Here is a 110777-nt window from a genome sequence, read left to right as displayed (position 1 = left end):
AGGCGCGACCACAGCGACCGGTACCGGGTCTCCCAGGTCAGCTCACGCCCCCGGCGCAGCGCCCTACGCCCCAGCTCGGCCCGCAGAGCGGGCTCGTGAAGGAGGCGTCCGAGCTGCCGGGCGAGGTCGCCGGGCCGCCGGTAGTCGAAGTACCGCACCGCGTTCCTCCCGACCTCGGGCACTCCCCCGCGCGCGCTGGCCAGGCACGCCAGGCCGCTGGCCATCCCCTCGGTGAGGACGAGCGGGCTGGCGTCCTCGCACAGCGACGGCACGCAGAGCACGTCGGCCTCCCGGTACACGCCCCCGATGGCGGCGCGGTCGACGAACGGCGAGAACTCCACCCGGTCCCCCAGCAGCGACGCCCGGCGCTTCACCTGCCGCTCGAACCGGTCCGGCGCCGACGACGCGCACAGCCCGGCGTTGCCCACCACCCGCAGCCGGAAGCGGGCACCGGCCCGCGCCAGCTCCAAGCACGCGTTGATCAGCGCCATCGGCCCCTTCTCGGGGGCGAGCCGGCCGGCGAAGAGCACCACCGGCACGTCACCGGAGCGCCGGGCGGCGGGATGGAACCTGGCCGGGTCGTGCCCGTTGTGCACCACCGCGACCGCCGAGAGCGGCAGGCCGGTGCCGTCGAGGAACCGCTCGGCCACGAACCGGCTGACGCACACCACCAGGTCCGCCTCGGCCACCACGCGCGCCCGCTCGGCCGGCGGGAACGACCGGAACATGTCGGCGTGCAGGTAGAGGCACACCCGCGCCCGAGGCCGCAGCCGCCGCAGCTCGGGGACGGCGGCGACCGCGTTGTGCAGCACGACCGGGCCGCCGAACTCAGGCGGCAGCGCCTCCACCGCGGGCCGGACGAACCTGGCGTAGTGCTCGCGGCGCCCGCCGCGGGCGGCGGCCTCGTCGTCCTCGCGCCGCTCCCGCTCGCCCAGCGTCTCGCCGGGACTGTCGTACGGCAGCAGCCGCACCCCCGACGGCAGATGCTCACCGGCGCGGTCGGCGACGATGACGGTGGCGCGGCCGTGGCGGGCGTGCTCGCGGGTCAGCTCGGCGGCGACCGTGCCGAGGGAGCCGCCGCTGGCCGGGGAGTAGACCTCACCCGGCGGGAGCAGGTGAGCCCAGGCTCCGGTCATCACCGGTCCCGGGCCACGAGGGCGAGCCGGGAGCCGATGGTCACCAGGCGCTCGTTGCCGATCATCAGGGGGGCCGACAGCAGGTCGCGCACGAGCCGGGCCACGGAGTGGGGGCCGTCCTCGGAGTAGCCGGCCATGCCGCACACCCGCAGGGCGGTCAGCGCGACGTCCACCGCGATCTCCGACATGGCGAGCTTGAGCGAGTTGACCCGCTGCGCGAAGGCGGCGGTCGGCTCCGCGTCCCCCGCCAGGACCTGCTGCGCGGCCCGCGCCGTCTCCGCGAGCTGCGCCTCCACGGCGGCCAGCCGCCACCGCATCTCGGCCAGCCCGCCGCTCGGCGGCTGCGCGGACTCGCCGCCGGCACGTTCCCTGGCGTGGCTCACGGCCCGCTCGGCGGCCTCGGCGGCCAGGCCATACCAGACACCCGACCACAGCACGTGGGACAGCGGCGTCATCACCCGCGCGACCAGGTCGCCGAACGGCACCGGCAGGATCCGCCAGTCCTCGAACCCGGCGCGGACCCGGAGGGCGGGGCTGCACGTGCCCCGCATGCCGAGGGGGTTCCAGCCGCCCAGGACCTCCAGGCGCGCTTCGGCGGCGTCGACGAGCACGGCGACCTGGTCGCCGGCCGGCGAGCCGGGCTCCCGACGGGCGCTGACGAGGAGGGCGTCGGCCTCGCCTCCGTAGGAGACGGTGGTGGCGTGCTTGTCCAGGCGGGCGGACGGGCCGTCGCGCTCGACCGCGCACACGCTGGTGCGCAGCGCCCCGCCGACGCCCGCCTCGCTGGTGGCCGAGGCGACGAGGAGCTGGTCGCGGACGACCCTGTCCACGGCCTCGCGCAGCTCGGGACCCTCGTCGCAGGCCAGCAGGCAGGCGAGCTGGACCTGGTGCATCGCCCAGATCATGGCGGTCGCGCCGCAGCCGCGCGCCAGCCTGGCGGCCATCCGGGCGAGCGCGGGCACGTCCGCGCCGAGGCCGCCGCGCTGCACCGGGGCCGCCGCGGAGAGCAGGCCGTGCGCGCGCAGGGCCCGCAGCGCCTCCTTGGGGAAGCGCGCGTCCCGGTCCACCTCGGCCGCGTGCTCGGCCAGCACCCCGCCGGCGAGCTCCCGGCAGATGCGGTCCCCTGTACGGTCCCCGCCCTCCGTCACGCGGGGTCCTCTGCCCGGGTGAGGCTCACGACCGCGTCCGTGACGGCCGCCAGCGACCGGAACGTGTCCCGGGTCAGCAGCTCGTCCGGGAACTCGACCCCGAACTCGTCCTCCACGGCCACCATGACGCCCACCATGGCCAGGGACTCCATCCCCAGCTCCCACAGGTCGGCGCCGGGCTCGACCGACTCGATCACGCCGGGCAGCACCGCCCTGCCGGCCAGCAGGTCGCGCACCCTGCGCTCCACCCGGGTTCGCTCGTCGCCGTGTACGGCTCTCGAAGGCACCGTGCTCATCCTCTCGGCGTCCATCCTCTCGGCGGTCAACCTCTCGGCGTTCGACCTCTCGGCGGTCAACCTCTCGGTCCTGTCCGCACAGCGGTCGCGAGGGACACCCCGGCCGGGCGGCCGGCGTCCAGCCCCACCGGCCCCATCTCCCCCGAGACGCGGGCCAGGACGGCGCCGGTCGAGCGCAGCACGTCCCATTCGGCGGGGTCGAGCAGCCCCCAGCGGAGCATCGCCCCCACGATCAGCGGGTCGTGCGGCACCCACAGGCCGTCGTTCTCGATCTCCGCCCAGTAGTGCAGGACGGAGAACGGCGGCGACAGGATGACGCCCTGGGCGAGCCGGATCGGCAGCCCGCGGCGGCGGCCCTCCCGCACCAGGAACAGCGAGCCGCCGGTGCAGTCGGCGATGCCGGTGCGCCCCACGAAGTCCGGGTCCATCCCGACCGTCATGGGCAGGCGGACGAACCTGACGCGGCCGAACTCCTCCAGCAGCTCGGCGGCCCGCGGCTCCGGCCGGGGCCACGAGGCGGGCAGCTCGAAGCGGGCGACGGCCGAGCCGCCGGGGCAGGGGGCCCACCCGGTGGGCAACAGGACCTGGAAGTCGCACACCGCGTCGTCCTCGTCGCCCGGCTCGTGCGCACACTCGGGGACGTACTCGATCTCGGCGCGCACGACGGTGCCGGCGGGGGCGCGCAGCCCCTTCGCCCAGGAGGCCGGGCCGAACGTCCACAGGGACCGCGCGCCCAGGTCCAGCGAGACGTTGAGCAGGTCGAAGTGGTCGAAGCCGGTGGGCCGGCCCAGCCCTTCGGCGAGCATCGCGGCCAGCACGCCGGGCGGCAGGCCGTAGTCGCGCCCGGCCGCCTCCCAGGGCACGTCGAAGCCGCGGGCGGCGTCCGGGACGAGCCGCAGCGCCCGCAGCGTGTCGTCCGGAACGGCGCCGGTCACCGCCACGTCCGCCGGCGCGCCGCTCATCGCGGGTCCCGCCCGGCGGCGGCGATCCCGGTCAGCTCGCCCACCCGGTCGGGGCGTACCTCGCCGAACGCCGCCTCGACCAGCAGGCGCTCGATGCCGAACAGCACGTCGCGCACGGCCTGGGGACCCAGGTAGCGGGAGTCGGCGTGCAGGGTCAGCCGCAGGGTCTCCGGCGTGTCCTCCGCGTACAGGGCGAACTTCTCCTGCTCGACCGCGGGCTCCGGCAGGAACACGCTGTCGCGCGTCGCGGCCCGTACGGACTCCTCGCCGGTGGAGCCGGCCCGGTGGGCGGCCAGGCGGCGGTCCGGCCGCATCTCCTCGCGCATGTCGTTGAACACGCAGGACAGGTCGAGCCGCGCACCGCTGCGCGCCTCGGCCTCCCGCATGATCCGGCGCAGCTCCCGCTTGTCGTACAGGCTGTGGCGGTAGGCGCGGACGGAGGCCGTCCAGGCCCGTGCGACGACGTCGCGGAAGCTCGTCCCGCCGAGGTCCAGCGAGACGAGCGCGCCCTGGATCATGCAGGCGACCGCGCGCCGCTCCTCCTCCCGGGTGCGGTTGGCGCAGATGAGCCGTACGGCGCACTCCGGCATCCCGGTGTACGCGCCGAGGACGAGCCCTGTGGCCGCGAGCAGGACCGCCGTGCCGCTGACGTCGTACCGGACGGCCTGGAGGTTCAGGGCGAGGTCCGCCGCCCGGGAGTGGAGCACGGCCGCGTGGTAGGCGGGCGGGCCCGGCTCCGGCTCGATGGGGAACATCGTGCGGGGCACCGTCTCCAGCCGGGAGCGCCAGTACGCCAGGGCGCGCGCGAGCCGCCGCGCCCCCTCGGGGGACGCCTCGTAGCGGGCCTGCTCCAGCGGCTGCCGGGCGGCGGGCGGCGGCGGCCGGTCCAGCCCCTTGGCGCGGGCCTCGACCATCGCGGTCAGGTCGGCGACGAGGTTGCGCACCCCGGTGCCGTCCGCGGCCGTGTGCGCCACGCTCAGCAGGACGGCCAGCGGCTCCCCCGAGCCGTGGAAGATCGTGGGACGTAACGGCAGCTCGGCGGAGAGGTCGAACGGCAGCCGCTCGACCACCCGCCGGCGCTCGGCCAGCGCCTTCCACAGCGCCGCCCGGCCCGCCTGTCCGTGCGCTTCCTCCGGGGCGTCGAGGTCGACGAGGCGGACGGTCAGCTCCCCGGAGCCGGTCACCGTCTGCGTCAGGCGGCCGTCGGCGTCCTCGGCCAGGAGGGTGCGCAGCGACTCGTGCCGGCACACCAGGGCGCCCAGCTCGGCCAGCAGGTCCTCGACGGACGGGCCGGGCGGCACCTCCACCTCGCCGGAGGGGTTGAAGAACGCCTCGCGCGGGTCCTTGTCGGTGATGTCCAGCCACATGGACGCCTGCCCGCAGGTGGCCGGCCCGGACCCGGTGCTCTGCCCGGCGAACCGCACCGGGCGGTGCGTCACCCCTTCCACGGCCGCTCCCCCGCCTGCGAGCGGAGCGGCGGCGTACGCTCCGACTGCTCGCGCAGCCGCTCCTGGACGTCCTGCGCGAAGTCGCTCCAGATCTCGGCGCACTGCAAGGCCATGTCCGCCACGATGGGAGCCAGATGCGTGGGGACCGCGTCCACCAGCTCCGACTGCATGTCCCTGGCGATCACGTGGCTGTGCATCCAGCGGAGCAGGTGCCGGCCGGCCTCCGACAGCCGCAGCGACGGGTCGCGCTGCAGCGACCTCAGCCGCAGCAGCGCGTCCGCCTGCTGCCCCGCCACCCGCCGGCGCGCGTCGGCGGCGGTGCCGGCGGGGTTCCGGGAGACGGCGCTCCGGACGGCGCCCTGGACGGCGTCGTCCGGGCCGGCGGTCCCCGGCACGCCGCCGAGACGCTCCGTGACGCGCGGCGCCATGGGGTCCTCGCCGCGCCGGATCCGCTGGCGCACGGCGTGGGCGGTGCCGACCGAGACGGCGGCGTCCGCGGCGATCTTGCGGAGGGAGGCGTCCGGGTTGGCGGCGATCACGCGGGCCGCGCGCAGCCGCCCCTCCTCGGCGTTCAGCGGCCGGCGACGGCCGTCCTTGCCGATGCGGGCGTTCAACTGTGGAGTCTCAGCGGTCGAACAGCGGCGCAGGCCGCTCACCGTCTTCGCCGACAGGCCCGCGACCTCGGCGACCGCCCGATCCGACATGCCCGGATGGGACTCGAGGATGCGCATCGCGGCCACGCGCCGGTCCTGCAGCGACAGCGGCATGCCATGGGCGGTGTTGGCCCGGACCGCCGCCAGGAAGGCCGCCTCGTCGCTGCCCTCGAAGAACCGCACGAGGATCGTCTGACGGCCGTTGAGTATCGCCGCCCCCAGGCGGTGCATCCCGTCGATCACCCGCATGGTCGCGCGGTGGACCAGGATGGGCGGGAGGTCGTCGTCGATCTCGGCCAGCCGGCGCACGTGCTCCTCGTCCACCCCCAGGACGCGCGGCGAGTCCCCCCTCTTCAGCAGCTTGATGTGCACCGCGTACACCTGACGCGGCTCATCACTTTCACGGTCTGACTGAACTCCCACATTTCCCCCGGTGTGTGAGACGGCCACCGGTGCGAGCCCGCGTCGGATGCGGACGACGCTTGCAGGGCACATATGACAGCACACAAGATCCGGATAGTCCATAACGCAGCTTTTGTTCCACTGGACCGATGCATCCTTCAATTACGTGCTATCTGTCACGCAATAGTGACTACTAGTAATAGTTCGCTGTTTGACGTGATCGCCGGGTTCGTTGCTAGCCTGTGGACATCGCGGAGAATGATGCATCCCAGGAGCTGCAGAACGCCGTGCGGAACGCCTCGGCCTTTTATCGGTCGACCGATGTGTGCGTCATCGGCAGCGGTCCGGGCGGCGCCGTCACGGCTCACCTGCTGGCCCGCAGCGGCCTGCGGGTGCTGCTGCTGGAGGAGGGCGACCGGATCGGCCCCGGCGCGACGCTCGACGCCCTCGAACCGGGCTGGGAGCCCGCCCTGGTGCGGACGGGACGGCGCCGGACGGTCCCCCTCGGGCGCCCGTGGTCGGCGCGGGGCCTGGGCGGCGGGATGGGGCTGTTCGCCGGCATCGGCTTCCGGCTCCGGCACGTCGACTTCGACGCTCGCAAGCATGTCGCCGACGACGCCCTCGACCCCCGCTGGCCCCTGGCCTACGCGGACCTGCGCGAGCACTACGACGAGGTGGAGGGCCTGCTGGGCGTGGCCCGGGCCCGGGGCGCCGACCCGCTCGAACCCGACGGGGCCGGCCCCCCGCTCCCCCCGCACCCCTACAGCCCGCACGGCCTGCTGCTCGCCACCGCGGGCCGCCGTCTCGGCCTGCGCCCCTTCCCGACGCCCCTGCTCATCAACTCCGCCCCGTACCGGGGACGCCCCGCCTGCGACCGCTGCGGGCCGTGCAACGAGCACGCCTGCCCCTCGGGGGCGAAGGCGGACCTGGTCTCCACGCTGCTCGACCCGGCCCGCGAGGAGGGCTCGCTGGTGGTCGCCACCGGAGGCAGGGCGCTGCGCGTGCACGCCTCAGCCCTCGACCGGGCCGGGGCGGTCGAATGGCTCGACCGGCGCGCCGGGGTCCGGCGCACGACCCGTACCCGGTGCGTGGTGCTGGCCGCGAACGCCGTGCAGTCCTCGGCGCTCCTGCTGCGCTCCCCCACCCGCTGGTCGCCGTCGGGCCTCGGCAACCGCCACGGCGTGGTCGGGCGCGGCCTGTGCTTCAAGGTCAGCGGCTACGCGGCCGGAACGGTCCCCGCGCCCGCCCGGACGGCCCACGCGCTCGGCGGCCCGTTCTCGACCGTCGCCTTCTCCGACCACTACCTCGACGACGCCTGCCCCAGCGGCCTGGGCGGCGTCCTGTACGAGGCGAGCCCGGCCGAGCGCGGCCCCCGCGAAGGGACGATGCCGCTGCGCGTGCACTATCTCGCCGCCGACCAGCCGATGTGGCGCAACCGGGTACGCCTGTCCAACCAGAGAAACGGACTCGGCACCAGAAAGATACTAATGGAGTATGAAACACATCCATTAGATAGAACACGGCTCGATTACCTGGCCGAACAGGCCACAGAACTTCTTATTTCCGCGGGGGCCACCCATATCCGGCTCGAAGCGTCCGGATACGAACGCGGGAGCCGCCATCTGCACGGCGGCTGCCGCGCGGGAGACGATCCGCGCACCTCCGTGGTCGACGCCGGCGGGCGGATTCACGACCAGGAAAACGTCTATGTCGTGGACGGCGGATTCTTTCCCTATCCCGGCGGTGTTAATCCGACGCTCACCATCCTCGCCAACGCCTCCCGAATCGCCCGGCGGATCGCCCGGGACCTCGCGACGGCCGCCATCTGACCCGAGGGAGAACCCCCATGGCCCGTACAGCCCACGTCCCCCACACCGCCGCCGCAGACGCCGAGGAGACGGCGGGCGAGCCCGCGCGCGCGGGCTCGCTGGCGCGGCCCCGCTCGGGGCCGGTGTTCGAGCGGGCCTCGGGCGCGCGGGTGTGGGACACCCAGGGCCGCTGCCACGTGGACCTGTCCTCGTGCAGCGGCGCCGCGCCGCTCGGCGCCGGGTACCCGCCCGTGGTGGACGCGGCGGTCGCGGAGCTGCGCCGCGGCGGCGGCATCCTGCCGGAGGCGACCTCGCCCCTGCGCGAGGAGGTGGCGGACCGGATCGTCGGGATCTTCCCGTGCGCGCAGGCCGTCGAGTTCTTCCGGACGGGGTCGTGCGCCACGACCGCCGCGGTCCGCCTGGCCCGGGTGCACACCGGCGCCCGCACGGTGCTCACCTCCGGCTACCACGGCTGGCACGACTGGCAGCTGCAGTACCGCCCCTCTCAGGGGCTGCCGGACCGCGACCCCGACACGGCCGACTTCGGCTACGACCTGGACCTGCTCGACCGGCTCGCGCGGCGGCGCGGCGACCTCGCCGCGGTGATCGTCACCCCCGAGGTGAACGTCTTCCCTCCCGCGTTCGTCCGCGAGGTGGAGCACATCACCCGCGCCCACGGCGGCCTGCTCGTCCTCGACGAGGTCATGACCGGCTTCCGCTACGCCTGGGGCGGCTACCACGCCGCCGCGGGAGTGAGCCCCGATCTCGTCACGCTGAGCAAGGGCCTGGCCAACGGCTTCGCCCTCTCCGCCGTCGCCGGGGACGCCGCGGTCATGGGGGCGGCGCGCCGGACCCACCTCGGCAACACCTACCAGCGCGAGGTCACCCCGTTCGCGGCGGCGCTGGCGACGCTGGACGCCGGCGCGGGCGGGGCCACGATCCAGGCGATGCGGGCGGCGGGCGAGCGGCTCATGCGCGGGCTGGACCGCCTGTTCGAGGAGGCGTCCGTGGCGGCGTGGGCGCGCGCCTGGCCCACCATGTTCGACGTCGTGTTCGCCGACGCGGAGCTCGGGCGGCGCTTCTTCGGGTCGTTGCGGGACAGCGGCTACCCGATGGAGTACGGCCAGCGCTTCATGCCGTCGGCGGCGCTGACGGACGAGGACGTCGAGGGGTTCCTGGACGCCGCCGCCCGCGCCCTGCCCCGCGCCCTGCCCCGCGGCGCTGCGGGAGCGCGTGGGGACGGCACGGCGGCCGCCGTCCCCTACGCCGCCGAGCACTTCGCGGCCACCCGGGAGACGGTCGAGCGCTGGTGGAGCTCCGCCGCCCCAACGGCATGATCGTGAAGACGTGCCCCGCCGCCGCCCGGCCCCGTTAGGGTTCTCGCTGTGGATCACGAGGAGCAGCAGAGCGAACCGGCCGACGTACGGACCCTGGCGGCGGCGAGCGGCCTGGACCCGAGGCGCGCCTTCGAGGTGCTGTCCGCGCTGGGCGACGGGTCGTGGTGGACGCTCGCCGACCTGGTGCGGCGGACCGCCACGTCGAGGCGGTCGGTCGAGGCCGTGCTGCGCGAGCTGCGCGCCGAGCGCTCCGGCGACCGCTTCCGCCTGCCCCCGGAGCGGGCGCGCGGCCTGCTGGACGGCGACCGGCCCGCCGGCCCCGCCGGGCCGGTCGATCACCTCCTGCCCGGCCACGCGGACGTGGTGGAACGGATGGCGAAGCTGATCGCGGGCGCTCCGCGCGCCAGGCAGGCGCTGGACCACGTCTCCGCCACGCCCGAGACGGTCGTGCGGCGGGCGCTGCTGCTCGGCGCGCGGTCCTGGCCGCCCGGCGCGCGCGTGCTGTGCGTCGGCGACCACGACCTGACCTCGCTCGCCATCGCGCTGATCCACCCCGGGGCCGAGGTCGCGGTGGCCGACATCGACGAGCGCATCCTCGCCTACATCGACGCGTGCGCCGACGAGCTGGGCCTGTCCGTGCGGACCAGGTGGGCGGACCTGCGGCTGGGTCTGCCGCCGTCGCTCCACGGCTACGCCGACGTCGCGGTGACGGACCCGCCGTACACCCCGGAGGGCATCGGGCTGTTCGTCGCCCGGTGCGTGGAGGGCCTCCAGGACCAGGAGCAGGGCCGGGTGCTGCTGGCGTACGGCGCCAGCGAGCGCACGCCGATGCTCGCCCTGAAGGTGCAGGGCTCCCTGTCCGAGCTCAACCTCGCCTACGAGGCCATGTATCCCGATTTCAACAGCTATTTCGGGGCGGAGGCCATCGGCTCGGCCGCCGACCTGTACGTCCTGCGGCCCACCACCAAGTCGAAGCCCGCCGTGGCCGCGCGGGTCGAGCGCTTCAGCGCCGCCATCTACACCCAGGGGCCGCAGTCGGTGGAGAGTCAGGCCGGCCCCGGCGACGGCCGCCTGACGGCCGAGGCCACCGACTTCGCCCCCGACCTGCTGGTGGGCGACTGGCCGGCCGGGTTCCTGTCGCGCACGCCCCGGGTGCGCCTGACCACCTGGCTGGCCAAGCCGTACGCCGCCTCCCCCGGCCGGGTGGCGATCGCCGTGCCCGCCGGCCTGGAGGCGGCCCTGCCGCGCCTGCTCCTGGCGGCCAGGGCCGGCCACGTCCGGGCCTTCCCCGCCGAGCCGCCGGGGGACGTGACGGCGCTCGCCGAGCTCCTGTCGCCGGTCTACGAGCTCTCCGTCCAGGGCGCCGCCGTCGACGCCGTACGCCGTGAGCCCACCGGCGACGCCGCCGGCCTCCTGCTGCGGCGGCTCCTCGACCGGGCGCACGGCAAGCTGGTCAACACCTGGCGGGAGGCGCTGACCGGCGCCGACTCCGGGCTGACCAAGCGGCAGGCCCGCGACGTCGTCCTGCGGACGGCCCCCTGGGCCGACGGCGTCACCGCCCTCGAACTGCCCGTCCACCGCCTCGCCGAGCTGGGCGAGGCCGTCCGCGCGACCCTGCGGGCCGCGGCGCCGGAGAGCTGACCGGCCCCACTCCCAGCGCCAGGGCTCACAGCGCCAGGGCGGCGCGCACCGGGGCGGGCCAGCGCTCCGGTGCGGGGCCGTGAGCGTGGTGCAGGGCCAGCAGCAGCCGTTCCAGGCCGACGCCCAGGCAGGCGGTGTGCGCGGGCGCCCCGTCGGGGGTCCGGATGCCGAACGCGGCGCCGAAGTGCTCCTTGTGGTAGTTGACCGACACCACGGCCTGCCGGAGTCCGTCCGCGACGCCCGCGGCCAGCTCCCACTTGAGCCCGTCGGCCCGCTGCGCGGCGGCCAGCAGCCGGCCCGGCCGCCCCCAGAAGGGGTCGTTCGCCGGCCGCGCCTCGGCGGGCACGCCCAGGGTCTCCAGCCAGCGGGCGAGCCGGTCGAGCCGGTCGTCGCGCCAGGTCACGCACTGCTCCGGCGCTCCGAGCCGTACCGTCTCGAACATGCGGAACGATCGCAGGCGGCCGGGCTCCACCGTGGCCTCCTGCCGGTAGCAGTCGGCCAGTACGCTCAGCTCGGCCGGCCCGGCGAGGACGCGCCCCTCGTACAGCGGGTACACGTGGTAACAGGCCGCTGGGGTGAGCACCAGGTCCGTTGCGGTCGCGCCCTGGCTGACCCCGGCGAGCAGGTGCGGGAACGACGCGGCGTAGCCGGCCCGTTCCGCCACCGCGGCCCCCAGGACGGGCGGCGCCCGCAGGTGCCGCTCCGCCTCTCCCGCGCACAGCCGCCGCAGGGCCAGGACCACGGCCGCGAGCACCTCCTCGGCCGTCTCGGCGGTGAGAAGCACACCCGGCGCCGCGGCCGGAGCGAGAAGGGGCGAGGCGGCGGCCTGAGCCGGGGACGGCGAGGCGGCGGCGTCGGCCGGGGGCGGCGAGGCGGCGGCGTCGGCCGGGGGCGGCGAGCCGGTCACGCTCCGCTCCGCGCCGTGCCGCAGACCACCACGGGGAACTCCGCGCCTCCGGCGTCGCCCGCGCCTCCTTCCGGCAGGCCGGCCTCCTCGGCCGCCAGGCCGTACAGGAAGGCGGTGGCATCGCGCAGGCCCCCGTAGCCGCGGCACCGCACCGACTCGGGCCCGAAGACGTCGGCCAGCAGGTCACGCAGGCCCGCCGGGGTGAACCGCCACCGGTCGGCCATCAGGGCGTCGTCCACGGGGTCGGTGCGGCTGATCCCGGGCACCGTCACCAGCACGGTGCCCGACGGGGCCAGGCTGCGCCGCACGTTGAGCAGCGCGGCGCGCGGGTCCCGTACGTACTGGAGGGTCTGCACGAGGAGGACACAGCGGTAGCGCCCGGCGGGCAGGGAGCCCGGCTCCGACAGGTCGGCGATCAGCGTCGCGTCGTCGTTGCCCGGGTCGATGTCCACGACGTCCACCCGTGGCTCGTCGCCGGCGAACCTCCGCGCGTAGACGTCCTCACCGATCTCCAGCAGCGGTGGCCGGATCAGGTGGGCGCAGGCGGTCAGGAAGGCGTCGATGTGGACGCGGTCGACGGGAGTCCCGCGGTCGTAGCCGAAGCAGTCGCTGGAGGGCTCGTCCCTGCCCAGCACTCCCCATGACGACGGCCGGAGGTCGCCCATCCGCACTCTCCTCTGCCATGATCCAGCGGGCACGCGAGGGGCCAGCATCGCACCCCCGCTCAAGATCGGGCAATGTTCGTACGGCGCGCGAGGGCTCAGCGTTCGGGCAGGGTGGGGTGCGGTGCGAGGTGGGCCAGGCCGGCCATGGAGGTGGTGATCGCCCAGCGCTCGTGGTCGCGCCAGGCGCCGTCGATGAACAGCAGCTCGGGCGAGCAGCCCTCGCTGCGGAAGCCGGCGCGCTTGACCAGGTTCAGGGAGGCGTGGTTGGCGGGCTGGATCTGGGCCTCCAGCCGGTGCAGGCGCAGCTCCTCGAAGGCGTGGCGCAGCACCAGGCCGAGTCCTTCGGACATGTACCCCTGGCCCGCGGTGGGCGCGAAGGCCGCGTAGGCGAGGGAGGCGGACTGGAAGCGGCCGCGGATGATGCTGTTGATGTTGACGACGCCGGCGATGGCACCGGTGCTGCGCAGGCAGACCAGCAGCGCCTCCTCGCCGGGCTGCTCGTACCGTGCGAGGTAGGCCCGGAACGCCTCCGGGGTGGAGGGCATCGACATGTACGGCGCGTGCAGGGCGGTGCTGACGTTCACCAGATCGAGGAACTCGTCCTGGTCGTCACCGGTGAGCGGGCGCAGGGTCACCCGGGGGGAGCCGTCCGCCTGCCGAGCCTCGTCGTGTTGTGCCATGGGGGGACAATAGCGGTCATCCTGGCTGGGCCAGCGTCCTGATATCATGTCCTTCATCACCTAAGCCTTCTCGGTTCGGATTCGCGGCCCCGAGGAGGCTTTTTTCATGACTTCACACATCAACACCGCAGTCGCCGCAGGCACCTGGAAGCTGGGTGACCTCACGGTCAATCGCGTCGGGTTCGGTGCCATGCGTCTCACGGGCAGCGCCGCGTTCGACCTGGGCACGCCGAGCGACCGCGAACGCTCGATCAAGGTGCTCCGGCGCGCGATCGAGCTGGGCGTCAACCACATCGACACCGCCTCGTACTACTTCTCCTCGCTGCGCTCCGCCAACGAGCTGATCAACCGGGCACTGGCGCCGTACCCGGACGACCTGGTCATCACCACCAAGGTCTGGCCGGGCCGGGACCCCTCGGGCGCATGGTGGTGGGCCACGCCGGAGCAGTTGCGCGGCCAGGTCGAGGAGAACCTGCGCCAGCTGGGCCGTGACCACCTGGACGTGGTGAACCTGCGCGTCCCCCCGAGCCGGAGGACCGGCTCGATCGCCGAGCACTTCGGGGCGCTGGCCGACCTGCGCGACGCCGGGCTCGTACGCCACCTCGGGATATCCAACGCCACGCCCGAGCAGCTGGCCGAGGCCCAGGCCGTCGCGCCGGTGGTCTGCGTGCAGAACCCCTACGGTGTCGGCGCGCCGGCCGCGGAGCAGGAGTTTCTGCGGGCCTGTGGTGAGCAGGCCGTCGCCTTCGTGCCGTTCTTCGCGATCGCCGGCGCCGGGCGGGAGGCGGGCGCGAGCGCGACCGACAGCGAGAGGGTGCTCGCCGTCGCCCGCGCGCACGGTGTGACACCCGCGCAGGTCCGGCTGGCGTGGACCCTCCACCAGGGGCCCCATGTGCTGGCCATCCCGGGCACCGGCGACCCGGATCACCTGGCCGACAACGTGGCCGCGGGCGCGCTGCGACTCTCGGAGGACGAGATGGCGCGCCTGTCGGCCCCTCACCAGGACAGCGAGTAGGGCAGGACGCCGGCCGGTGACCGTTCTACCGCTCCGGGGCTACCGCTCCGGGTCACCGGCCGGCCTGGCGGCCCAGCCGCCGTACTCATAGTCCGTGTACCGGCCGCCCTGATAGTGGTCGGTGTACGGTCCCAGCTCCTCCGCGAAGTCCTCCGCGTCGTCCATCGGCGCGTATCCGAGAGCGCTCGCCCCGGCGCTCTGCGTCCACCACGACCGCGCGTTGCGCGAAACGCCGTAGACGACCACGTGTCCCAGCCCGGCCGGCGCCGTCAGGCAGGCCCGGTAGAGCCGGGCCGCGTCGGCGTGGCTCAGCCAGGTGTGCAGATGACGCGGTTCGGTGGGACGCTCTTCGAAGGACCCGACGCGCACGGAGATCACGTCGAGGCCGAAGCGGTCGGCGTACAGACTGCCCAGCGCTTCCCCGAAGGCCTTGGCCGCGCCGTAGAGCCCGTCGGGCCGGGCCGCCTCCCGCCCGTCGAGCAGCGTCCCCGCCGGGTAGAAGCCGGTGATCCGGTTGGAGCTGGTGTTGACGACGCGCCGGACGCCCTCCCTGCGGCACGCCTCGAAGACGTTGTGGACGCCGTGCAGATTGGGCCCCTCGATGGTGTCGAAATCGGTCTCGTCGGCGACGCCTCCCAGGTGCACCACCGCGTCGACGCCGCGCACGGCGGCTCGCACCTGCTCCAGGTCGGTGAGGTCAGCCGGGACGAACTCCTCGTACGCGGCGAGCCCGGCGATGGCGCGGACGTCCGAGAGCCGCACCTGGGCGATCTCCGGCAGCAGGCCGCGCCTCAGCGCCCGCCCGATGTTCCCGGCCGCTCCGGTGACGAGGACGCGTGCGGGAAGCCCGGTCATTCCGGCTCACCGATCGTCGGCAGCCCCCTGAGGTAGTTGCTGCGCGTCGCCCTGGCCGCGCCGAGACCGTCGCGGGCGGCGACCGCTTCGATGATCTCGTCGTGCTCGCGGGCGGAGCGCCCGTCAGGTCCCCGGTTGCGGAAGTACAGCGAGACGGTCCGGCTGGTGTGCAGCTCCAGCGAGTCGATCGCGGAGGTGAGGAACCTGTTGTCCGCCCGGGAGACCAGCACCCGGTGGAAGGCGAGGTCGGCGAGGCGTGCCCGGCCGACGTCGCCCTCTCGCAGGGCGTCCAGCAGTTCGTCGTTGTGGGCACGCAGGGCGGCCACGTCGTCGCCGGTGGCGCGGGGCGCGGCGAGCTGGGCGGCCAGCGCGTGCAGGATGCCCAGCGGCGCGATGATCAGCTCAAGGTCGCCGGCGTGCGCCTCGGCCACCTTCGGCCGCCTGCGGGGCGGCATGGCCACCACGCCCTCGCGCTCCAGCTGGATCAGCGCCTCACGGACAGGGGTCCTGCTCACGGAGATCTCCTGGGCGATGGTGGCGTCGTCCAGAACCTCCCCCGGCGGCAGGTGACCCTCGACGAGGCGGCCCCGCAGATAGGCGTATGCCACATCCCGCGCCGAAGTGACCAGATGCTCCATGCCTGACAATATATTGTATTTCAGAGATGGGTGGCGGGGCCTGCGGATCCGTTCCTGACCGGTCGGGTGTGGATCTTGGCCATGCACGCGGGTAGGGCCCCGCCCTGGTCATGACTCCGGGCCCGGTAGGCGCTCGGGCTCTCGCCGACCAGCTCGGTGAAGCGTGAGCTGAACGACCCCAGCGACGTACAGCCGACCGCGAAGCAGACCTCGGTCACCGAGAGGTCGCCGCGCTCCAGCAGCGCCTTGGCCCGCTCGATGCGGCGGGTCATCAGGTAGCTGTAGGGCGTCTCGCCGAAAGCGGCGCGGAAGCTGCGGGAGAAATGACCCGGCGACATCAGCGCGTCACGCGCCAGCGCCGGGACGTCGAGCGGCTCGGCGTACTCGCGGTCCATCCGGTCGCGGGCCCGCCGCAGCCGCACGAGGTCGCCCAGATCCTGGCGTTTCACCTGACCAGGTTCCCACACCCCCGAGATCAGCGGCGTGACGGGACAGGTCGCGGACCGGTCAGGAATGGAGAAGCGCCGGTCGCCGAGCCGCATCTAGCGTAGGCGTCATGGCGGTCACGCCGGTGTGACCCACGACCTCAAGGAGTGACCATGACGGGCTCTTCCACCCAGGGCATCAAGACCGTGCTGCACCCTGTGTCCGACCTGGCGAGGGCCAAGGCGGTGTACGCGGCGCTGCTCGGCGTACAGCCGCAGACCGACGAGTCCTACTACGTCGGCTTCGAGGCCGAGGGCCAGCACATCGGGCTGGTGCCGAACGGCGGCCCCCAGGGCATGAGCTCGCCGGTGGCCTACTGGCACGTGCCCGACATCGAGGCGAAGCTGGCCGAGGTGACCGCGGCGGGCGCGGTCGTGAAGGAGGCCGCGCACGACGTCGGCGGCGGACGCCTGGTGGCCACCGTCACCGACCCCGACGGCAACGTCCTCGGGCTGCTTCAGGACCGATGAGCGCCGGCCCCGTTCCCACGCGCGGGAGAGGGGTGACGGTGGATATCAGACATACTTCTCAAAGCTAGCCAGACTCGGCCAGGCGGGCCCGTTCAACAGATGGACCGACAGATAGATGGAGACACGATGAGCATGGCCACGAGGACGGACACGCCGCCGACGGCGCCGCACGCCGCCGACAGCCACGGTCTGATCCGCGTGTACGGCGCGCGGGAGAACAACCTCAAGGACGTCACCGTCGAGCTCCCGAAGCGCCGGCTGACGGTGTTCACCGGTGTCTCCGGCTCGGGCAAGAGCTCGCTGGTGTTCGGCACGATCGCCGCTGAGTCGCAGCGGATGATCAACGAGACCTACAGCACCTTCGTGCAGGGCTTCATGCCGACGCTGGCGCGGCCCGAGGTCGACGTCCTCGACGGGCTGACGACCGCGATCATCGTCGACCAGCAGCGGCTGGGTGCCGATCCCCGCTCCACCGTCGGCACGGCCACCGACGCGAACGCGATGCTGCGCATCCTGTTCAGCCGGCTCGGCCGGCCGCACATCGGCTCTCCCAAGGCGTTCTCCTTCAACGTCGCCTCGATCAGCGGAGCGGGCGCGGTCACGCTGGAGCGCGCCGGCAAGGCCGTGAAGGAGCGACGCAGCTTCAGCATCACCGGCGGCATGTGCCCGCGTTGCGAGGGCACGGGCTCGGTCACGGACTTCGACCTGTCCGCGCTGTACGACGGCGGCCTGTCGCTCAACGAGGGCGCGCTGACGATCCCCGGCTACAGCATGGACGGCTGGTACGGCCGCATCTTCCGCGGCTGCGGCCTGTTCGACCCGGACAAGCCGATCCACGCGTACACCGAGGCCGAGCTCCACGACCTGCTCCACAAGGAGCCGACCAAGATCAAGGTCGACGGCGTCAACCTGACCTACGAGGGGCTGATCCCGAAGATCCAGAAGTCGTTCCTGTCCAAGGACCGGGCGTCGATGCAGCCGCACATCCGGGCGTTCGTGGACCGGGCGGTCACCTTCACCACCTGCCCCGACTGCGATGGCAGCAGGCTGAACGAGGGTGCCCGGTCCTCGCGCATCGGCGGGATCAACATCGCCGACGCGTGCGCGATGCAGATCAGCGACCTGGCCGAGTGGGTCCGCGGCCTCGACGAGCCGTCGGTGGCGCCGCTGCTGGCGACGCTGGGGCAGACGCTCGACTCGTTCGTTGAGATCGGGCTCGGCTACCTCAGCCTCGACCGGTCGTCGGGCACGCTGTCGGGCGGCGAGGCGCAGCGCGTCAAGATGATCCGCCACCTCGGCTCCTCGCTCACCGACGTCACCTACGTCTTCGACGAGCCCACCACGGGCCTGCACCCCCATGACATCCAGCGGATGAACGACCTGCTGCTGCGGCTGCGGGACAAGGGCAACACGGTGCTCGTCGTGGAGCACGAGCCGGAGACGATCGCGATCGCCGACCACGTCGTCGACCTCGGCCCCGGCGCCGGCACGGCGGGCGGCACCCTCTGCTACGAGGGCACCGTCGAGGGGCTGCGGGCCAGCGGCACCATCACCGGCCGCCACCTCGACGACCGGGCCCCCCTCAAGGAGACGGTGCGGACGCCCACCGGCACGCTGAAGATCCGCGGCGCGACGGCGCACAACCTGCGCGACGTCGACGTCGACATCCCGCTGGGGGTGCTCGTGGCCGTCACCGGCGTCGCCGGCTCCGGCAAGAGCTCCCTCGTGAACTCGTCCATCCCCGCCGGCGCCGATGTGGTGTCGGTCGACCAGACCCCGATCCGCGGCTCGCGACGGAGCAACCCGGCGACGTACACCGGGCTGCTCGACCCGATCCGCAAGGCGTTCGCGAAGGCCAACGGCGTCAAGCCGGCGCTGTTCAGCGCCAACTCCGAGGGCGCCTGCCCCGCCTGCAACGGCGCCGGTGTCATCTACACCGACCTGGCGATCATGGCGGGCGGCGCCCCCCCCTGCGAGGAGTGCGACGGGAAGCGGTTCCAGGCATCGGTGCTGGACCACCATCTCGGCGGCCGCGACATCAGCGAGGTGCTCGCGATGTCGGTGACCGAGGCCGAGGAGTTCTTCGCCGCCGGCGAGGCGCGCACGCCGGCCGCGCACGCCATCCTGGGCCGGCTCGCCGACGTGGGGCTCGGCTACCTCAGCCTGGGCCAGCCGCTCACCACGCTGTCCGGCGGCGAGCGCCAGCGGCTCAAGCTGGCCACCCACATGGCCGACAAGGGCGGCGTCTACGTCCTCGACGAGCCGACCACCGGCCTCCACCTCGCGGACGTCGAGCAGCTGCTCGCCCTGCTCGACCGGCTCGTCGACTCCGGCAAGTCGGTCATCGTCATCGAGCACCACCAGGCGGTCATGGCGCACGCCGACTGGATCATCGACCTCGGCCCCGGGGCCGGCCACGACGGCGGCCGGATCGTCTTCGAGGGCACACCCGCCGACCTCGTCGCCGCCCGCTCCACCCTCACCGGCGAGCACCTCGCGGCCTACGTCGGCGCCTGACGGCAAACCCTCGCCGGGGCCCTCACCAGGGACCGGAGAGTCGGGGAGGCGGCCGCGGGCGGCGAGACTCCGCCGCCCGCGGCGTGCACCCTCACCGCGACGTCACCGGGACGTCGAGGTCAGCATGCCGTGCGGGTCGAGCACGTACTTGCGCGCCGCGCCCTCGTCGAACTCGTGGTAGCCCCGCGGGGCGTCGTCCAGCGGGATCGGCGTGGCGTTGACCGCCTTGGCGATCTGCACCCGGTCGTGCAGGATCGCCATCATGAGCTGGCGGTTGTACCTCATGACGGGGCACTGGCCGGTGACGAAGCTGTGCGACTTCGCCCAGCCGAGGCCGATGCGGATCGACAGTGAGCCGTGCTGGGCGGCCTCGTCCGCCGCGCCCGGGTCGCCGGTCACGTACAGGCCCGGGATGCCGAGCGCGCCACCCGCACGGGTGACGTCCATCAGCGTGTTGAGCACGGTCGCGGGCCGCTCCACCTCCGACTCGTTGCCGTGGCCGCGGGCCTCGAAGCCGACCGCGTCCACGGCGCAGTCCACCTCGGGCTCGCCGAGGATCTGCTCGATCTGGTCCTTCGGCTCCCCCATGGCCACGTTGACGGTCTCGCAGCCGAAGCTGTGCGCCTGGTCGAGACGCTCCTTGTTCAGGTCGCCGACGATGACGACGGCGGCGCCGAGCAGGTACGCCGAGCACGCGGCGGCGAGCCCGACCGGGCCCGCGCCGGCGACGTAGACGGTCGAGCCCGGCTTCACCCCGGCGCTCACGCAGCCGTGGAACCCCGTCGGGAAGATGTCCGCGAGCATGGCCAGGTCGAGGATCTTCTCCATCGCCCGTTCCTTGTCCGGGAACTTCAGCAGGTTCCAGTCCGCGTAGGGCACCAGGACGTACTCGGCCTGGCCGCCCACCCAGCCGCCCATGTCGACGTAGCCGTAGGCGGATCCCGGACGGTCCGGGTTGACGTTCTCGCAGACGCCGGTCTTGCCCTCCTTGCAGTTGCGGCAGCGTCCGCAGGCGATGTTGAACGGTACGGACACGAGGTCGCCGGTGTGGATGTACTCGACGTCGGAACCGGTGTCGATCACCTCACCGGTGATCTCGTGGCCGAGGATGAGCCCGTGCGGGGCCGTGGTGCGTCCGCGGACCATGTGCTGGTCGCTTCCGCAGATGTTCGTGGCGACGGCCTTGAGTATCGCCGCGTGGGGCAGTTTGCGTCCCACGTTGCCCGGGTTCACCCCTGGGCCGTCCTTGAGCTCGTAATCGGGATAATCGGTCTCGCGTACCTCGACCTTGCCTGGACCTTCGTAGGAAACGCCCCTGTTACCAGGCATGACGAGCCCCCTCCCTCACGCGAAGTTGCGGATGGTCGTGCGATGTTCGCGGATGGGCATCACCTCTCGTGGCCGTGGCGCCAGCGGCGGCGGATGCCGTGCCCCACGCGCTCGTCGATGTGGTCGTGCTCCGGGCTGCGGGCCGCCGGGATGTCCCCGGCCGCGCCATGCGCCGCCCGCCCGGGCTCGGTGCCCTGCGGCTCGCGGGCGCCGACGACCTCTCCGGCCGTCCCCTGCTCGGCCTCCTCGGGCACCTCCCGCGCCGGGCGTGCCACCGCGTCGTACACCAGCACGGCGACCACGGCCCCGACGATCGGGCCGATGACGTACACGCCGAACTGCGCCCAGGGCGCGTGGCCGCCGAACAGGCTGGTCGTCAGGTACGGGCCGAAGGTGCGGGCCGGGTTGACCGAGCCGCCGGTCAGCGGGCCGATCACGAAGATCTCCCCGGCGACGGCCAGGCCGATCATCCATCCCGCCCACCCGGCCGGCGCGCGCCGGTCCACGGCCAGCGCCATGATCGTGAGCAGCAGCAGGAACGTCCCCAGCGCCTCCAGCAGGATGCCCTGCCCGTAGCCGACACCCGGCCCCAGGACTGTCTGCCCGGTGCCGAGGGCGGCCGCCCGGCGGCCGAAGCCACCCACGATGAGCAGGCCGCCGGCGAACGCGCCGACGAGCTGCGCCACGATGTAGAGCGGCACCTCCGACCACGGGAACCTGCGGCCGGCGGCGAGCGCGATGGTGACGGCCGGGTTGATGTGGGCGCCGGAGGTGGTGCCGAAGGCGTAGACGACGAGCGCGATGACCACGGCGAACGACAGCGAGATGAAGCCGAGAGCGGCGTAGGTGAGCGTGCCGTGCCCCATCACCAGCGCCGCCACCACCGCGCCGGGTCCGAAGAGCACCAGCAGCATCGTTCCGATGGCTTCCGCGACGAGACGCCGCGGTAGGTCTCCAACCATCGCAACCCCCGATGACGATGGTTCACATCCCCGAAAGGAGAGCCCCCCAATTTCCGAATATATACCTGAATCGGGCCCCTGAGCAGGTCAGACGAGACGCCGATGGGTGTCGTCCAGACGCTGGGTGAGACCGGCCCTGTCGAGGTGTTCGAGCAGGGGGACGGCCACCCGGCGGCTCGTGCCGAGGACGGCTCGGGCCTGGCTGACCGTGAACGGCTGCGGCAGGCGCCCCAGCAGCTCCGCCGCCCGCGCGTCGGCGCCCGGCAGCAGCACGATCCCGTCTCCCACGCGCAGCAGCGCCCCGGCCCGCTCGGCCGCGGCCAGCTCGCGCGCGCCCAGCCCCAGCTCGGCCAGCCGGCCCGCGTCCGGCGCCTGGAACGGCCGGTCCGCCAGCTCCCGCCTCAGCCGCTCGACCGCCCTGGCCACGGGTGCGGGCAGGCCCGCGGGTCCGGCGGCGATCCGGCCCGCGGCGACGGTGAGCGGCGGCCGTACCAGCGCCGCGACCAGCCGCCGGTCGGGCAGGCCGAGCGCGTGGCGAGCCGCCTCGACGGGCATGCCGGGCTCCAGGGGGTGGGCCGCCGCGTGCCGCCGCACCACGTCCTCCAGCCGCCGGCCCTCCTCGGCCCAGCGGCCGGGGTCGGCGTACCAGCCGTCGCACACGGGCTGCGGCGCTCCTTCCGCGACGGCGGCGGGATCGACTCCCATGGCGCGCAGGTCGGCGGCGCGGAGCAGCCCGTGAAGACGCAGGGCGAACGCCGTCCCGGGCACCGCACCGCCCGGCGGCCCCGTCCCGGGCCCTGCCGCGTCGAGCGCCGGCGTCCACGGCGCGGCTCTCCCGGGCGCGGCCGTCTGCTGGAGGGCCGTCTGCTGGAGGGCCGTCTCCTGGAGGGCCGTCTCCTGGAGGGCCGTGGCCAGCAGGGCGGCCCGTTGACGGGCCGCGCCTCGGCGGCGCAGGGGCGGAGGGCGTACGTCGAGGACGGTCGCGCCGGCGAGCACCCGCACCCCGGAGCGGTCCCGCCCGGGGTCGCGGCCGGGATCGCGCAGGAGCAGCACGTCGCCGAGGTGAAGCGGCAGCGGCCGGGCCAGCCGCAGCCGCGCGAACGGCCCGCCCAGGGGCCCGCCGAGGGGCCGCACCTCGCACGTCACCGCCGCCGACCCCACATGCACGGTCAACCGCCCCGGCAACGCCCACCCTGCCCGTCCGCCCGGCCGTCCGCCCGGCCCGCCGTCGAGGTCGTCGCCCGGCTCACCGCCCGCGCCGCCGTCCGCGCCGAGGCCGTCACCAGGCGGGTGATGGTCCGTGCGGCGGGGAGCGCCGACCGGCGAGACCCGCACGTCCACCTCCTCCGTGTACGTCCACCGGCCCGGCGTGACCAGTGTCTGCCCCCGTTCGGGGACGTCATGACCGCGCAGGTTGACCGCCACCCGGGCGACCGCGGACACCTCGACACGCGGCTCCTTCAGCGACTCCAGCGCCCTGACCCGCACCGGCTCCCCGGCGAGCAGCAGCTCGTCGCCCACCGTGATCGTTCCGGCGGGCAGCGTGCCGGTGACGACCGTGCCGCTGCCGGTCACGCTGAACGCCCGGTCCACCCACAGCCGGACCGGGGCCGCCGGATCGGGCGGCGGCAGCGCGGCCACGAGCCGGTCCAGCGCCGCCCGCAGCGGGTCCAGCCCCTCCCCGGTACGCCCGCTGACGACCACCGTCTCGACCCCGCCCGGACCGCCACCTCCGGAACCGGCCGCGTTCAGGCGGGCGCGGGCCTGCTCGGCCGCCGGCCCCGGGTCGGCCAGGTCCGCCCGGGTCACCACGAGCACGCAGTGCCGCACTCCCAGGGCCTCCAGCGCCACCAGGTGCTCCTCCGACTGCGGCATCCACCCCTCGTCGGCCGCCACCACGAACATGACAGCCGGCACCGGCCCCACCCCCGCCAGCATCGTGGCCAGGAACCGCTCGTGGCCCGGCACGTCCACGAACGCGAGGCGCTCCCCCGAGGGCAGGACCGTCCAGGCGTGGCCGAGCTCGATCGTGAGCCCGCGCCGCCGCTCCTCCTCCAGCCGGTCGGGCTCCATGCCGGTGAGCGCCCGTACGAGGGTGGACTTGCCGTGGTCGACGTGGCCGGCGGTGGCGACGACGTGCGTCATGCCGGCGCTCCCCCTCGGTCTCCGCCGGCTCCTCCTGACGGCCGTGCCGTCGCCGCGCACGCCAGCACGGCCCGTACGAGGTCGTCGTCGTGTTCGGGCGGGACGGCGCGCAGGTCGAGCAGCAGGCGGCCGTCCTCGATCCGGCCGACGACCGGCGGGTCGCCCGTCCGCAGCGGGGCGGCGAGCCGTTCGGGGAGGCTCACGGCGGCGCTCGGCAGGGTCACGCCGGGCGCGCCGCCCCCGCCCACCGCGGCGACAGTCGGCACCGCCCGCGCGTCGAGCCCCAGGGCGGCCGACGCGGCGGACAGCCGGCCGGCCAGGGCCGCGGCGCGCTCCGCCAGCGCGGCGGGATCGGCGCGCAGCGCCCGCCGGACCGGGGGGACGGGGCCGCGCAGCGTCGCCTCCAGCGCGGCGAGCGTCAGCTTGTCGACCCGCAGCGCGCGGGCGAGAGGATGCCGCCGGCAGCGTTCGACCAGGTCGTGGCGGCCGAGAAGGAGGCCCGCCTGCGGCCCGCCGAGCAGCTTGTCGCCGCTGGCCGTCACCAGGTCCGCGCCCGCCTGCAGCATGCCGGTGGCGTCGGGCTCGGCGGGCAGCAGCGGCTCGCGGGCGAGCAGCCCGGAGCCGATGTCCACGACGACGGGCACGCCCAGCCCGGCCAGCTCGGGAACCTGGGCGGAGCCGGTGAAGCCCTCGATCCGGAAGTTCGACGGGTGGACCTTGAGCACGAAACCCGTCTCCGGCCCGACGGCGTCCGCGTAGTCGCGGACGGAGGTGCGGTTGGTGGTGCCGACCTCGCGCAGCCGTGCCCCGGTGGAGACGAGCAGGTCGGGGATGCGGAACCCGTCGCCGATCTCCACCAGCTCGCCCCTGCTGATCACGATCTCGCGGCCGGCGGCCAGCGCGGTGGCCGCGAGGACGAGCGCGGCGGCGTTGTTGTTGACGACGTGGACGTCCCCGGCGGCGGGGACGGCGCGGGCCAGCGCGTCGAGCGTGCTCCGGCCGCGCCGCGCCCGGACTCCCGAGGCCAGGTCGAACTCCACGTCGGCGTGGCCCGCCGCGGCGGCCATCGCCTCGACGGCGGCGGCCGACAGCGGCGCCCGGCCGAGGTTGGTGTGGACGAGCACGCCCGTCGCGTTGAGGACGGGGCGCAGGCCCGTGGCCCGCGCCGGGAGGGCGGTCACCGCCGCGTCTGCCACCTCCTCGGGGCCGATCTCACCCCGCCGCGCCCGCTCCTGGGCCCGCGCCACGGCCTCCTTGACGACCGCCCGGCCCAGCCGCCCGGCGGCCTCGGCCAGCCGCGGGTCGGCGAGCACGGCGTCGGTCCGCGGCACACGCCTTCGCAGGTCCACGTTCCGAACATAAGCGGAGGCGGACGGGAATCGAACCCGCCAGGCCGAGGACCTCGGCCTCGTCGGTTTTGAAGACCGCGGGGGCCACCAGGCGCCCAGACGCCTCCAAGGGAGAACCTACCCGCGGGCGGGTACGGGTCGAGGCGGCACACACCGACGCGGACACACCTGTGCGAGGCCAGCGTGAGCGACATGGGCGACATGGGCGACCTGGACGACACGAGCGACATGAGCGACGTAAGCGACCTAAGCGACGCGGCATGAGCGACGTGAGCGGCATCAGCGACTCGAACGGCTTGAGTGTCGGCGCTGCGCCCACGGCCCGCCCGGGACCGGGCGCGGTCCGGCTGACCGGGTACGCGCACGGCGGCGGCTGCGCCTGCAAGATCCCGCCCGGCGAGCTGGAGACCATCGTCGCCGCCCTCGCCGGCACGCCCGCGCCCGTGTCACCGGCCGGTGAGCTGATCGTCGGGCTGGACGACGGCGACGACGCGGCCGTGGTGCGTCTGGACGGCTGCCGGGCGGTGGTGGTGACGGCCGACTTCTTCACGCCCGTGGTGGACGACCCGTACGACTGGGGCCGGGTGGCGGCGGCCAACGCCCTGTCGGATGTGTACGCGGTGGGCGGGGAGCCGCTGGTCGCGGTGAACCTGCTGGGCTGGCCCCGCGAGCGGCTGCCCCTGGAGCTGGCGGAGGAGGTGCTGCGCGGCGGCCTGGACGTGGCGCGCGCGGCGGGCTGCCACGTCTCGGGCGGCCACAGCGTGGACGACCCGGAGCCGAAGTACGGCATGGCGGTCACGGGCCTGGCCGACCCGGAGCGGCTGCTGCGCATCGGCGCCGGCCGGCCCGGCCTGCCGATCTCGCTGACCAAGCCGCTCGGCGTCGGGGTGCTGAACACGCGGCACAAGGCGACGGGCGAGGTGTTCGAGCAGGCGGTCGCCGCGATGACCACGCTGAACCGCGACGCGTCCCGGGCCGCCCTGGCCGCCGGGGTGGAGTGCGCCACGGACGTGACCGGGTTCGGCCTGCTCGGCCACCTCTACAAGCTCGCCAGGGCCGGCCGGGTGACGGCGGTGGTGGACGTGGCGGCGGTGCCGTACCTGGAAGGGGCCCGGGAGGCGCTGCGCGACGGGTACGTGAGCGGCGGCACGCGCCGCAACCTCGACTGGGTACGCCCCCGGCTGGATCCCGGCGGCTACGGCGAGGACGAGCTGCTGCTGCTCGCCGACGCCCAGACCTCCGGCGGGCTCCTGGTGGCCGGCGAGATCCCCGGCGCGCCGGTCATCGGCGAACTCGTCCCCTTCGAGGGGCCGCACCTGCGCCTGCGCTGACCGCACTCCGGGACGACGTCGCCGGCCGGTGACGGCCCCCGGGGTGGGAACCTTCCGGTGCCCTACCGGGACACGTACTGCCGGACGAGCTCCTCCGTGGTCCGCGCGACCTGGTCGAGGTCGCCTCCGAGCCCGACCAGCAGCCGGGCCGCCACGCTCTCACCGTCGCGGACGAGCGCGAGCAGGATGTGCTCGGTGCCGATGTAGTCGAGGCCGCGCTGCAAGGACTCCCGGTTCGCCCCCTGGAGAACCTGGGTGGCCGGCGGGGTGAAGGCCAGGTGCCCCGGCGTGGCGGACCGGCCTCGGCCCTGGCTCTCCTCGACCTGCCGGCGCACCTCTTCAAGGGTCAGGCCCATACCCTTGAGGACCGCGGCGCCCACGCCCTCGCCTTCCCGGATCAGACCGAGGAGGACATGCTCGGTGCCGATGTGGTCGTGGGCGAGCATCCTGGCCTCTTCCTGGGACAGGACCACCACACGCCGCGCCCGGTCGGTGAACTTCTCGAACATGCCGCCGCTCCTCGCCAAAAGTCACTCAAGCCCGGGCAAACCGGTTCCCCTCCTTTCCGCATGCTAGTGGGACACACCGCCGCGCCGGGCGCCCACGACAGTGGTGAGACGCCGGGGTATGCGGCGAAGACAGCCGGCCATTCTTCGCGTCGTCCGGCGTTCCTAGGGTCGACCGTGACAGATCGAACCATCTGAGGAGCGTCCCCCATGCGTGCTGTCATCCAGAGTTCTTTCGGCGGCCCCGAGGTCCTGCGCGTCGTCAAGGCCGACCGCCCGGAGCCGCTGTCGGGCGAGGTCCTGGTCCGGGTGCGGGCCAGCGGACTGAACCCGGTCGACGCCGCTGTGAGGTCCGGCGCTTACCCGCTTCTCGGTCAGCCGCCGTTCGGCGTCGGCTGGGACATCTCCGGTGTCGTGGCGGAGGCCGCTCCCGGCGCCCGGTACAAGGTGGGCGAGGAGGTGTACGGCATGCCGTTCTTCCCCCGCGCCGCGACCGGCTACGCCGAGTACGTGGCCACCCCCTCACGCCAGGTGGCCCGCAAGCCCGCGTCCCTGGACCATGTCCAGGCCGCGGCCCTTCCCCTGGCCGGGCTCACCGCATGGCAGGGGCTGGTGGACGCGGCGGGCGTCCAGGCGGGTGACCGGGTGCTGATCCACCGGGCCGCGGGCGGGGTCGGCCACCTGGCGGTGCAGATCGCCAAGGCCCGCGGCGCGTACGTGATCGCGCTGGCCAGCGCGGGCAAGCACGAGTTCGTCCGCTCTCTCGGCGCCGACGAGGTGATCGACTATCAGACGGCCGACTTCACCGAGGCGGTCCATGACGTGGACGTCGTCCTCGACTCCAACGCGCGGGGGGAGAGCTCGCTGGCCGTACTCAAGCCCGGCGGGATCCTCGTGAGCATCATGGAGCACGCGAACGCGGAGCTCGCCGCGCGAGTGGAGGCCGCGGGGCGGCGCTTCGCGGGTGTGTCGGTCGAGCCCGACTACGCGGCGCTGGAGGCCATCGCCGCGCTGGTCGACGCCGGCGCGATCCGCCCGCACGTCCAGGAGACCTTCCCGCTGGAGGAAGCCGGGAAGGCGCACGAAGTGCTGGAGGGTGGCCAGGTCCGCGGAAAGCTCGTCCTGACGGTATAAATCACGACATGGACATCCTCGCCGGCGCGCTGGAGTCGATGCGGACCGGGCATCCCACCTCCGTCCGCACCGACGGCCACGCGCCGTGGGGGCTGCGGTTGCCGCCCGCCGCGGGCGCCGGCTTCCACGTGGTGTTGCACGGCTCGTGCTGGCTCGTCCCCGAGGACGCCCCGCGCCTGGAGCCGATCCCGTTGGGCGTGGGCGACGTGGTGTTCCTGCGCAGCGGCTCCCGCCACGTCCTGGCCGACCACCCCAGCACTCCGGGCGAGGTGCCGGGACCGGAGCGCTACACCAGGGCTCCACCGATCGGGTCGGTCGTGCTCGGCGGCGCCGGAACCCGCACCACCCTGCTGTGCGGCAACTACCACCTCGACATGGCCCGGCCGCACCCGCTGGTCCGGCAGCTGCCCGAGGTGGTCCACCTGCGCACGCGGCACGGCCGGCATGTCGAGCTCGGCGCCGTGGTGCGGCTGCTCGGCGCGGAGCTGGAGAATCCGCGTATCGGCTCGGAAGGCATCGTGCCCGCGCTGATCGACTCGCTGCTGCTGTACATCCTGCGCGCCTGGCTGGAGGACCAGCCCGCCGAAGCGGAAGGCTGGTCCGCCGCGCTCCGCGACCCGGCGGTCGCCCCGGCGCTGGCGGCCGTCCACGACACCCCCTCGGCTCCGTGGACGGTGGAGTCCCTGGCCGTACGGTCCGGGCTCTCCCGCGCCGCCTTCGCCAGGAGGTTCACCACCCTGGTCGGCGAACCGCCCATGGCCTACCTGACCCGCTGGCGCCTGACGCTGGCCGCCAAGCTCCTGCGCAACTCCGACGTCCCGCTGCTCACCGTCGCCGCCCGGACGGGCTACAGCACGGAGTTCGCCCTGGCCAGGGCGTTCAAGCGGGAGTACGGCATCGCCCCCGGCGGCTACCGCCGCCAGGCCAGGGCCGCCTGACGGACTCACGCACTCCGCACGCGTCCCGAGCCGCCCGCCGAACCTGGAGGACAGCTCACGACTCCCTTCGGGAACGCGCGGGTGACCGCTTCCATGCGGTTGGAGACCTGCAGCCGCCGGTAGGCGTTCTCCAGGTGCTTGCGCACGGTTCCTTCGGACACGCCCAGCCGGCGGGCGATCTGGAGGTTGGTGTGTCCCACGGCGAGCAGGTGCAGCAGTTGCCACTGCCGGGGCGTGAGCCGGGGAGCGGGATGCCGGCGCCGTTCGGCGTCCAGGTATGCCTCGTGCAGGTGGGCCGCAGCCGCCGCGGGAAGCGCGGCCGCGCTCGACCTGGGCCTGCACATCGTCCGCTGCGACTATGGCGCGGAGGTCGCCAACTCCGTGAGCCGACGGCTCGTCTTCGCCGCACACCGCGACGGCGGGCAGCGGCAGTTCGTGGAGCGTCCCGTGCCCGACGTGCCGGATGAGTCCTTGGCGCCTGTCCTCGCCTGCGGAGGTCCGCTCCGACATCCGGGCCGCCGGCGGTGTGGTTCATGAGGCGTCGCTGGGGGGCTCGCCCAGGACGGTCTGGTAGGTGGCGCGGCCGACCTGGTCGATCCCTGCGGCCTTCGCATCGTCGATCAGGCGCAGCAGCTTGACGTAGCCGGGATCGAGCACCTGGGTTCCCCGCCGCCGCGCTCCCTCTCGCAAGGCGCGATCAGCAACGCCCCATGCGTGGGCGGCCTGAGTCAGCCAGGCCGACACGGTGCGGCGGACGCCGGAACCTACGCCTGGCAGGAGGTCAGCGGCGCTCCACTAGGATTTTGTCATGGTCGAGTGGGTGCGCCTTGAGCTGGACGTGGGCGGTTTCGACGACGCGGCGTTCGAGCCGTACCTGGAACAGGCCCGCGAGGCGGGCATCACCTTCACCACGATGGCCGTGCTCGGTGACAGCGCCCAGCACCATCGTGCGCTCTACGAGCTCAACAAAGCGTGCTCTGCCGACATCCCCGAGCGTGGCGAGTTCTACACCTACGACGCCTACATCGCCGAACGCATCGAGGTGCCGTCGTTCGACCCAGCAGGGGTCGTCCTGGCGACGCACGACGAGGCCTGGATCGGGATGTCCTCCTCGTCGTTGCACCCGGGCAAGGGGTATGCGGTCAGCGAGATGACCGGCGTCCTCGCCCCTTATCGCGGGCGAGGGCTGTCGCTGGCCTTGAAACTGTTGGCCATCCGTTTCGTGCGGGCGGCAGGCTACCGGCGGCTGGTCACGATTCACCATCCGCGCAACGCCTCCGCGATCGCCATGAACCGCCGCCTGGGCTTTGCCGACCGGACGGACTGAGCCTGCAATTACCTTGTTCCCGTCGGGCGACCCGGTGGCGGGAATCGGAGCCGAGGACGGCGGTGGCATTGAAAGCCTGGGCGTGCTGACCAGCCCGGACGATCATCCGAAGATGCGCGACTGCCAGCAGGCGCGCACCTTTCTCGAACGACAGCGTGACGACGCGGCTCAGCCGAGCAGGTTCTTCACGAAGATCCAGTCCAAGCCATCCTCGCCGGGAGTGTCGAGATGTTCAGCCCGTACCAGGCCAGCGCGCACCGCCACCCGTTGGGAGGCGGTGTTGGCCGGGCGCACACGGGCGATGACGGGCAGGTCGGGAACGTGTTCCGTCACCCACTCGACCACCGCGGTCACGGCCTCGCTGGCCACTCCTTGACCCCAAGATGAGACCTCGAAGCGGTAGAAGACGTTGAGCACGCTCATGTCGTTGAGCTCCATGACCTTGGTCCCGCAGAAGCCCAGCGTCCGGTCTGAGCCGCGGCGTCGCACCACCCAGTAGCCGTAGCCGAAGCGTCGCCAGTGATCATCCCAACGCTGGAAGAGCTCCACCGCCTCCTCCCGCTGAGACAGAGCGTCGGAGGGGTTGTGCAGGCAAGTGGCGGGATCGCTGTGGATGGCGAAGATCGCGTCGATGTCGTCCGGCATCGGGCGCCGCAGCGACAGTCGCGCAGTCAGAAGTTCTTCGCTGCGATGGTTAAGATCAAGCATACGTCGAGCGTAGAGGTGTGTCCCTCCTCGAACTCCTCCCACGTCCGCCCGTCTGGAGGCGACCGCTGGCCGGCGATGAGCTGCATCGGCCCCGCCGAATGGCGGTCCTTACGCGCCGGACCGCCGACCGCACGTCGCCCGTGTTCGTACATCCGTACGAGTCGGCGGTAGCGGGCCAGCAAGGCAAACGTTCGCTCTGCCACTCACCTGCGGGGCAACACGAAGCCGCGGACATCTCGGAGCGCTTGACGATCGGACGGCCACGCCAAGGAACTCGCCTGGCCCAGGTCACCGAGCGACCGGCGTAGCCGCCGTCCGCTCGTCCCGGGATCGTTCGTCCTCGGCTTCGCCTGCGGGCGCTGCATCTTGACCCGCTCCTCCCAGCGACGGCCCAGGCGTCAAAGATCACAAAGTGATGCTGGAGTACGAGGGGACGGCGTCGAGGCGCTCGCGCTGGGGCACGATCGTGTACGCGGGGTCGGCGGCCGAGGCGCGGCCCGCCTCCAGGACGCCGAAGCGGGTGCACAGGGAGCCCGCCGTGAGGGCGAGGCCGGACAGCGCGGTCAGCACGCGGCTGCGCCCGGCGACCGCCGCGAGCAGCCCTCCCCCAGCCGTCAGCATCCGGGCGGTCCCCATGAGGCGGCCCGCCCGACCCTCCCGGTACGGGCGGCCCACCATGCCGAGCCGCCGCTCCATGACCGTGCCCGCCGCCGTCTCGACGGCGGCGCCCAGCGCCGCCACCGCCCTCGCCGGACCGGCCTGGGCCCTCGGAGTGGCCAGCATGGCGACTCCCCCGGCGGCGGCCATCGCGCTGCCCGCGAACAGGAACGGCAGCTCCCGGTACGCCTCGTGCCAGGCGGGCACGGCGGTGTCGGCGACCAGGACGGCGGTGTAGGTGGCGGTCAGCGGGCCGGTCAGCGCGGTGGCCAGGAGCGCCGCGTCCCCGGCGGCGGGCAGGACGCCGGTCAGGTCGGAGGTGGCGGCGGCGGCCGACAGCGCGCCCTGGGCGGCCAGGATCCACGAGCCGACGCTCATCGGCGAGGTGGGCTTGAAGACGCGCAGCATGTTGAGGAACCGCTCGGGTCTGCCCAGCTCGGCGGCGAGGAGGGCGGCGCCGGTGGCCGCTCCCACGGCCGCGGCGACGCGAGCGGTCCGGGCGAGGCGCGGGTTGCCGGTGAGCCGGGCCATGACGGCCATCGACGATGACACGCCAGACATCCCGCCCAGATAGAGATATGTCGGCATGTGCGGTTCGTGCCAGACGGGCGCCTTGATCACCGGGCGGCCGTAGTACGAGCGGAACTCGGCCTCCGGCACGACGGCCTTCTCGCCCTTCACCGGGCACCGCGCCCGGGAAGGGCCCGTCGCGACCCCAGGAAGGCGAGGGCCACCGTGCCCGCCGTCGACAGTGCCGCCGCGCCCGCCCAGCGCCACATCGCCGGCAGGTCACGCGTGGTCACCACCGGGTCCGGCGGCAGGCCGTACACCTCGGGCTCGTCCAGGAGCAGGAAGAACGCCCCCGCTCCCCCCACCCCGTCGGACGGGCTCTCGCCGTACAGGCGGGCCTCCTCGTGGCCGTCAGCGCGCAGCCGCGTCACCCGCTCCTCGGCGCGCTCCCGCAGCTCGTCCAGGGGCCCGAACTGGATCGAGTCGGTGGGGCACGCCTTGGCGCAGGCCGGTTCGAGGCCGCCGCGCTGCCGGTCGTAGCACATCGTGCACTTCCAGGCGCGCCCGTCGTCCTCCCGCCGGTCGATGACCCCGTACGGGCAGGCGGGCACGCAGTAGCCGCAACCGTTGCAGATGTCGGCCTGCACGACCACCGTGTCGAACTCGGTCCGGAACAGGGCCCCCGTCGGGCAGACGTCCAGGCAGGCGGCGTGCGTGCAGTGCTTGCACACGTCGGAGGACATCAGCCACCGGTCCACGCCGTCGCCGTCGCCGTCGCCGGCCTGGTCGCCGTGGACGGCCACCGGGCGCGACTGCTCGATGAACGCCACGTGCCGCCACGTGCTCGCGCCCAGCATGCCGGTGTTGTCGTAGGAGGTGGCCTCGAAGACGAACCCGTCGTCGGGCAGCTGGTTCCACTCCTTGCAGGCCACCTCGCACGCCTTGCATCCGATGCAGACGCTGGTGTCGGTGAAGAACCCCATCCGCTCAGCCATGGCGGTACGTCTCCAGCAGGTCGAGCGCCGCCCGGCCCCTCGGCCGCCGGCCCGGCCGTACGTCGCAGGTCATCGCCTTGCCCTCCTGGATGTAGACGTTCGGGTCGAGCACCAGCGGCGTCAGGTCGTTGACGACGTCGCCGGTGACCAGGCCGCCGCCGCCCCACCCCCAGTGGTACGGCAGCCCGACCTGGTGGATCACCCTGCCCTCGACGCGCAGCGGCTTCATGCGCCCGGTGACCAGCACCCTGGCCTCCAGGACGGCCCGGCTGGTCACGATCGTGGCCCAGTCGCCGTCGGCCAGCCGCAGGCGGGCCGCGAGCCGCGGGTCGATCTCGCAGAACAGCTCGGGCTGCAGCTCGGCGAGGTAGGCCAGCGGCCGGCTCATGCCGCCCGCCGTGTGGTGCTCGGTCAGCCGGTACGTGGTCAGCACGTACGGGAAGGCCGGCCCCGGCGCGTTGTACGGGCTCTCGGGGCGGTCGTACGTGCGGCGGGCGGGGTTGGCCCGCTGGCCGTACAGCGGATTGGGGACCGGCGACTCGTGCGGCTCGTAGTGGGCGGGCAGCGGCCCATCGGCGAGCCCGGCCGGCACGTACAGCCAGCCCTTGCCGTCGGACTGCATGATGAACGGGTCGGTGCCGGCGAGCGCGGCCTGGGCCCGCGCGCCCTCCGGCGGCACGTAGCCGGGCGGCTTGCCGATCTCGCAGTCGGGCACGTCGTGGCCGGTCCACTCGCCCCGCTCGGCGTCCCACCACACGTACGCCTTGCGCTCGCTCCACGGGCGGCCGTCGGGGTCGGCGGAGGCCCGGTTGTAGAGGATGCGCCGGTTGGCCGGCCACGCCCAGCCCCATTCGGGCGCCACGACGCTCTGCTCGCGGCCGGGGCGGCGGCGGGCGGCCTGGTTGACCTCGTCGGCGTAGACGCCGCAGTAGATCCAGCACCCGCAGGCGGTGGACCCGTCGGGCCTGAGCGCCGTGGACGACGACAGGGCCCGCCCGTCGGGGCCCACCCCGTTGATCTCGCGGAGCACGGCCTCGGCCGAGGGGTCCCGGTGCTCGCCCTGCTCGGGGTAGTCCCAGGTCAGCTCACGTACCGGACGGTCCATCTCGTCGCCGGTCATCCGCTGCCTGACGAGCCTGCCGAGGTGGTAGTAGAACCACAGGTCGCTGCGGCAGTCGCCGGGCGGGTCGAGCGCCTTCTCGCGCCACTGGAGCAGCCGCTGCGTGTTGGTGAAGGTGCCCTCCTTCTCCACGTGGCTCGCGGCGGGCAGGAAGAACACCTCGGTGCCGATGTCCTCGGTGCGCAGCTCGCCGGTCTCCAGCTCCGGGCCGTCCCGCCAGAACGTGGCGGTCTCCACCAGGGTCAGGTCGCGTACCACGAGCCAGTCGAGGTTGGCCAGGCCGAGGCGCTGCGCCCGGCCGCCGGAGGAGCCGACGGCGGGGTTCTCCCCGATCACGAAGTAGCCCTTGACGGTGCCGTCGATCTGGCCCATCACGGTGGTGTAGTGGCCGTGGTCGCCGGTCAGGCGCGGCAGGTACTCGAAGCAGAAGTCGTCGTCCTCGGTCGCCGCCTCGCCCCACCACGCCTTGAGCAGGCTCACCAGGTACGAGCGCCGGTTGCCCCAGAAGCCGGTCTCGCCGCCCTCGCTCCGCAGGTAGTGGTTCAGGTCGTCGTGCCGGTGGGCGTCGGGCATGGCGAGGTAGCCGGGCAGGATGTTGAACAGCGTCGGGATGTCGGTGGAGCCCTGGATGCTGGCGTGGCCGCGCAGCGCCATGATGCCGCCGCCGGGCCGGCCCATGTTGCCGAGGAGGAGCTGCAGGATCGAGGCGGTGCGGATGTACTGCGCGCCGACGGTGTGCTGGGTCCAGCCGACGGAGTAGACCCAGGCGGTGGTGCGCTCCCGGCCGGAGTTGGCGGTGACGGCCTCGGCCAGCTCGGCGAAGCCGTCCCGGGAGATGCCGCACAGCCGCTCGACCAGCTCCGGGGTGTAGCGGGCGAAGTGCCGCCTGAGGATCTGGTAGACGCAGCGCGGGTCGGTCAGCGTCGGGTCGGTTCTGGGGCTGGGATGCGCGCCGGCGCCGCCCGCGCCGTAGGTCTCGGCCCCCGCCGCGGCGGCATGCCGCGGGCCGCCCTCGGCGTGCTCGTCCGCCGCCCGTTCGCCCGTGGACGCGTACGCCCAGCTGCTCGGGTCGTACGTGGCGCTCTCCGGGTCCCAGCCGGAGAACAGCCCGTCGAGGTCCTCGGTGTCGCGGAAGTCCTCCGACACGATCGTGGCGGCGTTGGTGTAGGCCAGCACGTAGTCGCGGAAGTCGAGCCCGTTCTCCAGCACGTGATTGATCAGCGCGCCGAGCAGGACGATGTCACTGCCCGCGCGGATCGGCAGGTGCCGGTCGGCCACCGCGCTGGTGCGGGTGAAGCGCGGGTCCACATGGAAGACCCTGGCGCCCCGCTGCTTGGCCTCCATCACCCACTGGAAGCCCACGGGGTGGCATTCGGCCATGTTGGAGCCCTGGATGACGATGCAGTCCGCCCTCGCCAGATCCTGCTGGAAGGTGGTCGCGCCGCCACGCCCGAAGCTGGTCCCCAGACCGGGGACGGTGGCGGAGTGTCAAATACGGGCCTGGTTCTCCACCTGGATGGCACCGAGGGCGGTGTAGAGCTTCTTCATCAGGTAGTTCTCTTCGTTGTCGAGCGTCGCCCCGCCCAGGCCGGCGATGCCCATCGTGCGGCGCACGACCCTGCCCTCGTGGGTCTCCTGCCACGTCTCCCGCCGCGTGCGCACCACCCGGTCGGCGATCATCTCCATCGCGGTCGCCAGGTCGAGCCGCTCCCATTCCGTGCCGTACGGCCTGCGGTGGAGCACCTGCGTCTGACGGCCAGGATGGGTCACGAGCTGCTTGCTGGCCGAGCCCTTCGGACACAGCCGCCCGCGCGAGATCGGCGAGTCGGGGTCGCCCTCGATCTGGGTGACCCGGCCGTCCTTGACGTAGACGAGCTGGCCGCAGCCGACCGCGCAGTACGGGCAGACGGAGCGGGCGACCTTGTCGGCCTCCTCGGTGCGGGGCCGGAGCGCGTCGGTGCGGGCGGAGCGCGCGGCGCCGCCTCGCCCGTCCTCGCCCCTGAGCTGCCGGATCACCGGCCAGCGGGCGAACCACCCACTACCTGGCACGAGCGGGGTCCTGCCCGGTTCAGCCCGATCTATTCCTGGCATCCGCCATGGATGGGGAATGCGGCCGGGCCGCCGGCCGTTGCCCTGGACGCGGGCCCGTTGCGGGACCCGCCCGGACGAGACGCGCCGTACCCGGCCTGACAAGACGACGCTCCCAGAGAGGAGCCGTCATGGCCTGGTTCATGATCGTCGCCGCCGGCCTGTTCGAGGTCGCCATGGCCTACTCGCTCAAGCTCAGCGACGGGTTCTCGTCGCTGCTGCCGAGCATCGGCTTCGGCGTCTTCGCGGTCGCCAGCTTCGCCCTGCTCGCGTTCGCCCTGAAGAGCCTGGAGGTCGGCACGGCCTACGCGGTGTGGACGGGCATCGGCGCGGTGGGCACCGCCGTCCTGGGCATGGTCGCCCTCGGCGAGGACGCGTCCCTTCTCAAGATCGTGTCGATCGCCCTCATCCTCGGCGGCGTCGTCGGCCTCAACCTGGCCGGCGCCGGCCACTGAACCCGCCGGCTCCAGCCCTGTCGGCCCCAGCCCCGCCGGCGTCGTCCGGTGCGGGGCGCGGGGCGCGGCGATCACCCTGGCACGCTCGCCCGCCGCGCCGCCCGAGCCGGATGTTGTCCAAGTCTTGGCCACGTGCCGGGCTTTCTTTCCGATCGACATGCACGAGGGTTCACCCTTCGATCATGACGCCTTCATAACCTCGCATATGTGTCGAAGATGACCGCGATGCTCCTGTCCATGCTGCTCACCGCCGCCGGGCTGACGGTTCACGTGCTGCGGAGCCTGCCCGCGGCGACCGCGACCGCCTCGGACCGTACGGACATGATCGTCGCGTCGGGCTCGACGGCGCAGCTCACGGCGATGGACGCCTGGCGGGCGGACTTCCAGGCGATCTATCCCGGCACGAGGATCGACTACCGGGCCAACGGCTCCGGCGCCGGGGTGCGCGACTTCATCGGGGGCGCCACCGCGTTCGCGGGCTCGGACCGCGTGATGAACCCTCAGGAGCAGGCGGCGGCCGACGGCGCGACCCAGGGGCTGGGGAACGCCCGGATCGACGACGGAGGCGGCGGCCTGGATGACACTCGACTACACGGGCAGGAGGCGGGGGGCGTACCCGATCGTGCTGATTACCTACGAGATCGTCTGCGCGCGGGGGGCGCCGCTCACCCGGAGTTTCCTGCGGTACGCGGCGGGCAACGCGGGCCAGTCGTACCTGTCGCTGCTCGGCTACGCCCCGATGCCGCAGGAGGTCATCGCCCGGGTACGGGCCCGCCTGGCCGCCATGGTCTGAACGCCTGGGCGTGTCGTTCTCAGGTGTCGTCGTGGTCGGGGTCGTAGTCGGTGGGCTCGGCGGGCAGCGTGTAGCGGTCGGCGATGAGGCCGGCGATCCGCCGCCGCCCGGACTCCGGCTCCTTACGGCAGTCCCGCTCCGCCTCCGCGACCTCCTCCGCCAGGTCCGCGTCGCCCAGGCTCTCGCGGGTCCAGGTGGAGTAGTCGCCCCGCCGCAGGTGGTGCAGCCACGTCTCGTCGTCCACGCCCTCGGCCAGCTCGACGAACGTGTGCAGGTTGCGCGCCCGCAGCCGCAGCCGTCCCTCGGGGCCGGTGAAGTAGAAGCTCTTGTCCTTGGACATGGTGCCAGCCGCGTACTTGCGCCGGTGCCGCGTCCGCTCCACCTCGCCGGGCGCCGGCGTGACGCGCCGCGCCCGTTCCGTGCCGACCCGCCACAGCGCGAGGTCGCCGTCCCGCGGCGACCCCGCGCGCGGCGGGTCGTACCCGGCGGCGGTGGCGAAGGCCGCCAGCGTGGCCGCGGGGTCCCGGCCCACGGCCAGGACGGAGGTCATGAGCCGCAGGGCGGCCGGGCTCACCGCGTCGGGATGAACGGTGATCATCAGCAGCGAGCCGACGTCCCCGGCCGCGTGCAACGGCACGTGCCTCAGCTCGGCGGGCATCACGTGGTGAACCTCGTCGACCACGACCCAGTGCGGGTGACCGAGCCTGGCCCGCAGGGAGGCGAGGCGGGGCAGCAGCTCGGCGAAGTACGCGGGCCGGTCCCGCAGCCGCAGCCCGATCAGGTTGACCACGACGCTGTGATCCGGCAGCCGCAGCGCGTGCAGCACCTCCTCGACGGCGGGCACCCGCTCCGGGTCGCCGAGGACGATCACGCCGGGGTAGTCGGCGTAGTCGCCCTCCGGGTCGACGATCACGCACTGGTAGCCGGCGCCGACCAGCCGCTCCAGCAGCGCCGTGGTCACCGTGGACTTGCCGCTCCCGGACGGGCCGGCCACCATCATCCCCACCCCGTACGGGGGCAGCCGCACCTCACCGCCGCTGTCGCCGTCATCGGCGTCGGCGTCGGCGTCGCCGAGGAGGATGTGCCTGCGGGGCACCTCCACGGCGTCCAGCTCGCCCGACAGCATCAGCCCGGCCAGCTCCCTCACCCCGGCGCCGGCCTCGCCCGCCAGGCGCACGTCGCAGGTGTCCTTGAGCGAGGGCAGGGCGTTGGCGACGGCGGCCCCGCACTCGGCGGCGGTGAGGAAGGCGTGGTCGTTCTCCGCGTCGCCGACCGCGACGACGCTGCGCGGCGACAGCTCCAGGCGCTCGGCAGCGGCGGCCAGGCCGCTCGCCTTGTTCACTCCTGGGGGCAGCACCATGACCGCGCCCTTGTTGTAGATCACCTGTAGCTCCAGGCCCAGGTCACGGATCGCGGCGAGGACCTGGACGTCGTACGGGGTCCTCGTGGCGACCAGCACCCGTCCGACGCCGAGCGGGCTGACCCCCTCGGCGCGCAGCCGCTCGGCGAGTTCGGGCGGCGGCGCGTCGGCCAGCGGCTCGGCGTGCCGCTGCGCGGGGTCGTACAGCAGGCCGCCGTTCTCGGCAACCACGAGGTCGAACACCCCGGCGTCCGGGAAGACCTCCAGCAGGTCCTCCAGCTCGCGCCCGGTCACCATGAGCAGCTTGACCCCGGCCCGGGAGAGCCGCTCCAGCGCCTCGACCGTCTCCGGCTCGACCCGGCCGTTCCTGGCGAGGGTCCCGTCGTAGTCGCAGGCCAGTGCGTGGTAGCGCATGCCCACCCCCCTACCCCGCCTGACCGGGACATCGGGACCGCCGGGTGAAGGCCGGGTGAACTTCCCGCCTCCGGTCGCGCCGTCTCAGGGACGGGTGGCCCTCAGCCCGTCGAGCAGGACGGTCGTGAGCGGGTCGTCAGGCCGGGCGCCGGGACGGCAGATCGCCACGTTGAGCAGGTCGAGCACGTCCTGCGGGGTGATGTCGCGGCGCACCCCGCCCTCCTCCTGGGCCACCCTCTGAGCCGCCCTCCTGCGCGGCTGACGCCCTCTGAGCAGTCCCGCCTCACGGGCGTTCGGCCCGATCCATCCCGCACTGTGTCACCCCTGGGCATCCGGGTACGGGCCGGAGAAGGCCCGAGTCACGGGCGCCGTTCGGGGAGGGACCGTTCGGAAAGGAGATGGACTGGCGGTGACGACACACATGAGCACGACGACCGACAGATTCGCCCGGACCCTGGGATGGGTCAGTCTGGCGCTGGGCACGGCGCAACTGGCGGCGACCGACGCCGTCACGCGTCTGGCCGGCGTCGACGACTCCCCGGCGGCCAAGGGCGTCACGAGACTCGTCGGCGGGCGGGAGCTCCTGCACGCGGGCATGCTGCTGGGCGGCCGTACCCCGGCGCGGTGGGCGTGGACCAGGGTGGCCGGCGACGCGATCGACCTGGCCGTGCTGGGCGCGGCGCTGGCCCGGCGCACGGGTGAGCGGCGGCGCCGCGTGACCGCCGCGACCGCCGCGGTCGCCGGCATCACGGCCCTCGACCTGCTGTGCGCGGTACGCGGCGCGGGTCCCGGCCGGGGCCCCCTGAGGCTGCACGCCTCGATCACGATCAACCGGCCGCGCGAGGAGGTGTACCGGTTCTGGCGCGACCTGGAGAACCTGCCGACCTTCATGGCCCACCTGGAGTCGGTGCTGGAGGTCGGCGAGGGCCGCTCCCTGTGGAAGGCGAGGGGGCCGGTGACGGACCTCCGGTGGGAGGCCGAGATCATCGACGACCGGGCCGGCGAGCTCATCGCCTGGGGCTCGGTGCGCGGCGCCACCGTGACCACCGGCGGCAGGGTCGCCTTCACCGACGGTCCGGGCGGGCGGGGCACCGTGGTGGACGTCGCCATGGAGTACACCGTGCCCGGCCGTGCCCTGGGCGCCGCGTTCGCCAAGCTGCTCGGCGAGCACCCGGAGCAGCAGGTCCGCGACGACCTGCGCCGCTTCAAGCAAGTCATGGAGACCGGCGAGGTCGTCCGCTCGGACGCCAGCCCCGAAGGAACCCGTGCGCTATGGCAGCTCAGGCAGCGCCCCGCACAACCCGTGGGAGGACGGTCATGAAGGCGAACTGCTGGATGGGCCGCAACACCGTCGAGGTGCACGACGTTCCGGAGCCGCGGCTGCTCAACTCCCGCGACGCGATCGTGCGCATCACCTCGACCGCCATCTGCGGCTCCGACCTGCACCTGGTCGACGGCTACATCCCGACCGTGAAGAAGGGCGACGTCCTCGGCCACGAGTTCATGGGCGAGGTGGTGGAGGTCGGCCCGGGGGTGCACAACCTGCGCGCCGGCGACCGGGTGGTCGTGCCGTTCCCGATCGCCTGCGGCAACTGCTTCGCCTGCGAGGAGGGTCTGTACTCCATCTGCGAGAACTCCAACCCCAACGCCGGGCTGGCGGAGAAGTTCATGGGCCACTCGCCCGCGGGCATCTTCGGCTACTCCCACATGCTGGGCGGCTTCGCGGGCGGGCAGGCCGAGTACGCGCGCGTGCCGTTCGCGGACGTCGGGCCCATCAAGATCGAGGACGACCTGCCGGACGAGAAGGTGCTGTTCCTGTCGGACATCCTGCCGACCGGGTACATGGGCGCGGAGATGTGCGACATCAAGCCCGGCCAGACGGTCGCCGTCTGGGGCGCGGGGCCGGTCGGGCAGTTCGCCGTGGCCAGCGCATTCCTGCTCGGCGCGGACCGGGTGATCTGCATCGACCGGTTCCCGTACCGGCTGCGGTACGCCGAGCGCGCCGGAGCGGAGGTGCTCGACTACGAGCGCGTGGACGTGCTGGAGGCGCTGCGCGACATGACGGGCGGGCGCGGGCCGGACGCCTGCATCGACGCCGTCGGCATGGAGGCGCACCACCCCACCCCGGCCATGTACGCCTACGACCGCACCAAGCAGGCCGCCAGGATGGAGACCGAGCGGCCGTACGCGCTGCGGGAGGCGATCCTGTCCTGCCGCAACGGCGGGGTGGTGTCGGTCATCGGCGTCTACGGCGGGCTGCTGGACAAGTTCCCGATGGGCGCGCTGATGAACCGCTCGCTGACCATCCGCACCGGCCAGTGCCACGTGCAGCGCTACATGCGCCCGCTCCTGGACCGGATCCGCAACGGGGAGATCGACCCGAGCTTCGTCATCTCGCACCGGATGCCGCTGAGCGAGGCGCCGCGCGGGTTCGACCTGTTCAAGAACAAGCGGGACGAGTGCAACAAGGTCGTCCTGACGCCGTAGGGCCTGGCGGGGCCGAGCGGCTGGCCTACGTAGCCGCGTTCGACCGCCGGGCGGCCCGGCCCGACGCGATCGCCGTCGTCGGCACCGACCCGCCCTCACCGGTGGGCGGGCCGGACGACGACGGCAGCGACGATCAGCACTGCGAAAGCGGCCAGCGCGGTCAGGGTGCGGACGGTGTGGAACAACTCCCAGCGCCGCAGGATCTCCGCGTGGCCGGCCGGAGCCCCCGTGGCGGCCCACGTGCGGAAGTACGCGTGCAGGGGGACGTTGCCGAACACCGTCACGAGCAGGGAGGTCAGCGTCAGCCCGCCGGCCGCGGCCGCCAGCCGCCGCGACACGCCGCGGGCCAGCACCGCCGACGCGACACAGGACAGGATCGACAGCGCCATCGCGCTCTGCATGACCGGCTCGTTGACCTTCATCATCGCGGTGTGGAAGGTCAGGCGCACGTCCAGCGGCACCACGTCGAACGTGGGCACGACATTGGCCGCGCCGTATCCGAACGCGCCGGCGAGCAGCCCGGTGGCCAGCAGCGCGAGCCCCTGGACGTACCGGACTCGGGGAGAGGTTTCCATGGCCTGTGATCGTCCACCACGGAAGGCGGGGCGGTCGTCCCGCCGGCGAAGCTCCCGCGGCTACGACTCCGGGCGCAGGCGCCCGGGGCCGGTCTACCACGCCGGGAGTAGCCCGGAGGGCATGAGCCGTCCGGGGCGGGGTTACGCCCGCATCGGGCAATATTTCGCACTGACGCGGCATAGGTCTTGGCGACTTGTCTATTGACCGGGTAGGTAATGCATGAATCATGGGGTCATGGCACCCTGGACTCCGGACCCCACGTTCTACCCCTCGCCGCGCGACGCCGCCGCCGCGCCGGCCGAGCGGCTGGCCTACGTAGCCGCGTTCGACCGCCGGGCGGCCCGGCCCGACGCGATCGCCGTCGTCGACACCGACCCGTCCTCGCCCGGCTACGGTCAGGTGGCCGGTTGGACCGATCTGCCCAACACGGGTGACGAGCTGCACCACTTCGGCTGGAACGCCTGCAGCAGCGCCCTGTGCCCCTACGCCCCGCACCCCCACGTCGAGCGCCGCTACCTGGTCGTGCCGGGCCTGCGCTCCTCCCGCATCCACATCCTCGACACCAAGGACCGGATCAGCCCGGAGATCGTCAAGGTGATCGAGCCCGAGGAGCTGGCCCGGCGCGCCGGGTACTCGCGGCCGCACACCGTCCACTGCGGGCCCGAGGGCCTCTACGTCTCGGCGCTCGGCGGCGCGAACGGCGAGGACGGGCCGGGCGGGATCGCGATCCTCGACCACCAGTCGTTCGAGGTGCTCGGCCGCTGGGAGGTGGACCGGGGCCCGCAGTACCTCTCCTACGACTTCTGGTGGCACATCAACCACGACGTGCTCGTCACCTCGGAGTGGGGCACGCCGTCCATGATCGAGGACGGGGTGGTGGGCGAGCTGCTCCTCGGCCGCAAGTACGGGCACCGGCTGCACTTCTGGGACCTGCGCAAGCGCCGCCACCTCCAGGAGGTGGACCTGGGCGACCAGTACCAGATGACGCTGGAGCTGCGCCCGGCACACGACCCGACCAGGACGTACGGCTTCGCCGGCGTCGTCGTCAGCGTCGAGGACCTGTCGGCCTCGGTGTGGACGTGGTTCCAGGAGGGCGGCCGCTGGCAGGCGCGCAAGGTGATCGACATCCCGGCCGAGCCCGCCGACGAGAAGGACCTGCCGGACGTGCTCAAGCCGTTCGGCGCGGTGCCGCCGCTGGTCACGGACATCGACCTGTCGGTGGACGACCAGCGCCTGTACGTCTCCTGCTGGGGCACCGGGGAGCTCAAGCAGTACGACGTGAGCGACCCGTTCAAGCCCGTCGAGCTGGGCTCGCTGCGGATCGGCGGCATCGTCCGGCGCGAGTCGCACCCGGCCGCCGACGGCCCGCTGAGCGGCGGCCCCCAGATGGTCGAGGTCAGCAGGGACGGCAGGCGCGTCTACCTGACCAACTCCCTGTACGGCTCCTGGGACGACCAGTTCTACCCCGACGGCGTCGGCGCCTGGCTGGCCAAGATCGACACCGACTCGTTCACCTTCGACGAGCGGTTCCTGCCGCACGGCGACGCCTTCCGCGGCCTGCGCCCTCACCAGGTGCGGCTGCAGGGCGGCGACGCCTCGTCCGACTCCTACTGCTACCCGTGACCGGCCGCCCATGACCATCGTCGCCGCTCTCCTGCTGGGCGCCTTCCACGGCCTGAACCCGGCCATGGGGTGGCTGTTCGCGGTGGCCCGCGGCCTGCAGGAGCGCAGCAGGGACATGCTGCTGGCCTCGCTGCCGGCGATCGCCGCCGGTCACCTGGCCTCCGTCGCGCTGGTCGCGGTGGTGGTCGGCGTGACCGGCTCGCTCACGACCGCCACGGTGCTGTCGGTCGCCGGCGGCGTGACGCTGGTCGCCTTCGGCCTGTGGCGGCTGCTGTCGAAGCGGCACTTCCGCTGGGTGGGGATGCGGCTGTCCCTGCCGCAGCTCGCCGCCTGGTCGTTCCTCATGTCGTCGGCGCACGGCGCCGGCCTGATGCTGGTCCCCGTGTTCGCCGGTCTGGCCGCCGAGGGGGGCGGCCCGGCCGGCGCCGGTCACGCGGGCCACGCCGTCGCCGGCGGCCTGGGGGTGGCGCTGTGGCACACGCTCGGGATGTTCACGGTCGCCGGCGTGGTGGCGGTGCTCGTGTACGAGGTGGCCGGGCTGGCCGTCCTGCGCCGCGCGTGGTTCAACGTGGACCGCATGTGGGCCGCCGCGCTGGTCGCCGCCGGCATCGTCACCCTGCTGCGCGCCTGAGCGGCCCCGGATCGCGGTTCTCACAGCGGGGCGGCGATCTGGGCCGCGAGGTGGCCGGCGCCGTAGCCGTTGTCGATGTTCACGACCGCGACGCCGGGCGCGCACGCGTTGAGCATGGCCAGCAGGGGCGCCAGCCCGCCGAACGCCGCCCCGTACCCGACCGACGTCGGCACGGCCACCACCGGCGCGGAGATCAGCCCGGCCACCACGCTCGGCAGCGCCCCGTCCATGCCCGCCGCCACGACCACGACGCGGGCGGAGCGCAGCAGATCGAGCAGGTCGAGCACGCGCTGCAGCCCGGCCACGCCCACGTCCACGACCAGCTCGCAGGGCCGGCCCAGGTAGCGGGCGGTCAGCTCGGCCTCGCGCGCCACCGGCAGGTCGGAGGTGCCCGCCGCCAGCACGACCACCTGCCCGCCGGAGGGCGGCGGGGGTTCGGGCGGCCACACGAGCAGCCGGGAGTCCGGATCGTGGCGGGCGTCGGGCAGCTCGGCCAGCACGGCCCGCGCGTGCTCGGGCTCGGCCCGCGTGAACAACGTCGCCCCTGTCGGGTGGAGCGCCGTCCGGGTGCGTTCGCGCAGCTCGGCGGCGATCACGCGGACCTGGTCCGGCGTCTTTCCCGCGCAGTACACCGCCTCCGGGTAGCCCCGGCGGGCCATCCTGTCGTGATCCAGCCGGGCGAACGACTCCGGCGCGCTCCAGCCGTCAGCCATGCCGCGCCCCCGCACCCGGGCCCTGCACCAGGGGCAGGGTGAAGGCGCCCGACTGGATGCCGGCCAGATCGACGGCCACCATGCGGAACCCGGCCTCCCGCACCGCCGACAGCGCCGGCTCGCGCAGGTCGCCCGCGAGCCGCGCGATCTCGGCGACGGGCACCTCGATCCTGGCGATGTCACCGTGGTGGCGCACCCGGCAGTCCGTGAAGCCCAGCTCCCGCAGCGCCGCCTCGGCCCGCTCCACCTGGGCCAGCTTCCCGGGCGTGACCTCGGAGAAGTGCGGGATGCGGGAGGCCAGGCAGGGAGCGGCCGGTCTGGCGGCGCTCGGCAGGCCGAGGGCGGCGGCGATGCGGCGGACCTCCGCCTTGTCCACGCCCGCGTCGGCCAGCGGCCGCAGCACCCGGTGCCGGGCGGCGGCCCGGCTGCCGGGCCGGTCGGGGCGGCGGACGTCGTCGGCGTTCTCCCCGTAGGCCACGGCGGTGATGCCGTGCGCGGCGGCGACCTCGTCGGAGATGCGGACGAACAGCTCGTTCTTGCAGTGGAAACAGCGGTCGGGGCCGTTGGCGCGGTACGCGGGCAGGTCCCCCTCGTGGGTGGCGACCTCGACCAGCCGCGCGCCGACGTACGCGGCGACCTCGTGGGCCGTCGCCCGCTCGGCGGCGCCGAGGCTCGGCGAGACGCCCAGCACCGCGATCACCCGGCCCGCCCCCAGCTCCCGTACGGCGAGCGCCAGCAGCACGGAGGAGTCCACGCCCCCGGAGAAGGCGACGCCGAGCCGCCCGGACGTGCGCAGCAGCGCGCCGACGCGGTCCGCTGCCTCGGCCTCGAGGCCGGTGAGTGAGGGGAGCATGCCGGGTGCCTCCGGTTCGTGGACGGGTCGTGTGCTCAAGGCCGGGCCGGGGTGTGGATGCCGTGGCGGAGCAGCCGCCACACCCGCTCGGCCGCGTGCCGCCGGGCGGGCGCGGGGGTCCTGCGCAGCACCCCGGCGAGCATCCCGACGGCCATGACCAGGTCATCGGCCGTCAGGTCCGCCCGGACCGCGCCGGCGCGGCGGGCCCGGCCGAGCAGGTCGTCCAGCAGGCCGGCCACCCGGTCGCGTACCTCGATCATGCGGGGGTCGGCCGGCGACACGCTCACCATGTCGATGAACGCCGTCGAGGTGATGGTCTGCTCGGTCATCAGGGCCAGCACGTCGTCGAGGGTGGCGCCCGGCTCGGCGGCCAGGGCCTCCAGCGCGCTCACGCCTTCCTCGAAGACGGCCAGCGCGAGGCTGACACGGTCGGGGAAGTGCCGGTACAGGCTGCCCTGGCCGACCCCGGCGGCCCGCGCGATCGCGCTGAGCGGCGCGTCGTACCCGGAGCCGGCGAAGACGTCGCGGGCCGCCGCGATGAGCGCGGCCCGGTTCTCCGCCGCGGCACTCGGTCCCCTGTTGGGGCGACGCGTATCTGACATGGCGGCCAGCGTAGCAACCGGACAACTTTGTCCGGTTGCTCGGCCTCCCGCGCTCGACACACGCCCGAGGTGCGGCTACGGTGACAACCGGACAACATTGTCCGGTGGCCGCGGCGGCATCCCATCAGCGGGCCGGTCTCCGCGACCGGCCATCCAGGAGGACATGTGACGGACATCCAGGACTACCCGTTCCCCGCCCCCGGCGCCCTGGAGCCGCCGGAGGAGTGGGCGGAGCTGCGCGGCCGCTGCCCCGTGGCGCCCATCCGGCTGGCCAGCGGGGACGAGGCGCTGCTGCTCACCCGGTACTCCGACGTGAAGGACCTGCTGTCGGACCCGCGCTTCACCCACCACCTCGTCGCCGACGACGCGGCGAACATCACGGCGAACGAGGGTGGAGGCGTGTTCGCCAGCGGCGGCACCACGGTCAGGGGCGACGCCCACCGGGACTGGCGCAAGCTGATCGGCAAGGCGTTCACCGCCAAGCGCGTCTCGGCCATGCAGCCCGGCATCGAGGCGGCGGCCCACCGCCTGGTGGACGAGATGGTCGAGCAGGGCTCGCCCGCCGACCTGGTGGCCGCGCTGGGGTTCCCGCTGCCGGTGTGGGTGATCTGCGAGCTGCTCGGGGTGCCCGACTCCGACCGTGACCGGTTCGCCCACTGGTCGGACACGCTGCTGAGCCTGACGAAGTACACCCAGGAGGAGATCGACGCCGCGCAGGCCGACTTCGCCGCGTACATGCGCGCGCACGCCGCGGCCAAGCGGGCCGAGCCGGGCGACGACCTGATCAGCGAGCTGATCACGCTGGTCGGCGCGCTCGACGGCCGGGTCACCGAGGAGATGACGGTGATGACGGCCCAGGGACTGCTGGTCGCGGGCCACGAGACCACCGCCAACATGATCGGCAAGATGGTGGCGATGCTGCTGGCCGACCGCGCCCGCTGGGAGCGGCTCGTCGCCGACCCCTCGCTCATCCGCACCGCGGTCGAGGAGTGCCTGCGCTACGACGCCAACTTCGGCTTCGGCATCCCCCGCTACATCAGCGAGGAGGTCGAGATCGGCGGCACGACCCTGCCGAAGGGCGCCACGGTCGTGTGCAGCCTGTCCTCGGCCAACCGCGACGAGAGCGCGTTCGAGGACGCCGCGGACATGGACCTGACCCGCTCCCCCAACCCGCACCTGATCTTCGGCGCCGGGCCGTACGCGTGCCTCGGCCAGTCCCTGGCCCGCACCGAGCTGCAGACCGTGCTCAAGGTGCTGATCGACCGGCTGCCCACGCTGGAGCTGGCCGTGCCCGCCGACGTCCTGGCCCGCCGCGAGGGACTGATCGTCGGCGGCCTGGAGCAGGTCCCGGTGCGGTGGTGACGGCTCCATCACCTCGCACCCACGACTGAACCGGAAGGAAGGACGAACGTGAACATCACCGTCGACACCGACAAGTGCTGCGGCGCGGGAACGTGCGTGCTGCTCGCTCCCGACGTCTTCGACCAGGGGGAGGACGACGGCATCGTGATCCTGCTGGACGCCACGCCGCCCGAGGCGCTGCACGCCGTCGTCCGCGAGGCGGCCGGCGTGTGCCCGGCCGCCGCGATCAACGTGGAGGAGCGGTCTTGACGGTCCCGGCCGACGTGCTCGTCGTCGGCGCCTCCGCGGGCGGCCTCGCCGTCGTGGAAGCGCTGCGGCGCCACGGCCACCAGGGCGGCCTGACCGTTCTGGGCGCCGAGCGGCACCCGCCCTACGACCGGCCGCCGCTGTCCAAGCAGGTGCTCTCCGGCGTCTGGGAGGGCGAGCGGGCGCACCTGCGGTCGGCGGACCAGCTCGCCGGGCTGGACGCCGAGTTCGTCCTCGGCGACCGCGCGGTCCGGTTCGACGCCGCCGCGCGCGAGGTGCTGACCGCCTCCGGCCGGACGCTGCGCGCGGAGGCCGTCGTCCTGGCCACGGGCCTGACTCCGGCCCGGCTTCCCGGCCAGGACGGCCTGGCGGGCATGCACGTGCTGCGCACCCTGGACGACGCGCTCGCGCTGCGCGAGCACCTGCTGGCCGGTCCGCGTCTCGTCGTGGTGGGCGAGGGCGTGCTGGGCGCGGAGGTGGCCGCCACCGCGCGCGGCATGGGCCTCGACGTCACGCTCGCGGGTCTGGGCCGGGCCGTGCTCGCCGACCAGCTCGGCGAGCGGATCGGCGGGGCGCTCACGCGGCTGCACGCCGACCGCGGCGTCCGGCTGCGGCTCGGCGTCGCCGTCCGCGAGCTCACCGGCTCCGGCGGCCACGTCACGGGGGTACGGCTGGCCTCCGGCGAGCTGCTGCCCGCCGACGCGGTCGTGGTCGCGATCGGCTCCCGGCCGGCGACCGGCTGGCTGGCCGGCAGCGGCCTGACGGTGGGCGACGGGGTGGCCTGCGACGCCGGCTGCCGCGCGGCCCCCGGCGTCTACGCGGTGGGCGACGTCGCCTCCTGGCACCACGAGGGGCTCGGCAGGCGGCTGCGGCTGGAGAACCGGACGAACGCCGTCGAGCAGGCCCAGGTCGTGGCCGCCAACATCCTCGGCGAGGACCGGGCGTACACGCCGGTCCCGTACTTCTGGACCGACCAGTACGACGTCAAGCTCCAGGCTCACGGCATGCCCACGGCGGGCGCCGAGGTGGAGGTGGTCGAGGGCGACCCGGAGGAGGGCCGCTTCGTCGCGCTGTACCGGGAGGGCGGCACGGTCACCGGTGTGCTCGGCTGGAACATGGCCAAGGCGGCCCGCCTGCACCGCCGGCACGTGGCCGACGCCATGACCGGCTCCCGGCCCGGTGCCGAGGCCGCGGCGGGCGGCGCGGTCACCGTGTCGTAGTCAGGGGTGGGGCCGGGGGCGGGTCAGGGGCGGGGCCAGGGCCGTCCGGCGAGGCGCTCGACGTCGGTGTTGAACCGCCTGAGGTAGGCGGCGAACGTGGCGACCTCCTCGGGCGTCCAGTTCACCAGCACCTTCTCCAGGCCGTTGACGTTCTTGGCCCGCTCGTCGTCGAGGTACCGCTCCCCGGCCCTCGTCAGGCGGAACTTGCGGGCCATCCCGCCGTCGGGATCGGGGATGCGCTCGACCAGGCCGGAGCGCAGCAGGGCCGAGGTGTGCCGGTTCAGGGTGGAGACGTCCAGGCCGAACGCGTCGCTGAGCTGCCCGATCGACATCATGCCTTCCAGCCGGACGCGGCTGAGCAGGATGTACGCCATGCGGTCGATGTGACGGTGCCGTCCGAGCAGCATGGTCTCGTACTCGATGAGGTCCGTGGGCTTGTCCATGCCAGTCCTTTGTGCCGTCAGTGCGCGCCAGCATATCTATCACACCGTATGTGCAACCTACACAATCCGTGCATACGGCACATATTGTGCACGGGGCACACTGATTTTTAAAGCAGTCGCTTGACTTAAGGTGACTGTGCCGATTGACTGAGCTTGACCGGAACCTGTTCGGAGGGAGCGCTCGTGGGCCGAGGCGACGGCGGGCCGGCGTGACCGGCCGGACGACCAGCGGGAGCCTGCGGGCCGTGCGGGTCAGCGAGACGCGGGAGCAGATCCTGACGGCGGCGGAGCGGCTGTTCGCCGAGCACGGCGTGTACGCCGTGTCCAACCGCCAGGTCAGCGAGGCCGCGGGGCAGGGCAACAACGCCGCGGTCGGCTACCACTTCGGCGCGAAGGCCGACCTGGTGCGAGCCATCGCCCGCAAGCACGCCCAGCCGATCGAGCGCGCCCGCCGGCGGATGCTGGCCGAGATGGGCGACACCACCGAGGTACGGGACTGGGTGGCCTGCCTGGTGCGCCCGGTCACCGACCACCTGGCCGCCCTGGGCAACCCCACCTGGTTCGCCCGGTTCGGCGCCCAGGTCATGACCGACCCGGCGCTGCGCGAGATCATGATCGACGAGTCCCTCACCTCGCCCTCGCTGCGGCAGATCATCGACGGGCTGCGCCGCGCCCTGCCCGGCCTTCCGGAGGACGTGCGCGCCGAGCGCGCCGAGATGGGCGGCCAGCTCATGGTGCACATGTGCGCCGTACGGGAGAACGCCCTGGCCGAAGGCGTCCCCACCCCACGCTCCACCTGGCACGACACCGCGACCGGGCTGATCGACGCGATCACCGGTATGTGGCTGGCCCCCGTCACGCGCGAGCCGTGACGACCTGAAGCCGCGTCGCCACGACGGCCCCAGGCGCGTCGTGGCGACGTCCCGACAAGGAGAAGAGCACGCGATGACCGACATGCTGAGCGCGGCCGGCGCGGACCCGGCCGTCGTCCCGGAGTTCCCGATGGCCAGGGCGGCCGGGTGCCCGTTCGACCCGCCGCCGGGCCTGCGGTCCCTGCAGGAGGAGGGCCCGATCGCGCGGGTCCGGCTGTGGGACGGCAGCACGCCGTGGGTGGTGACCCGTTACGCCGAGCAGCGGGCGTTGATGGCGGACCCGAGGGTCAGCGCCGACATCACGCGCCCCGGCTATCCGGCTCCGGCCCCCCTCCCCAAGGGCTCGTTCGCCAGCTTCATCCTGATGGACGACCCCGAGCACCACCGGCTGCGCCGCATGGTGCAGGCGCCGTTCACCGTCAAGCGGGTGGAGGCCATGCGCCCGGCCGTGCAGAAGATCGTCGACGACCTGATCGACGACCTGCTGGCCGGCCCGAAGCCGGTGGACCTGGTCGAGGCGTTCGCGCTGCCGGTGCCCTCGCTGGTGATCTGCGAGCTGCTCGGCGTCCCGTACGCCGACCACGGCTTCTTCCAGGACAACAGCAAGACCGTCATCAGGCGTGACGCGGCCCCCGAGGAGCGGGCCGCGGCCGGCGGCCGGCTGACCGCGTACCTGGACGACCTGGTGGGACGCAAGCTCGCCGAGCCCGCGGACGACCTGCTGTCGCAGCTGGCCGGGCGGGTCACGGCCGGCGAGCTGACCCGGGAGGGCGCCGCCCAGATGGGCGTGCTCCTGCTCATCGCCGGGCACGAGACCACCGCCAACATGATCGCGCTCGGCACGCTGGCCCTGCTGCAGAACCCGGACCAGCTCGCGCTCCTGCGCGACGGCGACGACCCGAAGCTGGTCGCCGGAGCCGTGGAGGAGCTGCTGCGCTACCTGAACATCACCCACAGCGGCCGCCGCCGGGTCGCCCTGGAGGACATCGAGATCGCCGGCCAGGTGATCCGCGCCGGCGAGGGCATGATCATGGCCAACGACATCGCCAACCGCGACCCCGGCGCCTTCCCCGAGCCCGACGACCTGGACATCCGCCGCGACGCCCGCCGCCACGTGGCCTTCGGCTTCGGCGTCCACCAGTGCCTGGGCCAGCCCCTGGCCCGCATGGAGCTCCAGGTGGTCTACAGCACCCTCTACCGGCGCGTCCCCACCCTGCGCCTGGCCACGGACCTGGACACGATCCCGTTCAAGCACGACGGCCAGGTCTACGGCGTCTACGAACTTCCCGTCACCTGGTAACCCACCAAGAGCAAGAGGAACCGTGAAGATCACCATCGATCAGGACAAGTGCGTCGCCTCCGGGCAGTGCGTGATGTCCGCCATGAACGTGTTCGACCAGCGCGACGAGGACGGCATCGCGATCCTGCTCGACCCCACGCCGCCCGCCGAGCTGGCCGACGACGTCCGGCAGGCCGCGGCGGTCTGCCCCGCCCTGGCCATCCACGTGGAGGAGTGAGCCCTCAGGCCGGCGTATCCGGGTCCTCGGACAGGACGCGCTGCGCCACGGCGAAGGCGGCGTTGGCGGCGGGCACGCCGCAGTAGACGGCGCTCTGGAGCAGCACTTCGCCGATCTCGTCCGGGGTGAGGCCGTTGCGGAGGGCGGCGCGGACGTGCAGGGCCAGCTCGTCGAGGTGGCCGCGGGCGACGAGCGCGGTCAGGGTGACACAGCTGCGGGTGCGGCGGTCCAGGCCTGGCCGGGTCCAGATCTCGCCCCAGGCGTAGCGGGTGATGAAGTCCTGGAAGTCCCTGGTGAAGCCGGAGGTGCGGGCGATCGCCCGGTCCACGTGCTCGTCGCCCAGCACCTCGCGCCGCACCCGCATGCCGGACTCGGCAGGAAGATGCGCGAGCAGGGCGGACGTGACCTTCTCCGGCTGGTCGACATTGGCCAGGTGGGCGGCGCCCGGCACCTCCACGAGCGTGGCGCCGGCGATGCCGTCGGCCAGCTCCCTCGCATGGGCGGGCGGCGTCGCCGGGTCGTCCCGCCCGGCCAGCACCAGCGTGGGAACGGCGATGGCGCCGAGGTCGCCCCGCAGGTCGTAGCCGGCCAGGGCGTCACAGCAGGCGGCGTACCCCTCCGGGTCCGTGGCCGCGAGGTCGTCCAGCAGCGCCCGGTCGGCGGGGCCGGCGAACCACCGCCCGGCGGTGGCCTCCAGCAGCACCGCGGTGCCCTGCTCCCGGACCAGCCGCGCCCGCTCCCGCCAGGCCCGCGGCTCGCCGAACCGGGCGGAGGAGCAGATCATCGCCAGCGAGCGCACGCGGCCGGGGTGGCGTGCCGCCAGGGTCGCGCCGATCGCCCCGCCGATCGAGACACCCGCGTAGTGGAAGCCGCCCGCGCCGCCCATGCCGACCGCTTCGGCCAGCTCCAGCACCCGCTCCGCGAGGGCGTCGACGGTGAGGGCGCCCGCGGGCGACGGTGAGCCGCCGTGGCCGGGCAGGTCGAACCTGAGCACCCGGAACGTCCGGGTCAGCGCGGCGAGCTGCGGCTCCCACACGCGCGTGGACGTGCCGAGCGACGGCCCCAGCACGAGCGGCTGCCCGCCTTCGGGCCCGTCCAGCCGGTACCGCAGCGACGTCATCTCTCCTCCAGCGCCCGGTCGACGAGGGCCGCCGCGCAACCGGGCGTGCCGTCCACCTCCAGGTTGGCGCGCATCCTGGCGGGGTCCCCCCGCAGGTCGCCGAGCAGCTCGGCGGCGTCGCGGGCGGCCCCGGCGCCCAGCCGCAGCGCCTCGCGCAGCGGCTGCCACTCGGCGTGCCAGGCCCCGGCGGGCCGCTCGTCCTCGGCGGCCAGCGAGCCGTAGAGGATCGCGGCGAGCGCGGGCACCTGGCGGGCGGCGGCGGCGATCATCGTGGCGCGCACCGGGTTGTGCTTGTGCGGCATGGACGACGAGCCGCCGCCGACGCCCTCCGCCACCTCGCCGATCTCGGTACGGGAGAGCACCAGCACGTCGGCCGCGACCTTGCCCAGCGCTCCGGCGGTGAACGCGAGCGCCCCGGCCAGGTCGGCGACGGGGGTGCGCAGCACATGCCACGGCAGCAGGGGCTCGGCCAGCCCGGTCTCGGCGGCGAAGGCGGCCAGCAGGCCCAGTACGGCCTCACCACCCGGCGTCCCCTCGGCCTCTTGAACGGGCGCGGAGAGGGCCGGGGCGAGGGTGCCGGCCGGACCGCCGAGCTGCACCGGCAGCGCCCGCCGGGCGGCGAGCAGCCGGGACCGGGCGTCCACAGCCAGCTTGCGCCAGCCCGCCGCCTTCAGCCCGAACGTGGTCGGCACCGCCTGCTGGGTGAGCGTGCGGGCGGCCATGACCGTGTCGCGGTGCTCGGCCGCCAGCCCGGACAGCCGGTCGATCACCTGGTCCAGGTGGTCCGTCACGGCGCCGAGGGCGCGGTGGGCGACGAGCATGAGGGCGGTGTCGAGAACGTCCTGGCTGGTGGCGCCCAGGTGGACGTACGCCCCGTACGGCTCCGCTGCCGCGCGCAGGTCCTCCACCAGCGGGATGACCGGATTGCCGCCGGAGCGGGCGCGTTCCGCCAGTCCGGCCACGTCGGGGACGACCTCCCGGGCGGCGGCGGTGACGGCGTCGGCCGCCTCCGCCGGAACCAGGCCGAGGGCCGCCTGCGCGCGGGCGAGCGCGGCCTCCGCCTCCAGCATCGCCCGCAGGACGGCGGCGTCACCGGTGGCCTCGGTCGCGGCCCGCATGGGCGACAACAGCCCGAGGTCCGCGGGCCGGTCAGCCGAAGTCAAAGAACACCGTCTCCTTCTCGCCCTGCAGGTGGACATCGAACCGGTAGACGTCCTCGCGCTCGCGCGTGGCCAGGAGCGTGCGCGCCCGCTCGGGCGGCAGCGTGTCGAGGAAGGGGTGCTCGGCCAGGTAGATGCGGGTGTAGAGGTGGTGCAGCAGGCCGCGGGCGAACACGCAGACGCTGATGTACCCGGTGCCGGGCACCAGGGTGCGCAGGGTCCAGCGGCCGTCGGCGTCGGTCGGGACCCGGCCGAACCCCGTGAAGTCGACGCCGTGCCTGCCGATGATCGACCCGTTCACCGGGTCGCGGCGCAGCGTGCCCGGAGCGCCCCGCAGGTCACCGGCGGGATCGGCCTGCCAGAACTCCAGCAGCGCGTCCGGCACCGGCGCGCCCGCGCCGTCGTGGACGTACCCGTGCACGGTGATCCCGCCGGCGGCGAGGTCACCGCCGCCGGGGAACGGCAGCGCGTAGCCGTAGAAGGGGCCGACGGTCTGCGAGGGGGTGGGGTTCATCGGCCTTCCTCCATCCAGGTCGCGGCTGGGCCGTCGAGGACGATGTCCCAGCGGTAGCCGAGCGACCACTCGGGCCGGGACAGTTCGTGGTCGTAGGCGGACACCAGCCGCTGCCTGGCCCGCTCGTCGGTGACGGAGTTCAGGATCGGGTCGTACGGGAAGAGCGGGTCGTTCGGGAAGTACATCTGCGTGACCAGCCGCTGGGTGAAGGCCGTGCCGAACACCGAGAAGTGGATGTGGGCCGGCCGCCAGGCGTTGACGTGGTTGCGCCACGGGTAGGCGCCGGGCTTGATCGTGGTGAACGCGTACCGGCCCTCGTCGTCGGTGAGGCAGCGGCCGACGCCGGTGAAGTTGGGGTCGAGCGGCGCCGGATGGTCGTCGCGCTGATGCGGGTAGCGCCCGGAGGCGTTGGCCTGCCAGATCTCCACGAGCTGGCCGCGCACCGGCCGCCCGTCCCTGTCGAGGACGCGGCCCTGCACGGTGATCCGCTCGCCCAGCGGCTCGCCGAGGTGCTGGCGGGTCAGGTCGGCGTCGAGCGCGGTGACGTCCGTGACGCCGAAGACCGGGCCGGTCAGCTCCGTCGCCTCGGGGTCCTTCAGCGCCACCAGGGGCTGCTTCGGGTGGCGCAGCGCGGTGCTGCGGTAGGGGGCGTAGTCCCGGTCGGGATGATCCGCCTGCCGGCCGTCGCGCGCGGCGCGGATCTCGGCCATCTCCTTGTCGATGTCGGCCTGGGTGAGGGGTGGCATCATGAGCGGCTACCTTTCGACTACGACGGCTCGACTGCGACGGCTGCTACGACGGCTCGGCCACGACGGTCGCCTCGGCGGCGGCGGGTCCTCACGCGTGGACCTCCGCGGCCGTGCGGTCGCGCAGCTCGGCCGGGGTGACGCCGGGCGCGGTCTCGACCAGTCTCAGCCCGTCGCCGGCGACGTCCAGCACGCCGAGGTCGGTGATGATCCGGTGCACGCACGCCCGGCCGGTGAGCGGCAGCGTGCACTCCTCGACGATCTTCGGCGTGCCGTCCTTGGCGGTGTGCTCCATGATCACGATGACCCGGCGCGCGCCGTGGACCAGGTCCATCGCCCCGCCCATACCCTTGACCAGCCTGCCGGGAACCATCCAGTTCGCCAGGTCCCCGCGCGCCGACACCTGCATCCCGCCGAGCACCGCCACGTCGATGTGCCCGCCGCGGATCATCCCGAACGACAGCGCCGAGTCGAAGAACGACGCGCCCGGCCGGACGGTCACCGTCTCCTTGCCCGCGTTGATCAGGTCGGGGTCCAGCTCGTGCTCGGCGGGATAGGGGCCGACGCCGAGGATGCCGTTCTCCGAGTGCAGGACCACGTCCACGTCCTGAGGCAGGAACGACGGGATCCGGGTGGGCAGGCCGATGCCGAGGTTGACGTAGTCGCCGTCGCGCAGCTCCGCCGCCGCCCGCGCGACCATCTCGTCCCGGGTCCAGCTCACCGGGCGACCGTCCGCTTCTCGACGGCCTTGTCGGCGGCCTGCTCGGGCGTGAGCACCAGCAGGCGCTGGACGAACACGCCGGGCAGGTGAACCTCGTCGGGGTCCAGCTCGGTCAGCTCCTCGACCTCGGCGATCGTGACCCGTCCGGCCATCGCGGCCAGCGGGTTGAAGTTGCGGGCGGACTTGCCGAAGACCAGGTTGCCGTGCCGGTCCCCCTTGGCCGCGCGGACGAGCGCGAAGTCCGTCGTGATGCTGTGCTCCAGCACGTACGGCCGGCCGTCGAACTCGCGGATCTCCTTGGGCGGCGAGGCGACGTCGATCGAGCCGTCGGGGTGGTGGCGCAGCGGCAGGCCGCCCTCGGCGACGGGCGTGCCCACGCCGGCCGGGGTGTAGAAGGCGGGGATCCCGGCGCCGCCCGCGCGCAGCCGCTCGGCCAGGCTGCCCTGCGGGGTCAGCTCGACCTCCAGCCTCCCCGTCAGGTACTGGCGGGCGAACTCCTTGTTGTCGCCGATGTAGGAGGCGGTCACGCGGGCGATGCGCCCGGCCGCCAGCAGGACGCCCAGACCGCCGCCGTCGACTCCGCAGTTGTTCGACACCACGGAGATACCGCTCACCCCGGTGGCGTGCAGGGCCCGGATCAGCACGCTCGGGATGCCGCTGAGGCCGAAGCCGCCGACCGCGAACGAGGCGCCGTCACGCACGCCGGCCAGCGCCTCACCGGCGGTGGCGACCACCTTGTCTCCCCGCACGACGCTCCCTCCGCTGACCGGATGTGTTCGCACAGCGAACTTCAGTTCACTATTGTCGGACGAGTATGCGGACGCCGCGACGCCGCTGTCAAACTGTCCTGAGGCGGCACGCCGACCTGTCGGGCGGGCCGCCTCAGCCATCCGGCGGGCGTCCCGGGCCGTCCGTCATGAGCTGTCGGAGGAGGGGCGGATGGAGCCGGGCGGAACCCTGGAGCGCGGGCTCGCCGTCCTGCGGGCGCTGACCGCCGAGCCCGCGCAGCGGATGCGCGCGACGGACCTGGTGCGCGCGACCGGGCTGGCCAGGTCCACGATCGACCGCCTCCTGGCCACGTACGCCCAGCTGGACTACGTGCGGTTCGACGGGCGCGACGTGCGGCTCGCCCCGCGCCTGATGGAGCTGGGCGAGGCGTACCTGGCATGCGGCGGCCTGCGCGACCGGCTGGCGCCGCTCGCGGAGGGGCTGGCCCGGGAGCTGGACGAGTCGGTGTCGCTGGCCGTCCTCGACGGCGACGGGGTCCGCTTCGTCGGTCAGTTCACGCGGCGGCGCACCATGTCGGTGGCCTTCCGGGTCGGCGACCTGCTGCCCGCCGCCCGCTGCGCGGCGGGCCTCGTCCTCCTCGATCCCGGCGCGCCGTGGGCCGAGGACGACCAGCTCGTCGAGCCTGGCCTGGTCGCGGTCGCGATGCCCGTACGGGACCCGGACGGCACGCCGGTCTGCGCGGTGAGCGTGGTCAGCCACACCAGCAGGCACACCGCCGGCGGGCTGCGCGAGCACGCCATGCCCAGCCTGCTCAGGACGGTCACGGAGATGGAAGCGACCCTGGCCGCCCCCCGCCCCGCTCAGGGGTCCGCCCTGCCCGCCCCCGTGGACATCCGCCGACCGGCCGCCGTGAACGCTCCAGCGGGAGGCTCGGACAGCTCGGACGGCTCGGACGGCTCGGAAGGCGGCCTGCGGTCGCTGGCGCGTGGGCTGGCCGTGCTGGTGGCGCTCGGCTCGACGCCCGGCGGCTCCACCCTGGCCGACGTCGCCAGGGCCACGGGGCTCCCCCGGGCCACGGTGCGGCGGTCGCTGCTGACCCTGGAACGCCTCGGGTACGCGGCGGCCGACGGCTCCCGCTTCACGCCGCTGCCCCGGGTGATGGAGCTGGGCTACGCCCACCTGTCGGAGCTCTCGTTCGGCGAGGTCGTCCAGCCGCACCTGGCGGACCTGGTGGCGCGGCTGCGCCATTCGGCCTCCGTCGCGGTGCTGTCCGGCGACGACGTCCTGTACGTGGCTCGGGTGCCGACCGCGAGCATCATGACCGTCGACATCAGGGTCGGCACACGCTTCCCCGCGTACGCCACCTCCATGGGCCGGGTCCTGCTCGCGGACCAGCCCGAGGAGCGGCTGGCCGCCATCACGCTCCGGCCGCTGACCCGCCACACCGTCACGTCCCCCGCCGCGTTCGCACGGGCGGTCCGCCGGGCCGGCGAGGACGGCTACGCCCTGGTGGACCAGGAGCTGGAGGAGGGGGTGCGGTCCATCGCGGTGCCCGTACGCGGCCGGGACGGACGGGTCGTGGCGGCCGTCAACGTCGCCACCCACGCCAGCCGCGCCACACCCGACGACCTGCTGCGCGACGTCCTGCCCGCACTCTCCGAGACCGCCGCCCGCATGGCGGCCGACCTCCGCCACCTCCCCGCCACGCCGTAACCGATCAGGCGCCGCAGTCGGGGAGGGCCGGGCGTATTTAGTAATCGGTACGGTATCGTTTATTAAATGATCGACACCGTGCTCATTGCCGGAGCCGGCCCCACGGGGCTGGCCCTCGCCGTCCACCTGACGCTGCACGACGTCCCTGTGCGGGTGGTCGACGCCGCCCCCGCCCCCGCCACCACCTCAAGGGCGCTCGGTCTGCAACCACGCGGCGCCGAGGTCCTGGAACGGATCGGCGCGCTCGGCGACCTGCCGGAGCGGTCGCAGCGCTCGCTCCACATGTCCTACAACGAGGGATCCCGCACCGTGCTGCGGCTCCAGGTCGGCCAGGCGGTGATGGACCAGCCGAAACAGGCGCTGCTGGTCTCGCAGGCCGAGGTCGAGGGAGTCCTGCGGCGACGGCTTCTGGAGCTGGGCGGCGACGTCGAGTGGGGCACCCGCGTGGCCGGGGCCCGGCAGGACGGCGAGGCCGTCACCGTCACCCTCCAGACGGGCGACGGCGCCGAGCAGCGCACCGGGACCGGCTGGCTCGTCGGCTGCGACGGCGCGCACAGCGCGGTGCGCAAGCTCGCCGGGATCGCCTTCCCCGGCCGCGCCCTCATCGAACGCCTGCTCATGGTCGACGTGCGGGCCCGGTGGCCCTTCGACCGGAACGGCAGCACGACCTGGATGGACGCCGGTCACATGCTGTCGGTGACCGCACTGCCGGACGACACATGGCGGGTGTTCACCGAGCCACCGGCGGACCTGCCGGACGAGCTGTCCGAGAGCGAGATCACCGATCGGGTGCTGGAGGAGTTCGCCCGCCGCAGCGGCGTAGGGCGGGACACGGTCGAGGAAGTCCGCTGGGCCTCGGAGTTCCGGATCCACCGCCGCCTCGCCGAGACCTACCGCCGCGGCCGGATCCTCATCGCGGGCGACGCCGCGCACATCCAGAGCCCCACCGGCGGTCAGGGGCAGAACACCGGACTGGGCGACGCGGAGAACCTCGCCTGGAAGCTGGTGCTCGTGACGCGCGGCCGCGCCGACCGGCGGCTCCTCGACACCTACGAGGGCGAGCGGCGCCCGCTGGCCCGCAACGTCCTGCGGGCCACCAGCACCGCAGTGGGCATCATGTTGCCCGACACGCAGTGGAAACGCCTGCTCCGCGACAAGATGGTGCTGCCGGCCGTCCGCCTGCAGGCCGTGCAGCGCCGGCTGTGGCTGGCCGCTTCCCAGCTCGGCATCAGCTACCGGGGCGGGCCGCTGGCCCCGGAGACGCACTGGTGGACCTCCGGCCCCCGCCCGGGCGACCGGATGCCGGACATCAGGTGCCTGGACGCCGCCGGCGGCGAGGTCACCCTGCACGCGGCCGTCCTCGGGCGGTGGGTGGTACTCGCCGCCGACCGGCGCGTCGCCGACCGGCACGCCGAGGCCGCCGGGGCCCGGCTCGGCGCCGGCCTCGTCACCGCCCTCGTCCCCGTGCCGGCCGCCCCTGGCCGGGAGCACGGCTGGGACCCGCGTGACGTGGTACTGGTCCGGCCCGACGGGCACATCGGTTGGCGTGGCCGCCCGGCACCCGACAGACTGGCGGCATGGCTCGATCAGGTGCTGTGGCCGGCGTAGAGCGCGGCCGTCCCCGTGACCCCGGCAACGACGCCGCGATCCTCGACGCGGCGCTGGACCTGCTGATCGAGCGAGGGGCCGCGGGCACCAGCATCGAGGCGGTCGCCCAGCGCGCCGGCGTGGCCAAGCTGACCGTCTACCGGCGCTGGCGCTCCAAGGAGGAGCTCCTCATGGCGGCCCTGGAGCACGCCCGTGACCCCGGCCTCGAAGCGCCGCCCACCGCCGGGCGGTCCCTGGAGGAGCTGATCGGGTATGTCGCGGAACTTCTGGGCCGACCCCGGTTCCGGGCGCTGATGGCGCGCGTCATCGGCGCCTCGGTGGACTACCCGAAGCTGGTGACCGCCTACACCGAACGCTACCTCCGGCCCCGGATCGACGCCCTCGCCGACGTCGCCCGGCGCGCCGTCGCCGACGGCCACCTCCCGCCGGACACCGATCCCGGCGTCCTCCAGGACGTCCTGGCCGGCTCGATCGGGTTCGTCCTGCTGCGGGGCGAGGAGGAGGTGACCCCGGCGGAGGTCGAGCGCCGCCTACGCACCCTCCTCCACCACGTCGGCTACCGGCTCTAGAAGAGGCTCCGGCCTTCGCCGGAGGCCGGGAAGCCGGGGCCGTGGAGCTGCGGCCGGCACGCGCCCGGGGGCCGGCGCGTGCCGGTGACCGGCCGGGCGGCGGGGGGCGGGACGGCCGGCTACCTCCACAGGTAGTCGTGGCGCGGCGCGGCGGGGCCGACGAAGACGCCGCCGTCCCGGACCTGCCACTCGAACTGGCCGTCCACCTCGTGGAAGGCCAGGAAGAGCCCGCGGACGCGGTCGCCGTCCTCGTCGGCCGCCGGGAGGGCGGCGAGCGCGCGGAGCTGCTCCAGGACGTCGGCGGCACCGGCCTCCCGGACGGCCCGGGCGTAGCAGGCCGCGTCCAGCCAGCCGCTTTCGGGAAAGGCCCAGCCCGCACCGCCGCTCGCACGGATGACGCGCTCCGCCTCCGGCCGCTGCCCGTGAAGCTCCAGCCAGCCGCGTATGTGGACCCAGGCACCCATGAGGCCATGGTGGCGGACGGGAGGGCGCGCGGGGATCCCGGGGTCGCGCTCCGGGCAGTGAGAGGCGCGGCCTCGGTCAGGCGGGCGGGGCCAGGATGTCGGCCAGGATGTCGGCCACGGTGACGACGCGGATCAGCGGCTCGTACAGCCGCATCACCTCCAGCGCCCGCTGGTGGCTCGCGTCGTCCGCGCCCGCGCACGCGTCGGCGGCGACGAGCACCTCGGCGCCGGCGTCGGCCGCGGCCAGGGCGGTGGACAGGACGCAGCAGTCGGTGGACACGCCCGCCAGCACCAGGCGGCCGTCCGGGCCGACCCGGCCGGCCAGCTCCGGCGTCCACTTGCCGAACGTCGGGGCGTCCAGCGTCGGGCCGGCGTCGGCGGCAAGGCCGGCGAGGTCGTCCACCAGCCCGTACGCGCGGGAGTCGGGTGCCTGCAGGGCGAACGGCCAGCGTTCGTAGTAGTCCGCCCAGGCCCCGGCGGGCGCCTCGGGGGCGACGAAGCGGGTGAACGTGACCCGGGGGCCGAAGGCGCCGACCAGCTTCCTGATCGGCTCGACGGTCTCGGCGAAGCGGGGGGCGAACCAGGGGCTGTCCGGCTCGCCGAAGACCCGCTGCATGTCGATGACCGACAGCCAACCCGCGCGCGACGTCATGCCCGCGCCTCCTCGGCGGTCTCGGTGGAGGACGGGGCGCTCTCCTGGGCGCGGACCCGCGACCGGCCGAGCACGAGCATGGCGACGAAGCCGACGGCCAGCGCGACCAGGACGCCCAGGTTGGCGAAGGCCCAGTCGCCCTCCTTGCCACCCAGCCCGAGCGGGCCGAGCAGGTAGCCCTGCCAGGCCAGCCAGCTCGCGCCGCCGTTGGTGACCAGGCCCCAGCCGAGGACGGCGCCGGCGCCCACGACCGCGACGGGCAGCAGCGGCACGTCGCCGTAGCGGCCCCGCGGGCGGTAGAGGTCGGCCTCGTCGTAGTCGCGGCGGCGCAGCGCGAGGTCGGCCAGCATGACGCCGCACCAGGCGGCGATCGGGACGCCGAGCGTGGTGAGGAACCCCATGAACGGGCCGAGGAAGTCGTCGGCGACGAACACGATGTACACGGTGCCCGCCACCATCAGCGCCCCGTCGATCAGCGCGGCGACGTAGCGCGGCGCCCGCAGGCCGGCCGCCAGCAGCGCCAGCCCGGAGGAGTAGATGTCGAGGACCGCCCCGCCGACCAGGCCGAGCACCGCCACCGCCGCGAACGGGATGAGGAACCACGTGGGCAGGACCGTGGTCAGCGCCCCGATCGGGTCCGCGGCGACCGCCTTGTTCAGCCCCGGGGACGAGCCCGCCAGCAGCAGGCCGAACACCAGCAGGACCAGCGGCGCCAGCGACGCCCCGAAGGTCGTCCAGCCCACCACCCCCTTGCTCGACGACCGGCGCGGCAGGTAGCGCGAGTAGTCGGCGGCCGCGTTGACCCAGCCCAGCCCGAACCCGGTCACCATGAACACCAGGGCGCCGATGAACTGCTGGGCCGAGCCCGGCGCCACCGACTGCACGGCGTCCCAGTGGATGTGCGGCAGGACCAGGACGATGTACGCCACGGTCAGCACCCCGGTCACCACCGTGATGACGGTCTGCATGCGCATGATGACGTCGAAGCCCATGACGCCGCCGGCGACGATCAGCGCGGTCACCACGAGGAGCGCGATCGCCTTGGTGGAGGCGCCGCCGCCCCAGCCGAGGCGGTCGAGGACGGTCGCGGCGGCCAGCGTGGCGAGCGCCGTCAGGGCGGTCTCCCAGCCGAGGGTGAGCATCCACGAGATCGCGGACGGGAGCCGGTTGCCGCGCACGCCGAACGCCGCCCGGCTCAGCACCATCGTCGGGGCCGAGCCCCGCTTGCCGGCCACGGCGACGAACCCGCACAGCAGGAAGGAGAAGACGATCCCGACGGCCCCGGCGACCAGCGCCTGCCAGAACGAGATCCCGAAGCCGAGGGCGAACGAGCCGTAGCTCAGCCCGAGGACCGAGACGTTGGCCGCGAACCAGGGCCAGAACAGCTGGCGGGGGCGTCCTTTCCGATCGGCGTCCCCGATCACGTCGAGCCCGTGCGTCTCCACCTTGAGCCGCCCGCCGGCGCGTGTGTCCTGCGTGTCGTCCATCAGACCTACCTGTTCAGCCCGGCCTGTTCAGACCGGTCCGGTCGAACGTAGGCGCCGGTTTCGGATGTCGTCAATAGTGATATTCGTCCGGTGATTTGGCGACATGCCCGGATACCCGGACGCCCGGCCCCACGGGCGCACCCGACATGGACACGACCATATTAGATAGCTAAGCTATCCAGTGATCGGATAGTCGAACTATCTAAAGGAGTCCCGTGTTCTCCCTCATCGTCCTTCTCCTGGCCACGACACTCGGCCTGCGCCTGCTGGGCAGGCTCGGCGTCCGCCGGTTCGCGAGCTGGCCGATCAGTGCGGCCCACGCGCTGGCACTGCTGCTCGTCGTCACCGCGAGCGCGCACTTCGTGCCGGCCGGTGTCGCCTTCATGCCGAACCACGCCGACATGGTGGCGATGGTGCCGCCCTTCGTGCCGCTCCCCGCCCTCATGGTGTACGTGACCGGAGTGCTGGAGCTGCTCGGCGCCGCCGGGCTGGTCGTGACGGCGACCCGCCGGGCCGCCGGCGTCGCCCTGGCCATCCTCTTCGTGCTGCTGCTCCCGGCCAACGTGTACGCGGCGCTGGCCGGCGTGCCCCTCCAGGGCGCCCCCGCCACACCGCTGTGGGTGCGGATCCCGGAGCAGGTGCTGTACATCACGATCGCGCTCTGGGCGGCCCGCTCGACCGGCGCCCCCCTGACCCGCGCGCCCCGCGCACGATCCGGCGCGCGCTGACACAGCGTGGCAGGCGATTGCGCTTTCGCGATCGGTGTCATGGTTTGCAACCCTCCGGGACGCGGTAAAGCACTACACACGGTGACCGAATGGACACTGTACGGCGATGCCAGGCCGACAAAGGGGGCTCGGGGCCATGAGCACAGCCAAGCCGGATACCGCCCTGGATGAGGTGCACATCCTGTGGACGTCCGAAGGCATGAGCTGCGACGGGGACACCGTCTCGATCACGGCCGCCTCACTGCCGAGCATCGAGGACGTCCTCCTCGGGCTCGTGCCGGGCCTGCCCAAGGTCCACCTGCACAACAAGGTGCTCGCCCCGGAGGTCGGCGACGCGTTCATGGCCGCGTTCCACCAGGCGGCCGAGGACCGGCTCGGCCCGTTCATCTTCGTGGTGGAGGGCTCCATCCCGAACGAGAACATCAACGGGGACGGCTACTGGACCTCGATGGGCAACGACCCGGCGACCGGGCAGCCCATCACGGTCAACGAGTGGATCGACCGGCTCGCGCCGCGGGCGTGGGCCGTGGTCGCGATCGGCACCTGCGCGGCGTACGGCGGCATCCACGCCATGGCGGGCAACCCGACGGGCTCGATGGGGCTGGCCGACTACCTGGGGCCGGACTTCCGCTCCGCGGGCGGCCTGCCCATCGTCAACGTGCCGGGCTGCCCGGTGCAGCCGGACAACTTCATGGAGACCCTGACCTGGCTGCTGTACCAGGCGGCCGGGCTGGCTCCGATGATCCCGCTCGACCGGCAGCTCCGGCCGACCTGGCTGTTCGGCAAGACGGTCCACGAGGGCTGCGACCGGGCGGGTTATTACGAGCAGGGCGACTTCGCCCTCGACTACAACTCGCCCAAGTGCCAGGTCAAGGTGGGCTGCTGGGGCCCGGTCGTCAACTGCAACGTCACCAAGCGCGGCTGGATGGCCGGCATCGGCGGCTGCCCCAACGTGGGCGGCATCTGCATCGGCTGCACGATGCCCGGCTTCCCGGACAAGTTCATGCCGTTCATGGACCAGCCGCCGGGAGCGTCCGTGTCCGCGGGCATGGCGGGCGTCTACGGGGGGCTCGTGCGCGGGCTGCGGGCCATCACCAACAAGACCGTCAACACCGAACCGAAGTGGCGTCACAACGAACGCAAGCTGACCAGCGGGTACGACCCCCGCTGGCAGGGCTAGAAGGGGGAGCGTCGAGGTGACGACCCGATCCGTGCCGGCGCAGGAGACGCGGCAGCTCGTGGAGATGTCCTGGGACCCGATCACCAGGATCATCGGCAACCTGGGCATCTATACCAAGATCGACTTCAACAACAGGCAGGTCGCGGAGTGCAAGAGCACCTCGTCCCTGTTCCGCGGCTACAGCGTGTTCATGAAGGGCAAGGACCCGCGCGACGCGCACTTCATCACCAGCCGCATCTGCGGCATCTGCGGTGACAACCACGCGGTCTGCTCGGTCTACGCACAGAACATGGCGTACGGGATCAAGCCCCCGCCGCTGGCCGACTGGATCCTCAACCTCGGCGAGGCCGCCGAGTACATGTTCGACCACACGCTGTTCCAGGACAACCTGGTCTTCGTCGACTACTGCGAGCAGATGGTCAAGGAGACCAACCCCAGCATGCTGCGCCGCGCCGAGACCACGGAGGCGCCCCGGGGGGACATCCACGGCTACCGGACCATCGCCGACATCATGCGGGCCTTCAACCCGTTCACCGGCGACGTGTACCGCGAGGCGCTGCAGATCAGCCGGCTCACCCGGGAGATGTGCTGCCTCATGGAGGGCCGGCACGTGCACCCGTCGACCGTCTACCCGGGCGGCGTCGGCACGGTCGCCACGCCGCAGGTGTTCACCGACTACCTGGTGCGGCTGGTCCGGGCGCTCGACTTCATCAAGCGGGCCGTCCCCATGAACGACGACGTCTTCGACTTCTTCTACCAGGCGCTGCCCGGCTACGAGGAGGTCGGCCGGCGGCGGATCATGCTGGGCTGCTGGGGGGCGTTCCAGGACCCGAACGTGGTCGACTACGACTACCGGCACATGGAGGAGTGGGGCCGGGCCATGTTCGTGACGCCCGGCATCGTGCTGGACGGCGAGCTGCTGACCACCAACCTCGTCGACATCAACCTCGGCATCCGCATCCTGCTCGGCAGCTCGTACTACGACGACTGGCAGGGCGAGGAGACCTTCGTCACCCAGGACCCGCTCGGCAACCCCGTCGACCAGCGCCACCCGTGGAACCAGACGACGCTGCCCAAGCCGCAGCGGCGCGACCTGGAGAACGGCAACTACAGCTGGGTCATGAGCCCCCGCTGGTACGACCGGCGCACCGGCGACCACCTGGCCCTGGACACCGGCGGCGGGCCGCTGGCCCGGCTGTGGAGCACGGCGCTGGCCGGGCTGGTCGACGTAGGCGGTGTCCGCGCCACCGGGCACAGCGTGGAGATCAACCTGCCGAAGTCCGGCTCCCTGCCGGAGACGCGGCTGGAGTGGCACGTGCCGAAGTGGGCCAACACGATCGAGCGCAACCGGGCCCGGATGTACTTCGTCGCCTACGCCGCCGCGCTGGCCTTCCACTTCGTCGAGCAGGCGCTCAGCGAGGTCAGGGCCGGGCGCACCAAGGTCTTCACCGACTTCGACGTGCCCGACGAGGCGATCGGCTGCGGCTTCCACGAGGCGGTGCGGGGCGTCCTGTCGCACCACATGGTCATCCGTGACGGGAAGATCGCCAACTATCACCCGTACCCGCCCACGCCGTGGAACGCCAGCCCGCGCGACATCTACGGGACGCCGGGCCCGTACGAGGACGCGGTGCAGGACCTGCCCATCTTCGAGGAGAACGGGCCGGAGAACTTCAAGGGCATCGACATCATGCGGACCGTCCGCAGCTTCGACCCGTGCCTGCCGTGCGGCGTGCACATGTACCTCGGCGACGGCAAGGTGCTGCGGCAGGTCCACTCCCCCACCCTCGGCACGAGCGTCCCGGGCTGATCCGCGATGGACGACCAGGAGGTGACCGAGCGGGTGCGCCGCGTCGAGGCGCTGCTCGAAGGCGGGGCGGACCCGCGGGCGGTGGAGCTCGCCGAGGCGCTGCTCGACCTGTACGGCGAGGCGCTGGGGCGGGTCATGGCCGTGGCCGCCGCGGCCGGCGGCGGCCTGCCGGAGCGGATCGCGGCCGACGGCCTGGTGGCGCACCTGCTGCTGCTGCACGGCCTGCACCCGCTGGACGCGACCACCCGCATCGGCCACGCGCTGGAGGCGGCGCGGGACCGGCTGGGCGGGGCGGAGGCGGAGGTCGTGGCGGTCGAGGACGACCTGGGGCGGCTGCGGCTGCGCCGGCCGGGCGGGGGCTGCCGGTCCTCGGCGGCGCGGGTGCGCGCGGTCGTGGAGCAGGCGGTGCGGGACGCGGCACCGGAGTTCGAACGGGTCGTGGTGGAGGAGCCGGCCGCCGTACCGGCTCCCGTGGTGATCCCCGTGGAGAGCCTGCTCAGGGCCCCGAGGACGCGGGCGTGAGGCGGCGGCGATGACGGGGAGCGCGCTGCGCAGGCTCATCGCCCGTCCGGGCGCGGCGCCGGGACAGCGGGTGGCCGGGTCCGGGGGCGAGGCCGAGGAGTGGTGCGAGCTGTGCGCCGCCCCCCTTCCCGAGGCGCACCGGCACCTGCTCGACCTCAAGGCCCGCGAGCTGCGCTGCGCCTGCCGGCCGTGCTCCGTGCTGTTCGACCGTCCGGATGGTCCGCCGCACTCGGAGGACGCGGGTGGCACGGGGGCCGTGGGCGGCCCCTACCGGCTGGTTCCCGACCGCCGGTGGCTCCTGGACGGGTTCGAGCTGGACGACGAGACGTGGGCCGGGCTGAGCATCCCGGTCCGGATGGCGTTCCTCCTCCACGACGCGGCGGCGCGGCGTACGGCGCTGTTCTACCCGAGCCCCGCCGGCGCTGTCGAGTCCCCGCTGGAGTCGTCCCTGTGGCGGCGGCTGGAGGAGGCCAACCCGGTGCTGCGGCGGGTGACACCGGACGTCGAGGCCCTGCTCGTCAACCGGACCGGCGCCGCCGGGGAGCACTGGATCGTGCCCGTGGACGACTGCTACGCCCTGGTCGGCCTGCTCCGTACCCACTGGAAGGGGCTCGCCGGAGGGTCGCGGGTCTGGGACGCGATCAGCGACTTCTTCGGCGGGCTGCGTGAGAGGTCGACGACCGTGCCCGCAGCCCCGAACCCGACAGTTGAGGGGAGAACGCGATGACCCGCAAGAGCGAATCGCACATCAGGACGGGACGGCGCCAGGTGCGCCCCGACACGCCTTCGCACATCAAGGGGGTCAACGAGGGCAACGCCGTGGGCCACTACGAGCGCCAGGTGGGGCACCTCATCGACGGCCGCTCCACCGCCGCGCGCTCCACCGGCGTCAACGCCGCGGACCGCGACGTCATCGACCCCGACATGCCCAACCTCTCCCCCGCCTGATCCCGTGTCCGACACGACGACGGCCGGCGGCGTTCCGGCCCTGCGCATCACGGTCGAGGACGCCCGGGCAGCCGAGTTCGCGGCCGTGCCGGCGCTGGAGTTCGCGCTGCGGATCACCGACGCGAGCGGCTGCGAGGTGCGCTCGGTCATCCTGGAGACGCAGCTGCGCATCGCCGCCGCCCGCCGGGGCTACGACGAGGCGAGCCGCGAGCGGCTCGCGGAGGTGTTCGGGCCGTCCGAGCTGTGGGGCAGGAGCCTGGGCAGCCTGATGTGGGCGCAGACCGTCACACACCTGCCCGCCTTCACCGGCGAGACGACCGCGCTGGTACGGGTGCCCTGCACCTACGACTTCGACGTGGCCGCCGCGAAGTACCTCCACGCGGTGCGCGACGGCGAGATCCCGCTGGAGTTCCTCTTCAGCGGCACGACGTTCCACCTCGACGGCGGGGCGCTGCGGGCCGCGCGCCTCCCGTGGGACACCGAGGCCCGGTTCCGCATGCCGGCCGCCACCTGGCGGGAGCTCATGGACCACTACTTCCCCGGAGACGCCTGGCTGCGGCTGGGCCGTGACATGTTCGACCGGCTGCACGCCTACCGGACCCGCAACGCCCTGCCGGGCTGGGACGAGGTCGTGGAGTCGCTGCTGAAGGCGGGAGCCGTTGATGGACGCTGAAGGCGGGGAGCCGCTGATGGACCAGGTCGGGCAGATCGCGCGGGCCGTGCTCTACGAGGGCTACCTGTTGTGGCCGTACCGGCAGTCGGCGCTGAAGAACCGGCACCGCTGGACGATCGGCGGCGTGCACCCCGAGCCGTACGGCCGGGCGCACGACGGCAACCCGTGGCTGATGCGGACCCAGTGCCTCCTGGAGGCGGACCCCGGCGCGGCCGTGGACGTGCGGGTGCGCTTCCTGCACGTCGTCGTCCGGGAGCCGGCTCTGCTCCGGGACGGCGTACCGGAGCCTGTGCCGGAGCCGGTCTCCGGCAGAGGCTCCGGCGGGGTGCCCGGGCCCGTGCCGGAGCCCGGCGGCGGGCGCGTGCTGGTCCGGGAGGAGGCGGTGGAGCGGGAGGTGGCGGCGTGCGGCCTGGCCCTGGAGGGCCTGCTGCGGCGGCCCGCCCGCGTCGCGATCGACGTGCCCGCGGGGCGGGAGTACGAGGTCCTCGCCGACGGGTCCGGCGCGGCGCTCCGGTCCTGGGAGGAGCTGCGCGGGCACGTCGAGGTGGGCGCCGAGCAGGTGGAGCCCGGCCTGTTCCGGCTGACGGTCACCGTGGTCAACACCACTGCGTGGGAGGGCGGCACCCGTACCGGCGCGATGCGGCGCACCCTGGTCTCGGCGCACAGCGTGCTGCACGCGCCGGACGGCCGGTTCGTCTCGCTGATGGACCCGCCCGAGGAGCTGCGCGCCCACGCGGAGGGCTGCGGCAACGTCGGCACCTGGCCGGTCCTCGTCGGCGAGGAGGGCGAGCGGCACACGATGCTGTCGGCGCCGATCATCCTGTACGACCACCCGCGGATCTCGCCGGAGAGCCCGGGCGACCTGTTCGACGCGACGGAGATCGACCAGCTGCTGACGCTGAGCGTGCTGGCGCTGAGCGACGAGGAGAAGCGGGAGATCCGCGAGGGCGACCCGCGGGGCAGGGAGATCCTGGAGCGGTGCGACGCCCTCACCCCCGAGCGGCTCATGCGGCTGCACGGCGTCCTGCGCACGGAGCCGACATGAACGACGGTTCGGGGGACGGGGCCGATCGCATGGTGGGGATGGGGTTCTGGGCGCGGATGGAGCGGCGTGGCCCCGACGTGGTGACCATCGCCGGGCGGCCCGTGCGGTCCGGCTCCCGGGTCCGGCTGCGCCCCTCCGCGCTGGGGCGGACCGACATCATGGACCTGGTCCTGGACGGCCGCGTCGCCGTCGTCGAGTCGATCGAGCAGGACGACGAGGGCGCCTTCCACCTCGCGGTGACGCTCGACGACGACCCGGGCCGCGACCTCGGTGAGGCCCGGATGCCGGGCCACCGGTTCTTCTACGGGGCCGACGAGGTCGAGCCGCTGGACTCGCCGGCCGCGCAGGCTCCGGGCACGCGGATCCTCGTCGCGGGCATCGGCAACGTCTTCCTCGGCGACGACGGGTTCGGCGTCGAGGTGGCCCGCCGGATGGCCGCGCTGCCGCAGCCGGCCGGCGTGGACGTGGTCGACTTCGGCATCCGCGGCATGGACCTGGTCTACGCGCTCCAGCGGGACTACGACCTCGCGATCCTCGTGGACGCCGCGCCGCGCGGTGAGGCGCCCGGCACGCTGACGGTGCTGGAGCCGGACCCGGCGGGCGTGCCCTCGGGGGCGCAGGTCGAGGGCCACGGCATGGACCCGGTCCAGGTGCTGCGGCTGGCCGGGGAGCTCGGCCGGCTGCCCGGCCGGGTGGTCGTCGTGTGCTGCGAGCCCGCCGTGGCGCCGGCCGGCGGGCCGGACGAGGACGTGCTCGTGGAGCTGAGCGAGCCCGTCCGGCAGGCGGCCGCCCAAGCCGTCCGTCTGGTGATGGACATGATTGCGGAAAACGCCGGGCCCGCCTCCCGGCCTCCGCATCCGGAAGGAGGTGACATGACATGAGAAGGACACGAGTAGCGGCATTGATCGCCACAGCCGTGGTGACCGCGGCGATTGCCCGCCAATGGCCGGAGATCAAGCGTTATCTGACGATGAAACGGATGTAGCGCCGTATGCACGAGATCGGAATGTGCGAGGGCCTGGTCGAGCTGCTGGAGCAGCGAGCCGGAGGCAGGCGGATCACCGGCGCGCGGGTGCGCGTGGGCGTCCGCCACGCCGTCGTCGACGACGCGTTCGGCCAGGCCTTCACGCTCGCCGCGGCGGGCACCGCCGCGCAGGACGCCGCCGTCGATCTCGTCGTCATGCCGGTCACCGTCACGTGCCGGGCCTGCGGCGCGCGCTGCGAGTCGCTGGACGTGCTGGCGGTCTGCCCGCCGTGCGGCAGCGCCGACGTGGACGTCTCCGGCGGCGACGAGCTGGTGCTGGAGTCCATCACCTTCGGGGAGGAGCCGGCCGATGTGCCTGGGCATCCCCGGTGAGCTCGTCGCCGCCGACCCGGACAACGCCGACCTCGCCGTGGTGGACGTCGCCGGGGTGCGCCGCCGGATCAACGTCGGCCTCCTCGTGGAGGAGGACCTGAAGGTCGGCGACTGGGTGCTGGTGCACGTGGGGTTCGCGCTGTCGAGGATCTCCGAGTCGGAGGCGCAGGCGGTGCTCGACTACCTGGAGGGCCTCGGGCAGGCCTACGACGACGAGCTGGACGCGCTGCGCCAGTCGGACATCACGTGAGGGGGGCGTGTGCGGTTCGTCGATGAGTACCGCGACGCGGACAGGGCACGGACACTGGCCGCGGACATCGCCGCCCGGTGCGAGCCGGGCCGCCGGTACACGTTCATGGAGGTGTGCGGCGGGCACACCCACACGATCTACAAGCACGGGCTGGAAGACCTGCTGCCGGAGGAGGTCGTGCTCGTGCACGGCCCCGGCTGCCCGGTGTGCGTGATCCCGATGGGCCGGGTGGACGACGCCATCCACATCGCCTCCCAGCCCGACGTGATCATGACTTCGTTCGGCGACATGATGCGGGTGCCGGGCGGAACCGGCTCCTTCCTGGAGGCCAAGGCCGCCGGCGCCGACATCCGCATGGTGTACTCCCCGCTCGACGCCCTCAAGATCGCCAAGGAGAACCCGGAGCGGCGGGTGGTGTTCATGGCGATCGGGTTCGAGACGACCGCGCCGTCCACGGCGATGACCGTGCTGCGGGCCGCCGCCGAGAACGTGCGCAACTTCTCGGTCTTCTGCAACCACGTCCTGATCATTCCGGCGATCAAGGCCATCCTCGACTCTCCGGACCTGCGCCTGGACGGCTTCATCGGGCCCGGCCACGTCTCGGCCGTGATCGGCTGCCGGCCGTACGACTTCATCGCCCGCGACTACGGCAAGCCGCTGGTCGTCGCCGGGTTCGAGCCGCTGGACATCCTGCAGTCCGTGCACATGCTGCTCGGGCAGATCGCGGCGGGCCGCCGCGAGGTGGCCAACCAGTACGCGCGCGTGGTGCCGTGGGAGGGCAATCGCACGGCCATGGACGTCATCGGCCGGGTGATGCGGATGCGGGCGCACTTCGAGTGGCGCGGGCTCGGCTTCATCTCCCACTCGGCGCTCGGCCTGTCCGACGCGTACGCGGCCTTCGACGCCGAACGGATCTTCGAGCTGCCCGGGCTACGCGTGGCCGACCCCAAGTCCTGCCAGTGCGGCGAGGTGCTCAAGGGCGTGCTCAAGCCGTGGGAGTGCAAGGTGTTCGGGACGGCGTGCACGCCGGAGACGCCCATCGGCACCTGCATGGTGTCCTCCGAGGGCGCCTGCGCGGCGTACTACAACTTCGGCCGCTTCAGCCGCGAGCGCGTGAGGGAGGCGACCCGGTCATGACCGGCACCCCGCGGGGCGCGCTGCACGAGGACCTCCCGGACCCGGTGCGCGCGCCGGCGTCCGACGAGGACCCGCTCCCCGCTCCCGGCACCCCGCACCGCGACCGCGAGCAGCAGGTCCTCGACCGGATCGCCCGGGCCAGGCGGCGCAAGCCGGTGGTCAGGGAGGAGCGGATCACGCTGGCCCACGGCGCGGGCGGCAAGGCCACGCAGACGCTGATCCAGGCGGTCTTCCTGGAGGCGTTCCGCAACCCGCTCCTGGCTCCCTTGGAGGACGGGGCGACGCTGCGGACGGGCGACGCGCGGGTCGCGTTCACCACCGACTCGTTCGTGGTGTCCCCGCTGTTCTTCCCCGGCGGCGACATCGGCGACCTCGCGGTCAACGGCACCGTCAACGACCTCGCGATGTGCGGGGCGCGGCCGGCGTACCTGGCCGCCGGGTTCATCCTGGAGGAGGGTTTCCCCGTCGCGGACCTGCGGCGGATCGCCGCGTCCATGGCGGCGGCGGCGACCGCGGCCGGGGTGGAGATCGTCACCGGCGACACCAAGGTCGTCCAGCGGGGCAAGGCCGACGGCTGCTACGTCACCACCACCGGCGTCGGCCTGCTGGAGCGGCCCGCGGAGCTGTCGGTCGCGCACGCCCGGCCGGGCGACGCGGTCATCGTGTCCGGGCCGATCGGGGAGCACGGCGCCGCGATCATGCTGGCGCGCGGCGACTTCGGCATCGAGGCGCCGATCGTCTCCGACACGGCTCCGCTGCACGGGATCGTGGCCGCGCTGCTGGACGCCCTGCCCGGCCGAGTACGGGCGCTGCGCGACGCCACGCGCGGCGGGGTGGCCACCATCCTCAACGAGGTGGCCTCCGCCTCCGGCGTGTCCGTGGTGGCCGAGGAGGAGGCGCTGCCGGTGCGGCCCGAGGTGACCGGCGTGTGCGAACTGCTGGGCATCGACCCGCTGTACGTGGCGTGCGAGGGCAGGTTCGTGGCCGTGGTGGACGGCGGGCACGCGGAGCGCGCGGTGGAGGTGCTGCGCGGGCACCCGCTCGGGGCGGGGGCGGCGGTGATCGGCACGGTGCGGGACGACCCGCCGGGGCTGGTCCTGCTGCGTACGGCGTTCGGCGGCACCCGGATCGTGGACCTGCTCGTGGGCGACCCGCTCCCCCGCATCTGCTGAGGACCACCCGCCCCCGAGCTGATCAGGGGCGGGCGGCGGCCACGACCGCCTGGCCGAGGCTGATCCCGCCGTCGTTGCAGGGCACCCGCCGGTGCGTCAGCACCCGCAACCCGCTGGCGCGCAGCCCGTCGGCCACGCCGCCGAGCAGCAGCCCGTTGGCGAACACGCCGCCCGACAGCGCCACCGTGCCGATCCCCGTGGCCCCGGCGACCACGCCGACGGCCGTCACCACCGCGCCGGCCAGCCCGTGGTGGAAGCGTGCCGCGATCACCCCGGCCGGCACGCCGCGCCGCAGGTCGCCGGCGACGGCCCGCACCAGGTCGGTGCTCCTGATCACCACGGGCGCGGTCCCGGTCACCGCCACCGGGTAGCCGTCGCGCACGTCCGGATCGGCCCGCTGCTCCAGGCCGATCGCCGCCTGCCCCTCGTAGGTGACGGTGTCGCGGACGCCCAGCAGCGCCGCCACCGCGTCGAACAGCCGCCCGGCGCTGGAGGTGAGCGGCGCGGCGGGGCCGCCGAAGGCGGCCAGCGCGGCCACGGCCGGCCAGTGCCGCGCGTTGCGGCGGGCCACCGCGAGCCCGCCGGACGGCTCCCCCGCGGCCCCCAGGCAGGCCGCCGCCATCCGCCACGGCTGGCGGATCGCCGTGACGCCGCCCGGCAGCGGCACCAGCTCCAGGTGCCCGGCCCGCTCGTACGCCGCCAGGCTCGCCACCAGCAGCTCGCCGCCCCAGACGGTGCCGTCGGGCCCGTACCCGGTGCCGTCGAACGCCACCCCGATGACCGGGCCGGCCTCGCCGTTGTCGGCCAGGCACGAGGCGATGTGGGCGTGGTGGTGCTGCACGGCGACCGTCTCCACGCCGTCCAGGTCCTGGGCGTACGTGGTGGACAGGTAGCCGGGGTGCAGGTCGTGGGCGACGACCTCGGGATCGACGCCGAGCAGCCGCCGGAAGCGCACGACCTCGGCGGTGAAGGCGCGCAGGGCCAGGTGGCTCTCCAGGTCGCCGAGGTGCTGCGACAGCACCGCGTGCCGCTCCCGCCCGAGACAGAAGGTGCTCTTCTGCTCGGCGCCGCAGGCCAGGACGGGCCGGCGGAACGGCCACGGCAGGGTGAGCGGCTCCGGGGCGTACCCGCGTGACCGTCGTACGGGCATCGGCGCGCCGCGGAACACCCGCAGCACGGAGTCGTCGGCGGGCGCGTGGATCGGCCGGTCGTGGCACAGGAACGCGTCGGCGACGCCGCCCAGGCGCCGCAGCGCGTCCCCGTCGTCGTGCGCGATCGGCTCGTCGGCCAGGTTCCCGCTGGTCAGCACGTACGGCCGGGCCAGCTCGCGGCAGAGCAGGTGGTGCAGCGGCGTGTACGGCAGCAGCACGCCCAGGTCGGGGCCGTCGGGCGCCACCGAGGGCGCGACCGGCGCGCCGGGCCGCCGGGGCAGCAGCACGATCGGCCGGCGCGGCCCGGTGAGCATGGCCGCGGCGGCCTCGCCGGCCTCGCACAGCTCCCGCACGGCGGGCAGATCCGCCGCCATGACCGCGAACGCCTTGTCCGGCCGCCGCTTGCGGGCCCGCAGCCGCGCGACCGCGGCCTCGTCGGCGGCGTCCACCGCGAGGTGGTAGCCGCCGAGCCCCTTGACGGCCAGCACGGCGCCGTCCGCGACCAGGGCGGCCGCCCGCGTGAGGGGGTCGCCGGGGAGCGTCGATCCGTCGGGCGCGCGCAGCGCGAGCCGGGGGCCGCAGGCGGGGCAGCACGTGGGCTGGGCGTGGAAGCGGCGGTCGGCCGGGGCGTGGTACTCGCGGGCGCAGGCGGCGCACAGGGCGAAGCCCGCCATCGTGGTCACCGCCCGGTCGTACGGCACCGCCGTGATGATCGTGAAGCGCGGGCCGCAGGCGGTGCAGTTGACGAACGGGTACCGGAAGCGCCGGTCGGCCGGGTCGAACAGCTCGGCCAGGCAGTCGTCGCAGGTGGCCACGTCCGGCGGGACGAGCGCCCGGCCGGGGGCGCCGGGGTCGCCGGCGACGCTCGGCACGATCCGGAACCCGCCCGCGCCGGTCGGCGGCACGGGGGTGACGCTGACCCGGTCGACGACGGCCAGCGCGGGCGCCCGCTCGCGCACCGCCTCCACCAGCGCGGCGACCGCGGAGGGCGGCCCCTCCGCCTCGATGAACACGCCGCCGCCGTCGTTGCCGACCAGCCCCGCCAGCCCGTACCGGGCGGCGAGGCCGTGCACGAACGGCCGGAAACCGACCCCCTGCACGATGCCCTCGACCCGGATCAGCGAGCGCACCCGCCCGCTCACGCCTCCGCCGGCTCCGCCCGCACGAGCTCGCGCAGCACGTGGCAGGCCGTGGTCTGCGCCTCCTGGACGCGGTGCACCGACGACGACGGGACGACGAACAGGTGGTCGGCCAGGCGCTCCTCGGCCATCCGGCCGCCGCCGGACCCGGCGAAGCCCACCGTCACCATGCCGGTGCGGCGCGCCTGCTCCAGGCCGCGCAGCACGTTGACGGCCCCGCCGCTGGTGGACAGGGCCATCGCCACGTCGCCGGGGCGGCCGAGCGCGGCGAGCTGCCGGGCGAAGACCACGTCGAACGCGACGTCGTTGGCCAGCGCCGTCAGCAGCGCCGCGTCACCGGTCAGCGAGATCGCCGGCAGGGCCGGCCAGGGCCGGCCGCCGTCCCGGTCCGGCGTGCGGAACACCTGGGCGACGGCCTGGGCGTCGGTGCTGCTGCCGCCGTTGCCGAACGCGAACAGCGTGCCCCCGGCCCGGAAGGCCGTCGCCATGGCCGCGGCGCAGGCGGCCAGCGCCGGGCCCAGCGTGCCCAGGACCCGCAGGCGCAGCTCCAGGCTCTCGACGGCCTTGGCCGCGGTGGAGCGGACGAGCTCCCGGGCGGCGCTCTCCCGGGCGTCCCGGGCCGCGTCGCCGGCCGGCGTCAGGAAGGGGTAGATCCCGCTCACGAGCCGTCACCGCCGAGCACCACGATGGCCTCCTTGGCGTGGACGAGGACCACGTCGCCGACCCGCGCCTCGACGAGGGCGACGCTGACCTCCTCCGTGCCGCAGCCGGTCTCGACGAGGGCGAGGCCACCCGGCCGCAGCTCGGTGACGTGCACCGGCACGGCCGTGTCGGCGCACGTGACGCAGGTGCCGGCGGTGCCGCCGGTGGTGCCGCCGGTGGTGCCGCCGGTGGTGTCGTCGGCGGGCCGGGCGGGCGGCGCGAGCCCGGGGTCGTCGAGCAGCACGTGGACCAGCTCCCAGAGCAGGTGGTAGGCCGTCACGTGGACCTCCCGGGCGATCAGCGGGTCTTCGCAACGGGCGGCGATCACGTGATCCGCGACGACACCGCCGAGCGAGCCGTCGCCGTACCCGGGCGGGCGGTCCGCATCACAGCCGGGGCCCGGTGGGGCGGTCGTCAGGGCGATGGTGAGCATGCCCAGCTCGCGGGCCGCCGCCAGCCCGGCCAGGACGCGCCGGTCCCGCTCACCGGCAGGAACGCCGAGCGCGATGTCCTCCGGCCGCCCGAACGTCGCGACCTGCGCGGCGAACACGGCCTCCGGCCCGCCGGACGCGGCGAGACCGCCGAGCGCCGCCGCGTCGCCGGCCAGCGAGATCGCCGGCAGCGCCCGCTTGCCCACGATCACGGGGTGGGTGAACTCGACGGCCACGTGCCCCGCGTCGGCCGCCGCCGCGCCGTCGCCGAAGGTGATGAGCCGTCCCCCGCGCCGGAAGCGCTCCGCCATGTCCCCGGCCGCGCGGACGAGCCGCCCGGCGTCGCGGGCGAGCGCCTCACCGGGCGCGGTCCGGCGCGCGGCGGCGAGCTCCAGCAGGCGGTCGGGTGTCCCTGGTTCGATGGCCATGCGCGTCCCCCGTGGTGGTGCCTTCGCAGCCATGCTCATCGGCACGGGGACGCGGCCGGGGCTCGTGCGTGCCCGCGTCCCGTCAATCTTGGGGAACGTTTCAGTTGTGCGGCGGCCGCCGCCTTATTCGACCAAACGCTTGCTCGGAATGCGGCTACGAGGCGACAATGCATCCGTTGTGAAACAGGTTCTAACAAGGAAGACCCGTCCGGGAGGAACCGACCATGCGCGCCGCAATAGTCCACGAGCCCGGTGCCGCCCTCGAACTGCGCGACGACGTCACGGTCGCCGGGCCCGACCCCGGCGAGGTCCGGATCCGCGTCCGGGCGACCGGCGTCTGCCACTCCGACGTCTCCGCGCTCAAGGGCGTGCTGCCCACCTCCTTGCCGGCCGTGCTCGGGCACGAGGCCGCGGGCGAGGTGGTCGAGATCGGCTCCCGGGTGACCGGGCTGGCGCCGGGCGACCACGTGGTGCTGTCGTTCATCCCGGCCTGCGGCACCTGCCCTGACTGCCTGGGCGGTCAGCCGTACCTGTGCATCACGTACGTCCTGGAGGGGTTCACCAAGCCGCGCTTCCGCCTCGCCGGTGACACCCCGTGCTTCGGTTTCGGCGGCGTCGGCGCCTGGGCCGAGGAGCTCGTCGTCCCCGCCCAGGCCGCGATCAGGATCGACCCGGACGTGCCGTTCGAGCTGGCCGCGCTGCTGAGCTGCGCGGTCGCCACCGGTGTGGGCGCGGTCATCAACACGGCCGGGGTCGAGGAGGGCTCGTCCGTCGTCGTCATCGGCGCGGGCGGCATCGGGCTGTCGGTGATCCAGGGGGCGCGGCTGGCCGGCGCGGCGACCATCCTGGCCGTGGACCCGGTCGTGGCCAAGCACGAGCTCGCCAAGGGCTTCGGCGCCACCCACGCCACCACGCCGGACCAGATGGAGGCGGTCAAGGGCCTGCTCACCGGCGGGCGCGGCTTCGACCACGCCTTCGAGGCCGTCGGCCGGTCGAGCACCGTGAAGGCCGCCTGGCAGGCCGCCAGGCGCGGCGGGAACGTCGTGGTCGTGGGCGCGGGGGCCGCGGACGACCAGGTCGAGATCGACGCCTTCTCCCTGCTGTTCGACGGCAAGAACATCCTCAGCTCCATCTACGGCTGCTCCGACCTGCGCCGCGACGCCAAGCGGTTCGTGGACCTGTGGCGGGCCGGCCGGCTGGACCTGGAGAGCCTCATCACCCGCCGCATCCGCTTCGAGGACCTGGCCGACGCCGTCAAGACCCTGGACAAGGGCGGGGACGTGATCCGCCAGGTGGTGCTCTTCGACTGACGGCGCCAGAACGGGCTCCATGGTGTTGCCGCGGCACGGCGATCCTCACCGCGGGCTCCCCTACCTGGCAGCGCCTGATCGATCCGTGCGCATGAGGGCGGCGGCGACGGCGGTGGCGGCCAGCAGCGCGGCGGCGAGCAGGCCGGCCGACCGGGCGGCGGACACGTGCCCGGCGCCCTGCGCCAGGCCGCGCAGGAAGGCGCCGCCGAGGACCGCGGTGCCGAGCGTCGCGCCCAGTTGCTGGACGGCGTTGAGCAGCCCGGCGGCCGAGCCGGTCTCGTGCGGGCGGACGCGGGACAGCGCGGCGGTGAAGAAGGGGGTGGTGAACAGCCCGTTCCCGGCGCCGGCGACGGCCAGTCCCGCGGCCACGAGCCACCAGGGGCCCCCGGCGGACTCGTGGTGGGCGGTGAGGGTGATCGCCAGTCCGGCGAGCGTGACGGCGAGCCCGGCGAACATCAGCCGCGGCCCGTACCGGGGCACCAGGCGGGCGCCCGCGACCAAGGAGGCCACCCCCATGGCCGCCGACCAGGGCAGCAGCGAGAGCCCGGCGGTCACCACGTCGCGTCCCAGGCCGAGCTGGACCTCCATGACGACCACGAGCGTCAGGCCGTTCATCGCCGCGAAGAACAGGGCCGAGGTCGCCAGCGCGGCCGGGAAGCCGCGGTCCCGGAACAGGCTCACCTCGACCAGCCCGCCACGACCCGCCCGGGCCCGGCGGCGCTGGTGCAGGCCGAACACCACGGACAGGACCACCCCTGCCGCCGCCATGGCCCAGCCCGCCGCCGGCCCTCCGGCGGCCTCGCCCCGGATGAGCGGGTACACCAGCAGGCCGGTGCCGAGCGCCGCGAGCACGGTCCCCGTCCCGTCGAGACGCGGCAGGCCCGCGCCGCCCGCCGTACGGGGCTCTCCGGCCGGCATCAGGGGGACGACGGCCAGCACGGCGGCGGCCAGGGGCACGTTGACCAGGAAGACCGATCGCCATGACGAGCCGAGCAGGTCGGCGTGCGTGAGCACGGCGCCCAGGACCGGCCCGGCGACGGCGGCCAGCCCCATCACCGGCCCGATGCTCCCCATGGCCCTGGCCAGCTCGGCGCCGTCGAACATGGTCCGGATCAGCCCGATGGTCTGCGGGATGACCAGCGCGGCGGCGGCGCCCTGGACCGCCCGCAGGCCGATCAGCGTCCCGGCCTCCGGCGCGAGCGCGCAGGCGGCCGAGGCGAGCGCGAACGCGGCCACGCCGGCGGCGAACACCCGCCGCCGCCCGGCCAGGTCGCCCAGCCGGCCGCCGGTGATCAGCAGCACCGCGAACGGCAGCGTGTACGCGGCGTTGAACCACGGGATGGACGAGGCGTCGCCGCCGAGATCGGCGTGGATGACCGGCGCGGCGACCGTCACGATCGTCGCGTCGAGCAGGTTCATCGCCTCGGCGACGAGCAGGGCGGCCAGCCCGGCCCATCGCCACCGGTGGGCGACGTGGTGATGGAGCAGCATCGGGTTCCCTCTTCCTCGGAGTCGTTCCGGGGAACAGAGTCGGGCGGAGGGCGGTGGCCTTCCAGTCAGGCGGCCCGAGATAGTGATTTTCTCCATCTAGGACCCATATATGAGGAAATATGGCCGCCATGGATGAGCTCGACCGTGCACTGGTCCACGCCCTGCACATCGACGGCCGGGCCCCGTTCAGCCGCGTCGCCGAGGTGCTGGGCGTGTCCCCGCAGACGGTGACGCGCCGCTACGAACGGCTCCGCCGCGAGGCGGGGCTGCGCGTGGTGGGCCTGGCCGACCACGGCCGGTCCGGCCACACGCAGTGGGTGGTCCGCCTCACCACGACCCCGTCCGCCGCCCGGACGCTGGCGCACTCGCTGGCCCGCCGCGCCGACACCTCCTGGGTCAAGCTGACCTCCGGCGGAACGGAGATCTTCACCATCGTCGACGCGCCGGACGCCACCCGCCCGCCGCTGCTCCACGACGTCCCCCGCCGGAGCGGGATCACCGGCGTCTCGGCGCACTGCCTGCTGCACACGTACCTGGGCGGCCCCGCGGCCTGGCGCGGCCGGCTCCAGAACCTCGACGACGCGCAGCAGGAGCGGCTGCGCCCGGCCCTGCCCGCCCCGTCCGGCAACGCCCCCCTCACACATGCGGACCGCGCGCTGATCGACGCGCTGCGCCACGACGGGCGCGCCGGCCACGCGGACCTGGCCGCCGCCACCGGCTGGTCCCAGGCGACGGTGGCCCGCCGCCTGGCCGACCTGCGCGCCCGCGACGTGCTGTTCTTCGACGTGGAGATCGACGCCGCCGCCTACGGGGTCACCACCCAGGCGCTGCTCTGGATGGCGGTCGCGCCCGCCGACCTGGAGCGGGTGGCCACCGCCCTGGCCGGCCATCACGAGCTGGCCGTGGTCATCGCCACGACCGGCACCACGAACCTGCTCGCCCACGCGCTCTGTTCCGGCCCCGCCGACCTGCACCGCTACCTCGTCCACCGGCTCGGCGCCCTCGACGGCGTCCGCACGCTGGAGACCGCCCCCGTCCTCGCCACCCTCAAGGCGGCCGGCCACCTCCCCGCCGACGGGGTGCGTTTGGCCAGGTCATAGCGCGGAGAGGGGTGACAGGGGGAGGGATCGACATGAACGATCAGCAGGGCGGGGGCGAGCAGCGGGACGTGATCACCGTGCTCGTGACGGACCATCGCGAGGTCGAGCAGATGTTCGCGGAGCTGGAGACGATGATCGGCGCCATCGGGGAGCGGCCGCAGACCCTGGCCGAACAGGTCGTCATCGAGCTGGTCCGCCACTCGGTGGCGGAGGAGGCGTACCTGTACCCGGCGGTCCGCGAGCACGTGCCGGGCGGCGACGAGCTGGCCGACAAGGAGATCGCCGAGCACGCCGAGGCCGAGGAGACCATGAAGCGGCTGGAGCGCCTGGAGCCGGGCGACGACGACTTCTGGCCCGTCCTGGAGGAGCTGATGAGGGAGATCCGCCATCACATCCAGGACGAGGAGGGCGACCTGTTCCCCCGGCTGCGCGCGGCCTGCCCGCCCGAGGCGCTCACCGAGCTCGGAGCCAAGGTGGAGCGGGCGAAGAAGCTGGCCCCGACCCGCCCGCACCCGTCCGCGCCCGACAAGCCGCCCGCCGACAAGCTGCTGGCGCCCGGTGCGGGGCTGATCGACCGCCTGCGGGACGCCCTCACCGGCCGCGGCCGCTCCTGACGCCCGCCCCGCTCCCCTCCCCCCGGTTTCCGGCCGCGCAATCGGGACATCTATAGTCCCCTTATGCACATGGGCGAGGGAGTCGAGTGGGGTCTGCACTGCTGCGTGACCCTGGCCTGGCTGCGCGACGAGGGGCCGGTGTCCATCCGCAGGCTGGCCGCGTGGTTCGACCTGCCGCAGGAGTACCTGAAGAAGCGCCTCCAGGCGCTGACCCGGGCCGGCATCCTGGCCTCCACCCCGGGGGCCAGAGGCGGCTTCTCCCTGGCCCGGCCGCCGGAGCGGATCACCCTCATGGACGTCGTCACCGCCCTCCAGGGGCCCTCGGAGCTGTTCCGCTGCGCCGAGATCCGGCAGCGGGGCGTGGGCGGCCAGGGCTCCGGGCACGATGTCAGCCGACCGTGCGGCATCTCGACGGCGATGCGCCGCGCCGAGCTGGCCTGGCGGCGTGAGCTGGCCGCGCAGACGATCGCCGACCTCATGGCCCTCGCCCCGGAGAGCGCCGAGCGCACCCGGCGCAACTACAGCCGCATGACCGGCTGACCTCTTCCCTCCACCGTCCCCCGAGGCCGGGTCCGTCCGCCGGACCCGGCCCGTTCACGAAAGGAAATCGGGATGTCCGATGTCCTGGTTGTGCAGCGCCCGCACGGGCTCCGCCGGACCCTGATCCTGGCGCTCGGCACGTTCGCCGTCGGCACCGACGCCTACGTGGTGGCCGGGTTCCTCCCGGCCATGGCCCGCTCCCTCGGCGTCTCCGAGAGCGCCGCCGGGCAGTCCGCCACCGTCTTCGCCGTCACCTACGCCGTGCTCTCCCCCGTCCTGGCCACCCTCACGTCCCGGTTCCCGCGCCGCCCGCTCCTGGCAGGCGCGCTGGTCGTGCTCGCGCTGGCCAACCTGGGCTCGGCGCTGGCGCCGAACTACCCGGCGCTGATGGTCACCCGCGTCGTGGCCGCCGCCGGCGCGTCCGTCTTCACGCCGAACGCCGGGGCCGTGGCCGCCGCGCTGGTCGCGCCGCGGCAGCGGGCCCGCGCCCTGGCCGTGGTGGTCGGCGGCCTGACCGTCGCCACCGCCGTCGGCGTCCCCCTGGGGAATCTCGCGGGCAGGCTGCTGGACTGGCGGGCCGCCCTCGCACTGGTGGCGGCCATGTGCGCGGTCGGCGCGGCGGGGGTGCGCGCCGCACTGCCGCCGCTTCCCGGAAACCCGCGGGTGCCGCTGCGCGAGCGCCTGGCCGCCCTGCGTCAGCCCGGCGTCGTCGCCGTGCTGCCGCTGACCGTGCTCGGCCTGGCCGCGAGCTACGGCCTGTACGCGTACACCGTCCCGCTGCTGCGCACCCTCGGCGCCGGGCCGTCGGCGGAGACGTGGCTGCTGTTCCTGTACGGGGCCGGGGCGGTGGCCGGGAACGCCGTGGCGGGCGCGGCGGTCGACCGGCGCGGCCCGATCCGGGTGCTGGCCACCGGGTACGCGGGGATCGCGGTCGCGCTGGCCGCGCTGGCGTGGACCGCCCATGCCGGGGTGCACTGGCTCCCGCTCACCGCGCTCCTGGTGGCGGCCTGGGGCGCGAGCACCTGGTCCCAGACTCCGGCCCAGCAGGTACGGCTGATCTCCGCGGCCCCGGCCGAGACCGCCGTGGTCGTGGGCCTCAACGCCTCCGCCATGTACGCGGGCATCGCCCTGGGCACCGCACTCGGCGGCGTCCTGCTGCCCTCGGGTCCCGCCGTCGCGTTCGCCGTCCACGCCGCCCTCACGGTGGCGGCCCTCGCCTACCTGGCCGCCACGCGCCGCCACCGCTGACCCTCCTGGTGACTCCCGTCCGGCCGGCGATCACCGGTGGCGCGGAAAAGGGGCGGGCATTAGGTTTGAATGACTACAGATGCGGCACAAGAGGAGAATTTGCGTGGCCGACGAAACGCCTCTCCCCAGGATCGACATCACCAGACCCCATCAGGCTCGGGTGTGGAATTACTGGCTGGGCGGAAAGGACAACTACCCGGTCGACCGCGAACTCGCCGAGCAGCTCCGCCAGGTATATCCCGGCATGGAGGATATCGCCCGCCATACCCGGGCCTTTCTGGGACGCGCAGTGCGATATCTCGCCGAAGAGGCCGGAATCCGGCAATTCCTGGACATCGGCACCGGGCTGCCCACCGTGGACAACACCCACGAGGTCGCCCAGCGGGTCGATCCGACCTGCCGCATCGTGTACGTGGACAACGACCCCCTGGTGCTGGTCCACGCTCAGGCCCTGCTCACGAGCCATCCCCTCGGCGCCTGCGACTACATCGAGGCCGACGTCCGCGACCCCGGCGCCGTCCTGGACTTCGCGGCCAAGACCCTGGACCTCAGCCGCCCCACCGCGCTCATCCTCCTGGGCGTGATGGGCACGGTCTTCGACGACGACCAGGCGTACGCGCTGGTCGAGGGGCTGCTGGACGCGCTCGCGCCGGGCAGTCACCTGGTGTTCGAGGACGGCACGAAGACGGTCAACCCGGACGCCGCCGCCGAGGCCGAGCGCCTGCGCGACGAGGGGAAGGTCTACTCGTACCGGCTGCGCACCCCGGAGGAGATCTCCCGGTTCTTCGACGGGCTGGAGCTGGTGGAGCCGGGCGTCGTGTCGGTGTCGCGCTGGCGGGTGGAGGCGGGCGTGTTCGGCGTGCCGGACGAGGTGGACGCCTTCTGCGGCGTCGGCCGCAAGCCGTGACGCCGGCCGTGCGGACGCGGGCGCTAGACCCCGGCGGCTAGCAACCGCAGGATCGACGGGGTGGCGGCCGAGGGCCGCGCGTGCACGACCAGCTGGTCCTGCAGGTGCTGGTACGGCAGGACGTCCTGCCTGCGGCTCAGGTACTGCGCGCCGGCGATGTGCTCCAGGTAGACGACGTCGTCCAGCTCCGCCGGGGCGAAGCGCAGGATGGTGACGGGCCCGGTGCCGCCGACGTGGCCGCCGGAGGCGAACGTGAGCACCTGGATCGTGATGTGCGGCAGCTCGGCCAGCATCGCGAGGTGCTCCAACTGGGCGCGCATCGTCGCGGAGTCGGCCACCTGCCGGCGCAGGGCGCCCTCGTCGATCACCGCCCACAGCTTGGGCGGGGCGGCTGAGAGGAGGATCTGCCGGCGGCGCATGCGCACCCCGACCCGGCGCTCGATCTCCTCGGCGGGGCTGCCCTCGTGTCCCCGCCTGATGACCGCGCGGGCGTACTCCTCCGTCTGCAGCAGGCCGGGCACGTACTGGATCTCGTAGGTGCGGATCAGCGACGCGTCGCGCTCCAGCCCCAGGTAGTCCTCGAACCACTCGGGCACGACATCGCGGTAGTCGTGCCACCAGGCGGGCGCGTTGGCCTGCTCGGCCATGGTGAGCAGCGCCGAGCGCTCGGCCTCGTCCGCGCCGTACAGGGTGAGCAGGTCCGCCACGTCGCGCAGCTTGAAGCCGGTCCGGCCGAGCTCCAAGCGGCTGATCTTGGAGTGGGAGCCCCGGATGAGGTACCCGGCCTCCTCGCGGGAGATCCCCCGCGCCTCGCGGAGCCGGCGCAGGTGCGTGCCGACCAGAATGCGCAGCGCCGTGGGCCCGGAGCGACGGACCTCTCTGCCGGTCGCGCTTTCCGGAACTCCGGTGTGGGGAGTTCCGGCCACGTTCCCCCTGTCGCGAGCGGACGGCATAACGCTCCAAATCAGCAAATCGCGGCGGCCCGACCGGACCATCCTGCCACGCCGCCGGACCGCGTGGTCATATTTCCCGGCGACCGGGCATTTCACCACAAATGACGCACCAGTCCGCCTTGGGAGCGCCGCGAATTCCGTTCGCATGGCAGATTCTCACCTTACGCGTCTTGTGCCCGAGCTCTGCGGGATCCCCCGCGGCCGTTACGGGGGACACGCCGCAAATCCGCAGGCCAACGAGTATCTCCAGCCGACATCGCGCCGGCCGTCATCGTGGTGAGACTTTCGATCTGTCCCTCGCCTCGCCTCTCACCAGGCAGAACCGCCTGACCGAGGCGTGGGCAGATTGGAGATGAGATGTCCCGACTCGCAGGACGGACGATCAAGGCCGCTACGACGGTGGGCGCCGGTGTCGCGCTCGTGACCGCGCTCACGGCCGCGGCGGGGCCCGCCGAGGCGACACGGGCCCGCCCGCCCCTGCCGCTCCGCACGGACGCGGCCTTCCAGAGCGAATGCCTCACCACCCACAACGCCTTCCGCGCGCGCCACGGCGCGCCCGACCTCACGACCGACCAGAGACTCGTCGACCACGCCATCCGGCGCGTGACCGAACTCAGCCGGTACGAGGGCCTCCAACAGGCCGGCGGGGATCCGGGGTACGGCCAGAACGTCCACTGGTTCCTGACCTCCTCCGGCCGGGCGGCGACCTGCGCGGACGCGGTGAAGAAGTGGTACGCCGGCGTCGGGTCCTACGACTTCCGGGCGCCGGGGTTCTCCTCCCGCACGGGCTTCTTCACCCAGGTGGTCTGGAAGGGCACGACCCGGCTCGGCTGCGCCCGGGCCGCGGGGCCGGGCACCCGGGGGTACGAGACGTACATCGCGTGCGCCTACCAGGCGCCGGGCAACGTGTCGGGACGCTACGCGCAGAACGTCCTTCCCGTGCGGTGACCGTGCCACGGGACCGGCCGCCCGTCACCGTTCCGGCGGGCGGCTCCCCCGGAGACGCTCGCCGGAGGCGCCCACGGCCGGGGCGCCCACGGCCGGATCGGCCATGGCTGGATCGTCCACGGCCGGATCGTCCGCGTCCAGAGCGCCGACCATGCCGCACAGGGCCGTGACCAGGTCCTCGCCGAGGCGGCGCCAGGCCCCGGCCGCCGCCTCGGCGCGGGCGCGGCCGGCCGCCAGGTCCGTCTCCAGCTCGGCGCACATGTGCACGATCAGCTGGCGGGTCATGGCCTCCCGGCGCGCGGTCGCGCCGGGGTCGCGCTCCGCCCCTCCGGCGTTCCCGGCGCGTACGGCCGCCCGCGCGGCGTGGATGGCGTCGTACAGGCGGCGCAGGGACGGGGTGTCCAGGTGCGCGCGGACGGCGTGGTCCCGCAGGGCGGGCTCGACGACGATCTGGGCGAGGAACCGGGCGTACCAGGACGGGGTGCCGAGGTCGATCTGGTGCTCGATGCGGGGCAGCACGGCGCAGCGGAGCTGGTCGCGCAGCGACATGCCGGCCGGGTCGCCGAGCGCGCTCATCATGGCCAGCCGGTGCCGCTCGATCGCGTCGGCGTGCTCCGCGAGGACGGCCTTGATGAGCGCGTCACGCCCGGTGAAGTGGTACTGCACCGCTGACTTGTTGCGCTGCCCGGCGGCCTCGCCGATCTGCCGGATCGACACACCGGCGAGGCCCCGGGTGGCGTAGAGCCTCTCGGCGGCGCGCATGATGAGGCTCCTCGCGGCGGCGGAGCGCGGCGAGGACGCGCTCGCCGGAGCGGGCGGAAGCGCCCCGCTCCGGTCCGCGACGACGCTCATGTCGTACGTGTTGTTCATGCTCTTCATGTCGTGCAGGTGGTGCATGTCGAGACCGTCACGGTCGTCGTGATCCGCTCACCAGGTCACCCAGACGTTCTCCAGGCCGCCCGACAGCAGCCCGGTGCGCAGGCGCAGCGCCTCGGCGCCGTCGCGCAGCGCGAGGGTGGGCAGCCGGCGGGTCAGCGTGTCCAGCACCACCTGCAGCTCCAGGCGGGCCAGCGGCTGGCCGAGGCAGAAGTGCGGGCCCGCGCCGAAGGTGAGGTGCTGGTTGGCGTTGGTCCGGTGCGGGTCGAAGCGGTCGGGGTCGTCGAACTTGCGCGGGTCCCGGTTGGCGGCGGGGCGGCACGGGATGAGGGTGCTGCCCGCCGGCACCGGGACGCCGCCGACCTCGAGGTCCTCGCCGGCGACCCTCGGGAAGCCCACCACGCTGAGTGTGCTGTCCAGGCGCAGCACCTCCTCGACCGTGCCGGGGATGAGGCCCGGGTCGTCGATCACCGCCTGGTAGCGCTCGCGCTCCGACAGGAGCATCGCGGTCATGATGACGATCATGTTGGACGTGGTCTCGTGCCCGGCCAGCAGCAGCGCCCGCACGGTCGCGATCAGCTCCTCGTGGCTGAGCCGGCCGTCCTCGCTGTCGGAGACCTGGGTCAGCTCGCTGAGCAGGTCGTCGCCGGGGTCGGCCCGTCTGGCGTCGACCAGGGCGGACACGTATGCGTCGAACTCCTCGTACGCCCGCTGCACCTCCTCCTGGGTGTGGCGCGTCAGGGTCAGCATGACCTGCGACCAGTGCGCGAACCTGTCCTGGTCCTCGGCCGGGGCGCCCACCAGGGCGCAGATGACCTGGACCGGCAGCGGCAGGCCCAGCCGGGCCGACAGGTCGGCCGGCGGCCCGGCCTCCAGCATGGCGTCGACCAGGTCGTCGGCCATCCGCTGCACGCGGGGCCGCCAAGTCTCGATCTTCTTGATGGTGAAGGAGCGGGTGAGCAGCCGCCGCCACCGCCGGTGGCCCTCGCCCTCGGTGATGCTCATGGTGTTGCGGGCGAACAGGCCGCCGTCCGGCGTGGTCGCCACCCGCGCGGCGTCCTGCCCGCCGCGCCGGAAGCGCGGGTCGGTGAGCAGCGCGCGCACGTCGTCGTAACGGGTGACGAGCTGGGCGGTGTCGCCGCTGGGCAGCCGCACGTGCGCCACGGGACACCGCTCCTGCAGCTCGCTCCACTCGCGCGGCGGCTCCAGAGTCTCCTTCCGGTCGAAGGGATAGGTCGGCACGGACTCGGTCATGACGCCCCCTCATGTCGATGTCTGATCATGTTCGACGTTAAGGCAGCCGCCTTAATAAGACAATCGCCTTAACGCGGTAAAATCGTTTCGATGAGACTGCCGGGCTTGCGCTATGATCATGCGGGCCCTGTGCGCGCCAGAGCCGGCACGATCCGGCGCCGGCCTCCGCCGACCTCCATCCCACCCGGCGCGCCCGACCCGCACGGCCGGCCGACGCCCGCCCCGGCCGCTCACCCGCCCATCCGGCACGCGGCTCACCGCACGAGGAACGCCCACCAGACGAGGAACGATGTCGAGCATCAAAGAGGTCGCGCGCCTCGCCGGCGTCTCCGTCGGCACCGTGAGCAACGTGCTCAACCGCCCCGAGCTGGTGGCTCCCGAGACACGACTGCGGGTTCAGACGGCGGTCACCCAGCTCGGTTACGTCCGCAACGGCTCGGCGCGTCACCTGCGGGCCGGGCGCAGCAGGACCATCGGCGTGGTCGCGCTCGACCTGTCGAACCCGTTCGTCATCGACGTGCTGCGCGGCATCGAGAGCGCGGCCGAGACCGCGGACCTCAACGTGATGGTGGTCAACAGCAGCAAGGACGCCGCCCGCGAGGCGCGGCTGCTGGAGATGTTCGAGGAGGAGCGCCCCTTCGGGGTGCTGATCACCCCGGTGAACGCCGAGGGCCAGGAGCAGCGGCTGGGCAGGCTCGTGTCCCGCGGCATCCCGGTGGTGCTGTTCGACAGCTCGTCGCGGCACGGCCGGGGGTGCGCCGTCGCCTCCGACGACGTGCTCGGCGGCCGGCTGGCCGGCCTGCACCTGCTGAAGCGGGGCCATCGCCACATCGCGTTCGCGGGCGGGCCGTTCACCGTCCGCCAGGTGGAGGAGCGCCACCGCGGTCTGGCCGGCGTGCTGTCACCGGCGGACGAGCTGACCGTCATCCCGCTGCCGGACCTCACCGTGGGCACCGGCCGCACGGCCGGCAGGGAGATCGCCGCCCGTCCCCCCGGGGACCGGCCGACGGCCGTGTTCTGCGGCAACGACCTGGTCGCGCTCGGGGTGCTGCAGGAGCTGACACAGTACGGCCTGCGGGTGCCGGACGACGTCGCGATCCTGGGCTACGACGACATCGACTTCGCGGCCGCGGCCGCGGTGCCGCTGTCGTCGATCAGGCAGCCGCGCGAGCAGCTCGGCCACACCGGCGCGCTCATGCTCCTGGAGGAGGCCAACCAGCCGGACTTCCACGAGCACCGCCAGGTCATCTTCCAGCCCGACCTCATCGAACGCGCCTCCACCGCCTTCACCCGCTGACCCCCGGCCGCGCCACCGTTCCTTCGGCATGATCCCCTCGTGGAAGGCACCCACGAGGGCCTGGTTCAGGGATAGATCTTCCTGTGCTCGGCCAGCATCGTGACGTACTGCTCGATGCGACGCGCCCGCGTCTCCGGCTTCTTGGCGTCCTGGACGCGATACAGCACCGCGAACCGGTTGCGGCTGTCCAGCGTCGCGAAGAACGCCTCCGCCGCGGGATTGGCCGCCAGGGCATGGGCGAGGTCTTCCGGCACGGTGGCGCCGCGCGATCCGTCATACGCGGCGTCCCAGCGGCCGTCCGCCTTCGCGCGCTCGATCTCGAGCAGGCCCGGCGGCTTCATCCGGCCCTGCTCGATCAGCCTGGCCACCTTGTCGCGGTTGACCTTCGACCACTTGCTCCTCGGCCTGCGCGGGGTGAAGCGCTGCAGCCAGTGCCCGTCGTCGAATCGGTCCTTCTGCCCGTCGATCCAGCCGTAGCAGAGGGCCACATCGAGCGCCTGGAGGTAGTCCAGCGCATCGACGCCCGCCACCTTCCTGGCGAGCTTGAGCCAGATTCCCGGCTGCGAGGCGTGGTGAGCGCTGAGCCATTCTTCGAACGCCTCAGCCGAGGGGAAAGAGAGGATTTCTCGGTCGCGATCCATCCGCAGCAGTCAACCATGTCGCACGCTCGTGCCGTATTCAGGGGCAGGTCGGTGCGCAGGAGATCGGTCGACTCCTTGCTGATACATGCCGAAATCGGGCTATAATCGCAGCATGGCGATTGATTCGGATGGCGGACGGTGTGTCAGCACGGACATCGCCGCCGGGATCTCCCCGGCGGCCGCGCTGTTCCACTCCCTGGCGGACGAGACCAGACTGCGGATCGTGCAGCGGCTGGCCCGCGGCGAGGCGCGCGTGGTCGACCTGACCACCCAGCTCGGCCTCGCGCAGTCCACCGTGTCCAAGCACCTGGCCTGTCTGCGCGACTGCGGGCTGATCGACTTCCGCGCCGAAGGACGCCAGTCGTTCTACTCCCTGACGCGCCCCGAACTGCTGGACATGCTGGCCTCGGCCGAGCTCCTGCTGTCCGCCACCGGGCACGCCGTGACGCTGTGCCCGGTCCGCGAAGTCTCCGACGACGGAAACGCCGAGCTGGCGGCCGGAGCGAAGCCGGTGTCATGAGCGCACTCGACCTGCCCGGCGTCGGTTCTGGCCCGGCCCGGCGTGACGCGCTGCGGCGCCGGATCCGGCTGCTGGTCGCGGCGACCATCACCTACAACGTGATCGAGGCCGTGGTGGCCATCACCGCCGGCACGATCGCCTCCTCCGCCGCGCTGATCGGCTTCGGACTCGACTCCGTCGTCGAGGTCGCCTCGGCCGCCGCCGTGGCCTGGCAGTTCTCCGCCGCCGACCACGAGCGCCGGGAGCGGGCGGCGTTGCGCGTCATCGCCCTCTCCTTCTTCGCCCTGGCCGCGTACGTGACCTTCGACGCCGTCCGCGCCCTGCTCGGCGCCGGCGAGGCCGAGCACTCCACGCCCGGCCTGATCCTGGCCGCGCTCTCCCTGGTGATCATGCCGTTCCTGTCGTACGCGCAGCGCCGCGCCGGCCGCGAGCTCGGCTCGGCCTCGGCGGTGGCCGACTCCAAGCAGACCCTGCTGTGCACGTACCTGTCCGGGGTGCTGCTGGCCGGACTGGCGCTCAACAGCCTCCTCGGCTGGAGCTGGGCCGATCCCATCGCCGCGCTGGTCATCGCCGCCGTCGCGGTGAAGGAGGGCCGCGAAGCCTGGCGCGGCGACGCCTGCTGCGCCGTCCCCGTACCCACCGGCGGCGCCCCGTCCGCTGACGCCGGCGAGCCCCGGACGTGCGGGGACGGCTGCTGCTCCCCCGCCGGGGAGAAAACTTGACGATCGGCCGCCCGATGCCCGACCCGGACTGGGCCTGGTCATGGTCCTCGGCTGTGGTTGGGGGTCGGCGGCTTCAGGCGTCGGGGATCCAGTTGCCGTGGAAGCCGAGCGGGACGCGCACGGGCAGGTGGACGCGGGCCACGGGCGGGCCCGTGAAGTCCTGGGCCGAAAGGATCACCAGGTCGGAGGCGCCCCGCTCGGGGTCGGCGACGTATGCCATCAGGTACCCGTCGTCCTCCTCGCCGCCGCCGGACGGGTCGGCGACGAACGCCGCCTCCCCGACGGCGGCGTCACGTGCGAAACCGTGCACCTCCGTCGTGCCACGTCGCAGGTCGTTCTTGACCAGGGCGTTGGCGAACGCCTCGTCGGGGTGCGGGCCGTCGGGTGTGAACGGCACGCCGTACACCGGGCTCACCGCGGAGTAGCCGTAGCGGTGCGGGCGCGAGGCGAACGCGTCGTTCACGCGGGGGAAGTCCTGTGCCCGGTCGTCGATGCGGCGCTGGTCCACCCTGCCGCTCGCCGGATCGATGGTCCAGCGGTCGAGCGTGGGCGAGATCGCGCCCGGGTCGGCGACGTCGACCGGCCCTTCGGACCTGATCAGGTCGACCGTGATCGTGGCGCCGTCGTCGTAGGCGTTGAGTACGTGGCTGACGTAGAAGGACTCGACCGGCAGCCAGCGGATGTCACCGCCCGCCCGGGGCAGCACGCCGACGCGCGCCTGGTGACCGGGATCCCACCGGAACAGCATCGCCGTCATGCTGAACGTCAGCGGGATGTCGAAGACGATGACGTAGCTCTCCGACAGGGCGAAGTCGTGCAGGAACGGGGTGTCACCGGACAGCGGGATGTCCGTCACACGGGTCACCGTGCCGGCGGGGTCGGTGACGATGTACTGCGCGAACGGCCGTCCGAGCGCATAGGCCAGGGAGTGCAGGTCGCCGGTGCGCGGATCCACCTTGGAGTGCGCGTTGGCGCTGGAGCCCTCGGGCGTGGCGGCCATCGGGCACGCGCCGATCGTGTCCAGCTCGTAGCCGAGCTCGTGAGGGAGCCCGCCGGCCTCGACGAGGGCGAGCGTGCGCCCGGCGTGGCCGAGCACGTGGACGTTCGGGGACGGTGGCAGGAACGCGGGCGGCTGCTCCCCGCGCCGCAGCCGGTCCAGGGCGTCGGCGACCTCCGTCGAGCGGACCCAGCGGTTGCGGTACCACTCGGCGCGGCCGTCCCGGATGCGGACGCCGTGCACCATGCCGGCTCCGAAGGCGTAGAAGTGGGTGGCGGGATCCTCCACGCCCAGCGGGTTGGGCCCCATCCGGAGGTAGCGGCCCTTCAGGTCCGCGGGCAGGCGGCCGGTCACGGGCAGGTCGTAGGCGGTGACCTCCTCCTTGACCGGGGCGAAGTGGCCTTCGACGTAGCGGTTGCGCCGGTCCGCGGCGGCGTTCTGCATGGCGTTCTCCTCGTTCGGTACGGTGTACGACCGGAACGGTACCCTGCGCACAGGGGGCGACCAGCGGTTCAGCGAGCCGCGATCGCTCATGTACTAGGGCACGATTCGGCGCTCTCACGGCCTCCACCAGGCAGGCGATGGCGTCCTTCGCGGGAGGCGGCCGTACCCTCTGTCCTAGGACAGCAGTCGCTTGCGGCGTGAGGAGACGATCGACCATGGACCGGTCCGGGGCCGCGCCGCCGTACCTGCGGATCGTCGGTGAGATCAAGCGGCGCGTCGAGGCCGGCGAGCTGCGGGCCGGCGACCGTGTTCCCTCCACCAGGCAGGTCGCCGAGCAGTGGGGAGTGGCCCCCGCGACCGCCGCCAAGGCGCTGAACACGCTGCGGCAGGAGGGAGTGGTGGTGGCCATTTCCCGCGTCGGCACCGTCGTGGCCGAGTCCGCGCCCCGCTCGTTCCCGCCACCCCGCGTGCCGGGCGCCCCGCGACGGAGGGAACGGCGGCAGCCCGCCCCTTCGGCCGCCCCCGACGGCAAGCGGGAGCGAATGGTCCGCACGGCGATCGCCATCGCCGACGCCCAGGGGTTCGACGCGGTGTCCATCCGCAGCGTCGCGGCCGCGCTCGGCATCCCCACCATGTCGCTGTACGGGCACGTGCGCGCCAAGGAGGAGCTGGCCGCGCTCATGGCCGACACCGCGTTCGGCGAGCTGGAGCTTCCGGCGATGCCGCCGGCGGGCTGGCGGGCGCGGCTGGAGCTCGCGGCCCGCCTGCAGTGGCGGCTCTACCTGCGGCATCCCTGGCTGCCCCGGCTCGTCTCGCTCACCCACCCCCAGCCCATGCCCAACATGCTCAGATACGGGGACTGGGGGATGGGCACCCTGCGGGAGCTGGCGATCGAGCCGGATGCCGGCAGGTTCGTGTGGTGGGCGGTGTGCAACTACGTCCGGGGCACGGCCACGAACCTGGAGCCGCAGGCCGAGTCGGAGCGGCACACGGGCCTGTCCACCGGGGACTGGTACTCCGCTCACCTGCCGAGGTTCCGCGCCGGCATGCCTTCCGGCGCCCTCCCCACGCGGCCGGCGTCCCCGGGTGATCAGTCGGCCTTCGACCTGACCGGGTTCTTCGAGAGCGGCCTGCAGCTCCTGCTCGACGGGGTCGCCGTGCTGATCGGCCGGCAGCGCCTGTCGTAGGGACGCGCCGCGCGTGCCCCCCACGCCGCCCTTCCTGAGGAACGTCTTCTGACGTGCGTCACCGCGTGGGGCCCGTGTCTCTCCCCCGCGCGCTCACCCTGCGCCCCACTCGGACAACACCAGGTCCACGAAGGCAGCGGGATGGTCCAGGTGGAGGAAGTGGCCGGCGTCCGGCCACACCACGGTCGTGGATCGGTGGTGCCCGGGCAGTCCCGCCTCCCACTGCGCCGCTTCCGGGACATTGTGGACGGCGAGCACCGGGCACGTCCGTCCGGCCAGGTACCGCTCGGATTCCCGGCGCACCCCGAACGCGCCCGGCAGGGTGTACATCCCGGCGTAGCACTCGGCCAGCACGTGACCGGGTGTGGCCAGCAGCCGCTCGGCGATCGGCGGGGGAAGCGGCCCGAGCTGCCGCGACGCCGCGGCCGCGCCGTCGGCGCGCAACGCCGCCAGCCGGCCGGGGATGAGCCGCTCCTCCGCCTCGTCCGCGCCGTAGGCGGGGGCGATGACCACCAGCGCGCTCACCAGCTCCGGATGCTCGACGGCCAGCGCGGTGACCACCTGGGCGCCCATGGAGTGCCCGATGGCCAGCACCGGCTCGTCCAGCAGCGGCAGCAGGTCACGGGCCAGGTCAACGGGCCGGTATCCGGTCGCCGGAGCCGGGGACCTGCCATGGCCGCGCAGGTCGGGGGCGATCACCCGGCGCTCGCCGAAGTCCAGCGCGTGCCACACCCGGTGATCACCGCCCCAGCCGTGCACCAGGAGCAGCGGAGGTCCTTCACGCCCCCGGGTCTCCGCGTACACGTTCACGCGTCGTACCGGATGTGCTCGAACCGCGCGGCACAGCCCTCGCCCGCCAGATCCTGCACCCAGAGACCGACGAACGCGCCGGTGAAGCCGAACGAGCGCACATGACCGTCGACGAACTCGTCGGCGTGCTCGTCCGAGAGGATCGTCGCGTCCAGCTCGGGGCCGTCGTTGAACCGCACGACCGGCCCGTCGAACTCCACCCGCAGCCTGACCTCGGGCCCCGCCGGCCCGAGCAGGTGCTCGGTGCGGGTGCCCCGGTCGCTGCTGGTCAGCACCAGGCCGTCGGTGGTCAGTGCGAGGTAGTGCCAGTTGCGTGAGTTGTAGTACGCGGTGATGCCCGCCGATTGATGGACGCTGCCCGGCTCGAACCGCATGACCGTCTCAAGGGAGCACCTGTGCGCCGTGACCGGGCGGGCGACCAGGCTCGGGCTGCGCAGGCCGTACGGGGACTGGCCGCCCTGAACGGTGAGGCCGCCGGGGCCGGCGACCAGCCAGTCCGGTGAGGCCGGCCGCCGCAGCGTGCTCCACTCCGGTCCGAGCCCGCCCGGGGAGCCCTCGGTCACCGGCCACGGATGGGCGGGCAGCGCGGGCGGGACCACCTCGACGGCGGGCACACCGCCCGCCACGCGCGGCCAGCCGTCCTCCCAGACCACGCGCTGCAGCGCGGTCTCACGGCCGAGCACGCACCTGCGGTTGTGGTACGGCCGGGCCATGAGGTGGGCGACGTACCACTCCCCCGTCTGCGTCCGCACCAGGCAGCCGTGCCCCGCCTTCTGCAGCTCCAGGCTCGGGTCGTGCCGTGAGGTGAGCATCGGCCCCGCCGGATCCTCCTCGTACGGCCCGGCGAGCGAGCGGGACCGCAGCACGGTGATCCCGTGCTCGAAACCGGTGCCTCCCTCGGCCACCATCAAGTAGTACCAGCCGTCGATCCGGTAGAGATGCGGGCCCTCGGTGACGTTGCGGTTGGGCAGGATCAGCTCGGGCTCGCCGCCGTCGAGGGGTTGCAGCTCGATCCCGGCGAACCCGCGTCCCGGCCGGGAGTCGAAGACCATGGTGAGCAGCCGGCTCCGGCCGTCCTCGTGGTAGAGGGCGGCGTCGAAGCCGCGGCCGGGCAGCCGTACCGGGTCCGACCACGGCCCCTCGATAGAAGGGGCGGTGATCAGGTAGTTGGCGATGTCCTTGTATCCGAGGGCGTAGTTGTCCATCACGCCGTAGACGAGGTGGAACAGCCCGTCGTGGTAGGTCAGGTCCGGCGCCCAGACGCCGCCGGAGTCGGGCACGCCGGACAGGTCGAGCTGCCCGCGCCCGGTCAGGATGCCGCCCAGCGGACGCCAGTTCACCAGGTCGCGCGAGTGGTGGACGCGTACGCCCGGGTACCACTCGAAGGTCGACGTGGCCAGGTAGTAGTCCTCCCCCACCCGGACGATCGACGGGTCGGGGTGGAAACCGGGCAGGACGGGATTGCGGATCATGCGAGCTCAGTTCTCCAGGTGGAGCACCACGGTGCTGAGTGGTCCTACCTCGATCGGGCGGCCGAGGGGAACGCGGCGGCCGGTGACGAGTTCACGGGCGTGGCCGGAGCCGGTCACGTGCATGGTGCGGGGGCGGTCTTCCGAGGTGTTCATGCCGATGAGGTACCGGCCGTAGGAGCATCGGTAGAACTGGGCCTTGCCGACGAAGAGCTTCTCGACGCCGGGGAAGTCCACGCCGAGCGCCGGGTCGGGCACATCGGCGGGGTGCGGGCCGACCTTGAGGACCTCGCCGGCGAAGCCCTGGTGCAGCTCGGGGCCGGGGGGCGGGAAGCCGCCGGGTGGGATGTGGGAGGCGGCGGGGTCGTTGATGGCGAAGTTGAAGCAGACCCAGTCGGCCTCGGTCCAGGTGTCGCCGGTGGGCGTGACCTGGCACTGCTGGCGGATGGTGGCGACCCGGTGGGTGTCCGGGGTGATGTGGTGGACGCGGGCCAGGTCGTTGACGGCCTGCCGGGCGCGCCAGTAGAGGGAGACGTAGAGGATCTCCGCGCCGTTCTTGATCGCGACGACGCCGTTCTCCTCGTCCGAGAAGACGAAGCCGGGGGCGTCCCAGTCCATGGGGAAGCGGGTACTGGCCGGGGGAAGCGCCTGGAAGCCGGGCCAGTCACGCTGGAGGAGGCGCAGGGCGTTCAGCCCGACGCGCGGCCAGGTGTTGGTGAGTAGCAGGCCGAGGTGGCCGAAGAGCTGGTTGTCGGCGACCATGCGCTGGGCGTGCCCGGCGATCGAGGGGTCGCCGAGCACGGCCGCGGCCATGACGGGATTGCCGTCCCAGGCCAGCCGCTGGGCGTAGACGACGTCGCCGGGATAGTGGTCGTCGCGCCAGCCGACGGCGGCCTCCATGCGCATGGTGCGGTAGCCGTCGTTGTCGACCTCGGGATAGCGGAAGACGGCCCGCGCGTTGATCATCTTGACCAGCTGGGCCGTCAGCTCCGGGTCCTCGACCCCGTCGAAGCGGGTGACGGCCTCGTGGAGCAGCACCAGCCAGTCGGTCACCTCACCGTAGTTGCCGACGTACCCCAGCTCCCTGGTCAGGCCCTTCCTGGTGACCTGGTAGAAGTGCTCGCCGAGGATCTTGCTGGGGTTGCCGGCGGCGTCCTCATGGCCGAGGAACGGCTTCAGGCCGACGGCCTGGTGGATGTAGTCGCGGGCCTTCTCCTCGGCGAGCGGCGCCTTCTCCGGATTTATCAGCATCAGGGCACGGTTGCAGCGGTAGATGCCGAGTGCGCAGATCTGCACCTGGTTGCTGTAGTGCGGCATGTGCTGACGCCAGTACGAGATGGACTCGGCCAGCATCCTGGTGTAAGCGTCCCGCCGTACCGGCAGGTCACCCTGGTCGGGCTGGGTGGCTCCGTCCAGCGGCGTGACCTCGACGTCGTCGAACCAGGCGGTGCCGCCGCCCTCGACCCGGAGGTCCAGCCGGAGCTCGACGGCGGTGGCCGGGGTGGTCAGCTCCGCGGTGATCCGCGTCCAGTCCTGGGTGCCGACGGGTGCGTAGAACTTGTTGTCGGTGCCGGCGACCTTTCCGGCGGCGTCGTAGAAGAGCACGTCGAGGTACGCGCCCGGGGCCACGACGTCCTGGGTCCTGACCCAGACGCTGTAGCGATGCCTGCCCTGGCCGACGAGGGTGCGGTTCTGCGCGGTGTTCCAGCCCGCGGCGGCGCCGGCGGCGGCCGTGACCTTGACCGAGCGGGAGCCGCCGCGCTTGACCGTGTCGTCCCAGAGCCAGGTGGCCGTGCCGCGCCAGATGGCGGTGTTCCAGGAGGCGGGGGCCGTGCCGCCGCGCTCGAAGCCCGGGTTGGGCGCGCCCACGGCCCGCCCGCCGACCGGGCGTTCCAGCCGGTCGCCCAGGACGTCACGGAGCAGCAGCAGCGCCACGCCGACCTTGGCGAAGCCCTCCCACTGCTGGTCGGAGCCGGTCAGCACGGTCGGGTCGGTGAGCCACTTGGTGTAGCGGGCGTCGACGGCGGCCAGCACCTGGTCGATCGCGTCCGGGTTCCGGTGGGCCGGGCTCTCGGGCCAGTGATAGCCCTCGGCCAGCCCCTGGAAGGCCCAGGAGTCGAGCGAGGCGGGGTTGCCGTCGAGCCAGTTGCGGTGCTCCGTCAGCACCCTCGCCTTGATCTGCTCCAGCACCTCGGGGCCGGGTGCGGGCCGGACGGGCGCGTTCGGCACGGGACCCTGGACGCCGTCGCCGGGGAAGTACGGCTCGGCATGGGTGTAGATCCGGTAGAAGGGCCGGCTGGGCTTGTCCATCGACCGGTAGAACTCGGCCGCGTTCTGCCCGTAGCCCCAGATTCGGCCCATCGACCTGATCTCCAGCGTGACCCGGTCGCGGTCGCGCGTCATCGCCTCCGGCAGCGGGAGCGTGTGGTAGTGGAAGCGGCCCGGCGCGTGGGCGTCCAGGCTGAGGATGTCCAGCGGGTCGACCGCGCCCAGGTGATAGTGGCCGACCTGCCTGCCCTCGCAGAAGAGCTGCAGCCGGGACTGGTCGGCCTCGCTCGCGGCGTGGTCGTCGCCCCAGAGCTTGATCGTGACGTACGTGGTGCCGCGTGGCGCGCACCTGACGGCGAAGGAGATCGTGCCGCCCCAGACCCCGGCGGGCTCCTGGGGGTGGAGCACGCGGGCGGACCGGCCGAGTCCGCCCGATACGACCTCCGAGCGGTCGGCGGTCACCGCGTGGGCGGCTTCGGATGCCTTGTCCCCGAAGACCACCACGTCCAGCGGCTCGTCACGGCGCGGCGCGGCGGCGGCGGCCTCGCCGTTCCATAACCAGGTGGCGGCGGCCAGCGCGCCGGAGGACGCCAGCACGGTTCTCCGGCTGAGGTGGGGTGCCATGGGTCACTGACCCTTCAGGTAGGCGTCGGCCTGCTTGGCCAGCTCCGCCTGGACCTTGGCCAGGCCGGCCCGGTCCAGGGCCTTCTTCAGCTTGTCCAGCCCCTGGTCGACATCGACGGCGCCGATGAACAGCGGGTTGGCGAACTGCGTCATGGCCGCGGTGATCTGGGTGTTCTCGCGCTTCACCGGCTCGGGGTCGGGGACGAAGCTGGCATACGGATCGACGGTGAAGTTGTCGATGTCCTGCGCCCAGTCGAACCAGGTCGTCTCGGACGCGGTCATGCCCTTGACCCGGCGCTCCAGCTTGGCCCGCCAGGAGAGCCCGAAGCCCGGGAACGTGTAGGTGGACAGCATCTCGTACTTGTCGTCCCCGATGGGGTTCCAGTCCTTGCCCTGGACGCCGTAGGTGATCAGGTCGTGGTTGTCCTTGATGGACAGCCAGTCCTCCAGTTGCATGGCCTTCTCGTTGTTCTGCCCCTTGGCGTTGAGCACGAGGAAGTTGTCGGCCTGGAAGGTCTGGTACGGCTTGGCGTCCTTGCCGCCCCTGAGCGGCATCACGTTGGCCAGCGTCGCCCCGGGGACGTTCTTGGCCAGCTCGGGGAGCAGCTGCGAGGTCAGGCCGTCGGTCATGGCCCAGGCGGTGGCGAAGCGGCCGGCCTTGAGCTGGGATTCGAGCGCCTTGGAGTCGAGGGTGAGCGCGTTCTTGTTGATCAGCCCGTCCTGGTAGTACTTGCGGACCAGGCGCAGCGCGTCGACCATGCCCGGCGCCTCCCAGAACGGCACCGGGTGGGACGAGCCGGTCTGCCTGCCGTCGGCGGCGAGGACGAAGGCGAGGGACTCGCCGGTGAAGGAGACGATGCTCGTTCGGGGGTTCTCCCACATGGACGGGTTGAGCCAGCCGACCGGGTTCCACGCGACGAGCAGCTTGGGCATGCGGGAGTTCACCCCGATGGGGATAATGTCCTTGTTCTTCTGCTTGACGGTGTACCAGAACCTCTCCAGTCCGGAGAAGTCCGTAATCTCGCTCATCCCGTACTTGTCGGCAAGATCCTGGCGGATGGCGAAGTGGTGGAAGCGAGCGACCGAGTTGATCTGCGGGAGGCCGTACAGCTTGCCGCCCCAGCGGTTCAGCTCGATGATCTTCGGGTCGATCGTGGCGGTCAGGTTGGGGTACTTGCCGCTGGACAGCAGGCCGCTCAGCTCGACGATCGAGCCGCTGGCCGCGAGCTGGGACATGTTGAGCCAGCGCGCCTGCAGCGCGGTGTCGAACCTCTCCCCCGCGGTGAACTTCAGCAGCGCCTGCTGACCGTAGTTGGCCCACGGGATGAACTGCGGCTTGACGGTGAAGCCCAGATCGGCCTGGAGCTTCTTGTTGACCTCGGCCAGGACGGCGTCCCAGCCGGCCGGCACGTCGCCGGGAAGCAGCAGGCTCAGCGCGAGCGCTCCGCCGCTCTGGGCGCCGCCGCCGGCCTGCGGCTTCTGGTCCGAGCAGGCGGCGAGGAGGGCGGCGAGGGACAGGCCGCCGCCGGTGGCCAGCAGGCGGCGCCGCGACATGATGGGGTGGGACACGGTTACTCCTGAGATGCGGGGAGCGGAATCAGCCCTTGGTGGCGCCGAGGGTGATGCCCTTCACGAAGTAGCGCTGGGCGAAGGGGTAGGCGAGCAGGATCGGGCCGATGGTGACGGCGGTGAGGGCCAGCCGGAGCTGGTAGACGGGGGTGGCCGCCTCGGCGAGCTGCGGCAGCATCTGCGTGAACGAGACGTTGGAGATGAGGTTCTGCAGCACGAGGGGGAGCGGGAACTTGTGCACGTCGTCGATGAACAGCAACGCCATGAACCAGTCGTTCCAGTAGTGCACGGCGTAGAAGAGGCCGATGACGGCCAGGATCGGCTTGGACAGGGGCAACGCGATCGTGAAGAAGATGCGCAGCTCCCCCGCGCCGTCGATCTTGGCCGACTCGAAGATCGACTCGGGGAGCTGGCGGAAGGCGTTGACCTGGACGAACACCAGGAACGGCATGACCAGCAGCGGCAGGATCACCGCGAAGTAGCTGTTCTGCAGCTTCAGGTACTGCGTGACCAGCAGGTAGAGGGGCACCAGGCCGCCGGAGAACAACATCGGCAGGTACGCGAAGACGGTCAGCGGCCGGCTGATGCCGGGCAACCGGCGGGCGATCACCCAGCTCAGCCCCGAGGTCACCGCCAGGGACAGGGCCGTCCCCACGACCGTGATGAAGACGCTGGCGACGTAGGCGTCCAGCACCGCCGGACCCGTGAAGATCATCTTGTAGGCGGTGAGGTCGAAGGCGGCGGGGAACAGGCTGTACCCGGTCGTGGCCAGCTGCGACTCGCTGGTGAACGAGCCCGAGATGATCATCCAGAACGGGATCGCGCAGGCGAACACGGCGAAGGCCACGCCGATGACGCTGACGACGGTGAACGGTTCCAGCTTCTTGGCGCTCATAGGATGCTGGTCTCCTTGGAGTACTTGCGCTGGATCAGCACCGCGATCACCACGAGGACGAAACCCACCACCGACTGGAACAGGCCGACCGCGGCGGTGGTGCCGAAGTCGCCGAGCTGGCGCAGGGCGCGGAAGACGTAGGTGTCGATGACGTCCGTGCTGTCGAACAGGGTGCCCTGGTCCCCGACGATCGCGTAGATGGTGCCGAAGTCGCCGTAGAAGATGCGGCCGACCCCCAGCACCAGCAGGACCGCCGTGGTGGGCTTCAGCAGCGGGAGGGTGATGCGCCAGGCCATCTGGGCCCGCGAGGCTCCGTCGATCATCCCGGCCTCGTAGACCTCCTCGGGGATGCCGGTGATCGCGGCCAGGAAGATGACGCTCAGGTAGCCGCCGAGCTGCCAGATCTTCACCACGGTGAGGATCCACGGCCACGGTCCCGGCTCCGTGTACCAGTCGACCGAGGGGAAGCCGAGGCCCCCGAGAGCGTCGTTGACGGCCCCGCCCCCGCCGGAGGTCCCGGCCAGCAGCACCTGCAGGATGATGCTGATCACGACCGGGGAGACGAAGTAGGGGAAGAAGACGACGGACTGGGAGACCCGCTTGAAGAAGGTGCTGCGGATCTCGTTCAGCATGATCGCCAGGATGATGCCGGCGGCCAGCGTCGCGGTCAGGAACAGGACGTTGAGGAAGAGGGTGTTGAACAGGATCCGCGCCGCGTCCCCGGACTCCAGGAAGTAGGCGAAGTTCTCCCAGCCGTTCCACGGGCTGTCGAAGATCCCCAGATTGACGTCGAACTGCTTGAACGCCACCACCAGACCGGCCATCGGCAGGTAGTTGAAGACCAGGAAGTAGACGACCGCCGGCAGCGCGAGCAGCCCGATGATCCCGTTGGTGCGGGCCGCTCCGAGCCGGACACGGCGCCTGCCCGGCGGCCCGGAAGGCGGTCTCGTCTGAGGCTCTGGCCTCGTCTGTAGCGTGCTCATCACCGAAGTCCCGTCGCGAGGCGGCAGCAGATGGTTTCGACGTTGATAGAAACCGGTAGCTGCGAACGCTACGTCCGAGCGGCGGGCACGTTCAAGGTTGCGTTACGGAGACGTTACACAACGACCTCGAATGACCTGAGCATCCTGGTACGGGGCTTGCTTGATCACTCACGGCCGACCGTTGACCACGTGCAGCCGTGCTCCTAGATTAGAAACCGGTCTCTATCCGAATGGAGGGCTTTCCCTGTGTCCCCACGCCCCAAGGCGCTGTTCGCCATGAGCGAGGAACATCTCGCCCTGCTCTTCCCCGCGCCCCTGCTGCGGCGGCTGGACACGCTGGCCGACATCGACGTCACCCTGGTGGCCGAGCGCTTCGACGATCCGCGCCTGCCGCTGGCCGACACCGAGGTCCTCCTCACCGGCTGGGGCTGCCCGCCGCTCGACGAGGCACTGCTGGCCGCCGCCCCGCGCCTGCGCGCCGTGCTGCACGCGGCCGGCTCGGTGAAGAGCCTGGTCACCCCTGCCTGCTGGGAACGCGGCCTGCTGGTCTCCTCGGCCGCCGCGGCCAACGCCGTCCCGGTGGCCGAGTACACCGTCGGCGCGATCCTGCTGGCCGGCAAGGGCGTCTTCGCCCTCAACGAGCGCTACCGGCGCGAACGCGCCTTCACCCTGGCCAAGATCGAGCAGGGCATCGGCAACAACGGCCGCCGGGTGGGCATCGTGGGCGCCTCCCGTATCGGCCGCAAGGTCCTCGAACTGCTGGCGCCGTACGACCTGGACCTGTGCCTGTACGACCCCTACACGCGGATTCCGGGCGTGCCGCAGGCGTCGCTGGAGGAGTTGCTGCGCCGCAGCGACATCGTCAGCCTGCATGCCCCCGCCACCCCCGAGACCTGGCACATGCTCGACCGCGAGCGGCTGGCGCTGATGCCGGACGGCGCGGTGCTCATCAACACCGCGCGCGGGTCGCTGGTCGACACCGACGCGCTGGTCACCGAGCTCAGGTCCAGGCGGCTGTCCGCGATGCTCGACGTCACCGAGCCGGAACCGCTGCCGTCCGACTCTCCCCTGTTCGACCTGCCCAACGCCTTCCTCACCCCGCACATCGCCGGCTCGCACGGCAACGAGCTGTCGCGGATGGGCGCCGCCGTCGTGGAGGAGCTGGAACGGCTGAGCGCCGGGCTGCCGCTGGCGCACCGGGTGAACCACGACGACCTGGACCGAGTGGCCTGATGGGACGGCGCGGCCTTCCGGATCGCCGGGGACCGCGGCTCCGTGTGGCGCGGGAGCGCGTCGTCCGCGACAATCGAGCTGCTTTGACGCGCCGTGTCCGCCGGTCTTCCCGTCCGCTGCCGAGACCGGCCCGGCCACGCTTCGCGTGGTGCTGCGTGAGCCGTGCTCAGCACCACCGCTTCGCCTGACGACTGAGGAAAGGTGCGCCTTGCCACGAAAGCCGGGAAATCCACAGCACGCCGCGCCCACGCCGCGGAAGGCTGCCGTGGACGACGACGAGCGCGCCACCATCCGTGACGTCGCCGCCCGGGCCGGGGTCTCCGCCTCCACCGTCTCCCGGGTGATCAAGGGCGACTACCCGGTCGCACAGGCGACGCGCACCCGCGTGCTCCGCGCCATGCGCGAGCTGGACTACGTCCTCAACGTGCACGCCCGCGCCCTGTCCGGAGCCAGCACCCAGATGGTCGCCTTCGTGCTCGACGACGTCACCGGCCCCTCCTTCGCCTACGTCGCCAAGGGCGTCGAGCAGCAGGCCACCGCCGAGGGCCGGCTGTGCATGGTCTGCACCACGCACGGCGATCCGGAGCGGGAGCTGCGGGTGGTGGAGGCCATGCGCGAGCAGCGCGCCGACGCGGTGATCCTGGTCGGCGGCGGCTCGGCCGACGACGCCTACCGCCGGCGCATGACGCACTTCGCGCACGCCCTGGACAAGGCCGGCTCCCGGCTCGTGCTCTGCGGTCGTCCGCCGCTCGGCGACGACGTGCCGACCACCGTGGTCGAGTACGACAACGAGGCCGGCGCCTACGCCATGACCAGCCACCTGCTCTCCCACGGCCACCGCCGGATCGTCTACCTCGGCGCCGCCACCGACGACGACCAGAACACCACCAAGATCATCCGCGTGCGGGGTTTCCGCCGCGCGCACGAGGACCACGGCGTGCCCCACGACCCGGACCTCGTCCTGCCCTGCTCCTTCTCCCGCAGCGCCGGCTACGAGGCCACCAGACGCCTGCTGGCGGCCGGGACCGAGTTCACCGCGATCTTCGCGGGTACCGACATGGTGGCCGCCGGGGTGCTGGCCGCACTGCGCGAGGCGGGTGTGCGGGTGCCCGAGGACGTGTCGGTCGCGGGCTACGACGACATCCCGCTCGCCGCCGACCTGGTGCCCGGACTCACCACGGTGCACATCCCCACCGAGGAGCTGGGCCGCACGGCCGTACGGCTGGCACTGGACCTCAGCCAGCCGCAGCATGTCGTCCTGGGCACGCACATCGTGGTCCGCGGCTCGGTCGGCAGGAGGGCCGTCACGCCTCACTAGGCTCCGGCGCGGCCTGACCATGAGCACGGCGTCGGCGTCCCGGCGAGGACCAGGCTCCCGCTCTCGCGTGGCAGACGGAAGGTGCCCGGCGGGTCAGGCGGCGGCGGTCAGGCGGGCCTCGGTCGTCTGCGTCAGCACGGCGCGTGCCACCGCGTCCGCCTGGCGCAGCATGGCGGCGTCGTCTCCCGGGCGGGCGAACCCGGCGGCGCCTCCCGCCGTCCACGGCCCCAGGGCGAAACGGCGGGGATGGACGTCGCCCGCCCGGCCGATCACCCGGCGGTCCGTCAGGCGCACGTCCAGCCGTCCCCAGGTGTCCCGGCACTCGCCCCGGGCGTACAGACCGGCGATCAGCGGGTCGGCGGCGCGGCTCACGTCCGGCTCGGGCAGCCGCGCCTCGACCAGGACCCGCGCGCTCACCGAGCCCGGCACGGCGGTGCCGGACGCGCGCCAGCCGGCGAGCCGCTCGTCCTGCTCCACGCGGAGGCCACCGCCGAGGAATTTGACGACCCCCGCCCTGGCCAGCGCCCGCAGCTCGGCCAGCCGGGACACGGGGGGACCGCCGGTCAGGAAGCGGAACAGCCGCTCGAACCACGGATCGGGCGCCCTGTCCGCCAGGACGGCGCGGGCGGAGAGGAGGCCGTGGATCATGGCCAGGTCCGCGCTGTTCGCCGGGTCCGACCGCCGCTCCAGTCCGGCGGCCAGGTAGCCGTGCATCCAGCGTTGCAGCCCGGCCAGGTCGCCGAAGCGCATGCCGTGCAGCGGCCGTTCCAGCCGGTCCAGGTTCAGCCGGTCCGCGACGCGGGACACGGACCTGGTGACCAGCGCCCGCATCTCCTTGCCGCCCCACTCGGCCCGTTCGAAGACGGCCTCGAAGGCGTCCCAGCCCATCCGGGTCCGCCCCGGGTGCGCGGTGAACAGCTCGTGGTAGTACGTGTACGCCAGCTCCTTGGCGACGGCCTGCCGCAGCTCCTCCACTGGGGTGGCGGAGGTGAGGAACCTGGGCAGGACGGGCGGCGGACCGGTGCGCAGGCGGCCTGGGGCGGCCTGGTAGGGCACGCCGCGCCGCGAGCCCACGTACAGCAGCGGCTCGGCGCCGCCGGGCAGGTAGACGAGCTCGCCCCCGCGCCCGCTCGTGAACCGGCCGCCCCGCTGCGAGGTGAGCAGCGCCACGAGCCCCGCGAACGCCTGCCCGGCGCCGCGCACCAGCACCGGCTCGCCCGCCGGGAGCTGCTCCGGACCAGGGCCGGCCGCGTCCCCCGAGGGCAGGTACAGGAGCCCGTGGCGGGCGGCGAGGGCGGCCTGCCCGGCCTCGTCCGGCGACGGCCGCACGCCGTGATGTCCCTGCGCCAGGATGACCGCGTCGGCGTCCAGCCGGGGCCCGCCGGACAGCTCCACCCGCTCCCGGCCCGCGGCTCCGGGGAGCCCGACCGCCCGGTCCCGGTGCAGGTGCACCCGGACGCCGCGCGGCGCCCCGCGCACGGCCCGCTCGAACGCGTCCGTGGAGACGGTCACGTCGCCGGCCGCCGGGGTGGCGAGGAGCCGCTCCGGCTCTCCGGCGCTCCACACGCGGCCCGCGCCGTGCGGGTACGGGTCCACCACGTGCACGTCCAGGCCGCCGTCGCCGATCAGGTCCGGGGCGTTGGCGCAGATCCGTTCGAGCACGCACGTGCCCGCGGGCCCGGCGCCGACCACCACGACCGCGGCCGGCCGCGGCCTCCCCCGTTCCGCGTAGCCCTGTTTCATGATCATGAAACTACGCGGACCGCAGCGGATTGTCAACATTTCCTACTTGATATGCATGTTTTCGGTCAGAGCCGCTCCCCCTCGGTGTCGAGGCGGGTGAAGGTGGCGGCCCGGACGGCCGCGCGGGCGGCGAGGACGTGCCCGTTGCACACCTTGGTCTCCGTCCCGGACGAGTCGGTCACCTTCCAGGTCACCGGCTCAGGGCATGGCCGACCGGCCCGATCGTCGTTCCAGGTACGGCGGCACACCCGGCAGGTGGTGACGCCCGCGCCGGCGGAGAGGGTGTTGCCGTGCTCGGGGCAGACGCCCCACGGGATGCCGCAGGGCTGCTCCGGCTGGGACCGCAGCCTGGCCAGGTCTCCGGCCGCGCGCTGAAGGTCCTCGCCGCCCCTTGCCAGCCAGTCCGCGGCGTGCCTCGCCGCCCGGAGCCGGTCACTTTCGGGTGAGCCGGCGGGTTCGCTGTCGCACAGCGACCGGACCTCGGCGGCGAGGGCCTCGGCGCGGCTCGCGAGATCGCGCAGTTGCGCGGGTGTGACGGTCAAGATGCCTCTCATCTCATCAAGACCGCCGTGGTGGCGGCCGGGAGGTGGTTGCGATGCTGCGTGCGGTGACCGCGGCGCCCCGTGGCCGCGTGACGACGCGGTGGTTCGACGTCTCCCCACCCTCATGATGCCTCCGCGCCGGCTGCGGCGCGCCGCCGTGGCGGGTCAGACGGCGCGGCCCTCCCAGGCCCAGGCGGCGATCTCGACCCGGTTGCGGGCGCCGAGCTTGGCCTGGACCCCGGCGATGTGGCCCTTGACCGTGCTCAGCGAGATCGACAGCTCGGCGGCGATCTCCTGGTTGGTGCGTCCCCGGGCGACGGCCCGTACGACCTCGGCCTCACGCTCCGACAACGGCCGCGAGGGCGGGCGGGCGGCGCTCCGGGCGTCCGCGAGGCGGCGCAGCAGCCGCAGGGTGAGCGACGGCGAGATCAGCGCGTCACCGGCGTGCGCGGCCCGGACGGCCTCCACGAGCAGGGCGGGGCCGGCGTCCTTCAGCACGAACCCGGCCGCGCCGCCGCGCAGCGCGCCCTGGACGTACGCGTCGAGATCGAACGTGGTGACCACGACCACCCGCAGCGGGTCCGCCACACCGGGGCCCGCCAGGGCGCGGGTCACCGCGACGCCGTCGAGGCGGGGCATCTGGACGTCCACGAGGCACACGTCCGGGCGCAGCTCGCGGGCCAGCGCGACGGCCCGCTCGCCGTCGGCGGCCTCGGCGACCACGCTGATGCCGGGCTCGTCCTCCAGGATGATCCGCAGGCTGGCGCGGACCATCGCCTGGTCGTCGGCCAGCAGCACCCTGATGGTCATCCGCGCTCCCGGGGAGGGAGGGGCAGCGTGGCCCGCACGGCCCAGCCGGCGGCGTCCGGGCGCGGGCCCGCGGTGAACGCGCCGCCGAGGGCGTCGAGACGCTCCCGCATCCCGGCCAGGCCGTACCCGCCGCGGTGCGGGAAACGGGCCGGTGCGGGCGGGGCGTCGTCGGTGACCTCGACCGTGAGGGTGCCCTGGACCTGGGTGACGCCGACCGTCACGGTGCGGGCGTGGGAGGCGTGGCGGGAGACGTTCGTCAGGGACTCCTGCACGATCCGGTAGACGGTACGGGCCACCTCGGGCGGCCACACCGGCTCCTCCTCGGCCAGGGTCAGGCGCACCGGGGGACCGGCGAACCGCTCCACCAGCTCCCCCAGCCGCGCGGGCGGGTCCGGAGGAGGCGCGTCGTCGCGCAGCAGCCCGACGGCGCGGCGCGCCCCCGCCAGCGCGTCGGAGCCGGCGGCCTCGATGTCGGCCAGGCAGTCCTCCACCCTCTCCGGGTGCCTGCGGGCGACGACCCGGGCGGCCTGCGTCTGGAGCACCACGCTCGTGACATGGTGGGCGACCACGTCGTGCAGCTCCCGGGCCAGCCGCAGCCGCTCGTCCCGGCGTACCCGCTCGACCGCGGCCTGACGGCGGGCGTGCAGCAGGCGCGCCCCGAGGCCGAGGCCGACGGCGGCGAGCCACGTCGCGCCGTTGAGCACGGCCACGGTGGGGCGCCCGGAGAAGGAGGCCAGCGCGCCCGTGGCCACCGCCAGCCCGCCCGCCGCGACGGCCCCCGCCTGCCGCCACGGCAGCGCCCGTACGGCGGAGCCAGATCGGAAGAGCGGCGTGGAGGGCAAGAGTGGTTAGCGCGGTATAGGCCCTGGTGGCACCCGTCGCATAAACAGTCAAATAAACAATGGTTCAACTGCAACGGCACCTGGAATTACACATCGAATTATACTAGGACGTACACCAGCAATTCTAGAAAGGACG

General features: G+C 73.3%; 109 protein-coding genes, 1 tRNA gene, 3 pseudogenes and 1 riboswitch (1 of these 114 running past the window's edge). Of the genes and pseudogenes, 54 read left to right on the top strand and 59 right to left on the bottom strand.

Going from position 1 to position 110777, the window contains the following annotated elements; genetic code table 11:
* The 6 genes in view from MTP10_RS34595 to MTP10_RS34570 are tightly spaced (at most 56 nt apart) and all read right to left on the bottom strand, a layout consistent with a single transcriptional unit that may run on beyond the window.
* A protein-coding gene (locus tag MTP10_RS34595; RefSeq protein ID WP_310715017.1) for a glycosyltransferase family 4 protein crosses the window boundary here: on the bottom strand, positions 1-1136 show its 5' portion. The gene continues 19 nt to the left of window position 1, outside the view; only the first 1136 of its 1155 coding nucleotides appear in the window; its start codon is at positions 1134-1136; its stop codon lies off the left edge, out of view.
* Complete coding sequence (locus MTP10_RS34590) at positions 1136-2284, bottom strand: acyl-CoA dehydrogenase family protein (protein ID WP_310715015.1); 1149 nt, start codon at positions 2282-2284, stop codon at positions 1136-1138. The genes MTP10_RS34595 and MTP10_RS34590 overlap by 1 nt, the downstream gene beginning before the upstream one ends.
* A complete protein-coding gene (locus MTP10_RS34585) occupies positions 2281-2580 on the bottom strand; it encodes an acyl carrier protein (protein WP_310715013.1) in 300 nt (99 codons plus the stop codon). The genes MTP10_RS34590 and MTP10_RS34585 overlap by 4 nt, the downstream gene beginning before the upstream one ends.
* Before the next feature lie 56 nt (positions 2581-2636).
* Entirely contained in the window at positions 2637-3542 is a 906-nt protein-coding gene (locus tag MTP10_RS34580) for a hypothetical protein (RefSeq protein WP_310715011.1), read from the bottom strand.
* Positions 3539-4990 (bottom strand): condensation domain-containing protein, encoded by a 1452-nt coding sequence (locus tag MTP10_RS34575; RefSeq protein WP_310715009.1) that lies wholly within the window; start codon positions 4988-4990, stop codon positions 3539-3541. The genes MTP10_RS34580 and MTP10_RS34575 overlap by 4 nt, the downstream gene beginning before the upstream one ends.
* On the bottom strand, positions 4978-6015 hold the full coding sequence (locus MTP10_RS34570) for a ParB/RepB/Spo0J family partition protein (protein WP_310715007.1): 1038 nt from the start codon (positions 6013-6015) through the stop codon (positions 4978-4980). Before MTP10_RS34570 ends, MTP10_RS34575 begins: the two co-directional genes overlap by 13 nt.
* Positions 6016-6332: 317 nt before the next feature.
* Between MTP10_RS34570 and MTP10_RS34565 the strand changes: the two genes are divergently transcribed.
* From MTP10_RS34565 to MTP10_RS34555, 3 genes are read left to right on the top strand one after another with little or no spacing between them, the layout of a single operon-like run.
* Positions 6333-7874: a GMC family oxidoreductase gene (locus MTP10_RS34565; protein WP_310715005.1), complete on the top strand. Its 1542-nt coding sequence runs from the start codon at positions 6333-6335 to the stop codon at positions 7872-7874.
* A gap of 17 nt (positions 7875-7891) precedes the next feature.
* Positions 7892-9190 carry an aminotransferase class III-fold pyridoxal phosphate-dependent enzyme gene (locus MTP10_RS34560; protein ID WP_310715002.1) on the top strand — a complete coding sequence of 433 codons (1299 nt, stop codon included), beginning with the start codon at positions 7892-7894 and terminating at the stop codon, positions 9188-9190.
* Positions 9191-9238: 48 nt separating this feature from the next.
* Positions 9239-10831, top strand: coding sequence for a bis-aminopropyl spermidine synthase family protein (locus tag MTP10_RS34555; RefSeq protein ID WP_310715000.1), 1593 nt, complete (start codon positions 9239-9241; stop codon positions 10829-10831).
* Between the two features lie 25 nt (positions 10832-10856).
* On the opposite strand, the gene MTP10_RS34550 is transcribed toward MTP10_RS34555, so the two are convergent.
* The 3 genes from MTP10_RS34550 to MTP10_RS34540 all read right to left on the bottom strand — a co-directional run bounded on the left by MTP10_RS34550 (position 10857) and on the right by MTP10_RS34540 (position 13083).
* Positions 10857-11738 carry a hypothetical protein gene (locus MTP10_RS34550; RefSeq protein WP_310714998.1) on the bottom strand — a complete coding sequence of 294 codons (882 nt, stop codon included), beginning with the start codon at positions 11736-11738 and terminating at the stop codon, positions 10857-10859.
* Positions 11735-12403 carry a methyltransferase domain-containing protein gene (locus tag MTP10_RS34545; RefSeq protein WP_310714996.1) on the bottom strand — a complete coding sequence of 223 codons (669 nt, stop codon included), beginning with the start codon at positions 12401-12403 and terminating at the stop codon, positions 11735-11737. Before MTP10_RS34545 ends, MTP10_RS34550 begins: the two co-directional genes overlap by 4 nt.
* 95 nt (positions 12404-12498) lie before the next feature.
* Positions 12499-13083 (bottom strand): GNAT family N-acetyltransferase, encoded by a 585-nt coding sequence (locus MTP10_RS34540; RefSeq protein ID WP_310714994.1) that lies wholly within the window; start codon positions 13081-13083, stop codon positions 12499-12501.
* A gap of 106 nt (positions 13084-13189) precedes the next feature.
* Here MTP10_RS34540 and MTP10_RS34535 point away from each other — a divergent pair, with 106 nt between their 5' ends.
* Positions 13190-14098, top strand: a complete 909-nt coding sequence (locus MTP10_RS34535) for an aldo/keto reductase (protein ID WP_310714991.1) — start codon at positions 13190-13192, stop codon at positions 14096-14098.
* Between the two features lie 39 nt (positions 14099-14137).
* Here the strand turns inward: MTP10_RS34535 and MTP10_RS34530 are convergent, their stop codons facing one another.
* Genes MTP10_RS34530 through MTP10_RS34520 form a run of 3 tightly spaced genes read right to left on the bottom strand, consistent with a single transcriptional unit; the run spans position 14138 to position 15986 of the window.
* Positions 14138-14953, bottom strand: a complete 816-nt coding sequence (locus MTP10_RS34530; protein ID WP_310714989.1) for an NAD(P)-dependent oxidoreductase — start codon at positions 14951-14953, stop codon at positions 14138-14140.
* Positions 14950-15591, bottom strand: a complete 642-nt coding sequence (locus MTP10_RS34525; RefSeq protein WP_310714985.1) for a GntR family transcriptional regulator — start codon at positions 15589-15591, stop codon at positions 14950-14952. The genes MTP10_RS34530 and MTP10_RS34525 overlap by 4 nt, the downstream gene beginning before the upstream one ends.
* 20 nt (positions 15592-15611) lie before the next feature.
* On the bottom strand, positions 15612-15986 hold the full coding sequence (locus tag MTP10_RS34520; RefSeq protein WP_310715040.1) for a helix-turn-helix transcriptional regulator: 375 nt from the start codon (positions 15984-15986) through the stop codon (positions 15612-15614).
* Positions 15987-16190: 204 nt separating this feature from the next.
* On the opposite strand from MTP10_RS34520, the gene MTP10_RS34515 reads away from it, so the two are divergent.
* Positions 16191-16547, top strand: a complete 357-nt coding sequence (locus MTP10_RS34515) for a VOC family protein (protein WP_310714983.1) — start codon at positions 16191-16193, stop codon at positions 16545-16547.
* Positions 16548-16673: 126 nt separating this feature from the next.
* Complete coding sequence (locus MTP10_RS34510) at positions 16674-19064, top strand: excinuclease ABC subunit UvrA (RefSeq protein WP_310714981.1); 2391 nt, start codon at positions 16674-16676, stop codon at positions 19062-19064.
* Positions 19065-19166: 102 nt separating this feature from the next.
* On the opposite strand, the gene fdhA is transcribed toward MTP10_RS34510, so the two are convergent.
* The 5 genes from fdhA to MTP10_RS34485 all read right to left on the bottom strand — a co-directional run bounded on the left by fdhA (position 19167) and on the right by MTP10_RS34485 (position 24956).
* A complete protein-coding gene (gene fdhA, locus MTP10_RS34505) occupies positions 19167-20393 on the bottom strand; it encodes a formaldehyde dehydrogenase, glutathione-independent (RefSeq protein ID WP_310714978.1) in 1227 nt (408 codons plus the stop codon).
* A 59-nt stretch (positions 20394-20452) separates the two neighbouring features.
* The gene (locus tag MTP10_RS34500) at positions 20453-21355 is read right to left on the bottom strand and encodes an MIP/aquaporin family protein (protein ID WP_310714976.1); all 903 of its coding nucleotides are present in this window, start codon (positions 21353-21355) and stop codon (positions 20453-20455) included.
* Between the two features lie 87 nt (positions 21356-21442).
* Positions 21443-23500 (bottom strand): SelB C-terminal domain-containing protein, encoded by a 2058-nt coding sequence (locus MTP10_RS34495; RefSeq protein WP_310714974.1) that lies wholly within the window; start codon positions 23498-23500, stop codon positions 21443-21445.
* Positions 23497-24849: an L-seryl-tRNA(Sec) selenium transferase gene (gene selA / locus MTP10_RS34490; protein ID WP_310714971.1), complete on the bottom strand. Its 1353-nt coding sequence runs from the start codon at positions 24847-24849 to the stop codon at positions 23497-23499. The genes MTP10_RS34495 and selA overlap by 4 nt, the downstream gene beginning before the upstream one ends.
* Positions 24850-24862: 13 nt before the next feature.
* Positions 24863-24956: transfer RNA gene (locus MTP10_RS34485), tRNA-Sec, on the bottom strand.
* Between the two features lie 153 nt (positions 24957-25109).
* On the opposite strand from MTP10_RS34485, the gene selD reads away from it, so the two are divergent.
* Positions 25110-26180 (top strand): selenide, water dikinase SelD, encoded by a 1071-nt coding sequence (gene selD, locus MTP10_RS34480; protein WP_310714969.1) that lies wholly within the window; start codon positions 25110-25112, stop codon positions 26178-26180.
* A 74-nt stretch (positions 26181-26254) separates the two neighbouring features.
* Here the strand turns inward: selD and MTP10_RS34475 are convergent.
* Positions 26255-26689: pseudogene (locus tag MTP10_RS34475) on the bottom strand (Clp protease N-terminal domain-containing protein); the annotation flags it as partial.
* A gap of 207 nt (positions 26690-26896) precedes the next feature.
* Between MTP10_RS34475 and MTP10_RS34470 the strand changes: the two are divergent.
* A complete protein-coding gene (locus MTP10_RS34470) occupies positions 26897-27820 on the top strand; it encodes an NADP-dependent oxidoreductase (protein ID WP_310714967.1) in 924 nt (307 codons plus the stop codon).
* An 8-nt stretch (positions 27821-27828) separates the two neighbouring features.
* On the top strand, positions 27829-28758 hold the full coding sequence (locus MTP10_RS34465; RefSeq protein WP_310714964.1) for an AraC family transcriptional regulator: 930 nt from the start codon (positions 27829-27831) through the stop codon (positions 28756-28758).
* A gap of 5 nt (positions 28759-28763) precedes the next feature.
* On the opposite strand, the gene MTP10_RS34460 is transcribed toward MTP10_RS34465, so the two are convergent.
* Positions 28764-29102: a response regulator transcription factor gene (locus MTP10_RS34460; protein ID WP_310714963.1), complete on the bottom strand. Its 339-nt coding sequence runs from the start codon at positions 29100-29102 to the stop codon at positions 28764-28766.
* On the opposite strand from MTP10_RS34460, the pseudogene MTP10_RS34455 reads away from it, so the two are divergent.
* Positions 29062-29244, top strand: a pseudogene (locus MTP10_RS34455) (AraC family transcriptional regulator); the annotation flags it as partial. The gene MTP10_RS34460 and the pseudogene MTP10_RS34455 overlap by 41 nt on opposite strands.
* 45 nt (positions 29245-29289) lie before the next feature.
* Here the strand turns inward: MTP10_RS34455 and MTP10_RS34450 are convergent.
* Positions 29290-29415, bottom strand: a complete 126-nt coding sequence (locus MTP10_RS34450; RefSeq protein WP_310714962.1) for a hypothetical protein — start codon at positions 29413-29415, stop codon at positions 29290-29292.
* Between the two features lie 151 nt (positions 29416-29566).
* On the opposite strand from MTP10_RS34450, the gene MTP10_RS34445 reads away from it, so the two are divergent.
* Complete coding sequence (locus MTP10_RS34445; RefSeq protein ID WP_310714960.1) at positions 29567-30085, top strand: GNAT family N-acetyltransferase; 519 nt, start codon at positions 29567-29569, stop codon at positions 30083-30085.
* Between the two features lie 168 nt (positions 30086-30253).
* On the opposite strand, the gene MTP10_RS34440 is transcribed toward MTP10_RS34445, so the two are convergent.
* From MTP10_RS34440 to fdh, 4 genes are all read right to left on the bottom strand, one after another.
* Complete coding sequence (locus MTP10_RS34440; protein ID WP_310714959.1) at positions 30254-30793, bottom strand: GNAT family N-acetyltransferase; 540 nt, start codon at positions 30791-30793, stop codon at positions 30254-30256.
* 405 nt (positions 30794-31198) lie between these two features.
* On the bottom strand, positions 31199-32131 hold the full coding sequence (gene nrfD, locus MTP10_RS34435; protein ID WP_310714957.1) for an NrfD/PsrC family molybdoenzyme membrane anchor subunit: 933 nt from the start codon (positions 32129-32131) through the stop codon (positions 31199-31201).
* Positions 32128-32955 carry a 4Fe-4S dicluster domain-containing protein gene (locus MTP10_RS34430; protein ID WP_310714955.1) on the bottom strand — a complete coding sequence of 276 codons (828 nt, stop codon included), beginning with the start codon at positions 32953-32955 and terminating at the stop codon, positions 32128-32130. Before MTP10_RS34430 ends, nrfD begins: the two co-directional genes overlap by 4 nt.
* Positions 32948-36166, bottom strand: a complete 3219-nt coding sequence (fdh, locus tag MTP10_RS34425) for a formate dehydrogenase (RefSeq protein ID WP_310714953.1) — start codon at positions 36164-36166, stop codon at positions 32948-32950. Before fdh ends, MTP10_RS34430 begins: the two co-directional genes overlap by 8 nt.
* 46 nt (positions 36167-36212) lie before the next feature.
* A riboswitch (guanidine-III (ykkC-III) riboswitch) is annotated at positions 36213-36279 on the top strand.
* A 15-nt stretch (positions 36280-36294) separates the two neighbouring features.
* Between fdh and MTP10_RS34420 the strand changes: the two genes are divergently transcribed.
* The 3 genes and pseudogenes from MTP10_RS34420 to MTP10_RS34415 all read left to right on the top strand — a co-directional run bounded on the left by MTP10_RS34420 (position 36295) and on the right by MTP10_RS34415 (position 37411).
* A complete protein-coding gene (locus tag MTP10_RS34420) occupies positions 36295-36618 on the top strand; it encodes a multidrug efflux SMR transporter (RefSeq protein ID WP_310714951.1) in 324 nt (107 codons plus the stop codon).
* A gap of 321 nt (positions 36619-36939) precedes the next feature.
* Positions 36940-37089 (top strand): annotated as a pseudogene (locus tag MTP10_RS42150) (substrate-binding domain-containing protein); the annotation flags it as partial.
* Between the two features lie 106 nt (positions 37090-37195).
* A complete protein-coding gene (locus MTP10_RS34415; RefSeq protein WP_310714948.1) occupies positions 37196-37411 on the top strand; it encodes a hypothetical protein in 216 nt (71 codons plus the stop codon).
* A gap of 19 nt (positions 37412-37430) precedes the next feature.
* Here the strand turns inward: MTP10_RS34415 and MTP10_RS34410 are convergent, their stop codons facing one another.
* Together MTP10_RS34410 and MTP10_RS34405 are read right to left on the bottom strand one after the other, a co-directional pair.
* Complete coding sequence (locus MTP10_RS34410; protein WP_310714945.1) at positions 37431-39185, bottom strand: HAD-IIB family hydrolase; 1755 nt, start codon at positions 39183-39185, stop codon at positions 37431-37433.
* An 84-nt stretch (positions 39186-39269) separates the two neighbouring features.
* Positions 39270-39419: a hypothetical protein gene (locus MTP10_RS34405; protein ID WP_310714943.1), complete on the bottom strand. Its 150-nt coding sequence runs from the start codon at positions 39417-39419 to the stop codon at positions 39270-39272.
* A 175-nt stretch (positions 39420-39594) separates the two neighbouring features.
* Here MTP10_RS34405 and MTP10_RS34400 point away from each other — a divergent pair, with 175 nt between their 5' ends.
* Both MTP10_RS34400 and MTP10_RS34395 read left to right on the top strand, forming a co-directional pair.
* The gene (locus tag MTP10_RS34400; protein WP_310714941.1) at positions 39595-40506 is read left to right on the top strand and encodes an SRPBCC family protein; all 912 of its coding nucleotides are present in this window, start codon (positions 39595-39597) and stop codon (positions 40504-40506) included.
* Entirely contained in the window at positions 40503-41672 is a 1170-nt protein-coding gene (locus MTP10_RS34395) for a zinc-dependent alcohol dehydrogenase (protein ID WP_310714939.1), read from the top strand. Before MTP10_RS34400 ends, MTP10_RS34395 begins: the two co-directional genes overlap by 4 nt.
* Before the next feature lie 95 nt (positions 41673-41767).
* On the opposite strand, the gene MTP10_RS34390 is transcribed toward MTP10_RS34395, so the two are convergent.
* Positions 41768-42247 (bottom strand): DUF1772 domain-containing protein, encoded by a 480-nt coding sequence (locus MTP10_RS34390; protein ID WP_310714938.1) that lies wholly within the window; start codon positions 42245-42247, stop codon positions 41768-41770.
* A gap of 235 nt (positions 42248-42482) precedes the next feature.
* Here MTP10_RS34390 and MTP10_RS34385 point away from each other — a divergent pair, with 235 nt between their 5' ends.
* Together MTP10_RS34385 and MTP10_RS34380 are read left to right on the top strand one after the other, a co-directional pair.
* Positions 42483-43871, top strand: coding sequence for a selenium-binding protein SBP56-related protein (locus tag MTP10_RS34385; protein ID WP_310714936.1), 1389 nt, complete (start codon positions 42483-42485; stop codon positions 43869-43871).
* A gap of 10 nt (positions 43872-43881) precedes the next feature.
* Positions 43882-44502: a hypothetical protein gene (locus tag MTP10_RS34380; RefSeq protein ID WP_310714934.1), complete on the top strand. Its 621-nt coding sequence runs from the start codon at positions 43882-43884 to the stop codon at positions 44500-44502.
* 20 nt (positions 44503-44522) lie between these two features.
* Here MTP10_RS34380 and larB read toward each other — a convergent pair whose 3' ends face one another.
* Genes larB through MTP10_RS34365 form a run of 3 tightly spaced genes read right to left on the bottom strand, consistent with a single transcriptional unit; the run spans position 44523 to position 46670 of the window.
* Entirely contained in the window at positions 44523-45215 is a 693-nt protein-coding gene (gene larB / locus MTP10_RS34375) for a nickel pincer cofactor biosynthesis protein LarB (protein ID WP_310714932.1), read from the bottom strand.
* Positions 45208-46068, bottom strand: coding sequence for an ATP-dependent sacrificial sulfur transferase LarE (gene larE / locus MTP10_RS34370; RefSeq protein ID WP_310714930.1), 861 nt, complete (start codon positions 46066-46068; stop codon positions 45208-45210). The genes larB and larE overlap by 8 nt, the downstream gene beginning before the upstream one ends.
* Positions 46069-46103: 35 nt before the next feature.
* Complete coding sequence (locus MTP10_RS34365) at positions 46104-46670, bottom strand: helix-turn-helix domain-containing protein (RefSeq protein WP_310714929.1); 567 nt, start codon at positions 46668-46670, stop codon at positions 46104-46106.
* Between the two features lie 165 nt (positions 46671-46835).
* Here MTP10_RS34365 and MTP10_RS34360 point away from each other — a divergent pair, with 165 nt between their 5' ends.
* Genes MTP10_RS34360 through MTP10_RS34350 form a run of 3 tightly spaced genes read left to right on the top strand, consistent with a single transcriptional unit; the run spans position 46836 to position 49498 of the window.
* The gene (locus MTP10_RS34360) at positions 46836-48032 is read left to right on the top strand and encodes a cytochrome P450 (RefSeq protein ID WP_310714927.1); all 1197 of its coding nucleotides are present in this window, start codon (positions 46836-46838) and stop codon (positions 48030-48032) included.
* Positions 48033-48080: 48 nt separating this feature from the next.
* Positions 48081-48281, top strand: coding sequence for a ferredoxin (locus MTP10_RS34355; RefSeq protein WP_310714925.1), 201 nt, complete (start codon positions 48081-48083; stop codon positions 48279-48281).
* Entirely contained in the window at positions 48278-49498 is a 1221-nt protein-coding gene (locus tag MTP10_RS34350; protein ID WP_310714922.1) for an FAD-dependent oxidoreductase, read from the top strand. Before MTP10_RS34355 ends, MTP10_RS34350 begins: the two co-directional genes overlap by 4 nt.
* Positions 49499-49521: 23 nt before the next feature.
* Here the strand turns inward: MTP10_RS34350 and MTP10_RS34345 are convergent, their stop codons facing one another.
* Positions 49522-49941 (bottom strand): MarR family transcriptional regulator, encoded by a 420-nt coding sequence (locus tag MTP10_RS34345; protein WP_310714920.1) that lies wholly within the window; start codon positions 49939-49941, stop codon positions 49522-49524.
* Between the two features lie 209 nt (positions 49942-50150).
* Between MTP10_RS34345 and MTP10_RS34340 the strand changes: the two genes are divergently transcribed.
* The 3 genes from MTP10_RS34340 to MTP10_RS34330 all read left to right on the top strand — a co-directional run bounded on the left by MTP10_RS34340 (position 50151) and on the right by MTP10_RS34330 (position 52330).
* Complete coding sequence (locus MTP10_RS34340) at positions 50151-50813, top strand: TetR family transcriptional regulator (protein WP_310714917.1); 663 nt, start codon at positions 50151-50153, stop codon at positions 50811-50813.
* A gap of 73 nt (positions 50814-50886) precedes the next feature.
* Positions 50887-52113: a cytochrome P450 gene (locus MTP10_RS34335; protein ID WP_310714915.1), complete on the top strand. Its 1227-nt coding sequence runs from the start codon at positions 50887-50889 to the stop codon at positions 52111-52113.
* A gap of 22 nt (positions 52114-52135) precedes the next feature.
* On the top strand, positions 52136-52330 hold the full coding sequence (locus MTP10_RS34330; RefSeq protein ID WP_310714913.1) for a ferredoxin: 195 nt from the start codon (positions 52136-52138) through the stop codon (positions 52328-52330).
* Between the two features lie 4 nt (positions 52331-52334).
* Here the strand turns inward: MTP10_RS34330 and pcaC are convergent, their stop codons facing one another.
* From pcaC to MTP10_RS34300, 6 genes are all read right to left on the bottom strand, one after another.
* Positions 52335-53450 carry a 4-carboxymuconolactone decarboxylase gene (gene pcaC / locus MTP10_RS34325; protein ID WP_310714911.1) on the bottom strand — a complete coding sequence of 372 codons (1116 nt, stop codon included), beginning with the start codon at positions 53448-53450 and terminating at the stop codon, positions 52335-52337.
* On the bottom strand, positions 53447-54613 hold the full coding sequence (gene pcaB, locus MTP10_RS34320) for a 3-carboxy-cis,cis-muconate cycloisomerase (protein ID WP_310714909.1): 1167 nt from the start codon (positions 54611-54613) through the stop codon (positions 53447-53449). Before pcaB ends, pcaC begins: the two co-directional genes overlap by 4 nt.
* Entirely contained in the window at positions 54600-55124 is a 525-nt protein-coding gene (gene pcaG, locus MTP10_RS34315; RefSeq protein ID WP_310714907.1) for a protocatechuate 3,4-dioxygenase subunit alpha, read from the bottom strand. The genes pcaB and pcaG overlap by 14 nt, the downstream gene beginning before the upstream one ends.
* Entirely contained in the window at positions 55121-55873 is a 753-nt protein-coding gene (gene pcaH / locus MTP10_RS34310; RefSeq protein ID WP_397334562.1) for a protocatechuate 3,4-dioxygenase subunit beta, read from the bottom strand. The genes pcaG and pcaH overlap by 4 nt, the downstream gene beginning before the upstream one ends.
* An 88-nt stretch (positions 55874-55961) precedes the next feature.
* Positions 55962-56591, bottom strand: coding sequence for a CoA transferase subunit B (locus tag MTP10_RS34305; RefSeq protein ID WP_310714905.1), 630 nt, complete (start codon positions 56589-56591; stop codon positions 55962-55964).
* A complete protein-coding gene (locus MTP10_RS34300; RefSeq protein WP_310714903.1) occupies positions 56588-57340 on the bottom strand; it encodes a CoA transferase subunit A in 753 nt (250 codons plus the stop codon). Before MTP10_RS34300 ends, MTP10_RS34305 begins: the two co-directional genes overlap by 4 nt.
* Before the next feature lie 190 nt (positions 57341-57530).
* Here MTP10_RS34300 and MTP10_RS34295 point away from each other — a divergent pair, with 190 nt between their 5' ends.
* The 3 genes from MTP10_RS34295 to MTP10_RS34285 all read left to right on the top strand — a co-directional run bounded on the left by MTP10_RS34295 (position 57531) and on the right by MTP10_RS34285 (position 61210).
* Positions 57531-59033, top strand: coding sequence for an IclR family transcriptional regulator C-terminal domain-containing protein (locus MTP10_RS34295; RefSeq protein WP_310714901.1), 1503 nt, complete (start codon positions 57531-57533; stop codon positions 59031-59033).
* Positions 59034-59099: 66 nt separating this feature from the next.
* Positions 59100-60641, top strand: coding sequence for an FAD-dependent monooxygenase (locus MTP10_RS34290; protein WP_310714899.1), 1542 nt, complete (start codon positions 59100-59102; stop codon positions 60639-60641).
* A complete protein-coding gene (locus tag MTP10_RS34285) occupies positions 60611-61210 on the top strand; it encodes a TetR/AcrR family transcriptional regulator (protein WP_310714897.1) in 600 nt (199 codons plus the stop codon). Before MTP10_RS34290 ends, MTP10_RS34285 begins: the two co-directional genes overlap by 31 nt.
* Before the next feature lie 119 nt (positions 61211-61329).
* Here MTP10_RS34285 and MTP10_RS34280 read toward each other — a convergent pair whose 3' ends face one another.
* From MTP10_RS34280 to MTP10_RS34270, 3 genes are all read right to left on the bottom strand, one after another.
* Entirely contained in the window at positions 61330-61674 is a 345-nt protein-coding gene (locus MTP10_RS34280) for a hypothetical protein (RefSeq protein ID WP_310714895.1), read from the bottom strand.
* A gap of 76 nt (positions 61675-61750) precedes the next feature.
* Positions 61751-62326 (bottom strand): isochorismatase family protein, encoded by a 576-nt coding sequence (locus tag MTP10_RS34275; RefSeq protein ID WP_310714893.1) that lies wholly within the window; start codon positions 62324-62326, stop codon positions 61751-61753.
* Entirely contained in the window at positions 62323-63813 is a 1491-nt protein-coding gene (locus MTP10_RS34270; protein WP_310714891.1) for a cytosine permease, read from the bottom strand. Before MTP10_RS34270 ends, MTP10_RS34275 begins: the two co-directional genes overlap by 4 nt.
* Before the next feature lie 215 nt (positions 63814-64028).
* Here MTP10_RS34270 and MTP10_RS34265 point away from each other — a divergent pair, with 215 nt between their 5' ends.
* The 14 genes from MTP10_RS34265 (at position 64029) to hypE (ending at position 74635) form a co-directional block, all read left to right on the top strand.
* Positions 64029-64541 (top strand): hypothetical protein, encoded by a 513-nt coding sequence (locus MTP10_RS34265; protein WP_310714889.1) that lies wholly within the window; start codon positions 64029-64031, stop codon positions 64539-64541.
* Positions 64542-64677: 136 nt separating this feature from the next.
* Entirely contained in the window at positions 64678-65721 is a 1044-nt protein-coding gene (locus MTP10_RS34260) for a hydrogenase expression protein HypE (RefSeq protein ID WP_310714888.1), read from the top strand.
* Positions 65722-65737: 16 nt separating this feature from the next.
* Positions 65738-67531: a nickel-dependent hydrogenase large subunit gene (locus MTP10_RS34255; RefSeq protein WP_310714886.1), complete on the top strand. Its 1794-nt coding sequence runs from the start codon at positions 65738-65740 to the stop codon at positions 67529-67531.
* A gap of 6 nt (positions 67532-67537) precedes the next feature.
* Entirely contained in the window at positions 67538-68053 is a 516-nt protein-coding gene (locus MTP10_RS34250; RefSeq protein WP_310714884.1) for a NifU family protein, read from the top strand.
* 10 nt (positions 68054-68063) lie between these two features.
* The gene (locus MTP10_RS34245; protein WP_310714883.1) at positions 68064-68780 is read left to right on the top strand and encodes a DUF5947 family protein; all 717 of its coding nucleotides are present in this window, start codon (positions 68064-68066) and stop codon (positions 68778-68780) included.
* Complete coding sequence (locus MTP10_RS34240; protein ID WP_310714882.1) at positions 68777-69001, top strand: hypothetical protein; 225 nt, start codon at positions 68777-68779, stop codon at positions 68999-69001. The genes MTP10_RS34245 and MTP10_RS34240 overlap by 4 nt, the downstream gene beginning before the upstream one ends.
* A 4-nt stretch (positions 69002-69005) precedes the next feature.
* Positions 69006-69674, top strand: coding sequence for a DUF6084 family protein (locus MTP10_RS34235; RefSeq protein ID WP_310714879.1), 669 nt, complete (start codon positions 69006-69008; stop codon positions 69672-69674).
* A complete protein-coding gene (locus MTP10_RS34230) occupies positions 69664-70719 on the top strand; it encodes a hypothetical protein (protein WP_310714877.1) in 1056 nt (351 codons plus the stop codon). Before MTP10_RS34235 ends, MTP10_RS34230 begins: the two co-directional genes overlap by 11 nt.
* Complete coding sequence (locus MTP10_RS34225; protein WP_310714875.1) at positions 70716-71600, top strand: hydrogenase maturation protease; 885 nt, start codon at positions 70716-70718, stop codon at positions 71598-71600. The genes MTP10_RS34230 and MTP10_RS34225 overlap by 4 nt, the downstream gene beginning before the upstream one ends.
* A complete protein-coding gene (locus tag MTP10_RS42145) occupies positions 71597-71704 on the top strand; it encodes a DUF6893 family small protein (protein ID WP_397203091.1) in 108 nt (35 codons plus the stop codon). Before MTP10_RS34225 ends, MTP10_RS42145 begins: the two co-directional genes overlap by 4 nt.
* 6 nt (positions 71705-71710) lie before the next feature.
* Positions 71711-72076 carry a hydrogenase maturation nickel metallochaperone HypA gene (locus MTP10_RS34220; protein ID WP_310714873.1) on the top strand — a complete coding sequence of 122 codons (366 nt, stop codon included), beginning with the start codon at positions 71711-71713 and terminating at the stop codon, positions 72074-72076.
* The gene (locus MTP10_RS34215; RefSeq protein ID WP_310714871.1) at positions 72054-72326 is read left to right on the top strand and encodes a HypC/HybG/HupF family hydrogenase formation chaperone; all 273 of its coding nucleotides are present in this window, start codon (positions 72054-72056) and stop codon (positions 72324-72326) included. The genes MTP10_RS34220 and MTP10_RS34215 overlap by 23 nt, the downstream gene beginning before the upstream one ends.
* Before the next feature lie 9 nt (positions 72327-72335).
* Positions 72336-73463 (top strand): hydrogenase formation protein HypD, encoded by a 1128-nt coding sequence (gene hypD, locus MTP10_RS34210; protein ID WP_310714869.1) that lies wholly within the window; start codon positions 72336-72338, stop codon positions 73461-73463.
* Positions 73460-74635: a hydrogenase expression/formation protein HypE gene (gene hypE / locus MTP10_RS34205; protein ID WP_310714865.1), complete on the top strand. Its 1176-nt coding sequence runs from the start codon at positions 73460-73462 to the stop codon at positions 74633-74635. The genes hypD and hypE overlap by 4 nt, the downstream gene beginning before the upstream one ends.
* Positions 74636-74657: 22 nt before the next feature.
* Here the strand turns inward: hypE and hypF are convergent, their stop codons facing one another.
* Genes hypF through MTP10_RS34190 form a run of 3 tightly spaced genes read right to left on the bottom strand, consistent with a single transcriptional unit; the run spans position 74658 to position 78486 of the window.
* Positions 74658-76928, bottom strand: a complete 2271-nt coding sequence (hypF, locus tag MTP10_RS34200; protein ID WP_310714863.1) for a carbamoyltransferase HypF — start codon at positions 76926-76928, stop codon at positions 74658-74660.
* Positions 76925-77587 (bottom strand): SIS domain-containing protein, encoded by a 663-nt coding sequence (locus MTP10_RS34195; protein WP_310714861.1) that lies wholly within the window; start codon positions 77585-77587, stop codon positions 76925-76927. Before MTP10_RS34195 ends, hypF begins: the two co-directional genes overlap by 4 nt.
* Positions 77584-78486, bottom strand: a complete 903-nt coding sequence (locus tag MTP10_RS34190) for an SIS domain-containing protein (protein WP_310714858.1) — start codon at positions 78484-78486, stop codon at positions 77584-77586. Before MTP10_RS34190 ends, MTP10_RS34195 begins: the two co-directional genes overlap by 4 nt.
* 224 nt (positions 78487-78710) lie before the next feature.
* Here MTP10_RS34190 and MTP10_RS34185 point away from each other — a divergent pair, with 224 nt between their 5' ends.
* Complete coding sequence (locus MTP10_RS34185) at positions 78711-79796, top strand: Zn-dependent alcohol dehydrogenase (protein ID WP_310714857.1); 1086 nt, start codon at positions 78711-78713, stop codon at positions 79794-79796.
* Positions 79797-79856: 60 nt separating this feature from the next.
* Here MTP10_RS34185 and MTP10_RS34180 read toward each other — a convergent pair whose 3' ends face one another.
* Positions 79857-81287, bottom strand: coding sequence for an MFS transporter (locus MTP10_RS34180; RefSeq protein WP_310714855.1), 1431 nt, complete (start codon positions 81285-81287; stop codon positions 79857-79859).
* Between the two features lie 128 nt (positions 81288-81415).
* Between MTP10_RS34180 and MTP10_RS34175 the strand changes: the two genes are divergently transcribed.
* The 5 genes from MTP10_RS34175 (at position 81416) to MTP10_RS34155 (ending at position 85696) form a co-directional block, all read left to right on the top strand.
* The gene (locus MTP10_RS34175) at positions 81416-82387 is read left to right on the top strand and encodes an AsnC family transcriptional regulator (protein WP_310714854.1); all 972 of its coding nucleotides are present in this window, start codon (positions 81416-81418) and stop codon (positions 82385-82387) included.
* A gap of 32 nt (positions 82388-82419) precedes the next feature.
* Positions 82420-83001 (top strand): hemerythrin domain-containing protein, encoded by a 582-nt coding sequence (locus tag MTP10_RS34170; protein WP_310714851.1) that lies wholly within the window; start codon positions 82420-82422, stop codon positions 82999-83001.
* Positions 83002-83064: 63 nt separating this feature from the next.
* Positions 83065-83541 carry an Rrf2 family transcriptional regulator gene (locus MTP10_RS34165; protein WP_310714849.1) on the top strand — a complete coding sequence of 159 codons (477 nt, stop codon included), beginning with the start codon at positions 83065-83067 and terminating at the stop codon, positions 83539-83541.
* A 72-nt stretch (positions 83542-83613) separates the two neighbouring features.
* Positions 83614-84789: an MFS transporter gene (locus tag MTP10_RS34160; protein ID WP_310714847.1), complete on the top strand. Its 1176-nt coding sequence runs from the start codon at positions 83614-83616 to the stop codon at positions 84787-84789.
* Positions 84790-84892: 103 nt separating this feature from the next.
* Positions 84893-85696, top strand: a complete 804-nt coding sequence (locus MTP10_RS34155; protein WP_310714845.1) for an SAM-dependent methyltransferase — start codon at positions 84893-84895, stop codon at positions 85694-85696.
* A 23-nt stretch (positions 85697-85719) separates the two neighbouring features.
* On the opposite strand, the gene MTP10_RS34150 is transcribed toward MTP10_RS34155, so the two are convergent.
* Positions 85720-86622 carry a helix-turn-helix transcriptional regulator gene (locus tag MTP10_RS34150; protein ID WP_310714844.1) on the bottom strand — a complete coding sequence of 301 codons (903 nt, stop codon included), beginning with the start codon at positions 86620-86622 and terminating at the stop codon, positions 85720-85722.
* 384 nt (positions 86623-87006) lie between these two features.
* On the opposite strand from MTP10_RS34150, the gene MTP10_RS34145 reads away from it, so the two are divergent.
* Positions 87007-87597, top strand: a complete 591-nt coding sequence (locus MTP10_RS34145; protein ID WP_310714843.1) for a CAP family protein — start codon at positions 87007-87009, stop codon at positions 87595-87597.
* A gap of 24 nt (positions 87598-87621) precedes the next feature.
* On the opposite strand, the gene MTP10_RS34140 is transcribed toward MTP10_RS34145, so the two are convergent.
* Positions 87622-88494 carry a TetR family transcriptional regulator gene (locus tag MTP10_RS34140; protein WP_310714840.1) on the bottom strand — a complete coding sequence of 291 codons (873 nt, stop codon included), beginning with the start codon at positions 88492-88494 and terminating at the stop codon, positions 87622-87624.
* A gap of 30 nt (positions 88495-88524) precedes the next feature.
* Positions 88525-89727 (bottom strand): cytochrome P450, encoded by a 1203-nt coding sequence (locus MTP10_RS34135; RefSeq protein ID WP_310714838.1) that lies wholly within the window; start codon positions 89725-89727, stop codon positions 88525-88527.
* A 289-nt stretch (positions 89728-90016) separates the two neighbouring features.
* Here MTP10_RS34135 and MTP10_RS34130 point away from each other — a divergent pair, with 289 nt between their 5' ends.
* Positions 90017-91024 (top strand): LacI family DNA-binding transcriptional regulator, encoded by a 1008-nt coding sequence (locus tag MTP10_RS34130; protein ID WP_310714836.1) that lies wholly within the window; start codon positions 90017-90019, stop codon positions 91022-91024.
* A gap of 65 nt (positions 91025-91089) precedes the next feature.
* Here MTP10_RS34130 and MTP10_RS34125 read toward each other — a convergent pair whose 3' ends face one another.
* Positions 91090-91665: a YdeI/OmpD-associated family protein gene (locus MTP10_RS34125; protein WP_310714834.1), complete on the bottom strand. Its 576-nt coding sequence runs from the start codon at positions 91663-91665 to the stop codon at positions 91090-91092.
* A 112-nt stretch (positions 91666-91777) separates the two neighbouring features.
* On the opposite strand from MTP10_RS34125, the gene MTP10_RS34120 reads away from it, so the two are divergent.
* Positions 91778-92185, top strand: a complete 408-nt coding sequence (locus MTP10_RS34120; protein WP_310714832.1) for a metalloregulator ArsR/SmtB family transcription factor — start codon at positions 91778-91780, stop codon at positions 92183-92185.
* A complete protein-coding gene (locus MTP10_RS34115; protein ID WP_310714831.1) occupies positions 92182-92907 on the top strand; it encodes a cation transporter in 726 nt (241 codons plus the stop codon). Before MTP10_RS34120 ends, MTP10_RS34115 begins: the two co-directional genes overlap by 4 nt.
* Positions 92908-92980: 73 nt before the next feature.
* Here MTP10_RS34115 and MTP10_RS34110 read toward each other — a convergent pair whose 3' ends face one another.
* Entirely contained in the window at positions 92981-94348 is a 1368-nt protein-coding gene (locus MTP10_RS34110; RefSeq protein ID WP_310714829.1) for a carotenoid oxygenase family protein, read from the bottom strand.
* Between the two features lie 215 nt (positions 94349-94563).
* Here MTP10_RS34110 and MTP10_RS34105 point away from each other — a divergent pair, with 215 nt between their 5' ends.
* Positions 94564-95535: a GntR family transcriptional regulator gene (locus MTP10_RS34105; RefSeq protein ID WP_310714827.1), complete on the top strand. Its 972-nt coding sequence runs from the start codon at positions 94564-94566 to the stop codon at positions 95533-95535.
* Between the two features lie 93 nt (positions 95536-95628).
* Here the strand turns inward: MTP10_RS34105 and MTP10_RS34100 are convergent, their stop codons facing one another.
* The 6 genes from MTP10_RS34100 to MTP10_RS34075 are packed head-to-tail and all read right to left on the bottom strand — an operon-like array spanning position 95629 to position 104153.
* Positions 95629-96345, bottom strand: a complete 717-nt coding sequence (locus tag MTP10_RS34100; protein WP_310714824.1) for an alpha/beta hydrolase — start codon at positions 96343-96345, stop codon at positions 95629-95631.
* Entirely contained in the window at positions 96342-97817 is a 1476-nt protein-coding gene (locus tag MTP10_RS34095; RefSeq protein ID WP_310714822.1) for a glycoside hydrolase family 43 protein, read from the bottom strand. Before MTP10_RS34095 ends, MTP10_RS34100 begins: the two co-directional genes overlap by 4 nt.
* A gap of 6 nt (positions 97818-97823) precedes the next feature.
* Positions 97824-100706, bottom strand: a complete 2883-nt coding sequence (locus tag MTP10_RS34090) for a hypothetical protein (RefSeq protein ID WP_310714819.1) — start codon at positions 100704-100706, stop codon at positions 97824-97826.
* A 3-nt stretch (positions 100707-100709) separates the two neighbouring features.
* A complete protein-coding gene (locus MTP10_RS34085) occupies positions 100710-102275 on the bottom strand; it encodes a DUF3502 domain-containing protein (RefSeq protein WP_310714818.1) in 1566 nt (521 codons plus the stop codon).
* A 28-nt stretch (positions 102276-102303) separates the two neighbouring features.
* The gene (locus MTP10_RS34080) at positions 102304-103170 is read right to left on the bottom strand and encodes a carbohydrate ABC transporter permease (protein WP_310714815.1); all 867 of its coding nucleotides are present in this window, start codon (positions 103168-103170) and stop codon (positions 102304-102306) included.
* Positions 103167-104153, bottom strand: coding sequence for an ABC transporter permease subunit (locus MTP10_RS34075; RefSeq protein ID WP_310714813.1), 987 nt, complete (start codon positions 104151-104153; stop codon positions 103167-103169). The genes MTP10_RS34080 and MTP10_RS34075 overlap by 4 nt, the downstream gene beginning before the upstream one ends.
* Before the next feature lie 246 nt (positions 104154-104399).
* Here MTP10_RS34075 and MTP10_RS34070 point away from each other — a divergent pair, with 246 nt between their 5' ends.
* Both MTP10_RS34070 and MTP10_RS34065 read left to right on the top strand, forming a co-directional pair.
* A complete protein-coding gene (locus MTP10_RS34070) occupies positions 104400-105386 on the top strand; it encodes a hydroxyacid dehydrogenase (protein WP_310714811.1) in 987 nt (328 codons plus the stop codon).
* Between the two features lie 265 nt (positions 105387-105651).
* Positions 105652-106704, top strand: a complete 1053-nt coding sequence (locus tag MTP10_RS34065; RefSeq protein WP_310714809.1) for a LacI family DNA-binding transcriptional regulator — start codon at positions 105652-105654, stop codon at positions 106702-106704.
* 93 nt (positions 106705-106797) lie between these two features.
* Here the strand turns inward: MTP10_RS34065 and MTP10_RS34060 are convergent, their stop codons facing one another.
* From MTP10_RS34060 to MTP10_RS34045, 4 genes are all read right to left on the bottom strand, one after another.
* A complete protein-coding gene (locus MTP10_RS34060; RefSeq protein WP_310714807.1) occupies positions 106798-108447 on the bottom strand; it encodes an FAD/NAD(P)-binding protein in 1650 nt (549 codons plus the stop codon).
* A 65-nt stretch (positions 108448-108512) separates the two neighbouring features.
* Positions 108513-108989: a hypothetical protein gene (locus tag MTP10_RS34055; protein WP_310714806.1), complete on the bottom strand. Its 477-nt coding sequence runs from the start codon at positions 108987-108989 to the stop codon at positions 108513-108515.
* A gap of 165 nt (positions 108990-109154) precedes the next feature.
* Positions 109155-109799: a response regulator transcription factor gene (locus tag MTP10_RS34050; protein ID WP_310714804.1), complete on the bottom strand. Its 645-nt coding sequence runs from the start codon at positions 109797-109799 to the stop codon at positions 109155-109157.
* Entirely contained in the window at positions 109796-110641 is an 846-nt protein-coding gene (locus tag MTP10_RS34045) for a sensor histidine kinase (RefSeq protein ID WP_310714802.1), read from the bottom strand. The genes MTP10_RS34050 and MTP10_RS34045 overlap by 4 nt, the downstream gene beginning before the upstream one ends.
* Positions 110642-110777 lie beyond the last annotated feature (136 nt).

This window comes from Nonomuraea sp. 3-1Str, assembly GCF_031570565.1.
Lineage (GTDB): Bacteria > Actinomycetota > Actinomycetes > Streptosporangiales > Streptosporangiaceae > Nonomuraea.
The sequence above is the reverse complement of the archived record's forward strand: the minus strand, read 5'-3'. Positions and strand labels throughout refer to the sequence as shown.

Coding starts and splice junctions, on each gene's coding strand:
- MTP10_RS34585 (WP_310715013.1), bottom strand. CDS start 2,580: ATGAGCACGGTGCCTTCGAGAGCCGTACACGGCGACGAGCGAACCCGG.
- MTP10_RS34580 (WP_310715011.1), bottom strand. CDS start 3,542: ATGAGCGGCGCGCCGGCGGACGTGGCGGTGACCGGCGCCGTTCCGGAC.
- MTP10_RS34560 (WP_310715002.1), top strand. CDS start 7,892: ATGGCCCGTACAGCCCACGTCCCCCACACCGCCGCCGCAGACGCCGAG.
- MTP10_RS34545 (WP_310714996.1), bottom strand. CDS start 12,403: ATGGGCGACCTCCGGCCGTCGTCATGGGGAGTGCTGGGCAGGGACGAG.
- MTP10_RS34540 (WP_310714994.1), bottom strand. CDS start 13,083: ATGGCACAACACGACGAGGCTCGGCAGGCGGACGGCTCCCCCCGGGTG.
- MTP10_RS34535 (WP_310714991.1), top strand. CDS start 13,190: ATGACTTCACACATCAACACCGCAGTCGCCGCAGGCACCTGGAAGCTG.
- MTP10_RS34530 (WP_310714989.1), bottom strand. CDS start 14,953: ATGACCGGGCTTCCCGCACGCGTCCTCGTCACCGGAGCGGCCGGGAAC.
- MTP10_RS34525 (WP_310714985.1), bottom strand. CDS start 15,591: ATGGAGCATCTGGTCACTTCGGCGCGGGATGTGGCATACGCCTATCTG.
- MTP10_RS34520 (WP_310715040.1), bottom strand. CDS start 15,986: ATGGACCGCGAGTACGCCGAGCCGCTCGACGTCCCGGCGCTGGCGCGT.
- MTP10_RS34515 (WP_310714983.1), top strand. CDS start 16,191: ATGACGGGCTCTTCCACCCAGGGCATCAAGACCGTGCTGCACCCTGTG.
- MTP10_RS34510 (WP_310714981.1), top strand. CDS start 16,674: ATGAGCATGGCCACGAGGACGGACACGCCGCCGACGGCGCCGCACGCC.
- fdhA (WP_310714978.1), bottom strand. CDS start 20,393: ATGCCTGGTAACAGGGGCGTTTCCTACGAAGGTCCAGGCAAGGTCGAG.
- MTP10_RS34500 (WP_310714976.1), bottom strand. CDS start 21,355: ATGGTTGGAGACCTACCGCGGCGTCTCGTCGCGGAAGCCATCGGAACG.
- MTP10_RS34495 (WP_310714974.1), bottom strand. CDS start 23,500: ATGACGCACGTCGTCGCCACCGCCGGCCACGTCGACCACGGCAAGTCC.
- selD (WP_310714969.1), top strand. CDS start 25,110: ATGAGCGACGTGAGCGGCATCAGCGACTCGAACGGCTTGAGTGTCGGC.
- MTP10_RS34470 (WP_310714967.1), top strand. CDS start 26,897: ATGCGTGCTGTCATCCAGAGTTCTTTCGGCGGCCCCGAGGTCCTGCGC.
- MTP10_RS34465 (WP_310714964.1), top strand. CDS start 27,829: ATGGACATCCTCGCCGGCGCGCTGGAGTCGATGCGGACCGGGCATCCC.
- MTP10_RS34460 (WP_310714963.1), bottom strand. CDS start 29,102: ATGTGCAGGCCCAGGTCGAGCGCGGCCGCGCTTCCCGCGGCGGCTGCG.
- MTP10_RS34445 (WP_310714960.1), top strand. CDS start 29,567: ATGGTCGAGTGGGTGCGCCTTGAGCTGGACGTGGGCGGTTTCGACGAC.
- MTP10_RS34440 (WP_310714959.1), bottom strand. CDS start 30,793: ATGCTTGATCTTAACCATCGCAGCGAAGAACTTCTGACTGCGCGACTG.
- MTP10_RS34430 (WP_310714955.1), bottom strand. CDS start 32,955: ATGGCTGAGCGGATGGGGTTCTTCACCGACACCAGCGTCTGCATCGGA.
- MTP10_RS34420 (WP_310714951.1), top strand. CDS start 36,295: ATGGCCTGGTTCATGATCGTCGCCGCCGGCCTGTTCGAGGTCGCCATG.
- MTP10_RS34415 (WP_310714948.1), top strand. CDS start 37,196: ATGACACTCGACTACACGGGCAGGAGGCGGGGGGCGTACCCGATCGTG.
- MTP10_RS34410 (WP_310714945.1), bottom strand. CDS start 39,185: ATGCGCTACCACGCACTGGCCTGCGACTACGACGGGACCCTCGCCAGG.
- MTP10_RS34395 (WP_310714939.1), top strand. CDS start 40,503: ATGAAGGCGAACTGCTGGATGGGCCGCAACACCGTCGAGGTGCACGAC.
- MTP10_RS34390 (WP_310714938.1), bottom strand. CDS start 42,247: ATGGAAACCTCTCCCCGAGTCCGGTACGTCCAGGGGCTCGCGCTGCTG.
- MTP10_RS34385 (WP_310714936.1), top strand. CDS start 42,483: ATGGCACCCTGGACTCCGGACCCCACGTTCTACCCCTCGCCGCGCGAC.
- MTP10_RS34380 (WP_310714934.1), top strand. CDS start 43,882: ATGACCATCGTCGCCGCTCTCCTGCTGGGCGCCTTCCACGGCCTGAAC.
- larB (WP_310714932.1), bottom strand. CDS start 45,215: ATGGCTGACGGCTGGAGCGCGCCGGAGTCGTTCGCCCGGCTGGATCAC.
- larE (WP_310714930.1), bottom strand. CDS start 46,068: ATGCTCCCCTCACTCACCGGCCTCGAGGCCGAGGCAGCGGACCGCGTC.
- MTP10_RS34365 (WP_310714929.1), bottom strand. CDS start 46,670: ATGTCAGATACGCGTCGCCCCAACAGGGGACCGAGTGCCGCGGCGGAG.
- MTP10_RS34345 (WP_310714920.1), bottom strand. CDS start 49,941: ATGGACAAGCCCACGGACCTCATCGAGTACGAGACCATGCTGCTCGGA.
- MTP10_RS34335 (WP_310714915.1), top strand. CDS start 50,887: ATGACCGACATGCTGAGCGCGGCCGGCGCGGACCCGGCCGTCGTCCCG.
- pcaC (WP_310714911.1), bottom strand. CDS start 53,450: ATGACGTCGCTGCGGTACCGGCTGGACGGGCCCGAAGGCGGGCAGCCG.
- pcaG (WP_310714907.1), bottom strand. CDS start 55,124: ATGAACCCCACCCCCTCGCAGACCGTCGGCCCCTTCTACGGCTACGCG.
- pcaH (WP_397334562.1), bottom strand. CDS start 55,873: ATGATGCCACCCCTCACCCAGGCCGACATCGACAAGGAGATGGCCGAG.
- MTP10_RS34295 (WP_310714901.1), top strand. CDS start 57,531: ATGGAGCCGGGCGGAACCCTGGAGCGCGGGCTCGCCGTCCTGCGGGCG.
- MTP10_RS34290 (WP_310714899.1), top strand. CDS start 59,100: ATGATCGACACCGTGCTCATTGCCGGAGCCGGCCCCACGGGGCTGGCC.
- MTP10_RS34285 (WP_310714897.1), top strand. CDS start 60,611: ATGGCTCGATCAGGTGCTGTGGCCGGCGTAGAGCGCGGCCGTCCCCGT.
- MTP10_RS34280 (WP_310714895.1), bottom strand. CDS start 61,674: ATGGGTGCCTGGGTCCACATACGCGGCTGGCTGGAGCTTCACGGGCAG.
- MTP10_RS34275 (WP_310714893.1), bottom strand. CDS start 62,326: ATGACGTCGCGCGCGGGTTGGCTGTCGGTCATCGACATGCAGCGGGTC.
- MTP10_RS34270 (WP_310714891.1), bottom strand. CDS start 63,813: ATGGACGACACGCAGGACACACGCGCCGGCGGGCGGCTCAAGGTGGAG.
- MTP10_RS34260 (WP_310714888.1), top strand. CDS start 64,678: ATGAGCACAGCCAAGCCGGATACCGCCCTGGATGAGGTGCACATCCTG.
- MTP10_RS34250 (WP_310714884.1), top strand. CDS start 67,538: ATGGACGACCAGGAGGTGACCGAGCGGGTGCGCCGCGTCGAGGCGCTG.
- MTP10_RS34245 (WP_310714883.1), top strand. CDS start 68,064: ATGACGGGGAGCGCGCTGCGCAGGCTCATCGCCCGTCCGGGCGCGGCG.
- MTP10_RS34240 (WP_310714882.1), top strand. CDS start 68,777: ATGACCCGCAAGAGCGAATCGCACATCAGGACGGGACGGCGCCAGGTG.
- MTP10_RS34230 (WP_310714877.1), top strand. CDS start 69,664: ATGGACGCTGAAGGCGGGGAGCCGCTGATGGACCAGGTCGGGCAGATC.
- MTP10_RS34225 (WP_310714875.1), top strand. CDS start 70,716: ATGAACGACGGTTCGGGGGACGGGGCCGATCGCATGGTGGGGATGGGG.
- MTP10_RS42145 (WP_397203091.1), top strand. CDS start 71,597: ATGAGAAGGACACGAGTAGCGGCATTGATCGCCACAGCCGTGGTGACC.
- MTP10_RS34220 (WP_310714873.1), top strand. CDS start 71,711: ATGCACGAGATCGGAATGTGCGAGGGCCTGGTCGAGCTGCTGGAGCAG.
- MTP10_RS34215 (WP_310714871.1), top strand. CDS start 72,054: ATGTGCCTGGGCATCCCCGGTGAGCTCGTCGCCGCCGACCCGGACAAC.
- hypE (WP_310714865.1), top strand. CDS start 73,460: ATGACCGGCACCCCGCGGGGCGCGCTGCACGAGGACCTCCCGGACCCG.
- MTP10_RS34190 (WP_310714858.1), bottom strand. CDS start 78,486: ATGGCCATCGAACCAGGGACACCCGACCGCCTGCTGGAGCTCGCCGCC.
- MTP10_RS34185 (WP_310714857.1), top strand. CDS start 78,711: ATGCGCGCCGCAATAGTCCACGAGCCCGGTGCCGCCCTCGAACTGCGC.
- MTP10_RS34180 (WP_310714855.1), bottom strand. CDS start 81,287: ATGCTGCTCCATCACCACGTCGCCCACCGGTGGCGATGGGCCGGGCTG.
- MTP10_RS34175 (WP_310714854.1), top strand. CDS start 81,416: ATGGATGAGCTCGACCGTGCACTGGTCCACGCCCTGCACATCGACGGC.
- MTP10_RS34170 (WP_310714851.1), top strand. CDS start 82,420: ATGAACGATCAGCAGGGCGGGGGCGAGCAGCGGGACGTGATCACCGTG.
- MTP10_RS34165 (WP_310714849.1), top strand. CDS start 83,065: ATGCACATGGGCGAGGGAGTCGAGTGGGGTCTGCACTGCTGCGTGACC.
- MTP10_RS34160 (WP_310714847.1), top strand. CDS start 83,614: ATGTCCGATGTCCTGGTTGTGCAGCGCCCGCACGGGCTCCGCCGGACC.
- MTP10_RS34145 (WP_310714843.1), top strand. CDS start 87,007: ATGTCCCGACTCGCAGGACGGACGATCAAGGCCGCTACGACGGTGGGC.
- MTP10_RS34140 (WP_310714840.1), bottom strand. CDS start 88,494: ATGCACCACCTGCACGACATGAAGAGCATGAACAACACGTACGACATG.
- MTP10_RS34135 (WP_310714838.1), bottom strand. CDS start 89,727: ATGACCGAGTCCGTGCCGACCTATCCCTTCGACCGGAAGGAGACTCTG.
- MTP10_RS34130 (WP_310714836.1), top strand. CDS start 90,017: ATGTCGAGCATCAAAGAGGTCGCGCGCCTCGCCGGCGTCTCCGTCGGC.
- MTP10_RS34125 (WP_310714834.1), bottom strand. CDS start 91,665: ATGGATCGCGACCGAGAAATCCTCTCTTTCCCCTCGGCTGAGGCGTTC.
- MTP10_RS34120 (WP_310714832.1), top strand. CDS start 91,778: ATGGCGATTGATTCGGATGGCGGACGGTGTGTCAGCACGGACATCGCC.
- MTP10_RS34115 (WP_310714831.1), top strand. CDS start 92,182: ATGAGCGCACTCGACCTGCCCGGCGTCGGTTCTGGCCCGGCCCGGCGT.
- MTP10_RS34110 (WP_310714829.1), bottom strand. CDS start 94,348: ATGCAGAACGCCGCCGCGGACCGGCGCAACCGCTACGTCGAAGGCCAC.
- MTP10_RS34105 (WP_310714827.1), top strand. CDS start 94,564: ATGGACCGGTCCGGGGCCGCGCCGCCGTACCTGCGGATCGTCGGTGAG.
- MTP10_RS34095 (WP_310714822.1), bottom strand. CDS start 97,817: ATGATCCGCAATCCCGTCCTGCCCGGTTTCCACCCCGACCCGTCGATC.
- MTP10_RS34090 (WP_310714819.1), bottom strand. CDS start 100,706: ATGGCACCCCACCTCAGCCGGAGAACCGTGCTGGCGTCCTCCGGCGCG.
- MTP10_RS34080 (WP_310714815.1), bottom strand. CDS start 103,170: ATGAGCGCCAAGAAGCTGGAACCGTTCACCGTCGTCAGCGTCATCGGC.
- MTP10_RS34075 (WP_310714813.1), bottom strand. CDS start 104,153: ATGAGCACGCTACAGACGAGGCCAGAGCCTCAGACGAGACCGCCTTCC.
- MTP10_RS34060 (WP_310714807.1), bottom strand. CDS start 108,447: ATGAAACAGGGCTACGCGGAACGGGGGAGGCCGCGGCCGGCCGCGGTC.
- MTP10_RS34050 (WP_310714804.1), bottom strand. CDS start 109,799: ATGACCATCAGGGTGCTGCTGGCCGACGACCAGGCGATGGTCCGCGCC.